This window comes from Bradyrhizobium lablabi (assembly GCF_018131005.1).
In the GTDB taxonomy this organism is placed as follows: domain Bacteria; phylum Pseudomonadota; class Alphaproteobacteria; order Rhizobiales; family Xanthobacteraceae; genus Bradyrhizobium; species Bradyrhizobium lablabi_D.
On record NZ_JAFCJK010000004.1, the window covers coordinates 286,035 to 401,377 of the forward strand.

General features: G+C 62.9%; 98 protein-coding genes and 3 pseudogenes (2 of these 101 cut by a window edge). 68 read left to right on the top strand and 33 right to left on the bottom strand.

The features are described 5' to 3' along the window. On the bottom strand, positions 1-216 hold the 5' end (the start) of the coding sequence (locus JQ553_RS14385) for an ABC transporter permease (RefSeq protein ID WP_212500616.1). 555 nt of this gene lie to the left of the window's left edge; only the first 216 of its 771 coding nucleotides appear in the window; the start codon lies at positions 214-216; its stop codon lies beyond the left edge, outside the window. A 137-nt stretch (positions 217-353) separates the two neighbouring features. Beyond that, positions 354-1,010: a TetR/AcrR family transcriptional regulator gene (locus tag JQ553_RS14390; protein WP_212500617.1), complete on the bottom strand. Its 657-nt coding sequence runs from the start codon at positions 1,008-1,010 to the stop codon at positions 354-356. A 100-nt stretch (positions 1,011-1,110) separates the two neighbouring features. Here JQ553_RS14390 and JQ553_RS14395 point away from each other — a divergent pair, with 100 nt between their 5' ends. Beyond that, complete coding sequence (locus JQ553_RS14395) at positions 1,111-2,115, top strand: ABC transporter substrate-binding protein (protein WP_212500618.1); 1,005 nt, start codon at positions 1,111-1,113, stop codon at positions 2,113-2,115. A 108-nt stretch (positions 2,116-2,223) separates the two neighbouring features. Here the strand turns inward: JQ553_RS14395 and JQ553_RS14400 are convergent, their stop codons facing one another. Both JQ553_RS14400 and JQ553_RS14405 read right to left on the bottom strand, forming a co-directional pair. Continuing rightward, positions 2,224-3,207: a tripartite tricarboxylate transporter substrate binding protein gene (locus JQ553_RS14400; protein WP_212500619.1), complete on the bottom strand. Its 984-nt coding sequence runs from the start codon at positions 3,205-3,207 to the stop codon at positions 2,224-2,226. 43 nt (positions 3,208-3,250) lie between these two features. Beyond that, positions 3,251-4,039: an IclR family transcriptional regulator gene (locus JQ553_RS14405; protein WP_212500620.1), complete on the bottom strand. Its 789-nt coding sequence runs from the start codon at positions 4,037-4,039 to the stop codon at positions 3,251-3,253. A gap of 106 nt (positions 4,040-4,145) precedes the next feature. Here JQ553_RS14405 and JQ553_RS14410 point away from each other — a divergent pair, with 106 nt between their 5' ends. From JQ553_RS14410 to JQ553_RS14420, 3 genes and pseudogenes are all read left to right on the top strand, one after another. After that, positions 4,146-5,390, top strand: coding sequence for an acyl-CoA dehydrogenase family protein (locus JQ553_RS14410; protein ID WP_212500621.1), 1,245 nt, complete (start codon positions 4,146-4,148; stop codon positions 5,388-5,390). A gap of 45 nt (positions 5,391-5,435) precedes the next feature. Then, positions 5,436-7,255: pseudogene (locus tag JQ553_RS14415) on the top strand (flavin-containing monooxygenase). A gap of 50 nt (positions 7,256-7,305) precedes the next feature. Then, positions 7,306-9,249: an alkyl/aryl-sulfatase gene (locus JQ553_RS14420; RefSeq protein ID WP_212500622.1), complete on the top strand. Its 1,944-nt coding sequence runs from the start codon at positions 7,306-7,308 to the stop codon at positions 9,247-9,249. A gap of 123 nt (positions 9,250-9,372) precedes the next feature. On the opposite strand, the gene JQ553_RS14425 is transcribed toward JQ553_RS14420, so the two are convergent. The 6 genes from JQ553_RS14425 to JQ553_RS14450 all read right to left on the bottom strand — a co-directional run bounded on the left by JQ553_RS14425 (position 9,373) and on the right by JQ553_RS14450 (position 15,312). After that, positions 9,373-10,077 carry an ABC transporter ATP-binding protein gene (locus tag JQ553_RS14425; protein ID WP_212500623.1) on the bottom strand — a complete coding sequence of 235 codons (705 nt, stop codon included), beginning with the start codon at positions 10,075-10,077 and terminating at the stop codon, positions 9,373-9,375. Continuing rightward, positions 10,070-10,819: an ABC transporter ATP-binding protein gene (locus tag JQ553_RS14430; protein WP_212500624.1), complete on the bottom strand. Its 750-nt coding sequence runs from the start codon at positions 10,817-10,819 to the stop codon at positions 10,070-10,072. The genes JQ553_RS14425 and JQ553_RS14430 overlap by 8 nt, the downstream gene beginning before the upstream one ends. Before the next feature lie 8 nt (positions 10,820-10,827). After that, positions 10,828-11,814, bottom strand: coding sequence for a branched-chain amino acid ABC transporter permease (locus tag JQ553_RS14435; protein WP_212500625.1), 987 nt, complete (start codon positions 11,812-11,814; stop codon positions 10,828-10,830). Then, positions 11,814-12,683, bottom strand: coding sequence for a branched-chain amino acid ABC transporter permease (locus tag JQ553_RS14440; protein WP_212500626.1), 870 nt, complete (start codon positions 12,681-12,683; stop codon positions 11,814-11,816). Before JQ553_RS14440 ends, JQ553_RS14435 begins: the two co-directional genes overlap by 1 nt. A 16-nt stretch (positions 12,684-12,699) precedes the next feature. Continuing rightward, positions 12,700-13,953, bottom strand: coding sequence for an ABC transporter substrate-binding protein (locus JQ553_RS14445; RefSeq protein WP_212500627.1), 1,254 nt, complete (start codon positions 13,951-13,953; stop codon positions 12,700-12,702). A 288-nt stretch (positions 13,954-14,241) separates the two neighbouring features. Then, entirely contained in the window at positions 14,242-15,312 is a 1,071-nt protein-coding gene (locus tag JQ553_RS14450) for a glycosyltransferase family 4 protein (protein WP_212500628.1), read from the bottom strand. Between the two features lie 315 nt (positions 15,313-15,627). Between JQ553_RS14450 and JQ553_RS14455 the strand changes: the two genes are divergently transcribed. The 4 genes from JQ553_RS14455 (at position 15,628) to JQ553_RS14470 (ending at position 21,531) form a co-directional block, all read left to right on the top strand. Then, positions 15,628-17,391 carry an ABC transporter ATP-binding protein gene (locus JQ553_RS14455; RefSeq protein WP_212500629.1) on the top strand — a complete coding sequence of 588 codons (1,764 nt, stop codon included), beginning with the start codon at positions 15,628-15,630 and terminating at the stop codon, positions 17,389-17,391. Between the two features lie 72 nt (positions 17,392-17,463). Then, complete coding sequence (locus JQ553_RS14460) at positions 17,464-19,665, top strand: amylo-alpha-1,6-glucosidase (RefSeq protein ID WP_212500630.1); 2,202 nt, start codon at positions 17,464-17,466, stop codon at positions 19,663-19,665. 45 nt (positions 19,666-19,710) lie between these two features. Then, positions 19,711-20,196, top strand: a complete 486-nt coding sequence (locus tag JQ553_RS14465) for a PRC-barrel domain-containing protein (protein ID WP_212500631.1) — start codon at positions 19,711-19,713, stop codon at positions 20,194-20,196. Between the two features lie 48 nt (positions 20,197-20,244). Continuing rightward, positions 20,245-21,531, top strand: a complete 1,287-nt coding sequence (locus tag JQ553_RS14470; RefSeq protein WP_409363066.1) for an MFS transporter — start codon at positions 20,245-20,247, stop codon at positions 21,529-21,531. 50 nt (positions 21,532-21,581) lie between these two features. On the opposite strand, the pseudogene glgA reads toward JQ553_RS14470, so the two are convergent. Further along, a pseudogene (glgA, locus tag JQ553_RS14475) lies at positions 21,582-22,998 on the bottom strand (glycogen synthase GlgA). 206 nt (positions 22,999-23,204) lie between these two features. Here glgA and JQ553_RS14485 point away from each other — a divergent pair. From JQ553_RS14485 to JQ553_RS14520, 8 genes are all read left to right on the top strand, one after another. Beyond that, positions 23,205-24,416, top strand: coding sequence for a CoA transferase (locus JQ553_RS14485; protein ID WP_312015146.1), 1,212 nt, complete (start codon positions 23,205-23,207; stop codon positions 24,414-24,416). Positions 24,417-24,534: 118 nt separating this feature from the next. Beyond that, a complete protein-coding gene (locus tag JQ553_RS14490; RefSeq protein ID WP_212500635.1) occupies positions 24,535-26,076 on the top strand; it encodes an ABC transporter substrate-binding protein in 1,542 nt (513 codons plus the stop codon). Between the two features lie 6 nt (positions 26,077-26,082). Continuing rightward, positions 26,083-27,030: an ABC transporter permease gene (locus JQ553_RS14495; RefSeq protein WP_212500636.1), complete on the top strand. Its 948-nt coding sequence runs from the start codon at positions 26,083-26,085 to the stop codon at positions 27,028-27,030. Continuing rightward, positions 27,017-27,889, top strand: a complete 873-nt coding sequence (locus JQ553_RS14500) for an ABC transporter permease (protein ID WP_212500637.1) — start codon at positions 27,017-27,019, stop codon at positions 27,887-27,889. Before JQ553_RS14495 ends, JQ553_RS14500 begins: the two co-directional genes overlap by 14 nt. Next, positions 27,886-28,881 carry an ABC transporter ATP-binding protein gene (locus JQ553_RS14505; RefSeq protein WP_212500638.1) on the top strand — a complete coding sequence of 332 codons (996 nt, stop codon included), beginning with the start codon at positions 27,886-27,888 and terminating at the stop codon, positions 28,879-28,881. The genes JQ553_RS14500 and JQ553_RS14505 overlap by 4 nt, the downstream gene beginning before the upstream one ends. Next, the gene (locus tag JQ553_RS14510) at positions 28,878-29,846 is read left to right on the top strand and encodes an ABC transporter ATP-binding protein (RefSeq protein ID WP_212500639.1); all 969 of its coding nucleotides are present in this window, start codon (positions 28,878-28,880) and stop codon (positions 29,844-29,846) included. Before JQ553_RS14505 ends, JQ553_RS14510 begins: the two co-directional genes overlap by 4 nt. Before the next feature lie 86 nt (positions 29,847-29,932). Beyond that, positions 29,933-31,003, top strand: coding sequence for an alcohol dehydrogenase (locus JQ553_RS14515; RefSeq protein WP_212500640.1), 1,071 nt, complete (start codon positions 29,933-29,935; stop codon positions 31,001-31,003). Positions 31,004-31,115: 112 nt separating this feature from the next. Next, positions 31,116-32,198, top strand: coding sequence for an isocitrate/isopropylmalate dehydrogenase family protein (locus JQ553_RS14520; RefSeq protein ID WP_212500641.1), 1,083 nt, complete (start codon positions 31,116-31,118; stop codon positions 32,196-32,198). 177 nt (positions 32,199-32,375) lie between these two features. On the opposite strand, the gene JQ553_RS14525 is transcribed toward JQ553_RS14520, so the two are convergent. After that, positions 32,376-32,771: a helix-turn-helix domain-containing protein gene (locus JQ553_RS14525; RefSeq protein ID WP_016844123.1), complete on the bottom strand. Its 396-nt coding sequence runs from the start codon at positions 32,769-32,771 to the stop codon at positions 32,376-32,378. Positions 32,772-33,409: 638 nt separating this feature from the next. Here JQ553_RS14525 and JQ553_RS14530 point away from each other — a divergent pair. Further along, on the top strand, positions 33,410-33,667 hold the full coding sequence (locus tag JQ553_RS14530; RefSeq protein WP_212500642.1) for a hypothetical protein: 258 nt from the start codon (positions 33,410-33,412) through the stop codon (positions 33,665-33,667). A 184-nt stretch (positions 33,668-33,851) separates the two neighbouring features. Here the strand turns inward: JQ553_RS14530 and JQ553_RS14535 are convergent, their stop codons facing one another. After that, the gene (locus JQ553_RS14535) at positions 33,852-35,126 is read right to left on the bottom strand and encodes a serine hydrolase (RefSeq protein WP_212500643.1); all 1,275 of its coding nucleotides are present in this window, start codon (positions 35,124-35,126) and stop codon (positions 33,852-33,854) included. A gap of 134 nt (positions 35,127-35,260) precedes the next feature. Here JQ553_RS14535 and JQ553_RS14540 point away from each other — a divergent pair, with 134 nt between their 5' ends. The 10 genes from JQ553_RS14540 (at position 35,261) to JQ553_RS14585 (ending at position 46,606) form a co-directional block, all read left to right on the top strand. Further along, on the top strand, positions 35,261-36,175 hold the full coding sequence (locus JQ553_RS14540; protein WP_212500644.1) for an intradiol ring-cleavage dioxygenase: 915 nt from the start codon (positions 35,261-35,263) through the stop codon (positions 36,173-36,175). Positions 36,176-36,493: 318 nt separating this feature from the next. Then, positions 36,494-37,810, top strand: coding sequence for a CmpA/NrtA family ABC transporter substrate-binding protein (locus tag JQ553_RS14545; RefSeq protein WP_212500645.1), 1,317 nt, complete (start codon positions 36,494-36,496; stop codon positions 37,808-37,810). A gap of 69 nt (positions 37,811-37,879) precedes the next feature. After that, entirely contained in the window at positions 37,880-38,782 is a 903-nt protein-coding gene (gene ntrB, locus JQ553_RS14550) for a nitrate ABC transporter permease (RefSeq protein ID WP_212500925.1), read from the top strand. Between the two features lie 10 nt (positions 38,783-38,792). After that, the gene (locus tag JQ553_RS14555) at positions 38,793-39,587 is read left to right on the top strand and encodes an ABC transporter ATP-binding protein (RefSeq protein ID WP_212500646.1); all 795 of its coding nucleotides are present in this window, start codon (positions 38,793-38,795) and stop codon (positions 39,585-39,587) included. 115 nt (positions 39,588-39,702) lie between these two features. Then, the gene (locus tag JQ553_RS14560; protein WP_212500647.1) at positions 39,703-40,128 is read left to right on the top strand and encodes a globin family protein; all 426 of its coding nucleotides are present in this window, start codon (positions 39,703-39,705) and stop codon (positions 40,126-40,128) included. Between the two features lie 9 nt (positions 40,129-40,137). Continuing rightward, positions 40,138-41,355 (top strand): FAD-dependent oxidoreductase, encoded by a 1,218-nt coding sequence (locus tag JQ553_RS14565; RefSeq protein WP_212500648.1) that lies wholly within the window; start codon positions 40,138-40,140, stop codon positions 41,353-41,355. Position 41,356: 1 nt separating this feature from the next. Continuing rightward, positions 41,357-44,056 carry a nitrate reductase gene (locus JQ553_RS14570; RefSeq protein ID WP_212500649.1) on the top strand — a complete coding sequence of 900 codons (2,700 nt, stop codon included), beginning with the start codon at positions 41,357-41,359 and terminating at the stop codon, positions 44,054-44,056. Between the two features lie 242 nt (positions 44,057-44,298). Next, complete coding sequence (locus JQ553_RS14575; protein ID WP_212500650.1) at positions 44,299-44,793, top strand: cupin domain-containing protein; 495 nt, start codon at positions 44,299-44,301, stop codon at positions 44,791-44,793. Positions 44,794-45,037: 244 nt separating this feature from the next. Beyond that, on the top strand, positions 45,038-45,940 hold the full coding sequence (locus tag JQ553_RS14580) for an SMP-30/gluconolactonase/LRE family protein (RefSeq protein ID WP_249144277.1): 903 nt from the start codon (positions 45,038-45,040) through the stop codon (positions 45,938-45,940). Between the two features lie 333 nt (positions 45,941-46,273). After that, positions 46,274-46,606 (top strand): GYD domain-containing protein, encoded by a 333-nt coding sequence (locus JQ553_RS14585; protein WP_212500651.1) that lies wholly within the window; start codon positions 46,274-46,276, stop codon positions 46,604-46,606. A 111-nt stretch (positions 46,607-46,717) separates the two neighbouring features. Here JQ553_RS14585 and JQ553_RS14590 read toward each other — a convergent pair whose 3' ends face one another. Then, positions 46,718-47,803: a substrate-binding domain-containing protein gene (locus tag JQ553_RS14590; protein WP_212500652.1), complete on the bottom strand. Its 1,086-nt coding sequence runs from the start codon at positions 47,801-47,803 to the stop codon at positions 46,718-46,720. Positions 47,804-47,920: 117 nt separating this feature from the next. On the opposite strand from JQ553_RS14590, the gene JQ553_RS14595 reads away from it, so the two are divergent. Then, positions 47,921-49,405: an aldehyde dehydrogenase family protein gene (locus tag JQ553_RS14595; RefSeq protein ID WP_212500653.1), complete on the top strand. Its 1,485-nt coding sequence runs from the start codon at positions 47,921-47,923 to the stop codon at positions 49,403-49,405. A 63-nt stretch (positions 49,406-49,468) separates the two neighbouring features. Here JQ553_RS14595 and JQ553_RS14600 read toward each other — a convergent pair whose 3' ends face one another. The 3 genes from JQ553_RS14600 to JQ553_RS14610 all read right to left on the bottom strand — a co-directional run bounded on the left by JQ553_RS14600 (position 49,469) and on the right by JQ553_RS14610 (position 51,500). Then, positions 49,469-50,158, bottom strand: a complete 690-nt coding sequence (locus JQ553_RS14600) for an L-2-amino-thiazoline-4-carboxylic acid hydrolase (protein ID WP_212500654.1) — start codon at positions 50,156-50,158, stop codon at positions 49,469-49,471. Between the two features lie 84 nt (positions 50,159-50,242). Then, positions 50,243-50,569: a RidA family protein gene (locus tag JQ553_RS14605; RefSeq protein ID WP_409363062.1), complete on the bottom strand. Its 327-nt coding sequence runs from the start codon at positions 50,567-50,569 to the stop codon at positions 50,243-50,245. Positions 50,570-50,630: 61 nt separating this feature from the next. Beyond that, positions 50,631-51,500 carry a VOC family protein gene (locus tag JQ553_RS14610; RefSeq protein ID WP_212500656.1) on the bottom strand — a complete coding sequence of 290 codons (870 nt, stop codon included), beginning with the start codon at positions 51,498-51,500 and terminating at the stop codon, positions 50,631-50,633. 127 nt (positions 51,501-51,627) lie between these two features. Between JQ553_RS14610 and JQ553_RS14615 the strand changes: the two genes are divergently transcribed. The 7 genes from JQ553_RS14615 (at position 51,628) to JQ553_RS14645 (ending at position 58,125) form a co-directional block, all read left to right on the top strand. Continuing rightward, positions 51,628-52,254, top strand: coding sequence for a LysR family transcriptional regulator (locus JQ553_RS14615; protein ID WP_212500927.1), 627 nt, complete (start codon positions 51,628-51,630; stop codon positions 52,252-52,254). A 7-nt stretch (positions 52,255-52,261) separates the two neighbouring features. Continuing rightward, positions 52,262-53,101: an aldo/keto reductase gene (locus JQ553_RS14620; protein ID WP_212500657.1), complete on the top strand. Its 840-nt coding sequence runs from the start codon at positions 52,262-52,264 to the stop codon at positions 53,099-53,101. A 259-nt stretch (positions 53,102-53,360) separates the two neighbouring features. Further along, the gene (locus JQ553_RS14625) at positions 53,361-54,305 is read left to right on the top strand and encodes a DMT family transporter (RefSeq protein WP_212500928.1); all 945 of its coding nucleotides are present in this window, start codon (positions 53,361-53,363) and stop codon (positions 54,303-54,305) included. A gap of 122 nt (positions 54,306-54,427) precedes the next feature. After that, entirely contained in the window at positions 54,428-55,186 is a 759-nt protein-coding gene (locus JQ553_RS14630; protein ID WP_212500658.1) for an SDR family NAD(P)-dependent oxidoreductase, read from the top strand. Between the two features lie 4 nt (positions 55,187-55,190). Continuing rightward, on the top strand, positions 55,191-56,450 hold the full coding sequence (locus tag JQ553_RS14635; protein WP_212500659.1) for an FAD-binding oxidoreductase: 1,260 nt from the start codon (positions 55,191-55,193) through the stop codon (positions 56,448-56,450). A 58-nt stretch (positions 56,451-56,508) separates the two neighbouring features. Beyond that, on the top strand, positions 56,509-57,177 hold the full coding sequence (locus JQ553_RS14640) for an amino acid ABC transporter permease (protein ID WP_212500660.1): 669 nt from the start codon (positions 56,509-56,511) through the stop codon (positions 57,175-57,177). 84 nt (positions 57,178-57,261) lie between these two features. Further along, a complete protein-coding gene (locus JQ553_RS14645; RefSeq protein WP_212500661.1) occupies positions 57,262-58,125 on the top strand; it encodes a hypothetical protein in 864 nt (287 codons plus the stop codon). Between the two features lie 83 nt (positions 58,126-58,208). Here JQ553_RS14645 and JQ553_RS14650 read toward each other — a convergent pair whose 3' ends face one another. After that, positions 58,209-59,090: a transporter substrate-binding domain-containing protein gene (locus tag JQ553_RS14650; protein ID WP_212500662.1), complete on the bottom strand. Its 882-nt coding sequence runs from the start codon at positions 59,088-59,090 to the stop codon at positions 58,209-58,211. A 149-nt stretch (positions 59,091-59,239) separates the two neighbouring features. Beyond that, entirely contained in the window at positions 59,240-60,157 is a 918-nt protein-coding gene (gene ppk2 / locus JQ553_RS14655) for a polyphosphate kinase 2 (protein ID WP_212500663.1), read from the bottom strand. Positions 60,158-60,301: 144 nt separating this feature from the next. On the opposite strand from ppk2, the gene JQ553_RS14660 reads away from it, so the two are divergent. The 3 genes from JQ553_RS14660 to JQ553_RS14670 all read left to right on the top strand — a co-directional run bounded on the left by JQ553_RS14660 (position 60,302) and on the right by JQ553_RS14670 (position 64,023). Beyond that, the gene (locus tag JQ553_RS14660) at positions 60,302-61,474 is read left to right on the top strand and encodes a fumarylacetoacetate hydrolase family protein (RefSeq protein WP_212500664.1); all 1,173 of its coding nucleotides are present in this window, start codon (positions 60,302-60,304) and stop codon (positions 61,472-61,474) included. Positions 61,475-61,693: 219 nt separating this feature from the next. Continuing rightward, positions 61,694-63,622 (top strand): AI-2E family transporter, encoded by a 1,929-nt coding sequence (locus JQ553_RS14665; protein WP_212500665.1) that lies wholly within the window; start codon positions 61,694-61,696, stop codon positions 63,620-63,622. Between the two features lie 203 nt (positions 63,623-63,825). Then, complete coding sequence (locus JQ553_RS14670; RefSeq protein ID WP_212500666.1) at positions 63,826-64,023, top strand: hypothetical protein; 198 nt, start codon at positions 63,826-63,828, stop codon at positions 64,021-64,023. 363 nt (positions 64,024-64,386) lie between these two features. Here the strand turns inward: JQ553_RS14670 and JQ553_RS14675 are convergent, their stop codons facing one another. Together JQ553_RS14675 and JQ553_RS14680 are read right to left on the bottom strand one after the other, a co-directional pair. Next, entirely contained in the window at positions 64,387-64,806 is a 420-nt protein-coding gene (locus tag JQ553_RS14675; protein ID WP_212500667.1) for a Rap1a/Tai family immunity protein, read from the bottom strand. A gap of 2 nt (positions 64,807-64,808) precedes the next feature. Next, positions 64,809-64,964: a hypothetical protein gene (locus tag JQ553_RS14680; protein ID WP_212500668.1), complete on the bottom strand. Its 156-nt coding sequence runs from the start codon at positions 64,962-64,964 to the stop codon at positions 64,809-64,811. Between the two features lie 691 nt (positions 64,965-65,655). Between JQ553_RS14680 and JQ553_RS14685 the strand changes: the two genes are divergently transcribed. After that, the gene (locus JQ553_RS14685; protein WP_249144278.1) at positions 65,656-66,387 is read left to right on the top strand and encodes a protein-L-isoaspartate(D-aspartate) O-methyltransferase; all 732 of its coding nucleotides are present in this window, start codon (positions 65,656-65,658) and stop codon (positions 66,385-66,387) included. A gap of 139 nt (positions 66,388-66,526) precedes the next feature. On the opposite strand, the gene JQ553_RS14690 is transcribed toward JQ553_RS14685, so the two are convergent. Further along, positions 66,527-68,218, bottom strand: coding sequence for an arylsulfatase (locus JQ553_RS14690; protein ID WP_212500669.1), 1,692 nt, complete (start codon positions 68,216-68,218; stop codon positions 66,527-66,529). A gap of 243 nt (positions 68,219-68,461) precedes the next feature. Between JQ553_RS14690 and JQ553_RS14695 the strand changes: the two genes are divergently transcribed. Together JQ553_RS14695 and JQ553_RS14700 are read left to right on the top strand one after the other, a co-directional pair. Continuing rightward, on the top strand, positions 68,462-69,598 hold the full coding sequence (locus JQ553_RS14695) for a M23 family metallopeptidase (RefSeq protein WP_212500670.1): 1,137 nt from the start codon (positions 68,462-68,464) through the stop codon (positions 69,596-69,598). Between the two features lie 400 nt (positions 69,599-69,998). Further along, the gene (locus JQ553_RS14700; RefSeq protein ID WP_249144310.1) at positions 69,999-70,988 is read left to right on the top strand and encodes a transporter; all 990 of its coding nucleotides are present in this window, start codon (positions 69,999-70,001) and stop codon (positions 70,986-70,988) included. A 130-nt stretch (positions 70,989-71,118) separates the two neighbouring features. On the opposite strand, the gene JQ553_RS14705 is transcribed toward JQ553_RS14700, so the two are convergent. Both JQ553_RS14705 and JQ553_RS14710 read right to left on the bottom strand, forming a co-directional pair. Continuing rightward, positions 71,119-72,891 carry an adenylate/guanylate cyclase domain-containing protein gene (locus tag JQ553_RS14705; protein ID WP_212500671.1) on the bottom strand — a complete coding sequence of 591 codons (1,773 nt, stop codon included), beginning with the start codon at positions 72,889-72,891 and terminating at the stop codon, positions 71,119-71,121. 396 nt (positions 72,892-73,287) lie between these two features. Continuing rightward, positions 73,288-73,401 (bottom strand): annotated as a pseudogene (locus tag JQ553_RS14710) (AraC family transcriptional regulator); the annotation flags it as partial. 160 nt (positions 73,402-73,561) lie between these two features. Between JQ553_RS14710 and JQ553_RS14715 the strand changes: the two are divergent. From JQ553_RS14715 to JQ553_RS14750, 8 genes are all read left to right on the top strand, one after another. After that, positions 73,562-74,596: an amino acid ABC transporter substrate-binding protein gene (locus JQ553_RS14715; RefSeq protein WP_409363063.1), complete on the top strand. Its 1,035-nt coding sequence runs from the start codon at positions 73,562-73,564 to the stop codon at positions 74,594-74,596. 9 nt (positions 74,597-74,605) lie between these two features. After that, positions 74,606-75,490, top strand: coding sequence for a L,D-transpeptidase (locus tag JQ553_RS14720; RefSeq protein WP_212500672.1), 885 nt, complete (start codon positions 74,606-74,608; stop codon positions 75,488-75,490). A 101-nt stretch (positions 75,491-75,591) separates the two neighbouring features. Next, positions 75,592-76,392: a DUF2092 domain-containing protein gene (locus JQ553_RS14725; protein ID WP_212500673.1), complete on the top strand. Its 801-nt coding sequence runs from the start codon at positions 75,592-75,594 to the stop codon at positions 76,390-76,392. Continuing rightward, complete coding sequence (locus tag JQ553_RS14730) at positions 76,389-76,679, top strand: hypothetical protein (RefSeq protein WP_212500674.1); 291 nt, start codon at positions 76,389-76,391, stop codon at positions 76,677-76,679. Before JQ553_RS14725 ends, JQ553_RS14730 begins: the two co-directional genes overlap by 4 nt. Before the next feature lie 207 nt (positions 76,680-76,886). Further along, positions 76,887-77,570, top strand: a complete 684-nt coding sequence (locus tag JQ553_RS14735; RefSeq protein ID WP_212500675.1) for a helix-turn-helix domain-containing protein — start codon at positions 76,887-76,889, stop codon at positions 77,568-77,570. Between the two features lie 713 nt (positions 77,571-78,283). Continuing rightward, complete coding sequence (locus JQ553_RS14740) at positions 78,284-79,612, top strand: serine hydrolase (protein WP_212500676.1); 1,329 nt, start codon at positions 78,284-78,286, stop codon at positions 79,610-79,612. Positions 79,613-79,938: 326 nt separating this feature from the next. Continuing rightward, positions 79,939-80,322, top strand: coding sequence for a Crp/Fnr family transcriptional regulator (locus JQ553_RS14745; protein WP_212500677.1), 384 nt, complete (start codon positions 79,939-79,941; stop codon positions 80,320-80,322). 26 nt (positions 80,323-80,348) lie between these two features. Then, positions 80,349-82,496, top strand: coding sequence for an adenylate/guanylate cyclase domain-containing protein (locus tag JQ553_RS14750; protein ID WP_212500678.1), 2,148 nt, complete (start codon positions 80,349-80,351; stop codon positions 82,494-82,496). A 654-nt stretch (positions 82,497-83,150) separates the two neighbouring features. Here the strand turns inward: JQ553_RS14750 and JQ553_RS14755 are convergent. Continuing rightward, the gene (locus tag JQ553_RS14755) at positions 83,151-83,612 is read right to left on the bottom strand and encodes an Lrp/AsnC family transcriptional regulator (RefSeq protein WP_212500679.1); all 462 of its coding nucleotides are present in this window, start codon (positions 83,610-83,612) and stop codon (positions 83,151-83,153) included. Between the two features lie 131 nt (positions 83,613-83,743). On the opposite strand from JQ553_RS14755, the gene JQ553_RS14760 reads away from it, so the two are divergent. The 3 genes from JQ553_RS14760 to bla all read left to right on the top strand — a co-directional run bounded on the left by JQ553_RS14760 (position 83,744) and on the right by bla (position 88,785). Further along, complete coding sequence (locus JQ553_RS14760; RefSeq protein WP_212500680.1) at positions 83,744-86,110, top strand: transketolase; 2,367 nt, start codon at positions 83,744-83,746, stop codon at positions 86,108-86,110. A gap of 178 nt (positions 86,111-86,288) precedes the next feature. After that, entirely contained in the window at positions 86,289-87,719 is a 1,431-nt protein-coding gene (locus tag JQ553_RS14765; RefSeq protein ID WP_212500681.1) for an aldehyde dehydrogenase family protein, read from the top strand. A 175-nt stretch (positions 87,720-87,894) separates the two neighbouring features. Then, positions 87,895-88,785: a subclass B3 metallo-beta-lactamase gene (gene bla / locus JQ553_RS14770; RefSeq protein ID WP_212500682.1), complete on the top strand. Its 891-nt coding sequence runs from the start codon at positions 87,895-87,897 to the stop codon at positions 88,783-88,785. Positions 88,786-88,812: 27 nt separating this feature from the next. Here bla and JQ553_RS14775 read toward each other — a convergent pair whose 3' ends face one another. Then, positions 88,813-89,775, bottom strand: coding sequence for an SMP-30/gluconolactonase/LRE family protein (locus JQ553_RS14775; RefSeq protein ID WP_212500683.1), 963 nt, complete (start codon positions 89,773-89,775; stop codon positions 88,813-88,815). A gap of 113 nt (positions 89,776-89,888) precedes the next feature. Here JQ553_RS14775 and JQ553_RS14780 point away from each other — a divergent pair, with 113 nt between their 5' ends. Further along, entirely contained in the window at positions 89,889-90,713 is an 825-nt protein-coding gene (locus tag JQ553_RS14780; protein WP_212500684.1) for an NAD(P)-dependent oxidoreductase, read from the top strand. Here the strand turns inward: JQ553_RS14780 and JQ553_RS14785 are convergent. Further along, positions 90,710-91,402 (bottom strand): GntR family transcriptional regulator, encoded by a 693-nt coding sequence (locus JQ553_RS14785; protein WP_212500685.1) that lies wholly within the window; start codon positions 91,400-91,402, stop codon positions 90,710-90,712. The genes JQ553_RS14780 and JQ553_RS14785 overlap by 4 nt on opposite strands. A 172-nt stretch (positions 91,403-91,574) precedes the next feature. Between JQ553_RS14785 and JQ553_RS14790 the strand changes: the two genes are divergently transcribed. The 4 genes from JQ553_RS14790 to JQ553_RS14805 all read left to right on the top strand — a co-directional run bounded on the left by JQ553_RS14790 (position 91,575) and on the right by JQ553_RS14805 (position 96,417). Beyond that, complete coding sequence (locus tag JQ553_RS14790) at positions 91,575-93,278, top strand: IlvD/Edd family dehydratase (protein WP_212500686.1); 1,704 nt, start codon at positions 91,575-91,577, stop codon at positions 93,276-93,278. A 152-nt stretch (positions 93,279-93,430) separates the two neighbouring features. After that, the gene (locus tag JQ553_RS14795; RefSeq protein WP_249144279.1) at positions 93,431-94,432 is read left to right on the top strand and encodes a TRAP transporter substrate-binding protein; all 1,002 of its coding nucleotides are present in this window, start codon (positions 93,431-93,433) and stop codon (positions 94,430-94,432) included. Positions 94,433-94,504: 72 nt separating this feature from the next. Next, the gene (locus JQ553_RS14800; RefSeq protein WP_212500687.1) at positions 94,505-95,080 is read left to right on the top strand and encodes a TRAP transporter small permease; all 576 of its coding nucleotides are present in this window, start codon (positions 94,505-94,507) and stop codon (positions 95,078-95,080) included. Next, positions 95,077-96,417 carry a TRAP transporter large permease gene (locus JQ553_RS14805; RefSeq protein WP_212500688.1) on the top strand — a complete coding sequence of 447 codons (1,341 nt, stop codon included), beginning with the start codon at positions 95,077-95,079 and terminating at the stop codon, positions 96,415-96,417. Before JQ553_RS14800 ends, JQ553_RS14805 begins: the two co-directional genes overlap by 4 nt. 81 nt (positions 96,418-96,498) lie before the next feature. Here the strand turns inward: JQ553_RS14805 and JQ553_RS14810 are convergent, their stop codons facing one another. Then, entirely contained in the window at positions 96,499-97,296 is a 798-nt protein-coding gene (locus JQ553_RS14810; protein WP_212500689.1) for an enoyl-CoA hydratase/isomerase family protein, read from the bottom strand. A gap of 259 nt (positions 97,297-97,555) precedes the next feature. On the opposite strand from JQ553_RS14810, the gene JQ553_RS14815 reads away from it, so the two are divergent. Continuing rightward, the gene (locus tag JQ553_RS14815; RefSeq protein ID WP_212500690.1) at positions 97,556-98,776 is read left to right on the top strand and encodes an NAD(P)/FAD-dependent oxidoreductase; all 1,221 of its coding nucleotides are present in this window, start codon (positions 97,556-97,558) and stop codon (positions 98,774-98,776) included. A 33-nt stretch (positions 98,777-98,809) separates the two neighbouring features. Here JQ553_RS14815 and rbsK read toward each other — a convergent pair whose 3' ends face one another. Together rbsK and JQ553_RS14825 are read right to left on the bottom strand one after the other, a co-directional pair. After that, on the bottom strand, positions 98,810-99,718 hold the full coding sequence (gene rbsK, locus JQ553_RS14820; RefSeq protein WP_212500691.1) for a ribokinase: 909 nt from the start codon (positions 99,716-99,718) through the stop codon (positions 98,810-98,812). A 79-nt stretch (positions 99,719-99,797) separates the two neighbouring features. Further along, positions 99,798-100,691: a sugar kinase gene (locus JQ553_RS14825; RefSeq protein WP_212500692.1), complete on the bottom strand. Its 894-nt coding sequence runs from the start codon at positions 100,689-100,691 to the stop codon at positions 99,798-99,800. Positions 100,692-100,914: 223 nt separating this feature from the next. Here JQ553_RS14825 and JQ553_RS14830 point away from each other — a divergent pair, with 223 nt between their 5' ends. The 9 genes from JQ553_RS14830 to JQ553_RS14870 all read left to right on the top strand — a co-directional run bounded on the left by JQ553_RS14830 (position 100,915) and on the right by JQ553_RS14870 (position 111,045). Then, positions 100,915-101,763: a VOC family protein gene (locus JQ553_RS14830; RefSeq protein WP_212500933.1), complete on the top strand. Its 849-nt coding sequence runs from the start codon at positions 100,915-100,917 to the stop codon at positions 101,761-101,763. A 753-nt stretch (positions 101,764-102,516) separates the two neighbouring features. Then, positions 102,517-103,224 carry a TetR/AcrR family transcriptional regulator gene (locus tag JQ553_RS14835; protein ID WP_212500693.1) on the top strand — a complete coding sequence of 236 codons (708 nt, stop codon included), beginning with the start codon at positions 102,517-102,519 and terminating at the stop codon, positions 103,222-103,224. 212 nt (positions 103,225-103,436) lie between these two features. Beyond that, entirely contained in the window at positions 103,437-104,246 is an 810-nt protein-coding gene (locus JQ553_RS14840) for an ABC transporter permease (RefSeq protein ID WP_212500694.1), read from the top strand. Between the two features lie 168 nt (positions 104,247-104,414). Then, positions 104,415-105,413 carry an ABC transporter substrate-binding protein gene (locus JQ553_RS14845; protein WP_409363067.1) on the top strand — a complete coding sequence of 333 codons (999 nt, stop codon included), beginning with the start codon at positions 104,415-104,417 and terminating at the stop codon, positions 105,411-105,413. A gap of 159 nt (positions 105,414-105,572) precedes the next feature. Then, positions 105,573-106,406 (top strand): ABC transporter ATP-binding protein, encoded by an 834-nt coding sequence (locus tag JQ553_RS14850; protein ID WP_409363064.1) that lies wholly within the window; start codon positions 105,573-105,575, stop codon positions 106,404-106,406. Between the two features lie 12 nt (positions 106,407-106,418). Beyond that, the gene (locus JQ553_RS14855; RefSeq protein WP_212500697.1) at positions 106,419-107,822 is read left to right on the top strand and encodes a hypothetical protein; all 1,404 of its coding nucleotides are present in this window, start codon (positions 106,419-106,421) and stop codon (positions 107,820-107,822) included. Continuing rightward, positions 107,819-108,970 (top strand): Gfo/Idh/MocA family protein, encoded by a 1,152-nt coding sequence (locus tag JQ553_RS14860; RefSeq protein WP_212500698.1) that lies wholly within the window; start codon positions 107,819-107,821, stop codon positions 108,968-108,970. Before JQ553_RS14855 ends, JQ553_RS14860 begins: the two co-directional genes overlap by 4 nt. A gap of 18 nt (positions 108,971-108,988) precedes the next feature. Then, entirely contained in the window at positions 108,989-110,182 is a 1,194-nt protein-coding gene (locus JQ553_RS14865) for a dihydrodipicolinate synthase family protein (protein WP_212500699.1), read from the top strand. After that, complete coding sequence (locus tag JQ553_RS14870; RefSeq protein ID WP_212500700.1) at positions 110,182-111,045, top strand: sugar phosphate isomerase/epimerase; 864 nt, start codon at positions 110,182-110,184, stop codon at positions 111,043-111,045. The genes JQ553_RS14865 and JQ553_RS14870 overlap by 1 nt, the downstream gene beginning before the upstream one ends. A gap of 54 nt (positions 111,046-111,099) precedes the next feature. Here the strand turns inward: JQ553_RS14870 and JQ553_RS14875 are convergent, their stop codons facing one another. The 3 genes from JQ553_RS14875 to JQ553_RS14885 form a co-directional block, all read right to left on the bottom strand. Continuing rightward, a complete protein-coding gene (locus JQ553_RS14875; RefSeq protein WP_212500701.1) occupies positions 111,100-111,777 on the bottom strand; it encodes a potassium channel family protein in 678 nt (225 codons plus the stop codon). A 301-nt stretch (positions 111,778-112,078) separates the two neighbouring features. Then, positions 112,079-113,293, bottom strand: a complete 1,215-nt coding sequence (rocD, locus tag JQ553_RS14880) for an ornithine--oxo-acid transaminase (protein ID WP_212500702.1) — start codon at positions 113,291-113,293, stop codon at positions 112,079-112,081. Positions 113,294-113,416: 123 nt separating this feature from the next. Then, a complete protein-coding gene (locus JQ553_RS14885; protein ID WP_212500703.1) occupies positions 113,417-114,640 on the bottom strand; it encodes a cytochrome P450 in 1,224 nt (407 codons plus the stop codon). A gap of 210 nt (positions 114,641-114,850) precedes the next feature. Between JQ553_RS14885 and JQ553_RS14890 the strand changes: the two genes are divergently transcribed. Next, on the top strand, positions 114,851-115,343 hold the 5' portion of the coding sequence (locus JQ553_RS14890) for a thiamine pyrophosphate-binding protein (protein ID WP_212500704.1). It continues 41 nt past the right edge of the window; 493 of the gene's 534 nt are visible here — the first part of the coding sequence; it begins with the start codon at positions 114,851-114,853; its stop codon lies beyond the right edge, outside the window.

The following is a 115,343-nucleotide window of genomic DNA, read 5'->3' on the forward strand; positions in this document are numbered from 1 at the left end:
GAAGCCGCCCAGGATCTCGGCCGCGGTGACCAGCAGGTTCGGCAGCCAGGCGTATTTCGCGGCGCCCAGCGTCGCGACGGTCGCCAGCGGCGAGGGCAGGATGAATCGCGGAATCTGGAAGGCATCGACCGCGACCTGCCAGAGCACGATCACGGCGAGGTGCACGATCAGGATGATCGCAAAAGACTGTGCGGACCGTCCTCTGTCGCTGAACACCTCGATACTCCCAAATCGCGCCTTTTCTCCCCGAGGCGCGCCATGCCAGCCTAGCCCGCCTCGATGCATCTTTCAACCATCTGGTTGATTAATCGGAGCACACCGTCGTTGCGAGCGGACCAAAGGATGAAGCGGCGTCAAGGCCGCAGCGACTGCATAACGAGGTCCACGACGTGCTTGCGCCGCGCGCGCTTCTCGGCCGGGCTCGACAGGTCCCTACCGAAGATCGCCGACAGCGTCGGCGTATTTGAGAAGAAGAAGTAGCTCAGCCCCGCGATCGAAATGTAGAGGTGCACCGGGTTGACGCCCCGGCGGAAGATGCCGGCGCGGATGCCCTCGCCGAGGATCTTGGAGACCATGCTGACCAAGGGCGAATGCATGGCTTCGAGCTTGCGGGAGCCACGCACGTGCCGCGCGCCGCCTCGGTTTTCGTCGTTCAGGAGCACGATGAAATCGGGATGCGCGGCGAGGTGGTCGAACGAGGCTTCGATCAGCGCCTTGATCGCGCGCTCGGGCGGCAGGCCTTCGAGATTGAGTTTTCGCTCCTGGGTGCGGATTTCCTCATAGACCCATTCGAGGACCGCCAGATACAGCGCGTCCTTGTCGCCGAAATAGTGGTAGACGAGCTGCTTGTTGACGCCGGCGCGCGCCGCGATCTCGTCGACCCGGGCTCCGGCGAGCCCGTTCTGTGCGAATTCGCGACGCGCGGCGGTCAGGAGCTTGCGCCGCGTGGCGACGGGGTCGCGGCGCTGCGGCTTAATGTCCTTTTGCCTCTTGACTGATCTCTTGAGCATTTCCAACCAAACAGTTGACAATTCGTCTTGTCCTCTGTTGCATTGGTAGCGTCAGGGGCGAGCGACGACAAGGCCGGGTTGTGGCTTGAGGAGAATTGCGATGAGAGGTTTGAGACGGGCGGCGTTGGCCGCCGTACTGGCGATGGCGTCGGTGCCCGCGCAGGCCGGCGAGGCGGTTAATTTGACCCTGAACTGGACGCCGACCGCGGACCATTCGCCGTTCTATTATGCGAAGTCGCAGGGCTGGTACGAGAAGGCCGGCATCGACCTTACCATTGAGGTCGGCAAGGGCTCCGGCGTCTCCGCGCTGAAGGTCGGCTCGGGCGGTTCGCCGTTCGGCATTGCCGATCTCGCGACCATGCTGGTAGCGAAGAGCAAGGGCGCCGACGTCGTTGCGCTGATGAGCATCTATGCCAACACCGGCCAGACCTTCTACTGGCTGAAGAGCTACGGCGTGAACGGGCCGAAGGATTTTGTCGGCCACAAGATCGGCAACCCGCCGGGCGACGCCTCGCGCGTGATGTGGCCGGCTTTCGCCAAGGCCGCCGGCATTGCGCCTGATGCCGTGAGCTTCGTCAATGTCGGACCGACCGCGAAGATCGCGGCCTTGAAGAGCCACACCGTCGATATCATCAGCGACTTCTACAACGAGCACGATCTGAAGGTGATCGAGTTCGGAGCCGACCTCGGCTATGTCAATTGGAAGGATATCGGCCTCAATCCATACGGCAATTCGTTGATCGTCAACGGTGCCTTTCTGGAGAAGAATCCGAAGCTGGTCGAAGAGTTCGTGCGGATCACCCAGAAGGCCTATGCGGCCTGCGTCGCCGATGTCGCGCCCTGCCTGAGGGCGCTGCTCGACCAGGTGTCCGGTCTCGACAAGGAGAACCAGGAGCGGCAGTGGGAGCGCATCAAGTTCCTGATGACGGACGAGTTCACCACGACCAAGGCGCTCGGCTGGATCGACGGCGAACGCATGAAGAAGGACTATGAACTGGTCCAGACCTATCTCGGCATGGAGAAGCCGTTCGACGTCAATACGGCGTTCTCGACAAAGATGCTGGACGGCGGCATCAAGATGGATGCCGGCAAGGTGAAGAAGTGAGGAGTGGTTTGTCCTCCGGTTATGCCCGGGCTTGATCCGGCCATCCACCCCGTGGCGTCGCAAGGAAGACGTGGGAGGCCGGAACGGGCCCGGTCATGACGATCCCGCTCACTGCAGCGCCATCCCTGCCGTCTTGACCACCGCCGTCAGCTTCTCCTGATCCGTCTTCATCAGCGCGGCGAGCTCGTCCAGCGACATCGGCTTGCCCGGGATGTTGGCGACAGCTAGCTGGCGCTGGACGTCGGGATTCAGCAGAGCCTTGTTGATGGCAGCATTGATCTTCGCAAGCAGCGGCACCGGCGTCGCGGCTGCGACATAGATGCCGTACCAGGGCACGTAGGCGGCCTCCGCAAAGCCTGCTTCCGCAATTGTCGGAACTTCGGGAAGATCGGCGACGCGCTTGTTGGTAAAGACGGCGAGCGGTTTCACGCTGCCGGCCTTGATATGCGGTACTGCGAGTTCGAGCGAGACGATCTCGAAATGCATGAGATTGGTCATCAGGTCGATCAGGGCCTGCGGCTGCCCCTTGTAGCCGACATTGGTCAGCGTGATGCCGGCGACCTGAAACAGCTTTTGCGCGCTGAGGTCGATCGACGATCCGGTGCCGGGATTTCCGAAATTGAACTGGCCGGGCTTGGCTCGCGCCAGCTCGACGAACTCGCCGATGGTCTTCGCCGGCATCGACGGATGCACCAGCGCGACGCTTTGATTCCAGACGGCCAGCCCGACGCATTTGAAATCCTTCATCGCGCTCCAGCCAGCGTCCTTGTAAAGGCCGGGATTGACCAGCACCGCGGGGCCGGTGACGAGCCAGGTGTAGCCGTCAGGCTCGCTGCGCGCGACGGCAGCGGTGCCGATATTGCTGTTGCCACCGGGTCGGGCTTCCACCACGACGGTCTGCTTCCAGTCGCGGCCGACCTGTTCGGTCACGGCGCGGGCGACGATGTCGACGATGCCGCCGGCGGGGCAGGGCACGATGATATGGATCGGCCGGCTCGGGTAATTGTCCTGCGCGCGAGCGCCCGTGCTGCTGCCAAACAACGCCGCTGCCAAGCTCACGAGCAAAGCAATCGCGGTTGTCATGCCGCGCATGTCTCCCTCCCATTTGCGCTGCATCGTTCGAGCGATGCGTATCTTAAACGTTTGCCACCAGCGAGCGGATGCTGCGGGCGAGCCCGAGGATGCGCGGACCGCATTCGCGCTCGATCTGCTCGGCGCTGAATCGGAATGAGGGGATGCCGCAATTGACCGACAGGCATTCGCCGTTCGGCGTGCGATAGAGCGGTGCTGCGACGCCAAAGATCTCGCGGCGCCATTCGCCGAGCGAAATGGCGAAGCCGCGCTCCTTGCAGAGCTCGATGTCGGGCAGCGTGCGCCGCTGAACGTAATCGTACTCGTCGGGGCGCTCGGCCTTCACGCGCGCGACGTAGCCGTCGAGCTCTTCTCTTGTGAACAGCGACAGTAGCGAGCGCCCGACCGCGGTCGGCGCCAGCGAGCTGACAAAGCCGACATCGGGCACGTGCGGCACAGCGTCGGTGGTGCGCAGCGTTTCGACATAGATGAAATCGAGGCCGAACGGCATCGCGATCGACACGGTGCCGCCGGCGTAAGCCGCGAAGTCGCGCATCAGGGGACGCGCGAGCTGGCGGACCTTCAAGGCTGACAGCACCGGGTAGGCGGCTGCGAGTACGCCGAGGCCGAGCAAGAAGCGTCCCTTGGTGTCGCGCTTGAGATAGCCGAGTTGCTCCAGCGTGTAGGTCAGCCGCGACACCGTCGGCCGCGACAGGCCGGTGTGGTGGGCGAGTTCGGCGTTGGACAGCGAACCGGCGTGGTTGCGGAAGGCGGCCAGCACGTCGAGCCCATGGGCCAGCGTGGTCGCGAAGGACGGGTCGGCCTGGGTTTCGGCAGCGAGAGGCACGGTCATGCAAAAATAATGACGTCAGTGCGCCATTGTTGTCAATATGTCGGAATGAATTTGCAAAAGGTGTCGACATAGGGTTATCTCCACGCCACGCAGAACGGGAGGCGGCATGGATTTCGAGCTGTCCGGGCGATCGGAGCAGTGGCGGAGGAAGCTCTTGGGCTTCTTCGAGACGGAGGTGCTGCCGCGCCACCGCGCCTGGCTCGAACATGTCCGCGATCACGGCGATACGCCGCCCTTCATGGCCGAGCTGCAGCGGAAAGCGCGCGCGGCGGGCCTGTGGAATCTCGGGCTGCCCGAGCTTGCCGATGACGAGCCGGGCACGCGGCTCTCGAACCTCGACTATGCGCCGCTTGCCGAAATCATGGGACGGCTGTTCTGGGCGCCGGAGGTCTTCAACTGCCAGGCGCCCGACGTACCAAACATGATCGCGCTGCAGAACTGTGCGACGCCGGAGCAGAAGGCGCGCTGGCTGCGGCCCTTGCTGAACGCCGAGACGCGCTCCGCCTTCGGCATGACCGAACCCGACGTCGCCTCATCCGACGCCACCAACATCGCGACCAGGATGGTGCGCGACGGCAACGACTACATCATCAACGGGCGCAAATGGTTCATCACCGGCGCCGCGCATCCACGCTGCGGCTTTCTGATCGTGATGGGCGTGACGGATGCGGGCGCCGAGCGGACGAGCCGGCATTCCTGCATCTTCGTGCCGATGGATGCGCCCGGCGTTCGGCTGGTGCGGCGCTTGCGCTGGATGGGCTGCGAGGATCACGTCGCCCCGATCGGTGAGCTCACATTCGAGAATGTCCGAGTGTCAGCGGAGAATCTGCTTGGTGCCGAGGGCGAAGGCTTCAAGGTCGCGCAGATCCGGCTCGGGCCTGCGCGTATCCATCACTGCATGCGCTCGATCGGGCTCTGCGAGCTGCTGATCGAGCTGATGATGGTACGAGCGGCAGAGCGTTCCGCGTTCGGGCGCACGGTCATTCAGTATGACACTATCCAGCGCTGGATCGCGGAGTCCCGCGTCGAGCTGGAGCAGGCGCGCCTGCTCGCCTGGCGCTGCGCCTGGCGGCTCGACCAGGCCGGCCATCACGGCGCCTGGCGCGACGTTTCGCTGATCAAGGTTGCGGTGCCCGCGATGCTGCAAAAGATCGCCGACCGTGCGATGCAGGTGTTCGGCGCGATGGGCGGCTCGGAGGATACGCCGATCCACCAGGCTATGGCCTGGGGCCGGCTGCTGCGGATCGGCGACGGACCCGACGAGGTGCATCTGCGCCAGATTTTCCGCATGGAGCCGATGCCGGAATGGTCGATTGCCAACTCTCCCTATCTCTCCGCACGCCCCGCCTGAGCGACGCCAGAGTGGCCCGCCGATTTCCATCAGAGGCACCTTGTGATGACGACGACGGATCAGCCCCGGGATCAGCACGCCCCCTGGATCGACAAGGAGCGACTGCGCCAGAAATATCTGGAGGAACGCAACAAGCGGCTGCGTCCGGATGGCAATGACCAGTATCTGCAGGTCAGGGGACAGCTGGCGCATTATCTCGACGACCCCTACAGCCCCGTCGCCCCGCGTGCGCCGAAAGCCGACCACGTCACCTTCGCCTTCATCGGCGGCGGCTTTGCCGGATTGGCCACGGCAGCGCGGATTTCGGAGGCTGGCATTGAGGATATCCGCATCGTCGAGAAGGGCGGCGATTTCGGCGGCACCTGGTACTGGAACCGCTATCCCGGCGCGCAATGCGACACCGCGTCGATGGTCTACATGCCGCTCCTGGAAGAGACCGGCTACATGCCGTCGGAGAAATATGCGCACGCGCCCGAGATCCTCGCGCACTGCCAGCGGATCGGCAAGCAATTCGGCCTCTACGACAATGCTCTGTTCACACCGAGGTCGTGAGCCTTGATTGGGACGAGGCGCAATCGCGCTGGATCATTCGCACCAACCGGGGCGACGCATTCACCGCGCAATTCGTCGGCATCGGTACCGGCCCGCTGCACGTGCCAAAGCTTCCTGGCATTCCCGGCATTGAGCGCTTCATGGGGTACTCGTTCCACACCAGCCGCTGGGATTACGACTACACCGGCGGCGATCCCTCGGGGCTGCTGATGGAAAAGCTCGCCGACAAGCGCGTCGGCATCATCGGGACAGGTGCGACCTCCGTGCAGTGTGTGCCGCACCTCGCGCGTGCCTGCAAGGAACTGTACGTGTTCCAGCGCACGCCATCCTCGGTCGACGTGCGCGCCAACGCGCCAATCGATCCCGACTGGTTCTCCGGGATCGCCACGCCGGGCTGGCAACAGCGCTGGCTCGAGAATTTCACGGCCAACCAGGCTGGCGGTTCGGCAAACGAGGACCTCGTGCAGGACGGCTGGACCGATTTGTCCCGCCGTATCCGGGAGAAGGTGCTGCTGCTGCCGCGCGAGCAAAGGACGCCGCAAAACATGCTTGCAGCGTTCGAGGATTCCGACTTCGAGAAGATGGAAGAAATCCGCGCCCGGGTCGACAGCATCGTCGAAGATCGCGAGACGGCTGCGAGGTTGAAGGCCTGGTATCGCCAGCTCTGCAAGCGGCCATGCTTCCACGATACCTATCTGCAGGCATTCAATACGGCGGGCACGCATCTGGTCGACACCGACGGCAAGGGCCTCGATGAGGTCACCGAGCGCGGTGTCGTCGTCGCCGGCAAGGAATACGTGCTCGATTGCATCATCTATGCCTCCGGCTTCGAGGTCGGCACCGCGTACAAGCGCCGCGCCGGCTTCGATCTCACGGGACGCGACGGCATCAAGCTGTCGGACTATTGGTCCGAGGGGATGCGCACCAAGCACGGAATCCACGTGCATGGCTTCCCCAACGTGTTCTTCGTGCAGCCGACCCAGGGCGCCAACCTCATCTCCAACGTGCCGCACAATCTGACCGAAGCTGCGCGGACGATCGCGCTGATGGTCCGCCATGCGCGGGCGAACGGCTTTCGGCAGATCGAGGTCACGAAGGACGCGGAAGAGCGCTGGATCGAGCTTCTGCTCACCGGCGCCGGACGGATGATCGGTTCGCCCGACTGCACGCCGGGCTACTACAACAACGAGGGCCGTGAACCCGGGCCGGCCGCCCGTCTCAATGTCGGCCATCCCGCCGGCGCGTCGGCCTATTTCAAATACATCGACGGCTGGCGTAACAGCGGGCAGTTCGAAGGTGTGCAGTTTCGTTGATTGAAGCCCGATCAGGATTCGATCGTTGTCATGCCAGGGAGTGCGCAAGTATGACCGACACAATCGCGAGTGAAAAGTCTGAGCAAGGCCCGAAGGCTGCATCCGCGTCCGTCATCGCGCTGCGTGCCGCGACGCTGCAGGCACTGCCATTCTCCGACACGCGCGATTTCGACGACGCCGCGCGCGGCTTCCTCGGCACGATCGAGAATGCGCGCATCACATCAGCGCAGGGCCGGGTGGTCTGGAGCCTCGAGCCCTATGGCTTCCTGTCCGAGAAGCAGGCGCCGCCGACCGTCGATCCCAGCCTGTGGAGGCAGTCGCGGCTCAACATGCATCATGGCCTGTTCGAGGTGGTGCCTGGCGTCTACCAGGTCCGCGGCCTCGACATCGCCAACATGACGCTGATCGAGGGCGACAAGGGCGTGATCGTGGTCGATACGCTGACTTCGATCGAGGGCGCACGCGCCGCGATCGAGCTCTATTTCCGGCACCGCGGCAAGCGGCCGGTTGTGGCCGTGATCTTCACCCACACCCACACCGATCATTGGGGCGGCGCGCGCGGCGTGATCGATGACGACATGCTGTCGCGCGGCGTGCCGATCATCGCGCCGAATTTCTTCATGGAGCACGCGGTCTCGGAGAACATCATCGCGGGACCGGCGATGCTGCGCCGCGCGCAATACCAGTTCGGGCCGTTCCTCGCCAAGGGCGTGCGCGGTCATGTCGATTGCGGGCTCGGCAAGACCATGGCGGCAGGCGCGGTGGCACTGCTTCGCCCGACCGACCTGATCATCTCGACGGGCGACAAGCGCATCATCGACGGCGTCGAGTTCGAATTCCAGATGGCCCCGAACAGCGAGGCTCCGGCGGAGATGCATTTCTTCATCCCGCGCTACAGGCTGTTGAACCTCGCGGAAAACTGCACACACAATTTCCACAATCTGCTGCCGTTCCGCGGCGCCGATGTGCGCGATGCGCTGGCCTGGTCAAAGTATCTCGGCGAGGCCCTGCAGATGTGGGGCGGGAAGGCCGAGGCAATGTGCGGCCAGCATCATTGGCCGGTGTGGGGGAAGGAGCGGATCGACACCATGATCCGCGAGCAGCGCGATCTCTACAAATATGCCCACGACCAGACCATCCGCCTGATGAACCACGGATTGACGGCCGCTGAGATCGCCGAGACCATCCGCCTGCCGCAAAGTCTCGCAGGTGCCTGGCACGGTCGCGGCTATTACGGGCACATCAGGCATAACGTGAAGGCGATCTACCAGAAGTATCTCGGCTGGTACGACGCCAACCCGGTCAATCTCGATCCGCTGCCGCCGGTCGAGTCGGGCAAGAAGTACGTCGAATATATGGGGGGCGCCGAGGCGATCCTGGAGCGCGCGCACGGGGATTTCGCCAAGGGCGAATTCCGCTTCGTGGCGCAGGCGTTGAGTCATCTCGTGTTTGCCGACCCGGACAATCGGGCGGCCCGCGCGCTGCTCGCCGATACGTTCGAGCAGCTCGGCTACGCCGCGGAGAGTTCGACCTGGCGCAATGCCTATCTGTTCGGCGCCCAGGAGCTGCGGCAGGGCATGCCGAAGGCGCCGCCGCGCTCGCCGATGCCGCGCGAGACGCTTGCGGCGCTGCGCACCGAGCAGCTCTTCGACGTGCTCGGAGTTCGCCTCAACGGTCCCAAGGCCGAGGGCAAGCGCATTGTGCTGAATTGGCATCTCACCGATACGGGCGAGACCTTCGTGCTCAACCTGGAGAATTCGGCGCTGACCTATGTGGCTGGTGCGCAGGCAACCGATGCGCAGGCCGGCTTCACGCTGCCGCGCAGCGTGCTTGACGAGGTCATCGCCAAGCTGACCACGTTTCCGGAAGCCGTCGGCGCCGGCCGGATCGAGGTCAGTGGTGATGCTGCATGGTTTGGCGAACTGATGTTGCTGATGGATGAATTCCCGAGGATGTTCGAGATCGTCGAACCGAAGCGGACGGTGGTGACGTGACGGGACCCTCGCCATCATTGCGCGGCGACGAAGCAATCCATCCATCGCCGGGACGGGAGATGGACTGCTTCGCTTCGCTCGCAATGACGGTGCTCTCAAGCTCCTGCGGATTTCGCTCGGGTCTTAAATCCCGAGATAGGCCGCCTGGACCTGCTTGTTGTTGGCAAGCTCGGTGCTGCTGCCGTGCATGATCACGTTGCCGCTTTCGAGCACATAGGCGCGTTGCACCAGCGAAAGCGCGCGGCTGACATTCTGTTCGACCAGCAAAATCGCGGTACCCATCTTGTGGATCTCGCCGATCTTCTCGAAGGTCACGTCGGTCATCACGGGCGCGAGCCCGAGCGAGGGCTCGTCGAGCATCAGCAAACGCGGTTTCAGCATCAGCCCGCGCCCGACGGCGAGCATCTGCTGCTCGCCGCCGCTCATCGTGCCGGCAAGCTGCTTCTTGCGATCAGCGAGGCGCGGGAAGATGCCATAGACGAGCTCCATCGTGCGCAGCCGGTCCGCCTTGGCCTTCGGCACATAGGCGCCGATCTCCAGATTTTCCTGCACCGTCATTTCCGGGAAGACCTGGCGCCCCTCAGGGACATGCGCGATTCCGAGCTCGGGGATCCGGTATGGCGGAAGTGCGGCGAGATCGATGCCGTCGAACGTGACCTTGCCCGCAAACAATTTCACGAGCCCGGAGACGGCACGCAAGGTCGTGCTCTTGCCGGCGCCATTGGCGCCGAGCAGGCCGACGGCTTCGCCTTCGCCGATCGAGATGCTCACGTCGGTGATGGCAGGGACGGAACCGTAGCGCGCGCCGACGCCCGCGAGCTCAAGCATGGGCGTCTCCCGGCGGCTGCGGATGCACGTAGGAGCCGAGATAGGCGCGGATGACTTCGGGATTCTCCACGATGTCCCTGGGCGCGCCCTCGGCGATCTTCTGGCCGTGATCGAGCACAACGATGTGGCGGGCGACCGCCATGATCGCACGCATCACGTGCTCGACGATCACGATGGTCAGGCCGCTGGTGGACAGTTTCTTCACAAGCGCGACCGCCTGATCGATCTCGGACGGATTGAGCCCGGCCATCACCTCGTCAAGCAACAATATCCTGGGCTGCGTTGCCAGCGCGCGGGCCATCTCCAGCCGGCGCTGATCGATGGTGGTGAGGTCCTTGGCGGCGGTCCGCTCCCTGGCGCCAAGGCCGACGAACTCGATCGCCTCGAGTGCCTTCTTCCGTGCGGCGGCCACATGCCGGTCGCGCAGGAAGGCGCCGGTCATCACATTGGCCAGAACCGTCATCGCGCCAAACGGCTTGGCGACCTGGAAAGTGCGGGCAAGGCCAAGGGCGCAGACGCTATGTGGCCGCAGGCCGACGACCTCCTGGCCGAAGGCGAGCACCGAGCCGGAGTCGGGCCGATGAAATCCCGTGATGAGATGAAAGGTCGTGGTCTTGCCGGCACCGTTCGGCCCGATGAGTGCGACCGTTTCGTTCTCCCGCACCGAAAAACTGACATCCTGCACGGCGCGCAGCCCGCCAAAGCGCTTGCTAAGACCCCTGATGATCAGCGCTTCAGCCATCCCCCACCTCAGGCTTGTGCCGGCTTGCGCCGGACATAGCGTTGATAGGCCTCGGTCGCGACGCCGATGAGTCCGGTCGGGCGCCACAGGATCACGGCCATCAGGATCAAGCTGTAGACCGTGAGCTGAATGCCGCCGACCGAACTGCCCAGCCAGCTCTGCAACAGCGCCGACGTGGTCTCCAGCAGCACGGTGCCGATCACCGGGCCCCACAGTGTGCCGATGCCGCCGACGATCGACACCAGCGCGGCCTCGATCGAGACGCTAAAGCTGAAGGCCGTCGCGGGATCGATGAAATAGATGTACTGCGTGTAGAACGTCCCGGCGAGCGCGGTCAGGAACGAGCTGATCAGATAGATGTCGCGCTTGATCTTCGGCGCATTGACGCCGATGGCTTCAGCCGCATCCTCGTCCTCGCCGATCGCAACGAGATAGTACCCCATCCATGATTTCTCGATCAGATGGGTGATCCAAAGCCCGACGACGAGAAGTCCGAGAACGACGTAGTAGTACGACGCCTTGGTCTCGAACTGCATCATCAGCGGAGCGCTGCCGAGGTTTGGAATCGTCGTGCCTTCGGCACCCCAGGCGAAATCGCGAAACTTCAGGAAGATCAGCATCAACACCTGCGCGGTCGCGATGGTGGCGATGGTGAAATAGGGTCCGCGCAGGCGGAAGCAGAGCCAGCCGATCGGCAGGCTGGCCAGCATGGCGACCACGCCGCCGGCGATCATCCCGATCCAGGGTGAGATTCCGTAGTTCACCTGCATGATCGTGGAGGTGTAGGCGCCAAGGCCGAAATAGGCGGCGTGCCCGAGCGAGAGCTGCTTGGCATAGCCGCCCATCAGATTCCAAGCGACCCCGATGAAGGAGAACAGCAGGATGCGGATGAAAATGTCGATCGCAAACGAGCTGCTGATGATCTGGGGCACGGCGATCATGACCACGCCGGCGATCGCGAACCATAGCCAGGTCAGTTTGGCGGGCGCCTGCATCAGCGGCCCCTCCTGGCACCAAGGCCGCTCGGCTTGAACGCCAGCGTGAGGAGGAGCATGGCGAACACCACGATCAATCCGGAATCGGCGCCCACGAACTGGATGCCGAGCGATTCCGCCACGCCCATCATCAAGCTCGCTATCAGCGCGCCTATGACGTTGCCGAGCGTGCCCAGTACGACGGCAACGAACGCCATCAGCACGAATACCTGACCGACAAACGGATAGGCCGAGTAGAACGGCATCAACAGCGAGCCTGCCGCGCCGGCGAGCGCCAACGCGGCGCCGAACGCGACTGCGAACACCCGATTGGGATTGATTCCCATCAGCATCGCGACGTCTCGGTTCTGCGAGGCCGCGCGCATCGCCTTGCCGAGGTCGGTGGTGTGCAGGAACACCCAGAGCAGGCCGCTCAACGCCATCGCGACCGCGAAGGCGATCAATTTGGCGACGGGGATGTAAAGGCCGCCGAGATGCAGCGCTTCGTCCGAATAGGACGTATGGACCGTGCGGTAGTTCGCGGTGAAGAACATCAGCGAGAGATTGAGGAGCAGCAGCGACAGCGCAAAGGTCAGGAAGATCTGCGGCATGTCGTTCGGTCCCAGCACCCTGCGGATCAGGAAATGCTGGATCAGGACGCCGGCAATGAACAGCACCGGCATCGAGACGACGAGCGAGACCAGCGGATCGACGCCGAACTGGGTGGCGAGGAAGAACGAGATGTACATCCCGATCATCACGAATTCGCCCTGGGCGAAATTGACGATCTTGACCACGCCGAAGATCAGCGTGACGCCAATACTGACGAGCGCGTAGATGCCGCCGATGAGCAGGCCGTTGATCACGGCCTGGACCAGTGTCTCCAACATCTGCTGAGGCCGGCCTTCAGGTTTTCATCAACGGCGCGCGGGCGTCTTCCTTCGGGAACACGCTGACCAGATCGGTATTTTGCCATTGCACGCCGACCGGACGTCCATAGACATTCTTGCCGTCAGGTCCGAACTTGACCTTGCCGCCGGGCGCCATCGCCGCATAGCCTGAGGACACGTCCAGCGTTGAGAGAGCTTCCCGGACCTTTTTTGGATCGGCGGAGGCGGCCCGCTCGAGGGCATCGGCAAGCATGAATGTCTGCGCTACCAATCCGCCCGCATATTCGAACGCGAATTCTCCGGTTCGCTTCTTGAATTCGACATTCACTTTCTGTGCCTCTTCGCTGACGTCATGATTCCAGTGCGCGACGCCCTGCAGGCCCTCGGCTGCCTTGCCGACATTCTTATAGAAGTCCGGCATCACGAAGCCGCCCGAGCCGCCGTTGATCGCAACGTTGAGGCCGACCTGCTTGACGGTGCGCACGATCAGGATGAGGTCGTTGAGATAGGAAATGGAGAACAGGGTGTTGGCGCCGGACGCCTTGACCTTGTTGATGAGCGGGCTCGCGTCGGTGAAGCCGGCGGAGTAGGGCTCGAACATCACGATCTCGACTCCTTCTCCCGGAGCCAGTTCCTTCAGGCCGTTCGACGTCGACGTGCCGAAGGCGGTGTTCTCGAAGATGACGGCGACTTTGGCCTGGTCGCTGACGAGCTTGGCCATCTGCAATTGCGCCTTGGCGAACTGCGAGGCGCGGGCGAAGGGTGTGAACGTGTAGGTTCGGCCCTTGTTGAGCTGATCGGAGCTCGACCCCGTGATCAAAGGCACCTTGGCGCGCTCGGCAACTTCGCTTGCAATCAATGTCAGCGCGCTCGCATAGCAGCCATGGATCGCTGACAGCTTGTTGCCGGTAATCAGGCGGTCCGTCTCGGTGCGCGTCACCGTGGTGTCGCTCTGCACGTCGGACACGACGAGGTTGAGCTTGGCACCGCCGAGCGATTTGATGCCGCCGGCCTCGTTGACCATCTCGATCGCGAGTTTGGCTGCGGCGACGCAGCCAACGCCGATCTGCGCCATGCTGCCAGTTGTCGGATAGAGCGCGCCGATATTGATCGGGTCCGCCGCCCAGCCCCGCAGCGGGACGGCCCCGAAGGCTCCCGCGGCGAGGACACCGCCGGTCCGGACCAGGAATTTGCGACGGCTCAGTTTCTTTTGCGCGCCTCTGGCCGGCGCCGCATTATTAATGGCCGATAGCTCGTTATCCCCTGTCATGGCGTTCCCCCTGCGCGACCACGGCACGGTTGCTCCGTCCGCTCGCTTCTTGTTCTTGATCAAGCGGCGCGCATAAGAGCACGTAATTCACCGAACGCAAAGGCGATATCAGGTCAACTGACGCTGAGCGAATTCGCCGGTGCGCCGCAGCAATCACGCATTCCACGTATCGCGAGCGATCGAGCAGGGAGGGTTCTAGATAATCATTATTGACAATCGAATGACCCTACCGGCCTGGCTGAACAAGCCAACGGGCCGGGCGGATCACTCGATTGGCCGCTGCAACGGCTATTCCGCGCTGGCCACGAGGTGGAAGCGCGGCTTCGCTTCATCCATCAGGCTCCGATAGGCGGCGAGATAGTCGAGCGCCATGCGGCGCGCGGTGAAGCGGGTCTCGAACTGCTTGCGGATCGCCGTGCGGTTGAGCGCTTCGAGACGGCCGACCGCCGACACCGCGCTGATCTCGTCCTCGACGATGAAGCCGGTCAGGCCGTCGTCGATTATTTCCGGCACCGAGCCCCGGTTATAGGCGATCACAGGGGTGCCGCAGGCCATCGCCTCGATCATGACGAGACCGAAGGGCTCCGGCCAGTCGATCGGCACGAGCAGTCCCATCGCGCTGCTCAGGAAGTCGGGCTTCTCGCGGTCGCTGATCTCGCCGATGAAATCGACCAGCGGATTGCTCGTAATCAGCGGCTTGATCACCTCGTCATAATATTCCTGGTCGGCGCGATCGACCTTCGCGGCGATCTTCAAGGGAATACCGCAACGGGTTGCGATCCTGATCGCGCGGTCGACCCCCTTCTCCGGCGCGATGCGCCCGAGCACGGCGAGATAGGACGGCTTGGCCGGCTGCGGCGTCAACAGGTTTTCGGGCAAGCCGTGATGGATGGTTCGCACCCAATGCGCCTGCGGCACCGGACGGCGCTGCGCATTCGAAATCGAGATGACTGGGATTTTAGGGAAAGTGTTGAAGACCGGCTGGTGCTCGGGAAGGTCGAGCCTGCCGTGCAGCGTGGTCACAAACGGCGTCGGCTGCCGTTCGAACAGCGACCACGGATAATAATCCAGGTGGAAGTGCAGGAAGTCGAATTCATCCTCATCACATTTCTGCCGCACACGCTCGAGCATCACCATGTGCAGCGCGTTGGGATCGCGGACGGACCCATCGAGGCGCAGGGCTTTGGGCCAGGTCGCGTCGAGCTTTGCGGAGGTTTTGGAGTCGCCGCTGGCGAACAGAGTGACGTCATGTCCAAGTGCGACAAGTTCTTCGGTCAGCCAGTGCACGACCCGTTCGGTGCCACCGTACAGTTTGGGGGGAACAGCCTCCGTCAGCGGGGCAACCTGCGCGATGCGCATTTCTCCGTCTCCTTTGGTTTTGGTTTGGATGAAACTACCCTCAGCCCTTTTGTGGCACCGGCATGCCGAAGACGGGAACGTTCCCGCACGTGCGAAGTTCCTTATGGGGTGGTGAGATCTGCTCCTTCCTTCCTTCACACTGTGGTCTTGCTGATGCCATTTCGCTCAAACAGATGTTTGCCAGTGCCAACGGTGCGAAAATGTTGCGCAGTGATGGCCGCATCAAGAATTCGCTTCACCGCCCCCCACGCCATCGTGCACGAGACCACAAACTAGAAAATTCTCGTTCACCCCCAACAGGTTTTGCAGGACGTCATGGACCATCTGTCAGGATATGCGCATCGTCCCTTTCCCTTTGTGTTGCGCTATCTGCGCCGGCGTCTTGCTTCGCATGTGGTAATTTTGTCTGCCGTGGTTGCGGCGGTTGCCTGCTCGGTCGGCACGCAATATGGCGTCAAGAATTTGGTCGATAGCCTGTCGGCCGGTGCCTCGCACGCGGGTGGCGTATGGCTGGCATTCGTTTTCCTCATGTCGTTGATCGCCGCCGACAACTTTCTCTGGCGCATCGCAAGTTGGACAGCAAGCTTCACATTTGTCGGGGTCACCGGCGATCTCCGCCGCGACATGTTCCGCCATCTCACCGGCCATGCGCCGAGCTATTTCTCGGACCGACTGCCGGGCATGCTGACCAGCCGCATCACCGCGACATCGAACGCGGTGTTCACCGTCGAGAACATGTTCGTGTGGAATGTGTTGCCGCCGTGCATCGCGACCTTCTCCGCGATCGCGCTGATTGGAACCGTCAGCCTGTCCATGTCTGCGGTGCTGATCGCTATTTCCGGAACCATGGTTCTGGCGATGTTCCATCTCGCCGCCGCGGGCAAGCCGCTGCATGACGACTTCGCCAACAAGGCTGCGGCGGTCGACGGCGAAATGGTCGATGTCGTCAATAACCTGTCGCTGGTCCGGGCCTTCTGCGGGCTCGGCTATGAGCACGACCGCTTTGACGCAACCGTGAACCGGGAACTGGTCGCGCGCGGCCGTTCGCTGCGCTATCTGGAAAAGCTCAGGCTCTCTCACGCAGCAGTGACAGTGGTGCTGACCATTGCGATGCTGGCGTGGGCCATCAATCTCTGGCAGCAGGGCGATGCCACCACGGGAGACGTTGTGCTGGTTTGTACGCTTGGCATATCGATCCTCAGCGCCACCCGCGATCTCGCGGTCGCGCTGGTCGACGTCACGCAGCACGTCGCACGGCTCACCGAAGCGCTCGCCACATTGCTGCAGCCGCACGAACTGAAGGACCATCCCGAGGCGGAACCGCTGGTGAAGAGCGGCGCAGCCATCGCCTTCAACAATATCTCGTTCCGCTATCCCGGCGGCCTGCAGGTATTCGAGCGCTTCAGCCTGCGCATCCAGCCCGGCCAGCGGGTCGGCCTGGTCGGCCAATCGGGCGGCGGCAAATCCACCTTGTTCACGTTGCTGCAGCGCTTCTATGACGTGGAGCACGGCAGCATCACGATCGACGGCCAGGATATTTCCCGCGTCACCCAGCAGAGCCTGCGCGAGTCGATTTCAGTCGTGCCGCAGGACATCTCGCTGTTCCACCGCTCGATCATGGAGAACATCCGCTACGGGCGGCCGAACGCCACTGACAGCGAGGTGCTGCGCGCGGCGATCGCGGCGCGTTGCGATTTCATCGAAACATTGCCCGAGGGCATGGAGACCATCGTCGGTGATCGCGGCGTCAAGGTGTCAGGCGGCCAGCGGCAACGGATCGCGATTGCGCGAGCCTTCCTCAAGGACGCGCCGATATTGCTGCTCGACGAGGCCACCGCTGCGCTCGACGCGGATTCCGAGGAGGCGATCCGCGAGGCGTTGTCGCGACTCATGCGCGGGCGTACAGTGATCGCGATCGCGCATCGACTTGCGACACTGCGCAACTTCGACCGTGTGGTGATGCTGCAGGGCGGCCGCATCGTCGAGGACGGATCGCCGGATCTTCTCGTGCAGGGAAAGGGCCCCTACCGCGAGTTGATCGCGCGCGAAATGGGTCGCCTCGCGACCAGCGTGGCCTGATCTCGCGTCAGTCAGCATTCTTGTGTGTCCCGGTGCGTTCGTCGCAACAAGAAAAGTCGCCCGAGGTCCCATATGGCAGCCGACGTCGTCACGCAGATCGTAAGCACCCGGATTGTCGAGCAGGTCGCGGAATCCCCATTCTACATTCCGATGACGGGGCCGGCGGCGCGGCCGCGGCGTTCGCTCAAGCATGACGATACGTTCATCGTATTGGACAGTCATGGCGACATCGGTGCTTCGGCCGGCGGGCCGGACGGACTGTTCAACGCCGATACGCGCTACCTCGCGCGGCTGGAGATGGTATTGGAGGAGGTCCAGCCGCTCCTGCTCGGTTCCAACCTGCGCGATGACAATTCGGCGCTGACCGTCGATCTGACCAACTCTGACGTCTATCGCAATGGCCGCCTGGTGCTGCAAAAGGACACGCTGCACATCGTGCGCTCGATCTTCCTGTGGCGCGGCACCGCCTATCAGCGCATCGGCCTGCAAAACCACGGCGAACTCGCCGCGAGCTTCGATCTGACATTGCTGTTCGACAATGATTTTGCCGACCTGTTCGAAGTGCGCGGCGAGCGTCGCGCAAGGCGCGGCACGCGATCGAGCAAGTTGCTCGGGCCGACCGATGTCGTGCTGGAATATGGCGGCCTCGACGGCGAGGTGCGGATGACTGCGTTGCATTTCGATCCGCGCCCGACCCGGCTGTCGGTGAACGCGGCGACCTATCACTTTGAGCTCGCGCCCGGGCAGGTCACCTCGCTCTTTGTGGCGGTGTCCTGCAATAAGCCGATCATGCAGAAGCCGGTGCCGTTCTTCCGCGGCCTGCTCGCACATCGGCGCGAGATGCGACGACTGTGCGCTGACGCGGCCAGCATCGAGGCCTCCAACAACATCTTCAACGAGGTGTTGTGCCAGGCGATGGCCGACCTCAACATGCTGATGACCGAGACGCCACAGGGCCGCTATCCCTACGCCGGCATCCCCTGGTACTCGACGACATTCGGTCGCGACGGCCTGATCACGGCGCTGCAAATGCTGTGGATCGATCCGCGGATCGCCAAGGGCGTCCTCAAGCGGTTGGCCTTCTTCCAGGCCAAAGCGGTCGATCCGCTGGCCGATGCCGCGCCGGGCAAGATTCTCCACGAGATGCGCGGCGGCGAGATGGCCGCGCTGCGCGAGGTGCCGTTCGCGCTATATTACGGCAGCGTCGACTCGACGCCGTTGTTCGTGCTGCTGGCCGGCCTCTATCTCGAGCGTACCGGCGACGAGGAGACGCTGCGCGAACTGTGGCCCGCCATCGAGGCCGGATTGCAATGGATCGACGGCCCGGGCGACCCGGATGGCGACGGGTTCGTCGAGTATAAGCGGGCGACCGAGCAGGGACTAGCTAACCAGGGCTGGAAGGATTCCTTCGACGCCATCTTCCATGCCGACGGCAGGTTGGCCGAGGGCTATATCGCGCTATGTGAAGTGCAGGGCTATGTCTTCGCCGGCAAGCGGCTCGCCGCGCGCGCCGCCCGCCGGCTTGGTTTTCCCGACAAGGCCGCGAAACTCGACGCCGAGGCCGAGCAGTTGCGTGAGCGGTTCGAGGAGGCGTTCTGGTGTGAAGAGCTCGGCACCTATGCGCTGGCGCTCGATGGCGCGAAGCAGCAGTGCCGGGTGCGCACCTCCAATGCCGGCCAGCTTCTCTTCGCCGGCATTGTGCGGGAGGATCGCGCACGGCTGGTCGCCGCCGACCTGATGAGCCAGAAGTTCTTCTCGGGCTGGGGCATCCGCACCGTTGCGGTCGGCGAAGCGCGCTACAATCCGATGTCCTATCACGACGGTTCGATCTGGCCGCATGACAACGCGCTGATCGCGCTCGGCCTCGCGCGTTACGGGCTGAAGCATTCGGTGGCCCATCTGTTCAAGGGGCTGTTCGACGCCGCGAGCTACATGGACCTGCGGCGATTGCCGGAACTGTTCTGTGGCTTCCGCCGCGAGCGGCGGCGCGGCCCGGTGCTCTATCCGGTCGCATGCGCGCCGCAGGCCTGGGCGAGTGCGACGCCGTTCACCCTGCTGGAGGCGGCGCTCGGGCTCGAGTTCGACGCGGTGCGCGGCGAGATCCGCCTGCGTGATCCGAGGCTGCCGGAATTTCTGAACGAGGTGGTGTTGCGCGACCTGCGGCTCGGCGCCTCCAGCGTCGATTTGAGGGTGCGCCGCCATAATGGCGAGGTGTCGCTGGAAGTGCTGCGCACGCGCGGACAGATTCAGGTGTCAATTGTGCTGACGCACTGAGCGTCGTCGCGTGGCAGCCCGCGACTTTGGATCTTGGGAGGAGTTATGCATTCGAGGATCGTGATCGCCTTCGTCGCGGTGGTGCTTGCCACCTTTGCCGGCGTTCGCGCGGCGGATGACACGCAGCCGCCGGCGGCGAGCAAGACCGCCCCGAAGGAGCCGGCAAAGGAGCCGGCGCCGCCGCCCTCTGTGACCGTGATCGGCGCGCGCGATGCGCACGGTATCCTTGGACGCGAGGTGCGTAGCGCCGCGAACGAGGACATGGGCCGCATCGTCGACGTGATCGTGGACCGCGAGGGCACGGTGCGCGCGGCGGTAATCGATTTCGGAGGCTTCCTCGGCGTTGGCAGCCGCAGGATCGTTGTCGATTGGGCGGCGCTGCATTTCGCCGGCGTTTCCAACAAGAGTGACAGCATCACGCTGGAACTCACCAAGGAGCAGGTGAAGGCCGCTCCGGAGTACAAGGAAGACACGCCGCTGATTGTGTTGGGCGCAGCCGGCAGTCTGCGTCCCTGGGATTTTGATCATTGAGGTCGGAGAAGAACGCTGGTCGCACGTTCCTCCTATTCGGCGGACAGGATTAACGGCGATCGCCGGGGGCGGTCGGCAGAGAGCGATAGCGTTGTGCCGACTGGGCAGGGCGCGCCGTCGCCGGCCCCGCCGAGATCTCCCTCGCGCGAAAGCCAGCGCGGCCTCGACTGGTTCATCTTCTTCCTCGCCGACGTGCAAACCGGCTTCGGTCCGTTCGTCGCAGTCTATCTGACGACGCAGAAATGGACCCAGGTCGAGATCGGCTTCATCCTTTCGATCGGTGGCATCATCAGCCTGCTGGGCCAGATGCCCGGCGGCGCGATCGTCGACGCGGCGCGTTCGGAGCGGATCGTTGCGGGACTTGCAGTTGCGACGATCGGCACCAGCGCGTTGGCCTACGCGGTCTGGCCGATCTTCCCCGTGGTAACGCTGGCCGCCGCGCTGCATGCGCTTGCAAGCTGCGTGCTTGGCCCGGCCATTGCCGCGATCAGCCTCGGCCTGGTCGGACCGCTTGCCATCGGCGAGCGGCTCGGCCGCAATGCGCGCTTTGCGTCGCTAGGCAACGGATCGGCCGCCGCGTTGATGGGAGCGACCGGCTACCTGCTGTCGAGCCGCGCGGTCTTCCTGGTTACGTTCCTTCTTGCAATACCGACCCTGCTGTCATTGGCCCGGATCCGCGAGCGCGAGATCGACATCGCCCAGGCTCATGGCTCGGTGCCGCGTGAAAAGCCGGACAAGAAAGCCACCAGCGTGTGGACCCTGGTGAAGCAACGGCCGCTTCTGATCTTCGCCGGCAGCGTGATGCTGTTCCAGCTCGCCAATGCGGCCATGCTGCCGCTGATGGCGGGCGTGGTCACAACGCGCTCGAGCCAATGGGCGCCCGTGCTGATCGCGGCCTGCATCATTGTGCCGCAGGCGATCGTCGCGCTGACCTCGCCTTCGGTCGGCCGCAAGGCGCAGCAAATCGGCCGGCGTCCGCTGCTGCTGTTGGCCTTCGGAGCGCTGGTCGTCCGCGGAGTGCTGTTTGCAACCGTCCGGGATCCTTATCTGCTGGTCGTCGTCCAGGTGTTCGACGGCATCACCGCCGCGGTGTTCAGCGTGATGGTGCCGCTGATCGTCGCCGACGTCGCCTTCGGCAGCGGTCACTTCAACCTGGCGCAGGGCATTGTCGGCACCGCCACCGGCATCGGCGCATCGCTGAGCACCGTGCTGGCCGGCTATGTCAGCGACAAACTCGGCAGCAGCGTCGCCTTCATGGGGCTCGCCGGGATCGCTGCGCTCGGGCTCGTGATGATCTGGCTGGTGATGCCGGAAACGCGGCGGACAGCGGCCTGAGGCGGCCCTCCGATCGCGTGGCACGAAGGGACGGGCGCGCTTACTTGCCTTCACGAACCGGCGAGCTGCGCCGCGGCGCGCGGCACGACCAACTTCTTGTAAAGCGCGCTGTAACAGGCGGCCGACAGGTCCCAGCTATAGGTTTTTGCCATCGCATTTCGGCGCATGGAGTTGAGGCGATCCTTGGTACGGAAGGCGTCGAATGCCCGCCCGATGCCGCCGAGGAAGGATTCCGCCGATGGCTTCGCGAACAGGAAGCCGGTCTCGCCGTCGCTTATGGTCTCCGCCAGGCCGCCGGTCTGATGGCCGATCGGCAGCGAACCGAAGCGCTGCGCGTACATCTGGCTTAATCCGCAGGGTTCGAAGCGCGACGGCATCAGGGTGAAGTCGCTGCCGGCGAAGATGCGGCGCGCCTGTGCGTCATTGAACCCGATCACGACGCCAATGGCGTCGGGGCGCCGCCGATGCGCGCGCACCACCGCGTCCTCGATCTGGGCCTCGCCGCTTCCGGTGACGATGATCTGTCCGCCCGCCGCGATGATCTCTTCGGCGGCCGACAGCACGAGATCGACGCCCTTCTGGTGCACAAGCCGCGCGACAAGCCCGAAGATCGGCCCGCGTGACACCGCGAGCCCAAACTGCCTGCGAACATAGTCCGCGTTGGCCTGCTTGCCTTCCCAGTCGCCGGCACCGAAGGGTTGGGCGAGTTGTGGGCAATAGCGCGGGTCCCAGCTTTCGTCGATGCCATTGAGTATGCCGGTCAACTGGTCTGCGTCGGAGCGGATGCGGAGCAGGCCTTCCAGACCACAGCCGAGCTCCGCCGTGGTGATCTCCCTGGCGTAGGTCGCGCTGACGGTCGTCAGGTGCGAGGCATAGACGAGACCGCCCTTGAGGAAGGAGAGCTTGTCGTAGAATTCCAGACCGTCGATATGAAACGAACTCTCCGGTGCGCCGATCCGTCGCAGCGAGTCCTTCGGAAACAGGCCCTGATAGGCGAGATTGTGGATAGTCAGGATCGATGGGATCCGTGCGTCGCCCCAGGCGAGGTAGGCCGGCGTGAGCGCCGCCTGCCAGTCATTGGCGTGCACGAGGTCAGCTGCCCAATTCTTGTCCAAGCTTCCGGCTGCGAGTTCGGCAGCGGCGGAGGCAAATCGGCCGAAGCGGATGTCGTTGTCGGGCCAGTCGCGGCCGGACTCATCGCCGTAAGGGTTTCCCGGCCTCTCATAGAGTTGCGGGCACAACAGCACATAGACCGGCAGGCCATCCCTGGTCGATGCGCGCCCGAGCGTGCAGGCCGGCATCGCGGCGAGCGGGGCGCATTGTCCAACGATTTCAATGTGGGTGAACTGTTCAACGACGTCCCGATAACCGGGAAGCATGACCCCTGACGTCACTCCACGGGCGCAATGCGCGAGGCAGGGCGGCGGAAACGGCGGCAAGCCCGCCCACCCGGACGAAGTCGTCCATCTCCGTCGTGACGAACAAGACCTTCAACAAGCGCCCTCGTTCCAGCCCATGACCAAACAAGGCTATGCAAAATCGGGTCCAGTTGCGTTTGAGCAAAATGCAACATTGCCCGCGGTCTGGTCCGGACGAGACGCTTTCCTGTCGGAGCGACCCATCTTAGGGTCGCGCGGTGCTAGAAGACAAAGAGCTGTGCGGTGGAGGAAGCTGTGAGAACGTCATTAGCCGGCCTGGATGAGGGGAATTTGACGCGGAGCTTCGACGGACTTCGCGTCCTCGATTTCTCGACCACGATCGCGGGGCCTCATTGCACGCGGATGCTCGCCGACATGGGGGCCGAGGTAATCAAGATCGAAACCGCGGAAGGCGAGACGATGCGGACTCGGCCGCCTGTCCGGAGCGGCTGCTCGACGGCCTTCGGGCAGCTCAATGTCGGCAAGAAGAGCCTTGTGCTCGATCTGAAGTCGCCGGCCGGCGTCGAGGCGGTACGGCGGCTGATCGCGAGCGCCGACGTGCTGGTCGAAAACTTCCGCCCCGGTGTGATGCGGCGGCTGAAGCTCGATTATGCCGCGGTCCGCGACATCAACCCGAAGCTGATCTATTGCTCTATCTCCGGATATGGCCAGACCGGGCCATCGGCGGAGTTGCCGGCCTACGCGCCTGTGATCCATGCGGCGTCCGGCTATGAAATGGCGCATCTCGCCTACCAGCCGGGCCGCAGCCGGCCGGACTATTGCGGCATCTATCATGCCGACGTGCTGACCGGCGTCTACGCCTTCGGTGCGATCTCGGCCGCGCTGTATCAGCGAAGCGGCAGCGGCAAGGGCCAGCACATTGATGTGTCCATGCTGGAATCGATGCTGAGCCTCACCTTGAACGAAGTGCAGTGGTCGCAATTCGAGGTGAAGGCGACGCGGCGGCCGATGTTCGGGCCGATCGAGACCAGCGATGGTTACGTAATGATGGCGATCGCGAGCGAGAAGACGTTCCAGAGCCTGATGCAGGTGATCGGCCGCCCAGAATGGATTTCCGATCCGCGCTTCGCAGAATATTCCGACCGACGGGAAAACTGGGCGAGCCTGATGGACGGCGTCGAGACATGGTCGCGCACTGTGAGCACGCAGGCCTGCCTCGCGGCGTTAAACGAATCCGGGGTGCCGTCGTCGGCCTATCGCACCGTGCGGGAAGCGCTCGCCGATCCGCAGATTGCACATCGCGGCGCGCTTGCCGAAGTCGAGGACGGCGGCGGCGCGTTCAAGGTGCTCAACCTGCCGTTCCGCATGTCTGATGCGACGGTGTCCGCAGCCAGGCGGGTGTCGACGCTGGGTGAGCATACGCGCTCCTATCTCAAGGAGATCGGCCTTTCCGAAGACGAGATCGCAAGCTTTGCCGCGCAGCCACCGACGACCGCGCGCGGATAATCCCTGCGGCTTTTCATACACGTTATGGCCTTGCCGTGCGCGATGATTCCGGACAATCTCCCGCCCATCACACGACGATCCGGAACACCGGAAGTTGCGCACCTGGGAGGGAGCATTGATGAAGCCGGTCGAACGCGCGCGTGCGCTTGCGCGCATTTTTTTGGTAACGGCATTTGGCGCGGCAGCATTCGCAATGCCCGCCAGCGCGCAGAAGCAGGGCGGCGCCATTACCGTCGGCCTGGAGCTCGATATTGCCGGTTTCGATCCGCTCAAGGTCGGCGTTTACGACACCGCGGCATTGACCGCGTCATCCGCGATCTTCGACACGCTCACCTATCTCGACGACAAGGGCGAGCCGCAGCCTAAGCTCGCGCTATCCTGGACTCATTCGGAGGATTTCAAGACCTGGACCTTCAAGCTGCGCCCGGGCGTCAAGTTCCACGACGGTACGCCGTTCAATGCCGAAGCCTACAAGGCGAATTTTGACCGCCAGAAGGATCCCGCCAACAAGTGCCGCTGTGCCTTCTACATCTCGGCCGTCAACGATGTGCAGGCGCCCGATGAACTGACGTTGGTCGTCAACCTCAACGACCCCGCGGTGAACTACCCTGCCTTGGTCGCCTATGCGAGCCAGAACAACGCGGTTCACTCTCCGACGGCCTGGAAGGCCAAGGGCGACGACTACAACCGCAATCCTGTCGGCACCGGCCCCTATATCCTGAAATCCTGGACTGCCGGTGATCGCATGATCCTGGAGAAGAACCCCGACTATTGGGACAAGGACAAGGTCTATTTCGACCGCGCCACCTTGAAGCCGCTGCCCGATGCGCAGTCGCGCTTTGCCAGCCTGCAATCCGGCGAGGTCGACCTCATCTGGGATGACGAATATGACGCCGACAACATTCAGAAGGCGCAGAAGGATCCCAAGCTGACCGTGCACACCTTTGCCGGTTCGGGTGCGGCAGTGTACGCCTTCAACACCAAGACCCCGCCGCTGGATGACGTGCGGGTCCGTCAGGCACTTGTCATGGCGCTCGATCGCAAGAAATGGTCGCAGGCGCTCAACAATGGCCTGGCCAGGCCCGCCAGTAACCCGTATGGCGACGGCTCCTGGGTCAAGTGCAAGGACGACGGCGCATTGCCCGAGGACGTCGAGAAGGCGAAGGCGCTCATCAAGGAATACGGCAAGCCGGTCGAATTCAAGACGCTCGTCACCGCGACCCCGCGCGGCCGCGCCAACGGGCAGATCCTGCAGCAGTTCTGGAAGCGCGTCGGCGCCAACGTGGAGATCGAGCAGGTCGATCAGGCGACCATTCCGCCGCGCGCCTTCATGCGCCAGTTCCAGGTCACGCCCTGGCGCATCGTCGATCTCGCCGATCCCGACGTCCAGATGTACGCCAATTTTCATACCGGCAGCCCGGTCGCGCTCGCCAACTACTCCAATCCCGAGCTCGACAAGTTGCTCCAGCACGCCCGCACCACTCCGGATACCGGCCAGCGCATCGAGGATTATTGCGCGATCAGCCGGCTGATCAACAAGGAGGCGATCTGGTTCTGGACCTTCCAGAACACCTACTACGCGATAGCGAGCGCGAAGGTCAAAGGCTTGCCAAAGATGTACAGCGGGGTGATCGACGTATCGCGCGCCTGGAAGGAATAGCCGCTCATGGCGTTCGTCGCGCGCAGGCTCCTCTATCTCGTGCCGGTGCTGATCGCCGTCTCGGTGCTGACCTTCGTGATCGCCTCGCTCCTGCCGGGCGATCTCGCTTACGTGATCCTCGGCGATCAGGCGACGCCGGAAAACGTCGCGGCGCTGCGTCATGACATGGGGCTCGATCAACCGATCTGGCTTCGCTATTTCGGCTGGCTCGGCCATATCCTGCAGGGCGATTTCGGACGGTCCTTTCGCACCGGACAGACCGTGTTGCAGGCCATGAGCGAGCGCGTACCGGTGTCGTTCGAGTTGATGATTCTCGCCGAGCTGCTGGGCCTCGCGATCGGCGTGCCGCTCGCGATCGCCTGCGCGGCGAAGAGCGGCAGCGCCTTCGACCGCTTCATGACCGGATCGGCCTTCGCCATGCTGTCGGTGCCGAGCTTCCTGTCGGCGATCCTGCTGATCTATCTGTTCGCGGTCGAGCTGCGCTGGCTGCCGGCGACCGGCTACGTGCCGTTCTCCGAGGATCCGCTTGCCAATCTGCGCTTCATGGTGCTGCCGGCGTTGACGCTGGCCCTCGCCGAATGGCCGGGCATCATGCGCGTGCTGCGCTCCGACATGATCGCCGCGCTGCAGGAGGACTACATCGCGCTTGCCAAGGCGAAGGGCCTGAAGCCGTCGCGCATCCTGTTCGTGCATGCGTTGAAGCCGTCCTCGCTGACCCTGGTGACGATCACAGGCATCAATATCGGCCGTTTGATCGGCGGTGCCGTCATCGTCGAAACGATCTTTGCCTTGCCGGGGATCGGCCGCCTGCTGGTCGGCGCGATCTACAACCGCGACCTCATCATCCTGCAGGGCGTGGTGCTCCTGGTCGCCGCGGGCTTCGTGATCATGAATTTCATCGTCGACATGCTCTACGCCGTACTCGACCCGAGGATCCGTCATGGCCACGCTTGAACTCGGCCTCGAGGAGGATGTCAGCGCGGCTCCGGTACGGCCCGCGCGCCGTCTGGGAGCGCTGTTCCGGCTCGCGATCGGTTGGATGATGCTGGTCTTCGCTGTGGCGATCCTTGCCGATATGCTGCCGCTGCCGAGTCCGACCGACATGGACATGCTGGAGAAGCGCGCACCGTTCTCGTTCGAGCATTGGCTCGGCACCGACGGTTTCGGCCGCGACGAGTTGGCGCGGCTCGTCTATGGCGCCCGGGTTTCGCTGGTCGTTGGCCTCTGCGCGCCGGTGATCGGATTGACCATCGGTGGCGCGCTCGGGATGCTTGCGGGCTATTTCCGCGGCCGTTTCGAGACCTTCGTGGTCGGCAGCATGGATGTGCTGCTGGCGTTTCCGCCGCTGGTCCTGGCGCTCGCGGTCACTGCCTATCTCGGCCAGTCGATCTTCAATCTCACCTGTATCCTCGGCGTGCTCGGAATTCCCGCCTTCATGCGGGTGGCGCGGGCCGCGACGCTGTCGCTGGCGCGGCGCGAGTTCGTCATCGCCGCGCAGGCGCTCGGCGCGACGCATGCGCGCATCCTGCTGCGCGAGTTGTTGCCGAACGTGCTGCTGCCGCTGCTCGCCTATTTCCTGCTCGTCGTTGCCGTCACCATCGTGGTGGAGAGCGCGCTGTCCTTCCTCGGCCTCGGCGTGCCGCCGCCGGTGCCGAGCTGGGGCAGCATGATCGGCGAGGGACGCGAAAGCCTCGACGTCGCGCCGCGGCTCGCCTTCATTCCGGCCATCGCGATGTTCCTCACCGTGCTCTCCTTCAACCTCGTCGGCGACACCATGCGCGCGCTGACCGATCCCAGGCAGGGCGCGCTGTGAGCAGCGGCGTCCTGCTTTCGGTGGAAGATGTGGTGGTCGACCTGCCGACCCCGCGCGGCAATTTGCGCGCGGTCGACCATGTCGATCTCGCCGTCGGCGCCGGGCGGACGCTCGGCATCGTCGGCGAATCCGGCTGCGGCAAGACCATGCTGTCGCGCGCAATCCTGCAACTCCTGCCCAGGAAGGCGAGGCCGTCCGGACGCGTGATGTTCGACGGGCAGGATCTCCTGAGACTGCCGGCGGAAAAGCTGCGCAGATTGCGCGGCCGCTCGCTTGCGGTCGTATTCCAGGACCCGATGACCTCGCTCAACCCGGTGCTGACCATCGGCACGCAATTGATCGAGACCATCCGGGAGCATCTCGAACTCGATCTCGCCGAAGCCAGGCAGCGCGGCGTCGATCTGCTTGCGGCGGTCGGCATTCCGGCGCCGGAGCAGCGGCTTGAGCAATATCCACACCAGCTCTCCGGCGGCATGCGGCAGCGCGTCGCAATCGCGATCGCGCTGTCCTGCGAGCCGAAGCTCCTGATCGCCGACGAGCCGACCACCGCGCTCGACGTCACGATTCAGGCGCAGATCCTCGATCTGCTGGCGCGCGAGCAGCGGCGTCGCCACATGGCGATGATCATCATCACACATGACCTCGGCGTGGTCGCCGGCCGCACCGACGAGGTGGCGGTGATGTATGCCGGCCGCGTGGTCGAGCGCGCGCCGACGTCGGCCTTGTTCAAGCAAATGCGGATGCCCTATACCGAGGCACTGCTCGCGGCGCTGCCCAAGCTCGACGCCGCACCGCATACCCCGCTGCCGGCGATCTCGGGGCGACCGCCCGATCCGACCCGGCCGCTGAAGGGCTGTTCATTCGCGCCGCGCTGCCGCTATGCGGCCGGCCGCTGCAACACCGAGAAACCTTCGCTTAGCCGGGCGGAAACGCCGGGGCACCTGTACGCCTGCTTCCATCCGATCGAGACCGGCGCGGGTGCTGTCGCATGATGCTGCAGGCCGCACCCGACCCGCTGCTGAGGGTGGAAAATCTCGTCGTCGAATATGCGGTCGGCGGCAAGACCGTCCACGCCGTGTCCGACGTGAGCATCGAGATCGCGCGCGGCGAAACGCTGGGGCTGGTTGGCGAATCCGGCTGCGGCAAGTCCACCCTCGGTCGCGCGGTGCTGCAGTTGCGCCCGGCAGTATCGGGCAAGGTGCTGTTCGACGGACACGACCTCACGACCATGCAAGGCGAAGCACTGCGCAGGATGCGCCGGCGCGTGCAGTTGATCTTCCAGGATCCGATCGCCTCGCTCAATCCGCGGCGGCGGATCGGCGATATCGTGGCCGAGCCCCTGGTGATATCAGGCGTCAAGGATCCCGGGAGACGCAGTCAGCTGGTCCATGATGTGCTGTCGGCTGTTGGCCTCGATCCCGCGCTCGTCATTGGCCGCCTGCCACATGAGTTCTCCGGCGGCCAATGTCAGCGCATCTGCATTGCCCGTGCTTTGGTGCTCAATCCGGACTTCGTCATCTGCGACGAGCCGGTTTCAGCGCTCGACGTGTCGATCCGCGCGCAGATCCTCAACCTCCTGGAGGAAATGAAGGCGCGGTACGGCCTGACTCTGCTGTTCATCGCCCATGACCTTGCAGTGGTGAAGGCGGTGAGCGACCGCGTTGCGGTGATGTATCTTGGACGGCTCTGCGAGGTCGGTCCGTCCGAGCAGCTTTTTGCGCGGCCGGCGCATCCCTATACCGCGCTCCTGATCGATGCCATTCCAGTGCCCGATCCGGACATCAGGCCCGCGGAAACCGTGCCTGTCGGCGAGCCGCCGTCGCCGATCGCGCCGCCATCGGGCTGTCGATTCCGCACCCGTTGTCCGCGGGCGGATGCGCGCTGCGCCAACGAGGTGCCGGAACTGCGCGCGGTTGCCCCCGGCCAGTTCGCGGCTTGCCATCATCCGCTGGTCTAAATTTTGGCAAGACCAACACGGCGTTTGTCCCGCGAGGGCGGACGTGGCAAGGTCGGCTGCAAGAACAAGATCCCGGGAGGACAGCGATGAAGAGTTTTCAGGTCGTCGATTTCAACGCGCCGCTGCAGGAGGTCGATCAGCCGACGCCGCAGCCTTCAGGAACGCAGGTGCTGATCAAGGTCAAGGCCGCCGGCGTGTGCCACAGCGATCTGCACATCTGGGAGGGCGGCTACGATCTTGGTCACGGCCGCAAGCCATTGTCGTTGAAGGACCGCGGTGTGTCGCTGCCGCGCACGATGGGACATGAGACAGTCGGCCAGATCGTGGCGTTAGGGCCCGACCTGAAAGACGCCGACAAGGGGGGTCTCAAGGTTGGCGACGTTGCGCTTGTCTATCCCTGGCTCGGCTGTGGCAAATGCGCGACCTGTCTCGGCGGTGACGAAAACATGTGTGCGGTCAAGCCGAATGCGCTCGGCGTCTATTGCGATGGCGGCTATGCCGACCACATGACGGTGCCGCATGCCAAGTACCTGTTGAACCTGGATGGACTCGACCCCGTCACGACCGCCCCCTACGCGTGCTCGGGCGTCACCACCTATAGCGCACTGAAGAAGATCGAGAAGGACCTGGATACGCCGGTCGTGATCTTCGGCGCCGGCGGTCTCGGCCTGATGGCGCTGTCGCTGTTGAAGGCGATGGGCGGCAAGGGCGCGATCGTGGTCGATATCGACGCGAAAAAACGCGAAGCGGCCGAGGCTGCCGGTGCGCTTGCGACCGTCGACGGCAAGGCCCCGGACGCGCTGGAGCAATTGATGAAGAAGGCCGGACAGCCGATCCGCGCCGCGATCGATCTGGTCGGTAATGCCCAGACGACGCAGCTTGGCTTCGACTGCCTGACCAAGGGCGGCAAGCTCGTCATCGTCGGCCTGTTCGGCGGCGGCGCGACGTGGGCGCTGCCGCTGATCCCGATCAAGGCGATTACCATCCAGGGCAGCTATGTCGGCAATCTCCGCGAAACGCAGGAACTGCTTGATCTCGTGCGTGCGAAGAAGATCCCGCCGATCCCGGTGACCCCGATGCCGCTTGCGCGCGCCAATGAGGCGCTGGTCGATCTGCAGAAGGGCAAGCTGGTCGGCCGTGCCGTGCTGACGCCGTAACGTCTCCGCCGCCACTTCGCGGAGCGAGGCCAGGAAGCAATCCGTCATCCCCGCGTGGAGACATGGATTGCTTCGCTTCACTCGCAATCAGCGTCCATCCTGAGGAATTCCCATGTCCGCCAATAGCGCGCTCCACATCGCAGTTCTCGGCGGCGATGGCATCGGCCCCGAAGTGATGGTGCCGGCGCTCGAGGTGTTGCGCAAGATCGAGGCGACGACGGATCTCAAATTCCGCTTCACCGACGCGCCGGCTGGCGCGAACCACTACAAGGCGACCGGAAAGTCGATGCCGGAGAGTACGATCAGGTTGTGCGAGGAGGCCGACGCGATCCTGCTCGGGGCCTGCGGCCTGCCGTCGGTGCGCTATCCCGACAATACGGAGATCGCTCCGCAGATCGAGTTGCGCATGATCTTCGACCTCTATGCCGGCGTGCGGCCGGCGCGGCTGATTCCGGGCGTGCCGAGTTCGATCGTCGGCGCCGATCGGAAGGGCATCGATCTCGTCGTCATCAGGGAATCCACCGAGGGCCTGTTCGCCTCGATGGGCAAGGGCGTCGTCACCAACACCGAGGCGCGCGAGACGATGGTGATCACGCGCAGGACCTCGGAGCGGCTGTTTGAGTTTTCGTTCCGCCTCGCCGAGCGTCGCAAGGCGCGCGGCCGCGCTGACGGCGGGTTGACCTGTGTCGACAAGGCGAATGTGTTCAAGGCGTTCGCCTTCTTCCGCGAGATTTTTGACGAAACCGCAAAACGTCATCCCAACGTGAAGGCCGACCACCACTACATCGACGCCATCGCGGCGGCGCTGGTTCAGCGTCCATGGGATTTCGACGTCATGGTCACCGAGAACATGTTCGGCGACATCCTATCTGATCTGACCGCCGGTCTGATCGGCGGCATGGGCATGGCGCCGTCGGCTGATATCGGCGATCGCCGCGCGGTGTTCCAGCCCTGTCACGGCACCGCGCCCGATATCATGGGGCAGGGCAAGGCAAACCCGACCGCGATGATCCTGTCGGTGGCGATGATGCTGGATTGGCTCGCCGACAAGCATGGGCTGGAGAGTGCTGCCGAGGCGGGCGAACGTATCGCGCGTGCGGTCGACAGGGTCTATGCTGACGGCATCAAGCCGTTCGAGTTCGGAGGCAGAAACGGCACCGCTGATATCGCCAAGGCGGTGCTGACAGCGTTGTAGCGAGCGCCGCCTTGGTAAAATCCGGGCTTGAAAAAAAGCGCCGCCATTCACCATGGCAGCGCTGCAACATACTTCCCGGCCTGATCAGCAGAATGCACGGTGCGACGATCAGCCACCGGCCGATCCGCTGGGGCGGGTCGATCGCGTCGCGGGCCGCGACCTGAATGGCGATGCCGCTCAGTCTTCGTTGGCGGCAATCGATTCCATCAAGGACACCAACTGACGTTGCACAGTTTGGTCCTTGATCTTGCTGTAGGCGCGCAGCAACCGCAGGCTGAAGGCGCTGTCGAGGAACAGGAGGCTCTCGACCTCACGCGCCTTGTTGTCGCCGTCGTAGAAGAAGGTGACCGGAACGTCGAGCGCGGTCGCGATTTGCTGGAGACGAGCAGCGCCGACGCGATTGACGCCCTTCTCGTACTTCTGGACCTGCTGGAAGCTGACGCCAAGCTTATCGCCGAGTTCAGCCTGGGAGATCTTCTGCTCCACACGCCGCAGACGAATCCGCTTGCCCAACTCAATGTCCGGCTTGCCGGCACTGCGCTGCTTCATCTTCTTTGCTGCTGATCTGTTCATCCTGGTGACCGTCCTTCAAATTGGGAGCTCCTGGCCAGAAAGGTCAGGGACTCGTCCATGATGTACCGCGTTAAAGTTCGTATGAGTCTTCAGTTGGATCGCGAGAACCAAGTAAGCAATTAAGAATATCGCGGGATGGTATCCACGCATTCGCGCTGTGGAAGCACCCTGATACCGACACGGCGAACTACCTAAAGTCGATAGCGCCAAGGTGTGTCTCTCGACACCCCGCCCTCTACATTTGGCAAAATATTGACCGAACCTCAACTAGTGCGGGTCTCATCGTCACAGATTTTGCGCGGATGCTTAGCGGCGGCACTGACCTCGCTTTCCGTACTCCTACGGATAACTCTATCTTACGGGCGTCATCATCCAGGCGCAACCCTTGCTAGTGTGAGGTCGAGGTCACGGACCAGTCTCGTTGCACCCTTGGGCGACAGCACCCCGCGAAAGTTTGTCGCAGGTGCGCGTGAGGGTTTCGCAAAGTTGCTGGACAATTGCGCAAAAGTTCTGAATCATTCAAAACAAGCTTGCGCCTGACCACAGCCAGCAAACTTCTGGTAGGACAGTGGGAGAGGCTAATGAGACGAAAAAGGGGATCACCCCGACTCTACCTTGCGGGTTCGGGAGTGAGTGGAATGCCGGTCGCAAATCTTGAACAACGATTGCTGTCGCTGCTCGCGACCCTGGAGGAGTGCCAGGCGTTTCTGCTGGATCGAGGCAGCGCGGAACCCGCGAAGCTGCTGTCCCTTGCCATCCTTGAGCTTCGAATGGAGCTTCACAAGGTGACGGATTCCGAGCTGAAAGCGTTGTGCGACATGATGGCGTCGGAGCAGCCGGAGCAGGAGTCAGGGCCGGCGCGACGGTTCCCGCCCTATCTGAGGCTCGTCAAATAGATTTTCAGCGCTCGCCACTGGCGCGCGAGCCATTCCCGCGGCATCGCGATTTCTTTCTTGCCTGGTCGAGGATGCCCGAAACGATGAGCCCGCAATGGTGAAGTTGCGGGCGCGCGCCGAAGAGGAAGCGGGAAAACTTCGTCTGGAAATAAATGCTGCCTGTGCGCAACGGAATTCCGATGCGTCAGAGATTGCTTTCGGTGATTGCGGCGTAGACCATCGTGCGCAGCTCGCGCCGCAGCGGGTATGCGCTCGAAGGTAGCACCTGGGTCATGAAGATCGTGATCAGCTCCTCGGCCGGATCGATGAAGAACGACGTCGTCGCAGCACCGCCCCAATTGTATTCGCCCGGGCTGCCGGCAATGAGCGTCTGCGTGGGGTTCATGGTGACGGCAAAACCAAGGCCAAAGCCGATCCCGTTATAGGTGGCCTCGCTGAACAGCGAGCGGGACATTCCCGGCAGATCAAGGCCGCCTGGCAAATGGTTCGACGTCATCAGCTTCAGCGTCTTGGGTCCGATCAGCCTGACGCCGCCGAGTTCGCCACCATTGAGCAGCGCGCGGCAGAAGGTCAGGTAGTCGGATGCGGTCGAGCACAGACCGCCGCCGCCCGAGATCAGCGAGGGCGGCGACAGGAACGAACTCGTGGCCGGGTCGTCCTGCAGCGTCAGCGAGTTCTTGCGCTCGGTGGCGTGGAACGTCATGCCGCCTTGCGGGTCCGCCGAATAGCAGGCGGCGAGACGATGCGCCTTGTCGGCCGGAACGAAGAAGTCGGTGTCGTTCATGCCGAGTGGAATGAGGATGCGCTGCTTCAGGAACTGCTCGAACGGCATCCCTGAGATCTTGCCGATCAGATAGCCGATTACGTCGGTTGCGACCGAATAGTTCCAGGCATCGCCCGGCGAGAACTCCAGCGGGATTTTGGCAAGTTCCTCGATCATGCAGTCGAGCGTGCCGGCCTTGACAACCTCGCCGATCTTCTTCTCGCGGTAGGCCGCGTCGACATTGGAGCGTTGCTGGAAGCCGTAAGTCAGACCGGAGGTGTGACGCAGGAGGTCGACGATCAGCATGGGCCGCGTCGGTGGCCTCGTCAGAAAGGCGGGCGCGGTTCCGGCCACGAAGACGTCGAGGTTCTTCCATTCCGGGATGTATCTCGCCACCGGCTCGTCGATCGCAACGCGGCCTTCCTCGACCAGCATCATGAAGGCGACGCTCGTGATCGGCTTGGTCATCGAATAGATGCGGAAGATGGTATCGTCCCTGACCGGCACCTTGCGCCCGAGATCGGCAAAGCCCTGGACTGCCGAATGCACGATCTTGCCGCGGCGATAGATCAGGACCTGCGTGCCCGGGAAACGGCCGGAATCGATGTAGCGGCGCTTCAGGTGCGCCTCGAGGCGGTTGAGCGCTGCCGTCGACATTCCCGCGGATTCGGGCGAGGCAGGGGTGGGGGCTAACATCGGGCTCTTCTCCGGCTGGCGGGAAAGCCTTGTTAGCCGAAAACGGTGTCGCGTTCCAAGCGCTTGGCGCTTACCCGCATGCCGCCAGTGGTGTAGGCTCCCGCCTGCAATCGCACCTTCAGGAAACGCACAAGATGACTCAGTTCAACGACGCCGAGCTCACCACGGCCGTGATCCGCAGCTTCGACCAAACGCCCAATCCACGGGTCAAGTTCCTGCTGCAGGAACTCGTGAAATCACTGCATGATTATGTGCGCCGGACCGACCTCACCTTCGAGGAATGGGACTATGCGATCGACTTCCTGACCCGCACCGGACAAAAATGCACCGACATCCGCCAGGAATTCATCCTGCTCTCCGACGTGCTTGGCGTGTCGATGCTGGTCGATGCGGTCAACCACCGCAATCGCGACGGCGCCACGGAGACCACGGTGCTCGGCCCGTTCTACGTCGGCGAGCACAAGGTAACGCCGCACGGCGCCGACATTTCAGCGAGCCTGCCGGGCGAGCGCATGTTCGTGCAGAGTCGCGTCACCGACCTGAAGGGCAAGCCACTCGCGGGCGTGCCGGTCGATATCTGGCATGCGGATGACGACGGTTTCTACGATTCACAGAAGCCGGACTACACCGCGCAAGGCCCGTCGTCGCGCGCGCGCTTCATCACGGACGCCGACGGCCGCTTCTATTTCCGTACCATCGTGCCGTGCAGCTATCCGATTCCGACCGATGGCCCGGTTGGGCAGATGATCAAGCAGACGAATCGTCATGCGATGCGGCCGGCGCACGTGCACTTCCTGGTCAATGCGAAGGGCTATGAACCGTTGATCACGCATGTCTTCATGGATGGCGACAAATATCTCGACTCCGACGTCGTGTTCGGCGTGAAGGATGAACTGATCGCCACGATCGAGAAGCGCACCGATCCGGTGATGCCAGACGGCAAGTCGGCGGACGGACCATGGAGTTTGATGACCTACGAATTCCGCCTCAAGCCGGGCGGCGGAATGGCGCCCGCGCCGCTCGGCACGAAGGTGGCCGAAGACGCCTGAGCGAGGTGCTCGAGACTGTCTGCTCAATTCTTGTGCGGCGCACAAGAATTGAGCGAATCGCAAGTTTTGGGAGCGGGCACAATTTGTCGCCCGCGCCAGAATTCTCAGCAAGTATTTATAATTGTTATACTTTTCATCATGCGCGAGCTTGGCACGATGCTTGAATAGCTAGCGCCGACGCCATCGACGCCGTCCTCCGAGACCACCCTATCCGAATTGTGTTGCCACCAGCCGGGGCCTCCCCGGAACGCGCCTCCCTGCGCGCGGTGGTCCCATCAGGCGGACGGCCATCTGAAGACGCAAAGGACCATCTTTTTCATGACGAAGCCGACCAAAGAGACCTCTCGCCGCGCGATCAGCCGTCGCCAGCTCCTCAAGGCGACCAGCGGTGCCGCGGCGCTGCTCGCCGCGGCGAAGCTGAACTTCCCCGCCGGCTCGGTTGCGCAAGGCGCGGGTCCCGAAGTGAAGGGCGCCAAGCTCGGCTTCATTGCGCTGACCGACGCCTCGCCGCTGTTCGTCGCCAAGGAGAAGGGCATCTTCGCTAAATACGGTATGCCGGATGTCGAGGTGCAGAAGCAGGCCTCCTGGGGCACCACGCGCGACAATCTCGTGCTCGGCTCCGAAGGCAACGGGATCGACGGCGCGCATATCCTCACCCCGATGCCGTATCTGATCTCGGCCGGCAAAGTCACGCAGAACAATCAGCCGACGCCGATGTACATCCTGGCGCGGCTCAACCTGAACAGCCAATGCATCTCGGTAGCCAAGGAGTATGCCGACCTGAAGATCGGCGTCGATACCACACCGTTCAAGCCGGCTCTGGAAAAGAAGAAGGCAGGCGGCAAGCCGGTCAAGGCAGCCATGACCTTTCCCGGCGGGACGCACGATCTGTGGATCCGATACTGGCTTGCAGCTGGAGGCATCGATCCCGACAAGGACATCGAGACCATCGTGGTGCCGCCCGCGCAGATGGTAGCCAACATGAAGGTCGGCACGATGGATTGCTTCTGCGTCTGCGAGCCGTGGAATCTTCAGCTTATCCACCAGCAAATCGGCTACACCGCGATCACCACCGGCGAACTCTGGGACAAGCATCCCGAGAAATCGTTCGGCCTGCGCGCTGCCTGGGTCGACAAGAACCCGAGGGCCGCAAAAGCGCTGTTGATGGCCGTGATGGAAGCGCAGCAATGGTGCGAGAAGGCCGAGAACCGCGAAGAAGCCGCGACGATTTGCGCCAAACGGCAGTGGATCAACTGCCCGGTCGAGGACATCACCGACCGCATGAAGGGCAAATTCGACTACGGCACCGGCCGCATGGTCGAAGATTCGCCGCAGCAGATGCGGTTCTGGAAAGACCACGCCTCCTATCCCTATCAGAGCCATGACCTCTGGTTCCTCACCGAGGACATCCGCTGGGGCAAATATGAGGCGGGCTTCGACACCAAGGCACTGATCGCCAAGGTCAACCGCGAGGATCTCTGGAAGGAGGCCGCCAAGGAGCTTGGCGTGCCCGCGTCCGAAATCCCTGCCTCGACATCGCGCGGCAAGGAGATCTTCTTCGACGGCAAGATTTTCGATCCCGAGAATCCCGCCGCGTATCTCAAGTCGTTGTCCATCAAGCGTGTTGACGTCTGATCCGCGTGAAGCTGCGCGAGAGTCTCGCGCCGCGCTCCCCCTGACCACGGAGATTTCCTTTCGATGTCGATGTCTATGCCTGCCATGAAGACCGAAGCCACCGCGGCGGCGCTGCCGTCGAACGCTCACGCGGCGCCGGTCGTGACCATGATGCCCAAGCGCGCGCCGCGCACCGAGACCTACGCCAGGATGGCGAGGGAGGCCGCGGTGCGCGTCGTGCCGCCGGTGATTGTGATCGCGCTCCTGCTGGTGATCTGGGAGTTGATCTGTCGGCGTGCCGGCTCGACCCTGCCGCCGCCCTCTCGCGTGTTCAAGGATACCAAGGAGCTGATCTTCGATCCGTTCTTCGATCGCGGCGGGATCGACAAGGGGCTGTTTTGGCATTTGTCCGCGAGCCTGCAGCGCGTCGCGCTTGGCTATTCGCTCGCCGCAGTCGCGGGTATCGCGCTCGGAACGCTCGTCGGACAGTCGGTCTGGGCGATGCGCGGGCTTGATCCGCTATTCCAGGTCTTGCGCACGATTCCGCCGCTCGCCTGGCTGCCGCTCTCGCTTGCGGCATTTCGCGATGGCCAGCCGTCGGCGATCTTCGTGATCTTCATCACCTCGATATGGCCGATCATCATCAACACCGCGGTCGGCATCCGCAACATTCCGCAGGACTACCGCAACGTCGCCGCCGTCGTGCAGCTCAACCCGCTCGAGTTCTTCACCAAGATCATGATTCCGGCGGCCGCGCCCTATATGTTCACCGGCCTGCGCATCGGCATCGGCCTGTCGTGGCTTGCGATCGTCGCCGCCGAAATGCTGATCGGCGGCGTTGGCATTGGCTTCTTCATCTGGGACGCCTGGAATTCCTCGCACATCAGCGAAATCATCCTGGCTCTTTTCTATGTCGGCATCATCGGCTTCGTGCTCGATCGCCTGATCGCAGGCCTCGGCAAGGTCGTGACCCGCGGCACCGTCGCGAACTGAGGGGGAAGGCATGCAGGCCTATCTGAAGCTCGACCATATCGACAAGACCTTCACCCGTGGCAGCGCCACGACCGAGGTCTTGAAAGAGATCAACCTGACGATCGACAAGGGCGAATACGTCTCGATCATCGGCCACTCCGGTTGCGGCAAGTCGACCTTGCTCAACATCGTCGCCGGCCTCACCGGCACGACCAACGGCTGCGTGCTGCTGGAGAACCGCGAGGTCAATTCGCCGGGGCCGGATCGCGCGGTGGTGTTCCAGAACCACAGCCTGCTGCCGTGGCTCACGGTCTACGAGAACGTGAAGCTCGGCGTCGACAAGGTGTTCGCAAAGACGAAGACCAGGGCCGAGCGCGACGCCTGGGTGATGCACAACCTCAATCTTGTGCAAATGGCGCATGCCAGGGACAAACGGCCCAACGAAATCTCCGGCGGCATGAAGCAGCGCGTCGGCATCGCGCGGGCGCTCGCGATGGAGCCGAAGGTGCTGCTGCTTGACGAGCCGTTCGGCGCGCTCGACGCGTTGACGCGAGCGCATCTGCAGGATTCGGTGATGGCGCTGCATCAGAAGCTCGGCAACACCATCCTGATGATCACCCACGACGTCGACGAGGCCGTGTTGCTGTCCGACCGCATCGTCATGATGACCAATGGGCCGAGCGCGCGGATCGGCGAAGTGCTCGAGGTGCCGCTGGCGCGCCCGCGCAAGCGGCTCGAGCTCGCGGCCAATTCCAGCTATCTCAAATGCCGACAGCGCGTGCTTGAATTCCTCTACGAGCGACATCGCTTCGTCGAGGCCGCGTAGAGCATGATCCGAAAAAGTCAGAACCGGTTTTTCGGCAAAATCATGCTCGGAAAAAACGTCTTCTCCGCCGCGCCGCATCGAGCGGCGAGGGAAGCACCGTGCAGGGAGGCACTTGATGACGCCCGATCAGGTCAAGCTGGTCCAGGATAGTTTCGCCAAGGTCGCGCCGATCTCCGGGAAGGCGGCGCTCATTTTCTACGACCGCCTGTTCGAGGTCGCGCCCGGCGTCAGGGCGATGTTTCCCGACGACATGACCGAGCAGCGCAGGAAACTGATGACGACGCTGGCCGTCGTCGTCAACGGATTGAGCGATCTCCCGTCGATGCTTTCGGCCGCCAGCGCGCTCGCCAAACGCCACGTCGGCTACGGCGCCAAGGCCGAACACTATCCGGTGGTCGGCGGCGCGCTGCTATGGACGCTGGAGAAGGGGCTGGGTGAGGCCTGGACGGCGGACGTCGCAGCCGCCTGGACTGCCGCTTACGGCACGCTGTCCGGCTACATGATCTCGGAAGCCTATGGCCGCACCCAGGTCGCCGAGTAAGGAGTTGCCGTGAGCGAGCCCTTGGTCATCATCGGCAATGGCATGGCAGCGGCGCGCCTGGTCGACGAATTGTCGAAGGTCGCGCTTGGCCGCTATGCCATCGCCGTGATCGGCGACGAGCCGCGGCTCGCCTATAACCGCGTATTGCTCTCGTCGGTGCTGGCCGGCGAAACCGCCTCGCATGAGATCGAACTCAAGCCCGCATCGTGGTGGCGCGAGCGCGGCGTCACGCTGAAATACAATTGCATGGCAACCGAGATCGATATCGGCCGTCGCGAGGTCAAGATCGCCAATGAGGAGAGCATCAGCTTCTCCAAGCTCGTGCTGGCGACGGGCTCCTCGGCGCTGCGGCTCAATGTGCCCGGCGCCGAGCTTGCCGGCGTCAATACCTTTCGCGACAGCCGGGACGTCGATCTGCTGCTGACGCTTGCCGCGCAGAAGAAGCGTGTCGTCGTGGTCGGCGGCGGCCTGCTCGGGCTCGAGGCCGCCTATGGATTGGCCAAGGCCGGCGCGGCGGTGACGCTGGTGCATCTGATGGACCGCCTGATGGAACGGCAGCTCGACGGCCCGGCGGCGGCGCTGTTGAAATCGCTGGTCGAGCACAAGGGCATCGAGATCGTGCTCAGTGCCAGCACCGCGCGGATTCACGGCGAAGGCAGGGTCACCGGAGTCGAGCTTGCGGACGGACGTCAAATCGAGGCCGACGCCGTGATCTTCGCCGCCGGCATCCGGCCGAATGTGGCGCTCGCAAAGGACGCGGGCATTCCGGTCGGCCGCGGCATCGTGATCGGCGACCGGCTGCAGACCGGGATTGCCGATGTTTACGCGATCGGCGAATGCGCCGAGCATCGCGGCATCTGCTACGGCCTGGTCGAGCCGGCCTACGAGCAGGCGCGCGTGCTTGCACGGCACCTCGCGGGCGGCGATGCGGCTTATGCCGGCAGCGTCGTCGCGACCAACCTGAAAGTGTCTGGTGTCGGCGTATTCTCGGCTGGCGATTTTCTCGGCGCCGACGGCAGCGAGAGCCTCGTGCTCCGCGACGTCAATCACGGCACGTACAGGAAGCTCGTGGTTGCGGACGGGCGGCTGAGCGGGGCGGTACTGATCGGCGACACCGCCGATGCGCTCTGGTATCTCGAATTGATTCGCACCCGGAAGCCGGTCGCGCAGATGCGTGCCGACATGGTGTTCGGCCGCTCGCTCGCGATGCAGGCAGAGGCAGCGTGAGATGACAACCGTCGATCCCGCGCTCCGGGCCGTCAGAACAACCTGCGCCTATTGCGGCGTCGGCTGCGGCGTGCTGGCAACGCCGGATGGCGCGGGCGGCGCGGCGATATCAGGCGATCCGGATCACCCCGCCAATTTCGGCCGGCTGTGCTCGAAAGGCTCCGCGCTCGGCGAGACGCTGGGACTCGAAAGCCGGCTGCTTTATCCGATGATCCGCTGCGGTGACGCGATGCAGCGGGTCGACTGGAGCGACGCGCTCGATCACGTCGCTCACCGTTTCCAGCACATCATCGCGCGTGACGGTCCCGGCGCGGTGGCGTTCTATCTGTCCGGCCAGTTGCTGACGGAGGACTACTACGTCGCCAACAAGCTGATGAAGGGATTCATCGGCAGCGGCAATGTCGACACCAATTCGCGGCTGTGCATGGCCTCGTCGGTCGCCGGCCACCGCCGCGCCTTCGGCGCCGACACGGTGCCCGGCTGCTATGAGGATCTCGACGAGGGCGACCTCCTCGTGTTTGTCGGCTCCAATGCCGCCTGGTGCCATCCGGTGCTGTTCCAGCGCATGCTTGCCAACAAGCAGCAGCGCGGCGCGCGCTTCGTCGTGATAGACCCGCGCGGCACCGACACCGCCGGCGACGCGGACCTCTTCCTGGGCCTGAAGCCGGGCACCGATAGCGCGCTGTTCAACGGCCTGCTGGTGCATCTTGCCGACAACGGCGCGCTCGATAGTGGCTACATCGAAAGTTACACCTCCGGCTTCGACGAGACGTTGGCTCGTGCCCGGAGCATGGCGGGCAGCGCCGCTGCGACGGCACTGGCGACCGGTCTCGCCGAGCAGGATGTTGCGGCGTTCTTCCGCATGTTCGCCGCCACGCCGCGGGTGGTGACGCTGTATTCGCAGGGCGTCAACCAGTCGGCGCAAGGCACCGACAAGGTCAACGCCATCATCAATTGCCATCTGGCCACCGGACGGATCGGCAAGGTGGGCGCGTCGCCGTTCTCGCTGACCGGCCAGCCCAACGCGATGGGCGGCCGCGAGGTCGGTGGGCTCGCCAACCAGCTCGCCGCTCACATGGGCTTCACGCCACCGGACATCGATCGTGTGAGGCGGTTCTGGAAGGCGCCGCGCATCGCAACCCATGAAGGGTTGAAGGCGGTGCAGATGTTCGAGGCGATTGCACGCGGCGAGATCAAGGCGTTGTGGGTGATGGGCACCAATCCGGTCGTGTCGCTGCCGAACGCCGACGCCGTGCGCGAGGCGTTGCGGAAGCTCGACCTGTTCGTAGTTTCCGAGAATGTGGCCTCGAACGACACCGTGACGGCCGGTCCGCATGTGCTGCTGCCCGCGCAGGCCTGGGGCGAGAAGTCGGGCACCGTGACCAATTCGGAGCGGCGGATTTCACGGCAGCGCGCCTTCCTGAAGTCGCCTGGTGAAGCGAGGCCAGATTGGTGGACCCTGTGCGAGATCGCAAAGCGGCTCGGACACGGCGCGGCGTTCGGTTTCAACTCGGCGGCAGATATCTTCCGCGAGCACGCCGCGCTCTCGGCATTTGAGAACGACGGCGCACGCGACTTCGACATCGGCGGATTGAAGACTGTCTCCGACCACGGCTTTGACGCGATGGAGCCGGTGCAATGGCCGATCCGGCTTGACGCGCAGCCGCAGGCCCGCTTCTTTGCCGACGGCGGCTTCTTCGCCAATGATCGCAAGGCGCGCTTCGTCGCGCCAGAGATGCCGGCGCTGCGCACGGAAACGACGCCGGCGCGTCCGCTCCGGTTGAACACCGGCCGCATCCGCGACCAATGGCACACCATGACGCGCACGGGCATGAGCCCGCGGCTCGGCCAGCATCTGCCGGAACCGTTCGTCGAGGTGCACCCCGACGACGCGCTGAAATATGGCGTCACGGACGGCAGCTTCGCGCGCATCACGACCGACCATGGCCAGTGCACGCTGCGTGTTGCGGTCAGCGCGCGGCAGCAGCGCGGCATGCTGTTTGCGCCGATTCACTGGAGCGAGGCGACCGCGACCGGCGCGCGAGTCGGCGCGCTGGTGGCGCCATTCACCGATCCGTTCTCCGGCCAGCCCGAAAACAAGGCGACGCCGGCCGCGATCGCGCCTTACGAATATGTGTTTCGCGGTTTCGCGCTGTCGCGGGCGCCGCTCGAATTCCCCGCGCATGCCTTGGTCGCCCGCGTCGCCGTCAATGGCGGACACGGCTACCTGTTTGCCGACAATGCCGATCTTGCGGGCTGGCAAGCCTGGATGAAGGCAAAGGCCGGCGACGACCTTGCAGAGTACAATGATTTCGGCGGCGGCATCTATCGCGCCGCCTCGTTCAGCGGCGATCGCATCGAAGCGTGCCTGTTTGTCGGGCCGGCAGCGGATGCCGGCGACTGGAACGTGGTGAAGAGCCTGTTCGCGGCGGATGTCTTGAGCGAGACGCAGCGCCGCGTGCTGCTGTCCGGCAAATCGGCGGACGGCGTAGCGAGCGCGGGCCCGGTTGTCTGCGCTTGCTTCGGCGTCGCCCGCGGCACGATCTGCGATGCGATCACGGGCGGCGCGCGTTCGGCGGCTGAGATCGGCGCGAAGCTGAAAGCGGGCACCAATTGCGGTTCCTGCATTCCGGAGCTGAAGCGGTTGATCGCGCAAACGCCGGGCGATGCTGCGCAACCGCGGTTGACGGCGGCGAACTAGCAAGAACGTGTGCTCACAAGCGGCTAATGGGAAGTCCGCTTCCGGCAGCGGAGCAGACCGATTGTGCTCAAGGTGAGTTTATTTTGACCCACAGCGGACAACTTGAGCTCGGAATGGCCACATCGCCGTCGTCCAATACTGGACACTGTAGTGTGAATTTTGAAGACTTGCGCGCGATCATCCAGTGGCTAGATCTTTCTCAACGACCTTGATGGATCACAGCAAACTGCAAGCCGTTCACCATGACTGGATATTTCAGAGTTTTCCGGGCCCAACCGTGGTGCAGAATTGCGCTATCGCGCGGCCTGCAATGCCTGGCCGTCGCATTGTTGGCATCATTGAATTCACCGGCCTACGCGCAGCAGCAAACGGACGTCACGATTAAGCAATTGCTCTCCACGACGACTACGTCGGCGGGGCAAAAGATCGTATTGCCGAAGAAGGGCGCGGAGCTGGTAGCGTCTATCTTCGAAATCCTCCCTCGGGCGCACCTTCCAGAGCACGAGCATCCGTATCCTCGGTACGGTTACATCCTGTCGGGAAGCTTGCGCGTGACCGACACCGAGACCGGTCAAAGCAAGACGTATGGGCCAGGAGACTTCGTGGTGGAGTCGGTGGGGCGGTGGCATACTGGCGAAAATGCAGGAGAGCAGCCGACAAGGCTGCTTGTTATCGACATCGTCCGGAATGGACACAGCAACACTGTACTGCGTAAGTCGCGGCAAAGTAGTAGGTAACGCGAAAAGGCGGCGGAGACGGCGCGCGTCGGCTGTCATGAAGGCATGTCCGCTTATCGCCCGAAGCGCCAGTTGGGCGCGGTCTCCGGACGATGCTTCGCATCGCCGGGAGAACCATGAGGATTCCATCTGCGGCCTATATCCCTCGAGACGGGCGTCCCGCGTGCCCTCCGGATGAGGGGCGACGTTTGCTGCGATCTCCTCTATGGTCCATCCCCCTCCGCCGATGGATGTGACCCAAGCAATGATGTACCTGGAAACGCCGCCGAAACTGATCACGACCGAAGTTTTTTCCTCCGTCCCCGACGAATTCCGCCGCAAGGTGCCGACCGAATGGGCCGACGCCAACCGGCCCGGTGTCCCGACCGACTGCTTCATCGAGGGCCCGTCCTTCGACGCGTCAGGCAATCTCTACATCGTCGACATTCCCTTCGGCCGCATCTTCAGGATCGCGCCGGACAGGAGGTGGTCGCTGGTTGCCGAATATGACGGCTGGCCCAACGGGCTGAAGATCGACGTCAAAGGCCGCATTCTGATCGCCGACTACCGCCATGGGCTGATGGAACTCGACGCCAAAGCGGGCAAGGTCACGCCGCTGCTAAGGTCGCGCAATTCGGAATCGTTCCGTGGCTGCAACGATCTGCATATTGCGTCCAACGGCGACATCTATTTCACCGACCAGGGCCAGACCGGCCTGCACGATCCAACCGGCCGCGTCTATCGGCTGCGGACCAATGGACAACTCGACTGCCTGATCCACACCGGCATCAGCCCGAACGGCCTGGTGCTCGATCCGCACGAGGCCGTACTGTTCGTCGCGATGACGCGCGACAATGCGGTCTGGCGCGCGCCCTTCATGAAGGACGGCAGCGTCTCGAAGGTGGGCCGTTTTTGCTCGATGTTCGGCCCGAGCGGGCCCGATGGCATGACGATGGACAAAGCCGGGCGGTTGTTCGTCGCCCATGCCTCGCTCGGCCACGTCTTCGTGTTCGCGCCTGGCGGCGAACTGATCGCGCGGATCAAATCCTGCGCCGGGCAGAGCTGCACCAATGTCGCGATCGGGGGCGAAAAGCGCGACCGGCTGTACATCACGGAATCGGTGACCGGCACGGTGCTGCTGGCTGACATCAGTGGGCTGGACGGATAGCGGTCGTCTGTCGCCACTCGCACTCACGGCAATCGCAGGCGCACGCCGTTCGCGTTGCAGTCGAGCGCAGCATCGTCAGTAACGCAGGCGGGCAATTCGACGCTGGCGCCGCGAACGGCGTGACTCATCCGGAATGGGTAAGTGAAACGGGTCAGCAAATGCAGCGCAGACGCGATATAATGGTGGTCGAGTTGCCAGTTGGACGTGCCGAAGTCTCCCTTGATACTTAATGGCAACGGGCATGCCGTCGGCGGGCATCGATCTCGACCCCGATGTCGGGGCCATCCCAAATTCCAAAGTGCATCTTCGAACAACCGTCAAACGGAGGAGAAAATGCCTTTATTCGTCACCTATGCCTCATATTCCAACACCGGCATCAAGGGCATGCTGGACAAGCCGGCCGATCGCACTGAAGCGATCAAGACGCTGGTGGAGAAGGCGGGCGGCAAGCTTGTCGCGGCCTACATGACAACGGGGCCCCATGACGTCGTCATCGTTACCGAGCTGGCTGATGGATCGGATGCGGTCGCCTTCGGAATGGCTGCAGGTGCGAGCGGCGCCGTAGCCAAGATAGAGACCGTGCGCGCCTGGACGCTTGGTGAATTCAAGGGCATTGCGGAGAAGGCGTCCCGCTATGCGGCCGTATATGTTCCGCCCGGACGATGATCGTGCGGTAACTGTACAGCCGTGCTGGATCCCGGGGCGCGCATACGCCCGCCCCGGGATCAAGAACGCGCCGGGTCGCGAACGGGTCCAGCGGCCGGGATTTGCAGCCGATCAGCGATCGGAATGCATCCTGTCGAGAAAATCCTTCACGCCGCTGACGGCGCCGGCATCCGATGCGACGTAGCCGGGAAGGGCGCCCACGGCTGCGTGGAATTCACTGCTCTTCATGATGTCGAGCACGCGTTGCATCGGCTCGGTCTCCAGGAACGCTCGCTTGCAGACGAAAAAATAGTCCTCGGTCAGCAAGCGGATGAAGTCGAGCCCGAATTGGCGCGCTGCCGCCTCGACGCCGAAACTTGCGTCCGCCATGCCGCTTGCGACATAGGCGGCGACGGCGGCGTGGGTGAATTCCATGTGCTGCGCGCCATTGATCCTGCTTTCAGGGATCCGGTGGAGCGCCAATAGCTGATCGAACAACAACCGCGTGCCGGAATCGTGGTCGCGGTTGACGAAGCGCGCCTTCTGCTCGACGAGGTCGCTCAGCGAGCCAATCTTCAGCGGATTGCCGCGCTTGACCATCAGGCCCATCTCGCGCGTGACAAAGCTGATCACGCGGTCCTCGCGCGGATCGAGCCATTCCTTGCAGGCCTTGATGCCCTGCGCACGCAATTCGCCGCGCGGCAGGTGTACGCCGGAGAGATCGCAGGCGCCCTGCGCCAGCGAGACCAGCGAGTTCTGGTTGCTGACGTAGCGCAGGTCGACGCCCATCCCGCTCTCGCGATCGAGGAACTCGCGCAGCTTCGACACCGCGAAGCCGTGGCTCGCATGGACACGAATTACCGACGGTCGCTGATGCAGGAACGGCTTGATCTCGGTGACCAGTTCCTGCGCCAGATTCTCGAGTTGCAGCCCGAGCCGTGCCTGCATGCGCTCGCCAGCCCATACCAGCTTCTCGCCGAACGGCGTCAAGCGCGAGCCCTTGCCGCGCTGCGTCTCCACCACCGGCACGCCGAAGAATTCCGACCATTGCTCGATCAGGTTCCAGACATGGCGGTAGGAAAGATGCGCATCGTTGGCGGCACTGGTGATCTTCCCGGTTTTCCTGATCTCGTTGAGGATGCCGAGCATCACGACCGCGGTCTGCGGGCTGTCATCCTTGCGAAACCGCCAGACGGTCTCGATCTCGATCTGGAGCATGTTTCATCCCTAAATATGAAATTCAATTCATATCAAGATAGCGTTATAGGCACAAGATATCATATTTTATCAGCGATAGAACCTCCCTAGGTTAGAGATCAGACAGGAGGAAATATGATGTCTGTTGCATATGACTACACTTGGGAAGCGCCACGTGAGACCGCTGTCCGCGACGAGTTGCTGCTGATCGACGGCTCTCGCGTCCGTGCGTCGTCCGGACGAAGCTTCCAGTCCCTCGATCCCGCGACCGAGCAGGTCATCGCGACAATCGCCGAAGGCAATGAGGCAGACGTCGATCGTGCGGTTGCCGCGGCGCGGCGCGCCTTCGAGGGGCCGTGGCGAACGATGCGCGCGGCCGAGCGGGGCCATATCCTGCTTCGCTGGGCCGAGCTTCTGAAGCAGCACGCCGACGAGATCATTGCGCTGGAGAGCCTCGATGCCGGCAAGCCGATATCGGGGGTGCAGCGCCAGGATTTTCCCGCCGCCATCGACACGCTCACCTATTACGCCGGCTGGGCCGACAAGATCGGCGGCGACGTGGTGTCCGCGCGCGACGACGCGCTGACCTACACGGTCCGCGAACCGGTCGGCGTGGTCGCCGCCATCGTGCCGTGGAATTTCCCGCTGATGATCGGCATGTGGAAACTCGCGCCGGCACTCGCCTGCGGATGCACCGTCGTGATGAAGCCGGCTGAGCTCACGTCGCTGTCGGCGCTGCGGATCGGCGAACTCGCGCTTGAGGCGGGCTTGCCGCGCGGCGTGCTCAATGTCGTCACCGGCCCCGGTCGTGTTGTCGGCGAGGCGCTGGTCAATCATCCCGATGTCGACAAGGTCACGTTCACCGGCTCGCCCGGCGTCGGCCGCGGAATCATGCGTGGCGCGGCGGGTAACTTCAAGCGCGTCTCGCTGGAACTCGGCGGCAAGTCCGCCAACGTCATCTTCGACGATGCCAATCTCGAGGCCGCGGCAAAGGCTGCGGCGGCCGGCATCTTCTTCAATGCCGGGCAGGTGTGTTCGGCCGGCTCGCGCGTGCTGGTGCAGGAGAAGGCCTATGACGAGGTGGTGGAACGTCTGGTCGCCCGCGCCGAGGCCCTGCGCATCGGCGATCCCGCGGACCGCGCCACCGCGCTCGGTCCGGTGATCTCGGAGAAGCAGATGCGCTCGATCCTCGACTATGTCGAGATCGGCAGGAAAGAGGGCGCGTTGCTTGCGACCGGCGGTGAGCGCGTCGGCGACCGCGGCTATTTTCTCAGACCCGCGGTATTCGCCAATGTCGAGCACGAGATGCGCATCTCGCAGGAAGAAATCTTCGGCCCGGTCGTCAGCGTGATCAAGTTCAAGGACGAGGCCGATGCGCTGCGGATCGCGAACGGCACCGCCTACAGCCTTGCCGCCGGCGTCTGGAGTGCCGACATCGGCCGCGTGCAGCGCTTTGCGAAGAAGGCGCGCGCCGGAACGGTGTGGATCAACACGTATGGCTACACGGATGTGCGCTTGCCATGGGGAGGCGAACGCGACTCCGGGCTCGGCCGCGAGCACGGCACTGCCGCGATCGACAATTTCACTGAGCCCAAGGCGGTGTGGATGAATCTCAACGTTTGACGGCGCAACACTCAAACAAGGTACCTAAAGCGCGATGACGATTCAGCCCAATCTCATCGCGCTTTAGTCCGACGGGAGCCGCGAGAATCGGAAATTGCAGTGGTTCGCGCCGCCAGCCAACGTTAGTGTCCTTTCCAGGTGGATGCCTCGCGTTGCATAGGCGTCGAAATCAAGCCCACAAATGTTCGGAAGGATCTCTCCGTCTCCGTGGCGAGCCGCGAATTTGCAAAAGCCGCAAGCTCTGTAGTTGATGCCGAATTCAAAGCTGTCACCCGGGCCCGGTTCGACGAAATCGTAGACGAAATCTTCCGGAAAGTCCTTCTGATGGCTTTTTGTAGCGCTTTTTGCAGCCTGCTGGCGCAGCAAAGTCTGATTCTCCGACGACATGAATTGACGTCCCGAAGCGAGACGTTCCGCTTCGGGTGCGGTCAGCAATTGCGCCTTGTAGGTTTCCCGCTCGATTTCGCCGATTACGGACAGCGACACGCCGTGTCGCCGGAGCACTCGGCTGATGGCCATAAAGCCCATGAGGCGCATGAAGAAATCGCTCATGCGACTTGCCACGCCGCCGACATAGGGCATTTGCGTAAGCACGATTTCGAATTCGTCCATCACCTCCTGCCTAATCGCGTCAATATCGGATAGATGCGTGCGCACGCGCAACATCGTTTCGGCAAGGTCGAAGCGATGGCGCATGGCGGCCTCCATTGCACCGCGATGCGACTCGTAAAAGGGATGGATGGTCTCAGCCATGAGACACCTGACACAATTGCATATCGCAAGGTCGGATCGTATCAAGGATGCAGCCCCTCACCCGACCCTCAGCGAGAGCTGGTTTCATTCCGCAGCGATCGCCTCGATCTCCAGCAGCCATTTGCTGTCGACGGTTTCGGCGACCACGACCGTCAGCGCGGGCTGATGTCCCCCGAGCATTGTGCGGCGAATGGCGCGGTTGGGCACGACCTGACTTCGGTCAGTCAGGAACGTGTTCACCTTGACCAGATGCTCGACGCCGAGGCCAGCGGCCGCGAGCACCTCGATGACGTTGCGCCAGCTTTGCTCACATTGCTGCTCAAAACCCTCGGGCACGCTGCCGTCTGAGCGTTCCGGCACTTGGCCGCTGATGAACAGCAGCCGGCGATGTTGGCTCAGTTCCAGCCCCATGCTGTAGCCACCGGCGGGAGCGTGGACCTTTGCGGGATTGTGGCTGACGATGTGAGCCATCTCAGTTTACCTCCTGTTCGACGAATTCCAGCGCCAGGCCATGTGCGGTGGCGGGTGGGATCAGCAGCACGGCGCCCCTCATCTCGAAGGCGACGCCGTTGTTCTTCAATGTCCGGCGCGTCGTATCCAGATCGGCGACCGCCAGACGCGCAGCGCAGAAGCGCGGCGAAGAGCTGTTCGCAAGGCCCGGCAGCCGGCGCGCCATCTCGGACGGACCGAGAAGCGTGATCCTGTTATTGCTGTCTCCGACCGTCAGCCGCCCCGGCGCCGGCTCGGCCGCGCTTTCCGTGAGGCGCTCCAGGAAATCGCGGTGCGCCGCCGGTTCGGGCGCCGACATTACGACCTCAATTACGCGCAAGGCGCCGTTGGGATGACGTTGATACTCCGCCTTCCAGAACAATTCCGGCGGATGACGCTGCTGACAGGTGAAGAATGCGATCTCAGGCATCGCGGGATCGGTGGCGAAGGCCAATGAAAACGCGACGCGCGCGGTTCCTCCCCCCGGGAGCACCGCGTCGCGGCCAAAATCGAACGGAGCCGAGGTGCCGATGCGCTCGGCCCTGAAGCGTGCCGCTTCGGCATGCGAGTCGGCGCTGTGCAAGGCCAGCATCGACATCCCTTCGGCGCGGCCAAGAAAATCGCGATTGTGGGCGGCGAAGCTGAAATGGTCGGGCGCAGCCTGCGGCACCAACGCATCGTTGGTGACGGCCAGCAACTCCAGAAAATTGTCCGCGAACTGCGCCAGGCGGTTGCTGGTTCCGAACGGATGCACACCGGTTGGCGTGAGGTTGAAGCCCAGCCTCCGCCACGCCAGCGCAGCCTGTTCCAGATCGTGGACGCAAATGACGAGATGGTCGATTCGGCGGGGCATGGGGGTCTCCGGATTGCGGGCCGAGCCTATTCGGCGATATCGCAGCAAAGCAACGCATTGTTGCTGCGGCTGAGCGCAAGAAAATCTATTGCAAGCGTGCAGCCCATCGGTGACAAACTGGGTGGCGATGACCTACATCCTTCCACCGCTCAATGCATTGCGCGCGTTCGAAGCCGCCGCGCGGCATCTCAGCTTCAAACTTGCCGCGCATGAGCTGCACGTGACGCCGGCCGCCGTGGGACAGCAGGTGAAAGCGCTTGAAGCGCGCCTCGGCGTGCGCCTGTTCGAGCGGCTGCACAAGCAATTGATCCTGACCGAGGCCGGCCAGATATATCTGCCTGAGGTCTCCGACGGCTTTCGCCGCATCGCCGATGCGACCGCACGATTGAAGCCGACGGGTGCCGCGCTGCTGCAGCTCGGTGTGCATGGCGGCTTCGATCTTCACCGGCTGGGGCTGGCTGAGTTTCGCGCGACGCACCCGGAGATCGGCCTGCGCGTGTTGCAGCCGGCCGGCTTGCACGAATTGATCGAGGGCAAGGTCGATGTGCTGATCGCCCGAGGTCTCGGCCATCATCCCGGCTATCGCTGCGATCGCCTCGCTGAGGAATCCGGCGTCGGCGACTGGCTGATTGCGCCGTCCGGCACGGCGGACTGCCCCGAAATATCCGGCTTCCGTGATTGGCTGCGCGATCTGCCGGCCAAGAATTCGCTCGCGATGCGTCGTCGTCGCGTGGTCGGCATCATCAGGAGTTGAGGCAACCGTGCAAACAAAAGCTTTCGGCAAGAACGGCCCGCAGGTCTCGGTGATCGGGCAGGGCACCTGGTATCTTGATCGCGGCGACCGCAAGGCGGCCATTGCGGCGCTCCGCCGCGGCGTCGACGATGGCATGACCCATGTCGACACCGCGGAGATGTATGGTGACGCCGAGCTTGTGATTGCGGACGCGATCGCGGGCCAACGCGACAAGGTCTTTCTGGTCTCGAAGGTGCTGCCGAGCAACGCCTCGCGGCGCGGCACCATCACCGCATGCGAGCGTTCGCTGAAGCGGCTGAAGACCGATCGGCTCGACTGCTATCTGCTGCACTGGCGCGGATCCTATCCGCTCGCCGACACGGTCGCGGCATTCGAAGAGTTGAAAGCCGCCGGAAAAATCCGCTCCTGGGGCGTCAGTAATTTCGACGCCGACGATCTCGACGATCTGTTCGAAATCGCTGATGAGGGGACGATCGCCTGCAACCAGGTGCTCTACCATCTGCAGGAGCGCGCGATCGAGCACGCCGTGATCCCGTGGTGCGAGCGGCATGGCGTCGCTGTCGTCGCCTATTCGCCATTCGGCCACAATGATTTTCCGTCGCCGGCGAGCAAGGGCGGCGCCGCGCTGCAATTGATCGCAGAAGCGCACAAGGCCACCACACGTCAGGTCGCGCTGAGTTTCCTCACGCGCGCTCCGTCGGTGCTTGCCATCCCGAAAGCGTCGAGCGCGGATCACGCAGCCGAGAATGCGGCCGCGGGAGACCTCAAGCTCAGCGATGCTGAAATCGCCGCCATCGACAAGGCATTTCCGCGCGGGCCGAAACCGCGCGGGCTGCCGATGTTGTAGGGCTGATCTCGAAGGTCAACGCCCGGGAAGCTCGTCGCGCCCTGCTTCACACAGTTCTTAACAAACTGTTTCAACTGCGGAATCGCGTGCTGCCTGTGGCAGGCCGCCGCGCGCGCGGATGCATATCGGAATCCCGTTTTCGGGCGTTGTCCTTGTGGCGGAATTGGCGTTTGTTGAGGCCTCGCAGAATCGTTTTATTGCTTTCGAGATTGCCGTGACTCCGCCCCCCGCCGCAGCCGCCAGGCTGGACAGCGCATCCCTGCCATTGCCCGAAAGCCGGCCCGCCGTGCGCAAGGCGCCCGCGCGCGCCGACCGTCCGTTCAAGGGCATCGCGCTGATCCTGGTGTCGACGGTATTTCTCGGAACCTCCGACGTCACCGCCAAATATCTGTCGGCAACGCTGCCCTCGATCGAGATCACCTGGATCCGCTTCCTGGTATTCGCGCTGATCATGTCGCCAGCGATGCTGCCGGGTTCGCCACTGTTTGCGATGCAGACGAACCGTCCGGGTCTGCACCTTCTGCGAGGTGCGGCGCTGCTTGGTTCGTCTCTGCTTTTCATCTCGGGGCTGCGCTTCCTGCCGATAGCCGAGGCCTCCGCCACGGGCTTCGTATCGCCGCTGTTCGTCACCGCGCTCTCGATTGCCTTTCTCGGCGAGAAGGTCGGCCTGCGGCGCTGGATCGCGACCGCGGTTGGCCTTGTCGGCGTGCTCATCATCCTGCGGCCTGGGACGAGCGCGTTTCATCCCGCAGCGTTCTTTCCGCTCGTCTCGGCGCTCGCCTGGGCCGGCACGCTGATCATGACGCGCATGATGAGCGGCAGCGAACGCTCGCTCACCATCATGGCGTACTCGTCGATCGCCGGCCTTGCCATCCTCACGGCGCTGGTGCCGTTCGTTTGGGTGACGCCGACCTGGCACGACATCCTGTTCGGCATCCTGATCGGCGTTGCGTCCACCGCGGGCCAATGGATCGTCGTGCTGGCGTTTCGCTATGGCGACGCCTCGGTGCTCGCGCCGTTCTCCTACACCCAGTTGCTGTGGGTCAGCATGCTCGGCTTCCTCATCTTCGGCGAACTGCCCGACGGATGGACCATCCTCGGCGCCGCCTTCATCGTCGCCTCCGGCCTCTACACGGCCCATCGCGAGCGCATCCGCCGCTCGCAACTGCTGACCGTGCCGGGCGAGCCGTCGCCCAACGCCTGACAAGCCGGCAGCGATTGCCGGCGATGATTGTCGCGGCGATCGCCTTGTGCGACGTCGGTTTGCAATTCGCGGTGTCGAATCTATAGTTTGCAGTCCTCGAAAGCACAGACGTCGCGCGGTTCATGCGAGTTACCATCATTACGGGAGGCGGGTCCGGGATCGGTGCCGCAATTGCGCGTCGTCTGGCCGGTCCCGATCAGTGCCTGATGCTGCATGGGCAGGGAGCTGAAGCGGCCGGGGTTGAGCGGTTGAAAGCGGTTGCCGAGGTGTGCGCGCGCGCCGGCGCGCGTGTCGAATGGCGGACGAGCGACCTGGTGAAGGCCGGCACGGCCGCCGAACTTGTCGGCGCGGCGCGCGCTGCGTTCGGGCCCATCGATGCGATCGTGCACGCCGCGGGCTTTGCCGACCGTCGGGACTTTCGTAGCCTGCCGCGCGAGGGCCTGGAGCGCGCCTTCGCGGTGATGGCCGCATCCTTCCACGAAATGGCGGCGGCCGCATTGCCTGACCTCACGCGCCATGCCCAGGGCCGCGTGGTCGCGGTCTCCAGCTTCGGGCCGCATCGCTTCGTACCCGGCGCCACCTATCCGGGCTCGGCCGCGGCCAAGGCCGCGCTCGAAGTGCTGGTCAAATCGCTCGCGGTCGAGCTCGCGCCCTTTGCCGCCACCGCCAATGTTGTGATGCCCGGCTACACGCGCAAGGATCCCGGTCTGTTCGGCGCGCTCGACGCGCAGGCCTGGGCGCAAGTTGAAAGGGCCAATCCGATGCAGCGGCTGGCCGAGCCCGACGAGGTCGCGGCCGTCGTCGCGTTCCTGCTGTCTCCGGAAGCGGCCCATGTCACCGGCGCCATGTTGCCGGTCGATGGCGGCCTGACATTGATGTGATCGCATGACAGAGAATGCGCCAGCAGAACAGATCGATGTGGCTGTGCTCGGCGCCGGCATGGTCGGCGTCTCCGCGGCCTATGCGGCGCGGCAGCGCGGCCTTTCGGTCGTCGTCGTCGACCGCCGCGAGCCCGGCAGCGAAACCTCCTACGGCAATGCCGGCATCATAAGCAGCGGCTCGATCCTGCCGCTCAACACGCCCGTGCTCTGGAAGAACCTGCCGAAATATCTGACCAACCAGCATCCGGCGCTGCGCTGGAGCGTCCCCTGGGCCGTCACCAATGCCGGCTGGGTGATCCGCTTCCTCGCGGCCGCGACGCCATCGCAGACAAGGCCGCGCGCCGCTGCGCTGCACGGCCTGATCGCGACGTCGCTGAGGCTGCACCGCGACTGGATCGTGCAGGCCGATGCAGGCCACCGCATTCGCGAAACGGGCTGGCTCAAGGCCTGGCGCGGCGACGCGCTCGCCAACGCCAAGGCCGAGCAGGCCGCGCTCGCCGAATTCGGCATCAAGAGCGAGGTGCTCGACCGCCAGGGAATTTCCGCGCTCGAGCCGAACATCGTCCCGGCTTACAGCGTCGGCCTGCTGCACACGCAGACCGCGTCGGTCGATTCCCCGGGCGCCGTGGTCAAGGCCTATGCGAAAATGCTTGCCAGCGCGGGCGGCGCTGTCAGGCAGGCCGAGATCAGGCAGATCGTCTCCGATGGCGATGGCTGGCGCGTCATGCTCGCCGAGGGCGAGATCAAGGCGCGTCATGTCGTGGTCGCGCTCGGGCCATGGTCGGCGGACCTGCTGCGACCGCTCGGCTATCGGGTGCCGCTGGCAAGCGAGCGCGGCTATCACCAGCATTTTGTGCCGAACCCGGAGCGCAAATTGCTGCGGCCGATCCATGATGCAGACGGCAGCTTCCTGATGACGCCGATGGAGCAAGGCATTCGCGTGACGAGCGGCGTCGAACTCACCGCGCGCGACGCGCCGTCGAACTTCGCCCAGCTCGAGGCGGTGGTGCCGATGGCGCGCGGCGTCGTCGAATTCGGCGACGCGGTCGGCGAGCGCTGGCGCGGCGCGCGGCCTACGCTGCCCGACAGCCTGCCGATGATCGGGCCGGCGCCGCGGCATCGCGGCCTCTGGCTCGCTTTCGGCAACCAGCATATCGGCTTCACCACCGGCCCCGGAACGGGCGCCGCGATATCGGCCATGATCAGCGGCGACGCGCCGCCGTTCGACACGTCAGCGTTTTCCCCAGGCCGCTATATTTCGTGACTCTGCGTATTCCGCCTGCAATGCTGGAGCTCCCGTATGGCAGCCGGCAAGGGGCAGGATGAACTACGTTTGGGACTTCGCGATCCTCGGCAAGTACAGCCATCTGTTCTGGCTCGGGCTCGGCTGGACCATCGCCTACACGATCGGCACCATCATCCTGGGGACCCTGATCGGCGTCATCGTCGGCATGCTTCGCGTCCGGCGTATCCCGGTGATCGACTGGCTCCTGATTGCCTATATCGAGCTGTTCCGCTGCACGCCACTGCTCGTGCAGATCATCTGGTTCTACTACGCCTTTCCGGTTGTGATCGGGGTGAATATCCCCGCGCATGTCGCGGCCGTCAGCGTGCTGTCGCTCTATGGCGGCGCGTTCTATGCGGAAATCGTGCGCGGCAGCATCGAGAGCGTACCGGTCGGACAGTGGGACGCCGCGAAGGCGCTCGGCTTCCGCGGCTGGCGCTTGATGCGGCTCGTGATCCTGCCGCAGGCGCTGAAGCCGATGATGGCGCCCTATGTCAACCAGTCGGTGACGCAGTTGAAGAATACCTCGCTGGTGTCGATCATTGCCGTGCCCGATCTCGTCTACAACGCGACGCTGATCAATGCCGACACCTATCGGCCGCTCGAGGTCTATACCATCGTGGCGGCGATCTATTTCGCGATCCTGTTTCCGTCGACGCTTGCGGCGCGGCACCTCGAGCGCGGCCTGACCTATGACAAGGTGTGAGATGAGGTGATCTCGACCTTGCGGCTCTTTGTTACCCAACGACGATCGTGGAGGATCTTACTTTAGGTTGTTTCGGGGGAGGCGATGGCCGGTTCATCGAAGGCTTTCCGCAAGCATGGCACCTACGTCTACGACGTGGCGGCAACCATCGCCCGTTACGGGACCGCTGCGCTGACGATCGAAGCGATGCAGGAGGCGCAGATGACGCACGCCTGGGTACGCATCCACGGTCAATCGGCATACCCCGTGGCCACAAAAAGGGTGATCGGCGCGTTCATCGACCAGGTGATGAAAGTCGGCATCGCCGTTGCTGGGTGGGGCTGGTGTCAGGGAAGCGACCCGGAAGCGGATGCGAGGCTCGCCGTGCGGGAGACGGCGTCATTCGGATTGTCGGATTATATCGCCGATATTGAAGAGGGCGTGCACAATTCGCATTGGAGCGTGGCCACAATAGGTGGCTTCTGCACGCGCGTAAGGTCCGGTGTCGGCGGTAGTTTCGGAATTACGACCTTTTCTCTCATCGACTGGCACGAGCCAGGGCTCATGAAGGCTGCGTTGCCGTTCGTCGACATGTTCAATCCGCAGGTCTACTGGCACCATTTTCCCAACAAGAAAATGGTGAGGCAGTTCAAGCGCCCTGATGGCACGGCGTACAGTCAGGACAGGGCCTTTGATTACGCCGATCTTTGCCTGGATCGGTGGGAAAAATTGATGGGCGATTCGCCAAAGGATATTGTGATCACCGGCCAGGCTTATTGGGGTGAGGGGGTGCCTGCCTTCTCGGAGGGAGATGCCGAAGACAAGGTTGACGAGTTTCTCGTCGGGTGGGCTGGATACAGGCGCGTCATCGGCTTGAACTGGTGGCACTTCGGTGGCAGCCAGTCGATGAGCCACCGTATGCGGAACGACATCAACAAGGCAAAGCTGGGCGCCAAGCCATACAAATAGGTGGAGGCGACAGGACTTGACCCAAAAGGACTCTCGCCAATTGCCTCCGTGAAGTTGAGGATGATCGTGACCTCACGCGCTCGTCAAATATTCAGCTCCACCGGCACGTCCTCGGGTTTGACGCCGCTCAGCGCCAATCCTTTGACGAACCATTCGCGCATCTGGCCGACGCCGCGGTTGTAGTCGATCCACACCGAAAGGAAATCGCGCCAGCGCTTGTCCGGCTCGCGCCGCACCGCCGTGCTGCTCGCGATCGTGACCGAGGGCGATTGCAGGATCTTGTAAGTGCCGAGATTCGGGTTCTTGGCAATCGCGGTCAATCCGAGCACCAGCGCGTTGACGACGCAATCGACCCGGCCCGACGACATTTCGAGCATCACCTCGTCGCGTGACTTCAGCGACTTGATGCTCGCGTTCGGCGCGAAGCGCCGGGCGACCGCCTCGTTGGCCGAGCCGACGTCGACCGCGATCTTCACCTCGGGCTTGTTGATGTCGGCCCAGGTCCTGGCTTCCAGGCCCTTCCTCAGCATCGCGCCGAACGGATGCGGGAACACCAGATTGGTGAAATCGACCACCAGCGCGCGCTGCGGAGTCGGGTTGAGCGCGAAGCCGAGATCGATCTTGTTGGCCTGCAGGTCGAGGATCGAATTGCCGTAGGTCGATTCGACATATTCCAGCTTGACGTCGAGCAGCTTGGCGAGGTCGTTGGCCATCTCGATCGAGAAGCCGGACCATGTGCCGGAGGCGAGATCCTTGTTGAAATAGGGCAGCTCTCCGGGGAGGACCGCGATGCGCAACACCTTGTTGGCCCTGATACGGTCGAGCGTGTTGTCGGCGGCGGGGGCCTGGGCGGCCGCCGGCGTCGCCAGCGCGGCGGCGAGCGCGGCGCCGCCGCCGATGCCAAGCGCGTAGCGCAGCGCGTCGCGGCGATCTTCGGAAATCTTGCTGTCGTCGGATTGAGTCACGAGGGCCTCCCTGCACCAAATCGGGAGAGCCTAGCGTCGGCGTCTATCGGCAGCAATAGCACGGCCCGCGCCAATAGTGGGCGGGGTGATCCGGTCGTTGCCTATCTCTTCGCCTCGCCCCGCTCGCGGGGAGAGGGAATAACAATGCGCTAGAACCGCGCCGGCACGTACATCTCCGGCGGGATCGGGCCGCGATGATAGTCGGGATTGTGCACCCGCGGCGGCAGCACGACCGGTTCGTGTTGAACCGGCTGGTAGGGAATCTGGCTCAGCAGATGCGAGATACAGTTCAGCCGCGCGCGCTTCTTGTCGACGGCGTCGACGATCCACCACGGGGATTCGGACAGATGCGTGCGCTCCAGCATCGTCTCCTTGGCCTTGGTGTATTGCTCCCAGCGGGTGCGCGCCTCGACGTCCATCGGACTCAGCTTCCATTGCTTCAGCGGGTCCTGGATTCGCATCGTGAAGCGGAACGCCTGCTCCTCGTCGGTGATGGAGAACCAGTATTTCAAGAGAATGGTGCCGGAGCGGATCAGCATGCGCTCGAATTCCGGCGCCGAGCTGAAGAACTCCTCATATTGTTCGTCGGTGCAGAACCCCATCACCTTCTCGACACCAGCGCGGTTGTACCAGCTGCGGTCGAACAGCACGATCTCGCCGCCGGCCGGCAGATGCGCGACATAGCGCTGGAAGTACCACTGCGTGCGTTCGCGTTCGTTCGGCGCCGGCAGCGCCGCGATGCGGCAGACGCGCGGGTTGAGGCGTTGGGTGATGCGCTTGATGACGCCGCCCTTGCCGGCGGAATCGCGCCCCTCGAACAGCACGACGACCTTCTTCTTCTCGTGCTGCACCCAGTCCTGCAGTTTGACGAGTTCGCCCTGTAGCCGCAGCAATTCGCGGAAGTAGAACTTTCGATCCAGCGTTGGCCGTCCGGCGAGCGCCTCCTGGTCGAGATCATCGAACCTGCCATCGTCAAGCTCGAGTTCGAGCTCCTCGTCGAGACTATCGGATATGTCCTGTTGGATTCGAGCGCGAAGGGCTTCATCGATGAGGGCGGAGGAGGTCATGAAGGTCGTCTCTCGGTGGTTGGGCGGACCGTGGGGAGCATTGACGGCCGGTGTTACTCTTGTGTGACATTGCCGTGACGGCTACTTCACACGGCGGCCTGCGACTGTGCTAACAAGCGCCAACAAGACCAAAGGGAGAAGCCGATGATCACGCTCACGCCAGGAGATGTTCTGCCGGAGGATGGCGCCGCCGGTACATTGGTCGGGCGGGTCTGGCTGCCGCAGGCCGGCGGCCCGGCGGTTGTCGCGGTGCGCAATGACGGCGTATTCGATGTCAGTGCGCAGTTCCCGACGGTGAGCGCGCTTTGCGAGCAACAGGATCCGGCGGCCGCGTTGCGCGAGACCCGGGGCGAGCGGATCGGTGACTTCGATGCGATCCTGGCCAACACGCCGCCCGACGGCCGGAACGGGCAAAAGCCTCATCTGCTCGCGCCGGTCGACCTGCAGGTCCTGAAAGCCGCCGGTGTGACGTTTGCGATATCGATGCTGGAGCGCGTGATCGAGGAACGCGCGAGAGGCAATCCGGCCTCCGCCGAGGCGATCCGCAAGGAGGTGGTGAGCCTCGTCGGCGACGATTTCTCAAAGCTGAAGCCGGGCTCGTCGGAGGCCATGAAGCTGAAGCAGGTGCTGATCGAGCAGAACGCCTGGAGCCAGTATCTGGAGGTCGGCATCGGCCCCGACGCCGAGGTCTTCACCAAGGCGCCCACTTTGTCGTCGGTCGGAACGGGCATGGATGCCGGCCTGCATCCGAAGTCGACCTGGAACAATCCGGAGCCGGAGGTCGTGCTCGTCGTCTCGAGCGGCGGAAAGATCGTTGGTGCTGCGCTCGGCAACGACGTCAATCTGCGCGATTTCGAGGGCCGCTCGGCGCTGTTGCTGTCCAAGGCCAAGGACAACAACGCTTCCTGCGCGATCGGCCCGCTGCTGCGATTGTTCGACGACACATTCTCGCTTGACGACGTCAGGAAGATGGATGTCGGTCTCACCGTGAAGGGGGCGGACGGCTTCGTGCTCGAGGGCCACTCCTCGATCGGCAAGATCAGCCGCGACCCGACCGACCTCGTCGCCCAGACCATCGGGCCGGTGCACCAATATCCCGACGGCTTCGCGCTGTTCCTCGGCACCATGTTCGCCCCTGTCAAGGACCGCGACGCGCCGGGGCAGGGCTTCACCCACAAGCGCGACGACATCGTCACCATCGCAGCGCCTGAGCTCGGCAAGCTCGTCAACCGCATGCGCAACAGCGACGAGTGCGAGCCCTGGACATTCGGCGTCGGCGCGCTGATGAAGAATTTGGCGCGGCGGAAGGTGCTTTAGCGGGCGCCCGTCTCACTCGTCTTCCCGGGCGACAACCTATAATCTGCCGGGCGAACGGTTTGCCTCGCGCGGAACCGGACATTTGGAACCAAGGTTTGGTTTTGCCAACCGGCCGCGAAGGTGTCGCTATCGGAGCGCGTTGGTTGGGTGTACGATTGTGTTTGTAATTGATGTCGCGAAGGGGAATTCAACCAGATGTTGGATGAATGAGCCGCGCCGATGGAAGAGAAGTCTTCTCAAATCAGGTTGAAACAGCCGCGGGGCGTTGTGCTGACAAATATGGCCGTCGCAGCGTTGATCATTGCTGCGCTCTATTTCGGTCGCGAAATCTTCGTCCCAGTCGCGCTGGCGGTTCTCCTGAGTTTCGTCTTGGCGCCGTTCGTCATACGCTTAAACTCCTGGCGAATTCCGCGCACGCTTTCTGTGCTGTTGGTCGTCTTCATCGGATTCTCGATCATATTTAGTCTGGGCGGCTTGATGGTGTCGCAGGCAACGCGGCTCGCCGCCAAGTTGCCCGGCTATCAACAAACGTTGAGCGACAAGATCGAAAGCCTGCGCGGCCTAATGGGTGGCTCCGGAACGTTGGAGCAGGCGTCCACGGTCCTCAAAGAACTGAAGACAGAGCTGCAAAATCGGGATGCGGCCGGTCGGCCTGCCAGCGAGCTCGCGAGGCAGCCATCAGACAAGGCGGTACCCATACCGGTCGAAGTCAGGCAGCCCGACCCTGGTGCTTTGTCGACGCTTGCCGCGATCATCCAGCCGCTGATTTCGCCTCTGACGACGACAGGCATCGTCGTGATCTTCGTGGTCTTTATCCTGCTGCAACGGGAAGACCTGAGAAATCGGCTCGTTCGACTTGCCGGATCAGCGGATATTCAACGGACGACCGCCGCGCTGGACGATGCCGGCAAGCGGCTGAGCAAGCTCTTTCTTACCCAGATCGCATTCAACGCCGTGTTCGGTCTTGCAATAGGCATAGGTCTTGAACTTATCGGTGTCCCCTCGGCTCCGCTATGGGGACTGATCGCGATGATCATGCGATTCGTGCCGTATATCGGTGCTTTGATATCTGCGGTATTCCCGCTCATTCTCGCCGCGGCCGTGGGGTCAGGCTGGCAGATGCTGATACTGACCGCAGCATTGTTCTTAGTCCTGGAGTTGCTCGCTGGACAAGTTCTCGAACCCCTGATTTTTGGCCATAGCTCGGGGCTTTCCCCGGTTTCCATCATCCTGTCAGCGTCATTCTGGACCTGGCTTTGGGGTCCGGTCGGGTTGGTGTTGGCCACGCCCCTGACCATCTGTCTCGTCGTCGTCGGGCGGCATGTCGATCGACTTCAGTTCCTCGACATCATGCTTGGCGACCGACCTCCGCTGACGCCGCCGCAATTGGCTTATCAGCGGATGTTGGCGGGTGATCCCATTGAAGCGGTCGAACAGGCGCATGAATATCTCAAGGATGCGTCGCTTGAGAGCTACTATGACGCCATCCTCTTGAAAGGCCTGAGGCTTGCAGAAGCCGACCGCCAATTGGGCCATCTCGATGAGGAGCGATTAAATCGGGTCGTCTCAACCGTCGAAGAGGTGGTTGCCGAACTGGAGGCACACCATGACGCGAGAGCGACAGAAGCCGCGCTGCCGGACCTGAGCTCAAGCCCCGGCGCTGCCATCGCAATCGAGCAAGCAAGATTCCAACAGGCTGTGACTCAGGAACAACAAGCCCCGTCGCCTTCGGTTGTGTGCATTCCTGGAGCCGGGCGACTGGACGAAGCGGCGGCGCTTGTGTTGGCGCAGCTTCTGCGGCATCGGGGATTTGGGGCAACAGCGGAAAAGGCGAGTGCTTCATCGATTTCGAAATTGTTTGCGTTTGAATTGGCGGATACGTCGGTTGCATGCGTCTGCTATCTGGGTCAGCCGTCCGCCGCCAAAATTCAGCACACCGTCCGGGGGCTAAATAGAAGGACTGACGAAACCCGAACCCGTGTCCTGCTCACGCTGCTCGGAACAGAGGCAATAAAGTCGGTCGAAAGCACAGCCGGCGCGCTGGTAACAGGCGGTTCGTTCGGTGCCACCTTGGAAGCGATAGTCCAAACGACCTCAGAGCAACCAATTGATGCGTCGGGCCAGTCCAAGACAGCTGCTGCCGAATAAAATCAGATCTTTTGCGATGCGCCGGTGAGGGTTGGCTCATAAGCGCGACAACATCGTCGCCATCGCCGCGCCACAGCTCGGCGAGCCCGTCAACCGCGCGCAACAGCGACAAGCGCGAGCCATGGACGTTCGGCGTCGCCGCGCTGACGAGGGGCCTTCTTTCGACATCTCCCGAACGCATCCGCTCGTCGTTCCATCGCCGCATGGGCGTCGGCCTCTTGATCGGCAAAAGCCGGTTCGCCGGTCGAAGCAAGCGCGAACAATGCGACGGCCAGATAGCTGGCGACGCGGGCCCGAAAGGCCGCCACGAGCGGACCTTGGCAATTCGCACGATGATCGCAATCTTTAGTGATCTGGAGGCCGTTACCGGCTACCACGATGCGGCCGCGCGCACCACGTAAGAACGGGGCTGATTGATCGGGAGGACATGCAATGCGTTCGGTCCTGGCATTATGCCTTTTGACGGCTCTCTGTACTTCCGCAAACGCCGTCACAAGAGGGCATCATGCCAAGTCGCGACAGGTCATCGCTCGTCCCAGCCAGGCCGTCGTCCCAAGCTACGTCACTCCGAGCGGTGCGCGGCTCTATCGCGACGACTCCGTCCAGGGTGGTTGGCGGACCGACCACGACGACCCTCCAGCCTACGATGATCCCTCCAAGTATGGCGGCGGCTGACCTGCGGCGCGCAACAGCGTGGCGCAGTTGAAGCGATGTTGCTCGCTGGCTAAATGGCGTGATCGGCGGAGTGATGGGAGAATGCTCGCCTACTTGGATTTTTTCGGCGCGCGCTTTTTTGGTCCAGATCTGCCTACCGGCTCGGCATCGTCGCCTTGGCATGGCCAGGCATCCCTGAAAGCTTCGAAGGCAAGGGTAATGCCAGGCTGGTCCAATCGATCCGGATTCTGGTCGAGATACCGCAAGAGAACCTTGGCGCTTTCCGAAATGCTGCCGAGCGCCGGAGGGCATGCTCGCACGTCAGATGGCAGATTCGGTGCAAAGAACATGGCAGTCTCGATCATTCCCTCGCATGCGCCGGCGGACCGTGCCTCGCCGTTATCCTTGAACGAGCCGTTAACGAGTAGCTCGCAAAATTTCTGCGCATCCGCCCCTGTATCGACAACTGTGCCGTTGGCCTGTCCGGTGACCAAAAGCGCCAGGCTAACAACAATGATGTAGACCCGCATCATCATATGCCGCCCGCATCGATAGCAAACGCTTTCGGCTTCATGTCGCCGAACGCCATAGATCCAAGTAGATAACGCGCCGAAATGACATGCACCCGATCATGAAGATACGGATCCGCCGGATCAATCGCTGCGTAGAGCTCTTCACTCCAGTCCATTTGCTTCTCCCCAGGGGGACATGCCCCACAAGATCCCGGCACGTCAGGGCTGCGTGCAGCCGCCTCGCTCCACACGCGTGCCGATCGCCTATCGATCCGCAAAAAAAGGCCCAAGTGGGGCTGGGGCGGCGCCCTCCAACCTGATTGATCAGGTTTCTTCCGACCTGGTTTCCTTCGCTTGGGCGTCTCGTAGCATAGGGTTCTAAATCTGATTCCTGACAAAAGCGCGGGCGAACTTGAACTCGCAGCCTTCGATGCGGCGATAGCGACCCTGCAAGAATGCATCTCACATGCTTGAGATTTGGCGCGCGGCGTCGGGATCGGTAGCTTTTGGCTCAAAGCGGACCAGAGCGGCGCCGCTGGCTTTAATTGCGGCGCCTCACTCGGCAACGAGCGAGTCGCGTTGGGGCAGTGCGACTGCCGGATTAAGTCGCTTGCGATAGGACGTGTTTGAGCATTGGATAACTTGCCAAGATATCAGAGCAAGACCTGAGGCTACGCCGAGTCGGTCCCATTAACCGCACGCAGGCAGGCTTGCAACCTTCATGGGCGCTCAAGAACAGATACGCGGCGGCGTCCATCGAGCCCTCGAACCTGCTACGGCTACATGCGAGCCGCCCAAATGTCCAATGTGCGTTGTGTTTAAGACCTTGATGCGAATCGCGGACCGGCTCGGAAGGCCGCACGAGTCATGAATACCTTGCTGCTTCTGGTGATTTCCATGGTTGCAGGTCTGCGAGAAGCGAGCACGCAGGATGCAGAATGCATCCGCGAACGCGCCGCCATGATCGAAACCATCCGCGGCTACTTCCGGTCCGACGTCGGTGTTTTTGGACAGCACGGGCCGTCGGAGAGGGTACTTGAGGCCATGGGGCAAACACGACGCCACCTGTTCATCCCTGGGCGCTCCTGCTCCGTCGCATACGCCGACATGCCGGCTCCGATCGGCTTCGGCCAGACCATATCGCAGCCGTTGATCGTCGCCTTGATGACTCAGTTCGCCAACGTTGCGCCCGATGATCGCGTGCTCGAAATCGGTACGGGCTCGGGCTATCAGGCCGCCGTCCTGTCGCGTCTGGCGCGAAACGTCTGCACCATCGAGATCATCCCGCAATTGGCCGAGGCCGCCGCCAAAACACTCAGAGACCTCGCCTATGACAACGTCAACGTTCGGCTCGGCGACGGATATGCCGGCTGGCCGGAATGCGGCCCTTTTAACGCAATCGTCGTGACCGCCGCGCTCGGGCAGGTGCCGCCGCCCTTGATTGAGCAGCTTAGAGTGGGTGGCCGCCTGGTGATGCCGGTCGGGCCTGCATACACCACTCAGCAGCTCACGGTGGTCGAAAAGACCGGTCCTGACCGGACGACAACGCGCGCCGTCGGTCTCGTGCGCTTTGTGCCCTTTACGCGCTCGCGGGACTAGCAGCTGAATGACGCTCTGCCGCGGATTTGCAGAGGGGGCCCGAAGCGGCCATTTGCGTTCCGTTTCAACCACGGGGGATGCAAAGCAGAGGCGGGAGCGCACGCGTTACATGCGCTCCCAGCGTTGGTAGAAGTTTTCTCTACTGACCTGGGCGATTCTTGATCATCTCCTCGATCTTCTTCTTCACCGATTCGAGATTGAAGGAGGCCGGGTCCTGCATCGGCGGGTAGTCGATTGCAGTCAACGCCAGCTTCCCGACATACTGCTGAACCAAGACGAAACGCCAGAACTCGCGGGCGAAGAAGTCATTGGTGTAGCCAGGGGCGCTAGTATTCCAGGACTCGCCACGAAGATTAGGCGTGCGCTCGAACGGGTCCTGACGAATGTTGACCATCGACGGCATGTCGGTGGTGATCTTTTCGCCGGGCCAGCCCCAGGGCTGTGCAAAGAACGTGAACTTGAAATTGTCGATGCGGACCGCGCCCAGCGTTGCGCCACCGAAGTAGAAAATCTCCTGGCGTTTGGACGGGCCCTTGCCGGTGAGCAGATCGATCTGGTTGTAGCCGTCAAGGTGGTTCTTGTAGGTGCGGTCACCAAGCTTCACGCCCTTGAGCAACTGCTCGGTGATATTCGAGTTGCCCGCCGCCGCCATGAGTGTGGGCAACCAGTCCAGCCCGGAGAAGATTTCGTTCTGGACCGTTCCCGGCCTGATCCTGCCGGGCCAGCGGATGATGCACGGCACCCGGAAGCCGCCCTCGCCGACGGTGCCCTTGGTGTTCTTGAACGGCGTCATGCCGCCGTCCGGCCAGGTGAATACCTCGGCGCCGTTGTCGGTGGTGAAGATGACGATGGTGTTGTTGGCTTCGCCCATGTCGTCGAGCTTCTTCATCAACGCGCCGACGCTGTCATCGAGCTGCGCCATGCCAGCCTCCTCGAGACCGTAGTTGGTCTCGCTGTTCTGCATCGCGCTGTATTTCTTCGAGAGGAAGGTCCACACATGCATGCGCGTGGTGTTGTGCCAGACGAAGAACGGCTTGCCCTCCCGTTTGGCCTTGTCCATGAAGTCGCTGGAAGCCTTCACCAGCACTTCGTCGAAGGTGGTCATGTCGTACTTCGCCTTCAGGAACGGCAAGTCGTGCATGTTCGGCACGTTCGACATATCGGGGAACGGCGGCAGCGGGCCTTCATCGACGATCCTCTGCTTGCCGACCTTGCCCCAGCGGGGCATCTCGGTCTGATCATCGGTGTCGGTCGCATAGCTGTGGATCAGGCTGCGCGGACCGAATTTGTTGTAGTAGTCGAGGTTCGACGGAAACGAGTACCAGTAGGGATCGGACATCGCGTCGAGATGGTAGAGATATCCGAAAAACTCGTCGAAGCCGTGCAGGGTCGGCAGGTACTTGTTGAGGTCGCCGAGATGGTTCTTGCCGAACTGCCCGGTGGCGTAACCCTGCGCCTTCAGCGCGGTAGCGAGCGTCACCGCCTCGGCAGGTATCCCGACATCAGCGCCGGCCTGGCCGACCGTCGTCAGCCCGGTGCGTATCGGCAGCTCACCGGTAATGAAGTTCGCGCGGCCTGCCGTGCAGCTCGCTTCGGCATAATAGTCCGTGAACATCATGCCTTCAGATGCCAGCCTGTCCAGGTTCGGCGTCTTTCCCGACATCATTCCGCGATGGTAGGCGCCGATGTTGAACCAGCCGACGTCGTCGCCCATGATGACGAGTATGTTGGGCGGCCGTTGTTGTTGCTGAGCCACCGCGGGCAAATTGGCGAAGGTTAAAGTGGTGGATAGTGCGACTGCGCTTGTCCAGATAAGGTTACGGATACTCATGGTGTTTTCTCCGAATGATTTCGGACTGCTTATGCAGTGAGAGGACCCAAAGTGCTTTCAGGCTATGAACGCGGGGAGCCATGCAACAACATGTTTCCATGCCCCGCATGGAGCTTACGGGGCTTCGCCAGGTAGGGTGGCAATTTGCCACCTCGGAAGTTAAGGGGTGATCGGTTGTCTCACCTTTGATCTAGATCAATGCAATCCACCAAGCCTGTGGGGCAGTGCGGCCAGGAGTGACAGATGCGCATCGGCTTCATGGTCGTCGCTATCTTCGCCCTCGGGTCAGGCGCGTTGGCCGAGAATTACGGACGGCCGACCGCAATCCTGGTCAGTCCGATTCACGAGGCCCAGATTGTCCGCGGCGACGACGGCAAGGACCACGTGGAATACGAACTTCTGGTCGTCAATGTGTTCTCCGAACCGGTGACGCTGTCGAGCGTTACCGTCCTCGATCCCGCCGGAAAGGAACTGATGCGGATCGAGGGGCGCACCCTTGCTGCCGCGACCCAGACTCTCTTCGCGAAGACAGCGACACCGGTCGTTCCCGCATCCGGCGCCGTCTCGGTTGACGTCGATCTGATGCTGCCGCCGGACACCGCGCAGGAGCGGGTCACGCACCAGATCGCTTACACCCTCCAGGCTGGCTCGGAGCTTGCTTCGATGGTCGACAACCTCAAGGTTGACGCACCAGAAGTCGCCATCAACCGCCGGCCAGCCATCGTGATCAGGCCACCCATCAAGGGGAACGGCTGGCTGGCGACCACGGCCTGCTGCAAGCCCAACGTCCACAGGGACGAGCGGATCGCGATAGACGGCGTCCGCATCGAGACGGGAGAAACCTTCGCGGTCGACTGGGCCAGAGTCAAGAACGACAGACTCTTCGACAGCGACGGCAAGAGGGTCGAACACTACTACGGCTTCGGCGAGGACGTCCTCGCCGTTGCCGATGGGACCGTGGTCTCGATCCACGACGGCATGCCCGATCAGACGCCGTTCGTCTTGATGGTCCCCAAGTCGAAGTCAGACTATGGCGGCAATAACTTGACTCTCGAAATCGCTCCGAATGTCTTCGCCTGGTACGCGCATTTGCGCCAGGGCAGCCTCACGGTGAAGGTGGGTGATGCGGTGATGGCGGGGGCGCCCATCGCGAAACTAGGGAACAGCGGCCCCTCCGAAGGGCCCCACCTGCATTTCGGTCTTCTCGACAAGCCGGACGCTATCGCCGGACGGAGCCTGCCTTTCGTCTTTGACAGCTTCACCCTGGTCGGCACGATCGATTTCGACGCATCGAAGGGGGACCGACTGGCGATCACGCCGGATACGCGGCAAGTTCGGTTCGCGTATCCTCTCTACGGCGGCATCCAAAACTATCCGTAGTGCGCTACCATCGATCAGTCTGGTCCAGGATTGGCCGCGAGGACTCGGCGCCATAAGCAGACTCGTGTCGGGTGAGGCAAACCGGCGAGCCCTTCTCGCGTGATGGGAAAAGCGCTCGGCTATACGAAACGGCAGGAACGCAACTAGCAGGCGTGGTGCCAAAGACACAGTCTTCCAGGAAAGAGTTGGGCGACCGGGCAGCCTGGCGATTTTGCGTAGACGAAGGGTGGTGCCGGGTTATCGTTATCGCAGACTAGTGCCTCCGCATACGAACTCTCGGCAAGGGCCATGGGGCCAAGAGGGGTGGCAGATGCGATCCGGCTTGGGATCTCGTTTTTTTTGGCAATATTCCTGTTTGCGCGTTGGGGCGGTGGCTGCGCTATTGGCGCTTTCCGCTCAAATGGCTCGCGCCGATGAAGGTGGCGTCAGCTTTTGGATACCTGGATTCTTCGGCAGCCTTGCCGCTACGCCTACGCAGCCGGGGTGGTCCTTAACCTCGATTTATTATCACACCTCGGTTTCCGCCGGCGGCGACGTGGCGCGGGCACGCGAGATCACGATCGGTCGTATCCCCGCGAATTTGAACGTCAACTTGAGCGCCAACGTCAATGCAAATGTGGATCTCGGCATAATGGGCGGGACCTACACTTTTGCGACACCGGTGCTGGGCGCGCAGGCTTCCGCCACCCTGCTCGGAATCTACGGCTCCAACTCCACGTCGCTGGCGGGATCGCTCACGGGGACGTTGACGACGCCGGGAGGCTCGATCCCCTTCTCGCGCTTCGACAGCATCGACAGCTCGCTCATTGCGTTTGGCGACCTGATCCCGATTTTCCAGCTGAAATGGAATGCCGGTGTCAACAACTTCATGACCTACATCACGGGCGACATGCCGGCCGGCGCCTATCAGTCGACCCGCCTTGCGAATTTGGGGATCGGGCACTGGGCGATCGACGCGGGCGGCGGCTACACCTATTTCGACCCGGCGACCGGGCACGAGGCTTCGGCGGTGCTCGGATTCACATACAACTTTATAAACCCTGCCACCCAATACCAGAGTGGTGTCGACATGCACCTCGACTGGGGCGTGTCGCAGTTCCTGACCAAGCAGTGGCAGATTGGTCTCGTGGGTTACCTTTATCAGGAGATCGGCTGCGACAGCGGCTCTGGCGATCGCGTCGGCTGCTTCCAGTCGCGGGTGGCCAGCGTCGGACCGCAGATCGGCTACATTTTCCCGGTCGGGGACATGCAGGGATATCTGAACCTCAAGGCCTACGGCGAATTCGCCAATGAAAATCGGCCGGCGGGCTGGAACGTCTGGTTGACATTCAATCTTTCGCCCGCGGCGTCCACGCCGCCGACATCCTCAAGGCCGAGGTTCACGAAATAGACGCATCGGTGTCAATGTCGCTCTTATTGTTGAGGGAGGTCCTGAAGAATTCAATTCTTGGAAGCATTGCCCTGATTTCCAATCCGTGTGATGGCGACCGTGCATGCCCCGGATGTGAGAGAGCTGCCGCTCAGTCGGGTAGCCCCGCCTGTTGCAGGCCATCGGCGAACAAGGCGAGATCGTTCGGCCGGCGGATGGGAAGCCAATCCGAAAGATTGCAAAGGCGCAGCGTGGGGTCGAGCTGGCGCAAATGATTCATCGCTCGCCGCGCCTTGTCCTGGCGCCCTGCGAGCGCATGGCTCGCGGCGAGGATACCGACGACCATCAGGAAGCTCGGCAAGCGTCTGAATGCGTTCTCCGCCAACGAAGACGCAGTATCAAAACGTCCCGCAAATAGATGCGCCATCGCCATTCCCGCCTGCATTCGATACATCTCGGGGTCGAGAGGGCTCAAACGCATCGCGCGCTCGAAGTACTCTGTTGCGCCGTCGGGTTCGCCGTTCCAAACTCTCAGGAAGCCGCCGAGGAACCAGCCAGACGCGAGATTTGGATTGAGCACGAGCGCCCTGTCGGTCAGGCCGATGCATCCGTCGAGATCGCCAGCGAGGTGGCCGAGCGCATGGCCGCTTCGCGTAAGCGCGACGGCATCGTCTTCGCCCAGCTCGATGGCCCGACGGGCCAATCGGGCTCCCTCGGCGATCTCCCGCGCTCGATCAGTCATCCAACCGTTGACCTTGCGCCAGAAATGGCACCACGCCGCCATTGCGTGGGCTGACGCGAAATCCGGATCAACCTGTAGCGCCTGATGGAATTGGCTCAGCGCCTCGTCAGTCGCATCCCTGGTTCCCCGATTCAAGTTCGCCCGTCCGCGGAGGTAGTAATCGTAGGCGTCGAGGCTGTCGGTCGGCTTGCGCCTTGCGCGCTCGATCTCGGCTTGCTCAATCTTCGGTGCGATCTCGCCTACGACGCGCGCCGTGACCTGGTCCTGCAGATCGAAGACATCTTTAAGTCCGCCGTCGAAACGCTCTGCCCAGAGATGTGCTCCGGTCTGGGCATCGATGAGCTGCGCTGTTATGCGAATCCGGTTGGCCGCCTTGCGCACGCTCCCTTCGAGAACATAGCGCACGCCGAGGTCACGGCCTACCTGTTTCACGTCAACGGCCACGCCTTTGTAGACAAAGGACGAATTGCGGGCGATCACGAAGAGCTGGCGAAATCGCGACAATGCGGTGATGATGTCTTCGACTATCCCGTCGGCAAAGTATTCCTGTTCAGGATCACCACTCATGTTCTGAAACGGGAGGACCGCAATCGACGGCTTGTCGGGCAGTGACAATCCGGGCGTGGCCGGTGTGGCAATTCCCTTTGCCGCGGCGGCACCTCCGAACTGCAGCGAATAGATGCGCATCGGCTCGGCGATGTTCTTGAGCTTGGTCTCACCAAGGTCGCTGATTGCGAGATCGAGCCGCGATTTCACCTGCCGGTAGGCATCCTCCGAAAGACATATGGCTCCGGGTTGAGCAACGCCCTCAAGGCGTGCGGCGATATTGACGCCGTCCCCCATCAGGTCGCCGTCACTTTCCTCGACAACATCACCGAGATGAATGCCGATGCGAAATACAATGCACCGCTCCGGCGGCACGCCGGCGTTGCGCTCAATCATTGAGCTCTGAATCTCGATGCCGCAACGAACGGCTTCGACGACGCTCCGGAATTCCACCAGGACTCCATCGCCGGTCCGCTTCACGGCGCGGCCCCTGTGGACGGCGATCGTCGGATCAATCAGGTCGCTTCGCAGTGTGCGCAGCCGTGCCAAGGTTCGCTCCTCGTCGGCGCCAGTCAATCGACTGAACCCGACGACATCTGCGGCGAGTATCACAGCAAGCTTTCTCGACTCAGTCATGCCCATGCCTCAGGGCTTGGAATAAGCCAATGCTCAGGGTTGCGCCCGATCGGTAAAAGACGGCGGACGGTCTATGCACGTGGAGCGCAACCCGGCACGAACGGAATTGGCGACGCGCTCTCGCTGGCCGCGCTGCGACCTGCGGCTGCTGGTCGCTGCGTGATTGCAAGGGAGCTTCCGAAATTCATCCAGGCCATGGCTTGTCTCCGTCCGCTATTGGCGTGGGTACCACGATAATCTAGCGAACCAGGCCTGCAGCCGCGCCAGAGCGATTGACGTACATACAGAGCGATTGCTGTTAACGAAAGCGTCGTCGCCAGTCGCTCGGGGTCTCGGCGGTCAACCGCCAACACCGGCTCGAGCAGTGAAGCCCGCGGCGAAGGCGGTCTGCGAGGCGGCAGTTCGCTCCAGAAGATCGCCAGGAGCGGCCAAGTCGGCTTCGCCTGCAATGCGCGCGAGCGTGGTGTGCGGAAGGTAGAGCTGAATGACATTCAAAGGCTGGTGAATATTTGTAAAAATGAGAAGCCGCACCCTTCAAGGGTCCTGCGCGAGATTGATCTATATCAAGCCTTGCTCTTGTAGGCGGCAAACACTGGGTGGCGGATAGTCATCCGTCTGTCGCCAACATGACGCGCCCGGCAGGCCGCGCCGACCCGAATGCGAGAACGGAATGCCAGATTGCACAAGGCGCCCCTTCGTCCTCATGGCGGCAATGCTGCTTGTTTTGATCGCGGTGGACAGCCCGCCGGTCCGCGCGCAGACGCTGAACGCCGTCAAGGAGCGCGGCACGCTCAATTGCGGCGTCGGGCAGGGATTGCTGGGCTTTTCGAGCCAAGACGACGGAGGCAACTGGAACGGCCTTGATGTCGATATCTGCCGTGCAGTCGCGGCCGCAATATTTGGCGATCCCTCCAAGGTGACATTCCTGCCGCTCGACGCCTCGACCCGCTTCGATGCGCTGCGATCAAGCAGGATCGACGTATTGTCGCGCAACTCGACCTGGACCATGTCGCGAGAGACCTCGCTTGGCCTGATGTTTACCGGCGTCGCCTATTATGACGGCCAAGGCTTTCTGCTGCGCCGGGAGGCGGGAATCGATACGGCCCTGCAGCTTGGCGGAAAGACGGTGTGCACCCAGACCGGAACGACCAGTGAGCTCAATCTGGCGGACTACTTCGGAGCCCACGACATGCCGCTGAATGTTCTGACATTCGGCACTGCTGAAGAGAGCCGCAAGGCTTATGAGGAACGCAGGTGCGAGGTGCTGACGAGCGACGTTTCCCAGCTCTATGCGGAGCGTCTCAAGCTCGCGGCGCCTGACAGCCATATCATCCTGCCGGAGGTCATCTCCAAGGAGCCGCTAGGGCCGGCGGTACGACAGGGCGACGATCAGTGGTTCAATCTGGTGAAATGGACGCTCTACTCGCTGATCAATGCCGAGGAACTCGGCGTCAAGTCGGCGACAATCGGCGACGCGCCGAAATCCGCCAATCCCGACATCCGGCGCCTGGCCGGAGCCGAAGGTGAATTCGGTCAGCAACTGGGCCTCGAGAAGGATTGGGCCGCGCGCGCGGTGCGGGCCGTCGGCAACTACGGCGAAATCTATGAGAGAAACGTCGGAACGCAGTCGCGCCTGAGCATCCCGCGCGGACTTAACGCGCTGTGGACGCGAGGCGGGATCCAGTACGCGCCTCCTGTCAGGTAGGGGCGACCCATGAACGTGGACTACTACTCGCTGTTGACCAAGGCCGTGGCAGGCAAGGATACAGTGGCGCGCGACCAGATCTACAGGGACGCCTACGATCTCATCAGGAGATCATCCCTTTCGCACGAGGCCGCATCGTCTCACGCTGCCGCGCTCGAAGACGCCGTCCGGCGGATCGAGGACGAGTTCGCCGCCGCCGACGTCAAATCGGCGGCTGACATTAACCGCGTCCTGTCGGAGGACAAAAAATGGAGGCCGCTGGTCATCGCCGCTTCCGCGGTGATTGCCATTCTCGCCCTGTCTGGCCTGATTTACGGATATGTCGCAAGCAAGGGCCCCACCGGCAGCCGCGTGTCGGCATCAGCGTCAAAGGCAGCGCGCGGACCAGACGACGCCGTCGCGGCAGATCTGAAGCCCGGAGTCGATGGCGGCTCTACGGGCGAAAAATTGCCCTTCGCGTATCAGCGTCAGGTGGTGTTTTATCGTACCACCATTGTCCCCGGATCGATCGTGGTCGATCGCGAAAACCGCTTTCTCTACCTGATCGATTCGAACAATTCGGCGCGTCGCTACGGCATCGGGGTCGCGCCGGAGTGCCTGAAGGGCGGCAGCTTCTTCCGCATCACCAACAAGCTCGAGTGGCCCGACTGGAAGACTCCCGGGGTGAGCATGACGGCCGCGGACACATTGCTTCCATCGACCGGCCGCCCTGGCAGCCCGCTGGGCGCTCGCGCGCTGCTGCTCGACAAGCCCGGCTTACTTATACACGGCACGAATTCGCCGACAACAATCGGCCATCTCGTCGCCTCCGGCTGCATCCGCCTGGTGAACGATGACGTCGAGGATCTGTACCGACGCGTTTCCCTGGATACGCGAGTCGTGTTCGTGAGCTAGCCGTCGGTATCCTCCGTTCGCGCAGGCAGGGAATGTTGATCCATGTCAAGCCTCAATGACGTGGCGCATCTAGATTGCTCGCGTGCCCATGGAGGATCGACATGAATAGAGCAAAACCTCGCGCATTGATCCGAATTACGGCAGCGGCGGCGTCGGTTGCCATACTTGCAGCAGTGAACAGCCGCGACGCTCGCGCCGATGATTCCGCAAGCCTGCTGAAGGCAATGACGGACTATACCGCTGCCCAGAAATCGATCACGGCGACGTTCGACAGCGACGTCGAGGTCATCACGCCCGATTTGCAAAAGATTCAGTTCGCCAGTTCCGGTCAATTGAGAATGGCGCGACCTGACAAGCTGCGCGTCAAGCGCACCGGCGGCTATGCCGATGTCGATCTGGTGTATGACGGGAAGCTCGTCTCGCTCTATGGCAACAACGCCAAGGCCTATGTACAGACGGAAGCGCCCGGCACGATCGATCAACTGGTCGACGCCATTCAGGCGAAGACGGGCGCAGCAATGCCGGGTACCGATCTGCTGCTCACCAATTCCTTCGACGTGCTGACGTCCGACGTCATCGAGGGCCGTCATATCGGGCAGGGCGTGGTCGATGGCGTTGAGTGCGAGCATCTTGCGTTTCGCGGACATGACACGGACTGGCAGATCTGGATCCAGACCGGCGCGCAGCCGATTCCGCGCAAATATGTGATCACCAGCAAGACCATTGCTGGCGCGCCGCAATACACGCTGCGGATCAAGGACTGGAAGACCGACCCGATCGCGGACGCGGACGCCTTTGCCTTCAAACCACCGGAGGGCGCAATGAAGGTCGGCCTAGACTCCGACGTCATGATCGAATTTGACGAAGTGCCTGCGGGCACAACCGCTGGAGCCAAGAAATGACCATCTCGCTTCGCAACACGTTTCTGCTTCTCACCGCCTTCACCGCCTTCTCGGGCGCTCTGCTTTGGAACGGCAAGAGCGATGTCGAACAAGGGCTGATTTCCACCTCGGAGGCACGGGTCGGGCGACCGCTGACGCCGATGAGCTATGCCGGCGTCGCGCGTCGGACCACGCGTCGCGCGGTCTATGGCACTGCGGCGGCCGCGGCAGCAGCAGGCGCCTATGCGGCGACGCCGGGCTGCGTGCAAGTGACGAACGCCTATGGCCAAGTCGTTACCAGATGCTGAGATCGCTGCTTGTGGTCGCGAGGCTGAAACCAAAGGGCGTGCTGCGGCATTGAGCCCGCGCTCCCTTTGCAGTTGTCGCATTGTCCCTTGGTACAATGACCATGGGGCCAATCATTGAGTAGGTTCTCCTCCCTTTGAATGCAAGCTTGGGCTGGGAGTGATCACTCCACGCGCCAAGATGCGCGCAATTGACGGAGGAATCGACTCATGTTTGTGCGCATCACCACGGACAGGACGCCTCGCCCCAATTCGCTCAGCGATCTGGGCATGACAAGCGGTTCAAACTCAATCGTCAGCCTAAGTGAATTCACTTACAAAAAAGGGACGGAAATCTTTGGCGAGAAAGAGCCTGCCGAGTACGTCTATCAAGTGAAATGCGGAGCGGTGCGAAGTTACAAACTGCTTTCCGACGGTCGGCGCCAGATCGGTGCGTTTCACCTGGCCGGCGATATTTTTGGGTTGGAGAACTGTGGGGCGCATCGATTTACTGCTGAAGCGGTCGTCGAGACCACTGTTCGCCTGATCAGACGGCAACGCCTTGAGCAAGTGGCCGAGACCGACGCAATTGTTTCGCGAAACCTGCTCAGCATGACGACGAGCAACCTTCAGCACGCGGAAAATCACATGCTGCTGCTGGGCCGAAAAACCTCGCTGGAGAAGGTGGCCGCCTTCTTGCTTGAAATGGACGGACGGCTGTCCGCCGCTGGCGTAATGGCCCTGCCAATGTCCCGCCTTGACATCGCCGATTACCTTGGCTTGAGGCTCGAAACCGTGTCGCGTGCGCTCTCTCGACTGCATGAGGCGCGCATCCTCGACTTCATCGGCCACAATCAACGCGAAATCGTGCTCCTCGACCGGCGGCGGCTTGCACGCTTCGACCTGCCAAGCTGAGAAAGCCTGAGTACCGTCGGAAGACAAAGCTTCCACTGATCGAAACCTGAGCTGCAATCATCAGTGGCCTCGCGATGCATGCAGCTCTACCGATGATGGGCGAGGCTCGTATTGCGCGACACCGAAGACCGCCAGGAAGACGGTCTTCGCATGCCTGCTTATTCTGTCACGAGAGTAGGGTTGGGATTACGGTCGAATGCCGTTCCTCTGCGCGCAAGCGCGGTAAGCGGAATAACCTGCCGCGTTTGCCGCGGCTGTGGCGCCGCTGGTCATGCTTCCGGCGCCAGCCGCGGCGGCCGCGTTCGCCTGCCTGAAGCATTCAGCTCGGATAGCATTGACATCTTTCTTCGGCGCCGCCTCCGCGCTGAAAGCACAACCCAGCACGAGAACGATCAACGCGAGAGTATTTAGCAATTTTGCACTTCTCATTACTAACCTCCCTGGTTTTGCTGGTTTACCTCCCAGCTTAGTATCAAAGTTCCTAGAGCTTTATCGGTTCCGATTGATCATGACCGAAGTCCAGATTCTTGTTTGACACGTTTCTTCATGCGAACCGGCATCCACTTCGCTCGACTACGCCATAGCGGACGCCTATGACTCCCAGGACTGTACTCACCCGCGTTCGAAGCTGAAAGGCGGCAGCAATGTCCATCGTCCCCGTTGCAACTTGAAATCCATCCACTGGGCAGCTACGTTCACGACCACTTTGTGACGTGGCCATTTCCGACGATTGGGGGCTTCCGATGATGCTCCGTGGTCTTTTGTCTGCAACGATTGTCGCCGTCTGCATCGCTTTTTCTGCTGCTGCCGAGTCGCTTCCAACCGCATCACTGGCGGAGGAGGTAGGCCTATCGGCGCAGCGCCTGAAAATACTCGATGCCGTCTTCCAGTCCGAAGTGGACAGCGGAAAAATACCGGGCGCCGTCCTTCTGATCGTGCGCGACGGCAAAGTAGCTCATTCCCGCGCATTTGGCTATCAGGATCGCGAGAAGCAGGTTGTCATGAAGCCGGATGCAATCTTCCGGATCGCCTCCATGACCAAACCGCTTGTCTCCGTCGCGGCCATGATGCTGGTCGAGGAGGGCAAGCTCCAGCTCATATCGCCGGTGTCGTCGGTTTTGCCCGAATTCAAGGACGTGAAAGTCGGCGTCGAGAAGGTCAATCAGGACACCGGCAAGCCTGAGCTCGCGCTGGCGCCCGCGCAGCGCGAAATGACGATCCAGGACTTGTTGCGCCATACGTCAGGACTGACCTACGGACAGTTCGGCGATTCATTGGTCAAGCAGGCCTATCGCAACGCAAACATCGGAGCGCCGGGCGACAACCTCGCGGCTGTCGTGAGCAAGCTATCGCAGTTGCCGCTCGCTTATCAGCCGGGCACGACGTTCGAATACGGTGCGTCGACGGACGTCCTCGGCCGTGTTGTCGAGGTCGTGTCGGGTATGGAACTGGATCGGTTCATCGCCGAGCGCATAACAAGGCCGCTCGGCATGCCGGACACCGGCTTCAACATAACCGAAGGGCAGATCGGCCGCGTCGCCGAACCGCAGGTTGACGCGGCGACCGGCAAGCGGCCACCCATGCGCGACCTGAGCGTGCCTGCCAGTTGGCTGTCCGGAGGAGGCGGCATGGTCTCCACCGCGGCGGATTACGCGCGCTTCTGTCAAATGCTTCTCAACGGCGGGGAATTCGATGGCGCCCGCATTCTCTCTCCGCGGACCGTGGCGTACATGACGACGGATCACTTGCCGCCTGGAACGGCCATAAGCCAGGCTGTACAGGGGTTGTTCGGTTCTCTCGTTCCAAGCCCCGCTCTTGGGCAAGGCTTTGGTCTCGGCTTCGCGGTTCGCACCGATGCCGGTCGCAATCCGATGCCGGGTTCGGCGGGAGAGTTCTACTGGACCGGGTCGTCAGGGACGACCTTTTGGGTCGATCCGAACGAGAAGCTGATCGCCGTCATGATGGTGCAGGTGTCGATAGGCCGGAGTGCCTACTACCGCTCGCTGATCCGAAACATGGTCTATCAAGCCTTCGCCAAGTGAGGGGCACCGGCACCGCGTCAAGCAAGAGTTGGAACGCGCCGGCGCGCGCGGGCGAAGCCGGGTCGAGCAAGGCCTGGCACAAACTGCACATCTCTTCCGCGCAGCCCTGAGTTATCCTCGACACTCCAACAGGCTTCAAGAAGAGCCGTCTCCGCGTGGGGCCAAGGCCACGCCATGGCCGGCGCGAGGCGACCACGAGCGGCATTGGTGCAGCATCCCGGCGTGAGGGAGAGCGCCTTGCCGGCGAGCTGCATTGCACGGCGCTGATCGCCGTCGTCGTGCAGCTCTTCGCGGAATGAATCAGAGAGCCGATTGAGGCGCCCCCGATGATCTCCAAGCCGGAAAACCCCTCCGTTCAAGCCGTATGGCAAGGTTTCGATCGCAAGGTGTTTCCTGAAGGGGCGACGATCTTCGCCGAAGGCGATATGGGAGCGGCCGCCTATATCCTGCTTCGTGGCGACGTCACGCTTCTCGCCGGGCCCGCCGACAAAAAGCGCACCTTGACCGAGTTGAAGCCCGGACAGATGTTCGGCGTGCATGCGCTCATGGCTGGAGCGCGGCGCGGGGCTACTGCTTTCACCAAGCAGGGATGCGAGGTGCTCACGGTGAGTGAGGACAAGCTCAAGCAGAAACTGGACGAGGCCGATCCGTTCGTCCGATACTGGGTCGACTATCTATCAAAACGTATCATCGAGCTGTCCGCGCAGTAGGACCACCGCGGAGGCGGTAGCTTACCATGCACTCCTCTCCGGCTCGCGAACCGCGCTTCACGCTGTTCGCTACAATCCTGACAATGTTTCTGTCCGCCGCTCTGCTCGTGGGGGTGGGAGTTACGATCACCGATTACGTTCAGAACCGCAGGAATGCCATCAGAGTTGCCGCCGATTCCTTCAAGGAGAGAATCGACCGGATCAATGAACGGCGTGTCGCATTTTTCGGGTCGCCCTTCCTGATCCTCGAGCAACTTCATGACGATCCCGTTTTTCGACAGGCAACCGGACCCAAGGACGCGGTGCTGAAATCGATCCTGTCCGGCCTGACGCTCAATCCGCAGATCTCCGCCGTGTATGTCGGCTACGAGAACGGGAACTACTTTCACGTCCTGTCGATCGCGGACACCGAAAAGTCCTTTGTCGAAAAATTGGGTGGCCCCCCGGCCACGCGATTCGCGATTCAGGAAATCCGCGCCGACAACGGCGCTCGCGCAAGGACCTGGAAATTTCTCGATGCCGCTGGCCGGCAGGTAGGGATGCTCGGCGATGAGATCGCAAGCTACGATCCCCGTCGCCGCGACTGGTATCGCGACGCGCGTGCGCAACCCGGGAAAGTGACTCGCACCACACCGTATGTCTTCGCAGCCACTTCGCAGTTAGGAATGACCCTGGCGAAGGCATTCGAGGGCGGCGTGGTCGGCGTCGACATCACGCTCGAGCGGCTGATGAGCTATATCCGATCGGTGAGGTCGAATGAAAATCAGCGCTTTGTGGCCTTTGACGACCAGAACCGTCTGCTGGCCCACTTCGATCCTGATCGAATGTTCAAGGCGTCCGGCGACGGCGACGCCAAGTCGGTCGAACTTGCAACGACCGCGGATCTCACGGACTCCGTGGTTCGGGAGGCGTTGAAAGTCTTCGCTCGCGACGGTGCCTACCAATCGGCAATTCTCGATGTTGGTGGCTCGGAATATATCGCCACGGTCCTGCATCAAGTCGCCAGGGACGGAGGCAACTTCTTCGTGCTCTATGCGGCTCCTCTCTCGGATTTCATGGGACCTCTGGCCCATGCCGCTGCACGAAGCATTCTGGCCGCACTGTCGGTCTTTGCCTTGGCCCTGCCGGCCATCATCTACTTCGCGCATTCGATTTCCAAACCGCTCAGCAGGCTTTCCCAAGAGGCGAAGCTGATCCAATCGTTCCAGCTTGCAGATCCCATCAAAATGGAATCGCGAGTGCATGAGGTTAACACGCTGATCAGATCGATGTCGGGCATGAAGGGAGCCATTCGGGAAGTTTCCAAATTCGTGCCAAAGGCGCTGGTCAGGGAGCTCCTGCAAAGCGAGCGCACAGTCGAGGTCGGCGGCGTGACGCGGCGCGTCAGCATGCTATTCAGCGACATCAGGGATTTCACCGATATCGCCGGGGGCATGCCGCCTGAAACGCTGATGATCAACCTGTCCGAATATTTTGAAGAGCTCGCATCCCTGATCATCAGGGAGAGCGGAACGGTCGACAAATACATCGGCGACGCGATATTCGCCTTCTGGAATGCGCCGCTTCCGGTCGCGCGACACGAACACGTGGCCTGTGCGACGGCCCTGAAATGCCGTGTCGCGTTGCGGCACCTGAACGAGCGCTGGGCCGAGCGAGGTTTGGTGCCGTGGCACACACGGTTCGGGGTTCACGTCGGCGAGGCGGTCCTTGGCAATGTCGGGTCATCCGACCGAATTGATTATACGGCGATCGGCGACACCGTGAACATCGCGTCCCGCCTGGAGGGGCTGAACAAGTATTATGGCAGCAGCATCCTTGCGAGCGGAGGCATCGCCGACGTCTGTTCAGATCAGTTCCTGTTCCGGCGGGTGGACCGCAGCCAGCCCAAGGGGGCCGGAAAGCCGGTGGATGTCTTCGAGCTTCTCGGCATGATTGAAGGCCCTGAGGAGAGCCGCGCCACGCCGGAAATGGCGCGGCTCGTCGAGGACTGGAATCGCGTCTACAAGGTGTATGCGAGCAGGGATTGGCTCCGCACGCTCGATGCGCTGCAGGAGTTTGCCGCCGGCCATCCCGACGATGTCGTGGCCGGAATCTATCTTTCCCGGGTGATCGGATTTGTGCTGGACCCTCCGCCCGACAATTGGGACGGCATCATCCACTTCAGCCAGAAATGAAGCCGCCCCTTACGTCGGAACACCGGCGCGCGATGAAATGAGGAAGAAAATCATCATCGCACTCTAGGCATGAGCCGGTTGTCCGGCCGAATGCGAACCACTGATTTGCCCGACGCAGCAAGCTCGCGCATGAAAAATATAGTGCTTCGGGTTTGACCCAAATCAGGTGTTGAATCCGCCCGTCTCACCCGATCGAGGGGCGCTTCGCGATCGTCACGGGTGTTGCGGTGAGATGCGGTGGACGCAGCGGCACACGAGACGAACGTGCCAAGGCGGACGGCGAAGTCGTGTGGTCCTGACGCCCCAGTGGCTGGTGTTAGGTTCTTGAGAAGCTCGCGCTTCGCAGGGATGACGGTGGCAACAAAGCCCGGTCTCACCGAGGAGAGCACGTATAAGCCGTAAAACCATCGCGCAGGGAAAGCCGGGTCGTTTCCGGTTACACCTGTGGTCCTACCCCGGTGCTTTTTGTTGCACCGGGCCCATGGGTGCAATCGGCACCCGGCTTTCCCTGCGCCCTCCTTGAAGTAAGGGCGGGATGTTCACACAAGACTCGGACAATTCATGTCGCGAGAATGCGGACACACATCCTCACCACTGTTTGACAATCAATCGACGCGCCGGGGTCCCATCCTCCCCAAGGGAAGGGTGAAGAAATCACACCGGCAGCGCGGTGGAGTACTTCACCTGGCTCAATGCAAAACTCGACTCGATCGAGGCGATGCCGTCGAGCCGTGTCAGCTTGTTCTTCAGGAACGCCTCATAGGAGGAGAGGTCCGCGGCGACGACGCGCAGGAGGTAGTCGCGGTTGCCCGTCATCAGATAGCACTCCAGCACTTCGTCCCATTTGGAGATCGCGCGGGCGAAGCGGTTGAGGTCTTCCTCCTTCTGCCGCGCGAGCTTGATCGAGATGAACACGCTGACGTGAAGCCCGAGCGATTTCTGATCGACGGTCGCGATGTAGCGGCTGATCACGCCGCGCTCTTCGAGGAGTTTCACTCGCCGGTGGCAAGGCGACACTGATAGGCCGACCTTGTCGGCGAGCTCCTGCATGGTCATGCGACCGTCGGTCTGGAGCAGGCTGAGGATCTTGCGGTCGATGGCATCCAGAGTGGGCATTGGGATGAACTCGTTCAGTGAGGGCAGGGCGTGGCAAATTATCCCAAATTTGCCTGTGCTGTCGCGAGGATTTGAGATTTAAGCTCTCTTTGCCGGCGGTATCATCGGCAACATCGCTCTGGAGCTTTGCCATGGGAATCGCGCCCGAACGCCTCGAAACGCTGTCCGCCTTGACCCGCAAGGTGCTCTGGCTGTCGTCGTGGACGATCCATCACGCCAACCATGTCAGGCCGAACACGGATGGGCTGAAGGTCGGCGGCCATCAGGCCTCGTCCGCTTCGCTCGCCAACATCATGTCGGCGCTCTATTTCTCGGTGCTGCGCCCGCAGGACCGCGTCGCGGTGAAGCCGCATGCGAGCCCGGTGTTCCATGCGATCCAGTATCTGTTCGGACACCAGACCCGCGAGAAGATGGAGAACTTTCGCGGCTACAAGGGCGCGCAATCCTATCCGTCGCGCACCAAGGATACCGACGACGTCGATTTCTCGACCGGCTCGGTCGGGCTCGGCGTAGCGCAGACGCTGTTCGCCTCGCTGGTGCAGGACTATGTCAAGGCGCATGGCTGGATGCAGGACCGGCCCGAGGGCCGGATGATCGCGCTGGTCGGCGACGCCGAGATGGACGAGGGCAATATTTTCGAGGCGCTGCTGGAGGGCTGGAAGCACGGGCTGCGCAACACCTGGTGGGTGGTCGACTACAACAGGCAGTCGCTCGATGCCGTGGTGCGCGAAGGGCTGTGGGCCAAGTTCGAGACCATGTTCCGCAACTTTGGCTGGGACGTAGTGATCGTGAAATACGGCAAGCTGATGCAGGACGCCTTTGCCGAGCCGGGCGGCGAGGCGTTGCGGCGCTGGATCGACAATTGTCCGAACCAGATGTATGCGGCGCTCTGCTTCCAGGGCGGTGCGGCGTTCCGAAAGCATCTGCAGGACGACATCGGCGACCAGGGACCGGTCTCGCAATTGATCGATCGCCGCAGCGACGAGGAATTGCTTGCGCTGATGTCGAATCTCGGCGGCCATGACATGGCGAGCATGCTCGAGGCCTTTGAATCCATCGATCACGATCGTCCGGTCTGCTTCATCGCCTACACTATCAAGGGTGTCGGGCTGCCGTTCCAGGGTCACAAGGACAACCATGCCGGCTTGATGACGGTGGCGCAGATGGAGAAGTGGCGCGCGAGCCAGAACATCCGCCCCGGCCATGAATGGGACAGGTTCGAGGGCCTGGCGCTGGACACAGCGAAGCTCGAGGCCTTCCTGGCCGAGGCGCCCTTCAACCGCGAAGGCCGCCGCCGCCTGTCGGCACCCGCCATCGAGGTGCCCGAGCGCCTTGCATTCAAGGTTTCAGCGCAGATGTCGACGCAGCAGGGTTTCGGCCTCGTGCTCCACGAACTCGCGCGCGGCGAGAGCGCCCTGGCTTCGCGCATCGTGACCGCATCGCCTGACGTGACGGTGTCGACCAATCTCGGCGGCTGGGTGAACCGCCGCGGCCTGTTTGCGAAGGCGGAAAATCACGACCTGTTCCGGCAGGAGAAGATCCCCTCGACCTACAATTGGGATTTTTCGCCGAAGGGCCAGCACATCGAACTCGGTATTGCCGAGATGAACCTGTTCATCATGCTCTCGGCGCTCGGCCTGTCGCACCAGATCAATGGCGAGCGGCTGCTGCCGGTCGGCACGCTCTACGATCCCTTCATCGAACGCGGCCTCGATGCGCTGAACTATGCCTGCTACCAGGACGCGCGCTTTATGGTGGCGGCGACGCCGGCCGGCGTTTCGCTGGCGCCGGAGGGCGGCGCGCATCAGTCGATCAAGACACCGCTGATCGGGATCGGGCAGGACGGGCTGGCCTCGTTCGAGCCAGCCTTCGTCGACGAACTTTCGGTCATCATGGCCTTCGGCTTCCAGCACATGCAGCGCGAGGGCGCCGAGGGTGGCTCGGTCTATCTGCGGCTTTCGACCCGCACGATCGAGCAGCCGCAGCGGATCATGACGCTGGACCTGCAGCGCGACATCACCGAGGGCGCGTACTGGCTGCGCAAGCCGGGGCCGAATTGCGACCTCGTGATTGCCTATACCGGGACGGTCGCACCGGAGGCGATCGAGGCCGTTGGCCTGATTGGCGAGAGCCATCGCGACGTCGGTCTGCTCGCGGTCACCTCAGCCGACCGGCTCTATGCGGGGTGGTCCGCCGCACGGAATTTGCGCCGCGACCGGCGCGGTGTGCAGCATTTGAGTCATATCGAGCAGTTGCTGGCGTCGCTCGGCCGGGACTGCGGCATCGTGACCGTGATCGACGGCCATCCAGCCTCGCTCGGCTGGCTCGGCGGCGTGCGCGGCCATCGCGTTGAGGCGCTCGGGGTGGAGCATTTCGGCCAGACCGGCACGATTGGCGACCTCTACCGCCACTACGGCATCGATGCCAACGCCATTATCGACGCGGCGGAGGGGCTGACCGTCGGGGCCCCGGTTCGGCATCGCAAGATGGCGGTGTGACCTCGCGGAGGCGAAGGCAGCAAGCCTTGCCACCCGTGCGTTCCCGACCTTATATCAGGTGTCGCGCGCGTTGCGGCGCCCCGCACATGGCGGGTTCAATTCCCGGGGCTTTCGTGCAAGGATGCCTGCCGAACGCTTCCGTTCCCCTTTTCCATACGCCCCGCACAAGAGGTTTCCGATGGTCAATCGCATGCAATTCTACATCGATGGCGCCTGGGTCGATCCGGTCGTCAAGAAGTCCACCCCCGTCGTCAACCCGGCGACCGAAGAAGCGATGTATGAGGTTGCGCTCGGCTCCAAGGCCGATGTCGACAAGGCGGTCGCCGCCGCCAAGCGCGCGTTTGTGACCTATTCCCAGACGAGCCGCGAGGAGCGCGTCGCGCTGCTCACCAAGGTCGTCGAGATCTACAAGGGCCGCATGAAGGAGATCGGTGCCGCCGTCTCCGACGAGATGGGCGCGCCGCTACCGATGGCGGAAAAGCTGCAGGCCGGCGCCGGTCTCGGTCATCTCATGAACACCCTCGAAGTGCTGAAGAAGTACGAGTTCGAGGAGACCATGGGCTCGGCGGTCATCGTGCGCGAGCCGGTCGGCGTCGTCGGCATGATCACGCCCTGGAACTGGCCGCTGAACCAGATCGCCTGCAAGGTCGCGCCTGCACTCGCCGCCGGTTGCACCATGATCCTCAAGCCCTCGGAATTCACCCCGACCTCCGCGTTGATCTTCGCCGAGATCCTTCATGAAGCGGGCGTACCGAAGGGCGTGTTCAACCTGCTCAACGGCCTCGGCCCGGAGGTCGGCGCCGCGATGAGCGAGCATCCCGACATCGACATGATTTCGTTCACCGGCTCGACCCGCGCCGGCGTCGATGTGGCTAAACGTGCCGCGCCGACCGTGAAGCGTGTCAGCCAGGAACTCGGCGGCAAGTCGCCGAACGTCATCCTCGACGGCGCCGACCTGACCAAGGCGGTGACCGGCGGCGTGATGCACATGTTCAACAACTCCGGCCAGTCCTGCAACGCGCCGTCCCGCATGATCGTGCCGCTCTCCAAGATGAAGGAAGTGGCAGCGATTGCGAAGGGCGTCGCCGACAAGACCAAGGCCGGCGATCCGCGCGCAGGCGACACCACCATCGGCCCGGTGGTCAACCGCGGCCAGTGGGACAAGATCCAGGCGTTGATCCAGAAGGGCATCGACGAGGGCGCAACGCTCGTCGCCGGTGGCCCGGGCCTGCCCGAGGGCGTCAACAAGGGCTTCTATGTCCGTCCGACGATCTTCGCCGACGTCACCAACGACATGACGATCGCTCGCGAGGAAATCTTCGGACCGGTGCTGACCATTCTCGGCGCCAAGGACGAGGCTGAGGCGGTGAAGATCGCCAATGACACGCCCTATGGTCTCGCCGGTTACGTCTCGGCCGACACCGTGGAAACCGCGCGCCGTGTCGGCCGGCAGATCCGCGCCGGCAACGTCAATCTGCAGGGCGTTCCGAACGAGCGCTCGGCGCCGTTCGGCGGCTACAAGCAGTCCGGCAATGGCCGTGAATGGGGCCGTTATGGTCTGGAGGAATATCTCGAGGCCAAGGCGGTCGCGGGCTACAACGCGGCGTAAATTGACGCGGCGCTCGCGTCGCTTGTGAAGACGAATGCCGGCTTCGCATGAAGCCGGCATTCTCTATTGATGCGAACCCGTTGGCCGAAGCTCGCGTCAATGTTCAGCCGCAATCGCGCGAGAGGACATGAGGCGACCTAACAAGACGTGACAAACAATAACGAAGGGGCGGAACGTGAAGAAACTTTTCATTGCACTTGTCGCGCTGCTTCCGCTCACCGGCACCGTTCAGGCCCAGACGCTCAAGGATCTGATCGCAACCCTCAGGGCGTCATGGGACAAGCCCACCGAGCCGTTCAAGATGATCGACAATGTCTATTATGTCGGCACCGAAGGCCTCGCATCCTATCTGATCACCTCGCCGCAAGGGCATGTCCTGGTCGACACCGTGATGCCAGAAGCGACCTCGCAGATCCGGGCGAACATCGAGAAGCTGGGGTTCAGGGTCTCCGACATCAAATTTCTACTGAACACCCACGCGCATATCGATCACGCCGGCGGCCTGGCTGAGATGAAGCAGGCGACCGGCGCACAGGTGGTTGCAGGCGAAGCTGACAAACCGCTGCTTGAAGGCGGCTATTATCCGGGAGCGCGGGAAGAAACGGTGCTTGCGTTTCCGCCCGTGAAGGTCGATCGCGCAGTTCGCGAAGGCGACACAGTCACCGTGGGCAACGTCACGCTGACCGCCCGTGAAACGCCCGGCCACTCGCCGGGCTGCACGAGCTGGGCGTTTGCGGTGAAGGACGGCGATGCGACGCGCTCGGTTCTGATCTTTTGCAGCGGCACGGTGGCGCTGAACCGCCTCGCCGGCAACCCGACCTATCCTGGGATCGTCGACGACTACAGAAAGACGTTCGCGCGGGCAAAGGACATGAAGGTCGACGTCCTGCTCGCGCCGCACCCGGAAATGTACAAGATGAAGGAGAAGCGCGCGAAGCTCGCCGACGGCGCGCCGAATCCGTTCGTCGATCCCGGCGAATTCACCACCTATGCCGCGACGCTTCAGAAGGCGTTCGAGGAGGCCCTGGTCAAGCAGACCGCCGCGGCACAGGAGAAGAAAGGCTAGATCGGCGCGGGAGGGAGCAGCGTGAGCCTATCCTCCGGGAGCACCCTGCGTATTGACGTAGAGCGCGTAGATCGACTGGCTCGCGGCCATGAACAGGCGGTTGCGCTTCAGGCCGCCGAAGCAGAGATTAGCGCAGCGCTCCGGCAGCGCGATACGCCCGATCATGACGCCGTCGGGCGCGAACACGACGACGCCGTCGAGTTCGGGATCGCCCATGCCCCAGCCGCACCACAAATTACCGTCGATGTCGCAGCGCATGCCGTCCGGCGTGCCGGGGCCGGCGTCGATGAACACGCGCTTGTTGGAGATTTTTGCGCCATCCGACGAAACATCGTATGCGAGGATCTTGCGGTTCGGCACGCCGCGGGATTCCACGACGTAAAGGATCTTCTCGTCCGGCGAGAAGCACAACCCGTTCGGCCCAAGCACGCCCTCGGCGACGATGGTGGCTTTGCCGGTCGCGCCGTCGATGCGGTAGACATTGGCATCGATCTCGGACTCGGACTTATAGCCTTCGTAGTTGCCGAGCAGGCCGAACACCGGGTCAGTGAACCAGATCGAGCCATCGGATTTCACCACGACGTCGTTCGGCGAGTTCAACCGCTTGCCGTCGAAGGACTCGATCAGCACGGTGATCGAGCCGTCGTGTTCGGTGCGCACGACGCGGCGCCCGCCATGCTCGCAGGTGATCAGCCGACCCTGGCGGTCGCGGGTATTGCCGTTGGCGAAATTGGAGGGTTTGCGGAAAATGCTGACCGCGCCGGTCTCCTCTTCCCACTTGATGATGCGCTGATTCGGGATGTCGCTGCAGAGCAGATAGCGCCCGTCGCCGAACCACACCGGCCCCTCGGCCCAGCGCAGGCCGGTGGCCAGCCGCTCAACCGCGGAGAGTTTCAGCCAGTATTTTTCAAAGCGCGGATCGAGTGCGTGAATCGCCGGATCGGGATAATAAGTCGCCGGGCGCCAGCCTGCGGAATGAGCATCGGACATTTGCTGTTCTCGTTGTTGTGTTTGGGTGGTGTTTCCTTGGCGGCTGGTTTGCTATCATTGTCAGGCTGCGGCCGCAATTCGGTCGCAGCGAAACAGAAAGGGCGAGGGACGCAATGCCACGCATATTGATGACCGGCGCGTCGGGGGGAATCGGCACGAGCTTGCGTAGGCTGTTGCCGTCGATCTATCCAGATTTGCTGCTGAGCGATCTGAAGCCGCCGGCCGATCTCGGCAAGGGTGAAAAATTCGAGGCGGCGGATCTTGCCGACCTCGCGCAGGTCGAGGCGATCTGCGATGGCGTCGACGGTATCCTGCATTTCGGTGGCTACTCGGTCGAAGGCCCCTGGGATTCCATCCTGCAATCCAACATCATCGGTTGCTATAATCTTTTCGAAGCCGCACGGAAAAAGGGTGTCAAGCGAGTGATCTTCGCATCCTCCAACCACGCCGTCGGCTTCTATCCGCGCCATCACCGCATCGGCACCGACGTCACCGCGCGGCCGGACAGCCGCTATGGCGTCAGCAAGGTATTCGGCGAGGCGCTCGGCGCGCTCTATGCCGACAAGCACGGGCTCAAGGTCACCTGCCTCCGGATCGGCAATTTCGGGGACAGGCCGCTGGACCACCGCAGGCTCTCGATCTGGCTCAAGCCCGAGGACCTCGTGCAGCTCTGCCGCATCGGGCTCGAGCATCCCGATATCCACTTCGAAATCCTCTATGGCGCCTCCTATAATGAGCGCTCGTGGTGGGACAATCACCGCGCCTATGATCTGGGCTATCGCCCGACCGGCCGGGCCGAGGATTTTCGCGAGCACGCGATGGTCGAGCAGGCCAAGCTGCCCCCGGATCCGGTCGGCGACTATTTCCAGGGCGGCACTTTCTGCGGCATGGAGTTCGACGGGGACAGGAGCGGGATCATCGACTGGAGCAAACGCTAGCGTCTGGCCTCGTTGCCGGCGATCCGGGTGAGGTAGTCTGACTTGCTGTACTGCATGTGATCGACGCAGAGCTGCGCCAGTGCCCAGTTGTCGCGGCCTTTCAGGAGTTCGATCATCAATTCATGCTGTCGTCGCGAGAGCGCGAGACCCTCGCTGTCGGCGAGGTTTTTGGCGCGCATCGGTAGCGTCAGGTTCATGTAGTCCTGCAGCGAGCGGACCAGGTAGGGGTTGCCGCAGGCCGAGAACAGCGCGAGATGGAACGCATCGTTGGTTTCGTGGATGCCGCGCATGTCCTGCGCGTCGGCCTTGGCGCAATATTGCCGCTGCAACTCGCTCAGTTGTTCGATCAGGTGCGCCGGCACGGGCAGGCCGATCATCAGCGCCGTCTGCCGCGTCAGCATTTCCCGCACCTCGTAAATCTGCCGCACCTCCTCGGCCGAGTAGAACCGCACGGTGGCGCCGACATTCTTTTCGCGCAGCACGATGCCCTGGCGTTCGAGCTGGAACAGGGCCTGGCGCACGAAATGCCGGCTCGCGCCGTAGCGCTGCATCAGCGTGTCCTCGACCAGCCGCAGGCCCGGCGCGAAGCGGCCAAAGATGATGTCCTCTTCCAGCCGGCGGATCACTTCCGCTTGTTCCTCCTCACGCGAGGGGGCCTGGATATCCGGTGATGCGGCCTGGGCTTTCATATCGCGTTCACTGTGAAATCGGCACCTGACGTCAACATGGTGCGAAGGTCATTGTCAATAATGGGTGCGATTTCGCCGCAGGCAGGCCAAATTCTGGCGTCGGATTATCTCATATTGACAATAATTCCCTCCGCTCCTTAAGTGCGGGCGGACAACCACAGGAAACAAGAAAATGGCCGAAGGACTTCGCAAGGGACTGACGAGCTATGGCGACGCTGGCTTCTCGCTGTTCCTGCGCAAGGCTTTCATCAAGGCGATGGGATATTCGGACGATGCGCTCAACCGACCTATCGTCGGCATCACCAACACCTATAGCGACTACAATCCCTGCCACGGTAACGTGCCGCAGATCATCGAAGCGGTGAAGCGGGGCGTCATGTTGAGCGGCGCGATGCCGTTTGTATTCCCCACCATTTCGATTGCCGAAAGCTTTGCGCATCCGACCTCGATGTATTTGCGCAACCTGATGGCGATGGATACGGAGGAGATGATCCGCGCCCAGCCGATGGATGCGATCGTCGTGATCGGCGGCTGCGACAAGACCTTGCCGGCGCAGATCATGGCGGCCGTCAGCGCCGATCTGCCGACTGTCGTGATCCCGGTCGGGCCGATGGTGGTTGGCCATCACAAGGGCGAGGTGCTCGGCGCCTGTACCGATTGCCGCAGGTTGTGGGCCAAGTATCGCGCGGGTGAGATCGACGACAACGAGATCGAGGCAGTGAACGGCCGTCTCGCGCCGTCGGTCGGCACCTGCATGGTGATGGGCACGGCGTCCACGATGGCCTGCGTCACCGAGGCGCTTGGCCTGTCGCTGCCGATGAGTGCCACGATTCCGGCGCCCCATGCTGAGCGGTTTCGATCCGCGGAGGCAAGCGGCCGCGTTGCCGCCGCGATGGCGAAGTCGAAGGGGCCGAAGCCGAGCGAGATCCTGACCCCTGGCTCGTTCCGCAACGCTCAGGTCGTCATGCAGGCGATCGGCGGGTCGACTAACGGCCTCATTCACCTGACTGCGATCGCCAACCGCACGTCGTATAGGATCGACCTTGAGGCCTTCGACAAACTCGGGCGCGAGGTGCCGGTGCTGGTCGACCTGAAGCCGTCGGGCGAACATTACATGGAGCATTTCCATCATGCCGGAGGCGTGCCGAAGCTGATGGCGCAGCTTGGCAACCTCATCGATCTCGACGCCAGGACCATCACCGGCCAGACGCTGCGCGACGTCGTTGCGGCTGCTGAGGAAGTGCCGGGGCAGGACGCGATCCGTTCGACGGCCGATCCGATCAAGTCCCAAGGCGCGATGGCCATCCTGCATGGCAACCTCGCGCCGCGCGGCGCCGTGATCAAGCAGTCGGCGGCGAGCCCGAAGCTGCTGCAACATACCGGCCGTGCCGTGGTGTTTGAATCGATCGAGGACATGACGCTGCGCGTCGATGATCCTGCGCTGGAGGTTACTGCCGACGACGTGCTGGTGCTGCGCAATGCCGGTCCCAGGGGGGCTCCGGGCATGCCGGAAGCAGGCTATCTGCCGATCCCAAAAAAACTCGCGCGCGCCGGCGTGAAGGACATGGTGCGCATCTCGGACGCGCGGATGAGCGGCACCGCGTTCGGTACCATCGTGCTGCACATTACGCCGGAGTCCGCCGTAGGCGGTCCGCTGGCGCTGGTGAGGAGCGGCGACATGATCCGGCTCGATGTGCAGAAGCGCAGTATTGATCTGCTGGTCGATGAGGCTGAACTGCAGAGGCGCCGCGCCGATCTGCCGCCCGCGAAAACCCCTGAATGGGCCAGGCGCGGCTACGCGCATCTCTTCAACGAAACGATCCTGCAGGCCGACGAAGGCTGCGATTTCGATTTCATGCGCGCCAAAGGAAAATAGGCGACGCCTTTTCCCGAACGGCCGAATTATCGATAATTGCCGCAGTGCATCGGCTTTCTGAGCGCCACCGCAGGCGTATCCCCTTGTTTTATTGACAATCCCGCAGAACTGATGGGATGATCGCGGCAATGAAAAACAGGGGAGGGGTCACGATGGGCAATCCAGCCAAGATCATCCGGGCAGCCTTTGCCGGGGCAGCATTGCTGCTGCCCGCAAGCGCAGGAGCGCAAGAGGTCAAGCACTATCGCTTTGCCTACGACCAGCCGCGCAACACCGGCTATTCGATCGCCGGCGATCTGTTTGCCGACAAGCTCAAGGAATTGAGCAAAGGCACCATGATCATCGATCAATATCCCGGCGCTCAGCTCGGCCAGGAGCCGCAGGTCCTGCAGCTCGTGAAGTCCGGCGACGTCGAGTTTTCGATCATCTCCTCGGCCAACACTGCGACGATCTCGCCGCAGGCCGGCGTCATGTCGCTGCACTTCCTGTTCCGCGACGAAAATCACGTGATCAAGGGATTGGCCGACCCCAGGGTGTTCGAAGCGCTCAAGACAATGATCGACGAGACCACGCAGGGCCTGCACGTGATCGCGACCGGCTCGCAAGGTGTGCGGCACATGTACAGCAAGAAGGAAATCCACAACGTCGGCGACATCAAGGGGCTGAAGGTCCGTGTGCAGGCGACTGCGACCGAGGACACCATGTTCCCCGCCTACGGTGCGCAGACCGTGCATATGCCGTTCGGCAGCGTTTACACCTCTCTGCAAACAGGTGTGGTCGACGTCGCCGAGAACAGCATCAACGTCTACCTCGTCAACAAGCACTACGAGGTGGCGCCGGTGCTGAACATCACCGAGCACGAGGCCAACAACGCACTGGTATTCGTCTCGGACAAGCTCTGGCAGAGCCTCTCGGCCGAACAGAAGCAATGGGTGCAAACGGCAGCGAACGAGATCAGCGCCAAGGAGCCGGCCAAGGCCTTTGAGCTCGAAAGGACCGCTGCCGCCAAGCTCAAGTCGATCGGAGTCAAGATCGTCGGCGACGTCGACAAGAAGAGTTTTACCGCGGTCGCCGACCCCTATCTCGACAAGCTGGCGAAGGAGCTCGGCCCGCATGCGGTGAAGGTCAAGGATCTGATCCGCTCGATCAACTAGTTCCTCATGGTGAGGCAGCCGCTCCTCAGGATGAGGGGCAATCGTCCTGACAAACCTGCCTTTGGAGTGACAATGGCCATCGCCGACAGACTGGTGCTGCAGCGGCAGCGGCATCTGAAATGGCGATCGCTCGACCGGCTCGAAGGCATCCTGATGGTGCTTTGCGGCCTGCTGTGCTTCGGCTTCTCGCTTTCCGTCACCGCTGACATCGTCACCCGCACAATCGGCCATCCCTGGCTGTGGCTGCAGGAGGTGACCTCGACGCTGTTCATCTACGCGATCTTCATCGGTACCGCGGCCGCGACGCGGCGCAATGACCACCTCTATCTCACCGCCATCTCGGAAGCGATGCATGGCACACCGCGACTGATCGTCGAGATCGTGATCCGCATTGCGGTGCTGGGCGTAGCGTTCTGCCTGATCTGGTATGGCTATCTCAACTACCTCCGCGGCTTCGGCAGTTTCCGCCTGCCGTCGGGAACGCCGATCGCCTCGCTGTATGCCGTGATCCCGCTGTCCGGCATCCTGATCGGCCTGTTTACGATCGAGCAACTCGTCAACGGCATCCGCAACGGCTTTGACCATCCCGAACCACCGGATGAGGATCTCGCAATCCCCTCTGACGTACGGGGGGGAGCGCAGCCGTGAGCGCACCCATCATCCTTGGGTTGATGTCGTTCTGCTTCCTGTTCTTCGGCTATCTCGGCGTGCCCGTGCCCTTCTCACTGATGGCCGGCGTCTTCATCGGCGCACTGCTTGCAGATGTGTCGCTAGCCGCGATCATCCAGAAGATCTTTGATGGCGTCGATTCCGAGGCGCTGCTGGCGATCCCGTTCTTCCTCCTGGTCGGCGAGCTCATGAGCTCGGCGAACGTCGTGGTCCGCATCGCCAATCTCTCAATATCGCTCGTTGGCCATATCAGGGGCGGGCTGTCGCAGGTCGTCGTGGTTTTCAGCATGTTCTTCTCGGAAATGTCGGGTTCGACCACTGCCGACGTCGCGGTGATGAGCCGGGCGCTCGGCGGACCGATGAAGCGGGAAGGCTATGAACCGGCCTTCATTGCAGCGATCATCGCCTCCGCCTCGACCATCGCCGCGCTGGTGCCGCCGAGCATCACGGCGGTCGTCTACGGGGCGGTCGGCAACGTCTCGATCGCCGGCCTGTTCATGGCGGGCGTGGTGCCCGGGTTGATGATCGGCTTTGGGCTGATGATCTTCTGCTACTTCTTCGGGCCCTCCGGCCTGCGCAAGCCGCGGGCGCCGCTTCGGCAGATCGCCTTCGCTGCGGGTGACGCGGCGTTGCCGCTGATGATCCCGGTGATCCTGCTCGGCGGCATCCTCACCGGCTGGTTCACGCCGACGGAAGCCGGCGTGGTGGCGGTGGCCTGGATCATCATCGTCGTGATTCCTGCGCTGAATCGCGGGCACCTCAAGAAGATTCCGTACGACTTCTGCCTCGCCGGCCTGATCTTCTCGCTGCCGCTGATCACGATCGGCGCCGCCAATGCATTCGGCTGGATGCTGGCGTATCTGCGCGGCGCGATCTACATCGCCGACTGGATCACCTCGATCGCCGGCAACGATCCGCACCTCATCATGCTGTTGATGGTGCTGCTCTTCACCGTGGTCGGCGACTTCATCGAGCCAGTGCCGACCATCATCATCTTCATGCCGCTGGTGAACGCGCTGACCCAGGCTGGCGACATCAACGGCGTCCATATGGGCGTGGTGCTGATCGCAACCCTTGCCTTCGGCTTGATCACGCCGCCCTACGGGCTCGTGCTGCTGATGGCGTCGAAATTCGTCGGCATCAGTTTTGCGAAGGCGCTGCGCGCGGCGCTGCCGATCTATGTCGTGTTCCTGGTCACCATCACCTTCACGATCTATTTCCCGAAGGTCGTGCTGTGGCTGCCCAAGCAGGTGATCCCGGAATCGGTCGGCTGCTTCAAGGCGCCGGGCGGCACCGGTTACATCTGTCCGAATTAGAAGCATTATCGATTCTGATTGGACGCGTTTTCTTCACGCGAACCGGTATCCACTTCGCTCGAAAACGCTATCGGGCGCCGCCTATTTCGATTTGTTCGTAAACTTTTTCACCGCGACGCGGAACTCCTCGGTGTTCATGCAGCCGATGATGGCGTCGCGTTCGGCGTCGAGCTGGGCTTCGATCGGCGTAGTCGGCGCCTGATGGATCAGCGCCTTGGTGGCCGCGAGTCCGCCCGGTGCGTTCTGCGCAAGCCGAAGCGCGAAGTCGCGGGTCGCCGCCTTCAGTTCGGCGGCGGGCACCACCTTGGCGACGAGACCCCATTGCTGGGCCTGTTGGGCGGTAAAGCTGTCCTCGGCGAGGAAGATCTGCAGTGCGCGGCGCGGACCGACGCTGGCGGCAAGGCCGACCGTGCCGCCGCCGTCGGGCGAGACGCCGATCTTGGCATAGGCCGGGGTGAAGCGGGCATCCTCCGCGGCGATGCAGAGATCGGCGACGAAGGCCAGCGACAGGCCAGCGCCGGCGGCCGAGCCGTGGACGCTCGCCAGCACGAGCTTCGGCATCCGCCGCAGCGCGGCGATGAAGGCGTGATAGTGCTGCAGCATCTCGCCGACCACGGGTGCGATGTTGTTGGCTTCGGCGGCCGCGCCGATCGTCTGCAGGTCGCCGCCGGCGCAGAACGCGCGGCCTTCACCCTCGATGACGAGCACGCGGATATCCTTGTTGGCTTCGACCTCCGCGCCGAGCTGTTCGAGCTTCTTTGCGATCGACAGGTCGATCGCATTGAAGGCGGCGGGCCGGTTCAGCGTCATGGTCGCGACGGGACCGTCGATCCGGAGCAGGGCGGGGTCACCGGCAGGGGGGATGGCGGGTGCGGGCATGCGAAAACCTCGGGCTGGATGCTTTCGGCATCTAAGGCACTGACGGAAGAGGTGGCAATCGAGCCTGCGATGTCAAGCGCGGCGTTTGTCCTTCCCGATTTGAACGGGACCCCCTTGCCTTGGGCCGAGCCATGAGGCCAAATGGACACGCCTTCGGTACGCGGACACGAGCGCTGTGGGGACGGGGCAAGCAAGCTAACATCGGCGGAGAGGAAAACGGCATGGGTCACTCCTGCACGCTCGTATTTGGGTTGTTCCGATGACAAAGAGCGCAGTCATCATCGTGGGCGCCGGGCATGCCGGCTTCCAACTCGCCGCGTCGTTGCGCCAAAACGGCTTCGCCGAGCGCATCGCGCTGATCAATGATGAAGGACATCTGCCCTATCAGCGGCCGCCTTTGTCGAAGGCCTATCTCAAGGGAACCGGCGGGCCCGACAGCCTGATGTTTCGTCCAAGCAAGTTCTATCAGGACAACACGATCGAGCTCACTACCGATCGCGCCATCGCGATCGACCGCGTCGCGCGTAAGGTCGAACTCGCCTCCGGCGCCTTGCTCGACTACGGCCATCTGGTGTTCGCGACCGGTGCGCGGAACCGGCTGCTCGATATTCCCAACGCGGAGCTGGAATCGGTGCGCTACTTGCGCACACTCGACGAGAGCGAGGCGCTGCGGCAGGTGATCACTCCCGGCAAGCGCGTCGTCGTGATCGGCGCCGGTTTCATCGGGCTCGAATTCGCCGCCACTGCGCGCGCCAAGGGGCTCGAAGTCGACGTCGTCGAACTCGCCACGCGCGTGATGGCGCGCGCCGTGACCGCGGAGATTTCCGAATTCTCGCAGTCCCGCCATACCGCGGCTGGAATCCGCATTCACCTCGGCGTCCAGGTGACGGGTATCGAGGCTGACGGCGCAAAAGTCGTCGGCGTCAGCCTGAGCAACGGCACGCATATCCCGACCGATCTCGTCGTCGTCGGTGTCGGCGTGCTGCCGAACGTCGAACTCGCCGCCGGGGCCGGGCTGCCTGTCGCGTCCGGCATCATCGTTGACGAATATCTGGCAACCGCCGATCCCCACGTCTCCGCGATCGGCGACTGCGCGCTCTATACCAGCAAGCGCTTCGGCGGATCGCTGCGGCTGGAATCGGTGCAGAACGCTACCGACCATGCGCGCTGCGTCGCATCGCGCCTGACCGGAAAGACCGAGGTCTATGATGGCATGCCGTGGTTCTGGAGCGACCAGGGTCCCGACAAGCTGCAGATGGCCGGACTCACCACGGGCTACGACCGTGTCGTGGTGCGCGGCGACCGCGCACAGGGACAGTTCTCCGCCTTCTGCTACAAGGGCGACAGGCTGCTCGGCATCGAGTCCGTCAATCGCGCCGGCGATCATATGTTCGGCCGCAGGCTGCTTGGCGCAGGGGGCTCGATCACGCCGGAGCAAGCGGCTGACCCGAGCTTCGATCTGAAGAGCGCGCTAAGGTAAATTTGGAGGGTGGGCAACACCGTGGCGCCCACCCTACGCGACGAGCACATCCTCCACATCCTTCGCCGTCGGCATCGACGGTGCGGCGCCCATCCGCTGCACGCAAATCGAGGCGGCCGCGTTGGCGTAGGCGAGCGCATCGCGCAGCGGTTTTCCGCCGGCGAGCTGCGAGGCGAGCGCGCCAACGAAGCAATCGCCGGCGCCGGTCGTGTCGATCGCTTTCACCTCGCGGCCGGGTACGAGCAGCGGTCGCCGCTCGACGAGTGCCAGCACGCCGCGCTTGCCGAGCGTGACGCAGACGATCTTGTCCCGCGTGAAGGCGCGCGCCGCTTCCGCAAAGCGCGCGGGTTCGTCGCTGTCGGAGAGCTCCGTTCCGGTGAGAAAACCGAGCTCGGTCTCGTTGAGGATCAGGATATCGACGAGATCAAGCAACTCTGCATCGGCTTGCTTCGCCGGCGCCGAATTGAGAATCGTGGTGACGCCGGCCGCGCGAGCACGCTTGAAGAAGGCTGCGATCGTCGGTAGCGGGATTTCGAACTGGCTGACCGCGACATCGCCCTTGGCAAATACGGCCGCTGCCACATCATCCGCACTGACCAGCGCGTTGGCGCCGGGCACGACCACGATGGTGTTGTCGGCATCGGCGATGGTGATGATCGCGGTACCGGAATGCGTTCCGGGGGTGTCCTTGACCAAGGCAAGATCGACGCCTTGGGCGGTGAGGAACGTCCTCAACTCTTGTCCGAATGCATCTGTGCCGAGCCGGCCGATCAGCGTGGTCGGTACCCCGAGCTTGGCTGTCGCCACCGCCTGGTTGGCGCCCTTGCCGCCGGGGAAATAGAGCACGGCGTCGCCGGCAACGGTCTCGCCGATCCGCGGATGACGCTCGGCCGTCGCAACCACGTCCATGTTGATGCTGCCAGCGACGAAAACGTGCCCCATCCCTGTTTTCCCCCTGTTTTGTCGAGCACGATCCCTCTCGGAAAACCGGCCTCCATTTTTCCGGATCACGCTCTTCCGGTCAGGCCTTGACCTGAAACTCTTTGCTGATCGCCTCGATATTGGCGAGCGTCGGCAGGCCTGCCTCGTTGCCGAGCTTCTGGATCTTATAGGTCGAGGCCGCGCGCGCGAACTCAAAATGCTCGTGCCAGCCTTTGGCGGGGTTGGCGAGATACGAATAGACGTATGCGCCGTGGAAAACGTCGCCGGCGCCGTTGGTGTCGATGACGCGCTCTCGCGAAATCGGCAGCGCCGGCAGGGTGCGCACTGCGCCCGCCTCGTCATACCAGAGCAGGCCGCGCTCACCCATGGTGACACCGCCGACCCGGCAGCCACGGCTCCTGAGATAGTCGAGCATGCCTTCCGGCGTCTTGTCCATCTGCTCGCAGAGACGCTCGGCGACAATCGCGACATCGATGAATTCGAGCAACTCATGGGTGTTGGTGCGCAGGCCGCCGCCGTCGAGCGAGGTCAGGATGCCGTCCTCGCGACAGAGTTTTGCGTAGTGGATCGCCGCATCCGGCTGGTGGCCGTCGACATGCAGCGCGCGGCAGCCCTTCAGGTTGAGCAGCGGAAAGGGATGGATGTGCTGGTCGTCGCGGCAGCGTACGATCGCGCGCTTGCCGTCATTGGGCATGATGAAGGAGAGCGAGGAGGAGTTAACCTTGCGCGGATGGACCGAGATTGCGTACTTCGCGGCCATGTCCCAGAACATCCGGCCGAGCCAGTCGTTGGCCATGGTGGCGACCAGGTCTGGCACGATGCCGAGCTTGGCGCAGCAAAAGGCCGCCGTCACGGCGTTGCCGCCGAACGAGACCGCATAGGCGTCGGCGACGTGTTTCTCGTCGCCGGTCGGCATGCGGTCAGTGAGGAAGGTGACGTCGATATAGGTCTGTCCGATGAAGAGAGCCTGCATTCGCTTTCCGTCGTGGGTTGGGGTGGTCCCGGCCGGCGATCCAGACTAGCACTGCCGATCTGCCGAGTTCGCTGAAATTATTCGCAACCCTGCGTGGTTTGCCGTTAGAGATGAAGGGACCGAAGGGGCCGAAGATCGTTCCGCAATAACGACCAGCGGCTGTTCGCGGTTCCCCGGCGGCCCGGACGGAAAAGACAACATGCGCAGATTCAAGGAGGTGACCATGATTACCGGTCTTGATCACATCGTCGTCCTGACCGGCGACATCGCAGCCGGCGCGGCCGCCTATGAGACACTGTTTGCGCGGGCGCCCGCCTGGCGCAACAGTGGCGATGGCGCGGAGCGGGTGCTGTTCACCCTCGACAACACCACGCTGGAATTGATGGCCCCGCGTGGGGACGATGCGGCTGCGCAACGCATCCGCGGCGCGCTGGCGACGCAGGGCGAGGGGCTCGCGAGCCTCTGCTTCCGCACCCATGACATCGCGAAAATGCACCGCCGGCTCGATCGGCTGACTCTGAATCCCGAGCCTGTGGTGGAGGTCGAGAGTCGTGACGACATGAGCGGCGCGACGCTGTCGTGGAAGCGAACGCGCACTGCGACCGATGCAACGCGCGGCGTACGCATGTTCTTTCTCGAGCGGGAGAAGGAGCGGCCCTTGTCGGTGCGCACCACGACGGCTTCGATCACCGCGATGGACCATGTGGTCGTCTCAACTGCCGACCCCGAGCGCGCCGCAGCGCTCTACGGCGCGCGGCTCGCGCTCGACATGGCGCTCGACCGCTCGCATCCGGATTGGGGCCGGCTGATGTTCTTCCGCTGCGGCGATCTGATCGTCGAGGTCACCCACAAGCCGGGCGACGCGGAAGCGGACGCGCCGGACCGGCTGCGCGGCGTATGCTGGCGCGTCGCCGACATCGACGCCACTTGGGCGCGGCTGGCTGCCGCCGGCGTCGACGTCTCCGAGGTGCGCACCGGCCGCAAACCCGGCACCCGCGTGATGACGGTCCGCACCGGCACTTGCGGCGTCCCGACGCTGCTGGTGCAGCCATCGCAAGCGAAGGGGATGTGAGGTAGCTTCGCGCTCTCTGCTCCTCGAAGGAGAGATTCGCTCGTCTCGCCCCTTCGGGGAGGATAAAACGGGTGAAGGGTGCATTCGCGATTCAATTCAAACACCAACGAAGATGTGACTAGGCATTCTCGCGACATCATTTGTCCGAGCTTTGCATCATCGTTGTCCCTCCTTGAAGAGTGAGGGCGCAGGGAAAGCCGGGTGCCGATCGCACCCATGGGTCCCGTGCAACAAAAAGCACGGGGGTAGGACCACAGGTGTAACCGGAAACGACCCGGCTTTCCCTGCGCGATGGTTTTACGGCTTACTTCGTGCTCTCCTCGGCGAGACCGGGCTTGGTTGTCACCGTCGCTGCGAAAGAACGAATCCCAAGCAACTTAACGCCAGCCATTGGGGCGTCAGGACCACACGACTTCGCCGTCCGCCTTGGCACGTTCGCCTCGTGTGCCGCAGCGTCCACCGCATCTCAACCCAACACCCGTGACGATGGCGAAGCGCCCCTCAATCGGGTGAGACGGGCGGATTAAACCGCTGATTTGGGCGAATCCGGAAGCGGAATATTTCTCGTGCGACGGCTTGCCTTGTCGGGCAAATCAGTGATCGTGCATGTCCTCACTTGATGCAGTGCCTCCTGGCGCGAATTCGGAATGACGCGCGGACGGCAACACCGCGCAAACTGTCACGACAACATTCGTTCTCAAACGTTGCGTGTCGTGCTACGGTTGTCGATCAGGCATCACTGAGCGATCGATCTTGGCCAAGGCAAAACGAATTCTGAAATGGCAGCGCGACCCCGAGGGGATGCGGCAGCGCATCCTCGATGCGGCAAAGCAGGAATTTTCCGCACACGGGCTCGCGGGCGCGCGCGTCGACCGTATCGCGGCCAAGGCCGGCGCCAACAAGCGCATGCTCTATTATCATGTCGGCAACAAGGAGGATCTCTATCTCGAGGTGCTGGAGGGCGCCTATGAGAAAATCCGAGCCGAGGAGCGTACGCTCGCTCTCGAACATCTCGATCCGCCCGAGGCGATCGCCTGCCTGATCGATTTCACCTGGAACTACTTCCTGCGCAACCCCGAGTTCCTGGCGCTGCTCAACACGGAAAACCTCGCTAAAGCAAAACACCTGAAGCGCTCGACCAAGGTCAAGTCGATGCACTCGCCCTTTGTCGAGATGATCCGCACCGTGGTGACGCGCGGTGTCGCGAGGGGCGACTTCCGCGTCGCGGTCGATCCGGTGCAGCTCTACATTTCGATCGCCGCACTCGCATTCTTCTATCTCTCCAACAGCGCCACGCTGAGCGTGATCTTCGGCCGCGACCTTCTGAAGAAGGACGCGCGCGACGAGCGCCTTGCGCACATGATCGCACTGGTGCTGGCCGCGCTGACCGGCGAATCCACAGCCGTGTTCGGCAGGGCGAAGGCGCCCGCACGGCAGTCGGCGGAACAGCCGGTGGTGTGAGTTCCGGCCTGCCGCGAGCATCATTGCAAGGAGTGGCGCGGCGAAGCCACCGCGTAACCCTGCATAAAGTCTGCGGGGACAGTCGGCGGTAATTTTCATTCTGCGAAACTGCGAATTCGCGACGCGCATTTGCCGCAAGGGAGGGGCTGGACAGTATTTATCCAACGGGTTAATTTTCGCGCCGAATAGAGCAAGGTGCAAGGGAGTGGAGCGTGGCGGAGGCGAAGAGCCCGTCGGGTTTATCAAAGGTGCTGAACGCGGCGTGGGTGCGGCCTTTCCTGTTTCTGGTTGTTATCGTGGCTGCATGGGACCTCGCGATCAGACTGTTCCATATTCCAGCCTATCAGATCCCGTCGCCTGGCGATGTCGTCGCGGTGCTGAAGACCGACTGGCCGGAGCTGCTGCGGCAATCCTGGCCGACGACCTACGCGACGATCTGCGGCTTTCTGCTCTCCGCAGTGTTCGGCATTCCCGTCGCGATGCTGATTGCGGGCTCGAAGACGGTGGAGAGCTACGTCTATCCGCTGCTGGTGTTCTCGCAGTCAGTGCCGAAGATCGCGATCGCGCCGCTATTCGTGGTGTGGTTCGGATTCGGCATCATCCCGAAGGTGATTTCGGCATTCCTGCTCGGCTTCTTTCCGGTGGTCGTCTCCGCGGTGCAGGGCTTCAAGTCTGTCGATCCCGACATGGTCGATCTCGCGCGCGCAATGCAAGGCAGCCGTTTTCAGGTGTTCCGAGCGGTAAACCTGCCGCATGCGATGCCGGCGATCTTTTCCGGTCTGAAAGTGTCGGTGACGCTGGCCGTGGTCGGCGCTGTTGTCGGCGAGTTCGTCGGGTCCAATTCCGGCATCGGCTACGTGATGCAGCGCTCGATCGGCACCTTTGACCTGCCGACGATGTTCGCCGCGCTGGTGATCCTCGCGCTGCTCGGCGTGGTTCTGTTCTGGATCGTGGACCGCATCGAGCGGCTTGTGATCCCCTGGCACGTCAGCCAGCGCGACGACATCATTTTCGCTTCGTAGGTTTATTGCGTAGAAAGAAGAAAGAGCAGCCGTCACTGCAAGGAGCTCGCGACAGAATTGCAAAGCAATTTGCGCTAAAGCCGACGAGGCAATCCATGTCACCATGCGTTGCGTCATGGATTGCCTCGCTTCGCTAGCAATGACGAAAAACAATAACGGGAGGACTATCTGATGCGATTGATCACTGCAGCTTTGGCGACACTGGCCTGGACCGCGCTCGCCGTGGCGCCGGCTTCCGCCGCGGACAAGGTCGTGCTGATGCTGAACTGGTACGTCTACGGCGAGCACGCGCCGTTCTATTACGGCAAGGCCAAGGGAATCTATGCGGCTGAGGGTATCGACCTCGAGATCCAGGAAGGCCGCGGCTCGGCCGCCACGACGCAGGCGGTTGCGGCCAAGACCGCCGATTTCGGCTATGTCGACGTGCCCACCATGATGCGCGCTGCGGTGAAGGGCGCGCCCGTGGTCGCGACCGGCGTGCTGCTGCAGACGAGTCCGATGTCGGCGATGGGCTTTGTCGACAAGAACATCAGGAAGCCCGAGGACATCAAGGGCAAGACGGTTGCGATCACGCCGGCTGACTCGATGACGCAGATCTGGCCGCTGTTCCTGAAGAAGACCGGGCTGAAGGAAAGTGATTTCCACACCGTGGCCGGCGACGGCCAGACCAAGCTCAACGCCGTGATCAATGGCCAGGCCGATCTTCTCCTCGGCTACGTCATGGACCAGTCGATGAAGATCAAGGACGCAACCGGCAAGGACGTCTATCCGATCAAGTTCGCCGATTACGGCATCAACATGGTTTCGTCAGGAATGATCGCGAATTCGGACTATGTGAAGGCTAATGCCGACCTCGTCCGCCGTTTCATGTCGGCCACGACCAAGGCGGTGGAGGCCGCCGAGAAGGACCCGAAGGCCGCGGCGCAATCGATTCTCGACGCCAACCCCAAGGGCGGCAAGATCGACACGCTGACGCAAGGCTTTGAGCTGACGATCCCGCTCTATCGCACCGCCGAGACCAAGGCCAAGCGGCCGTTCCAGGTCACCGACCAGAACATGACCGATACGGTCAACCTGATGGTCGAGTATGGCGGCCTCGATGCCAAGGCGAAGGACAATCCGAAGGCCTTCTACACCAAGGATTATCTGCCGAAGGGCGATTCATGACCGTCATTGCCGGGAGCTCGCGACAAAATTGCAAAGCAATTTTGCGCTGAAGCGAAGAAGCAATCCATCTGTCCACTCGCGGAAACATGGATTGCTTCGCCTCGCTCGCAATGACGACGACAGACGCGTTCAATTGGATAAGACTGTATGAAATCGGCGATGAAGACAGTTGCGGATCAACCAGGCGCACATTTGCGCCTGGTGTCGGACCGCGCAGCCGGCGCCGCGCCGGGCATAAAGCTTTCGGGCGTGTCGAAGACCTATCGTTCGCGCGACGGCGATGTGCCGTCGCTGCGGCCGCTCGACTTCACCATCAATGACGGCGAATTCTTTGTCGTGGTCGGTCCATCCGGCTGCGGCAAGTCCACGCTGCTCAAGATGATCTCGGGCCTGTTGCCGCCGACGACGGGCGAAGTCGTGGTCGATGGCGAGCCCGTCACAAAGCCGCATGGCAATGTCGGCATCGTGTTCCAGAACGCGCTGCTCCTGCCCTGGCGGAACATCCTCTCCAACGTGATGCTGCCGATCGACATGAAACAGCTGCCGCGGGACAAGTATCGAGCCCGCGCCAGGGAGCTCTTGAAGCTGGTCGGGCTCGAGGGTTTTGAGAAGAAGCTGCCCTGGCAGCTCTCCGGCGGCATGCAGCAGCGCGCCTCGATCTGCCGCGCCCTGGTGCACGATCCCAAGATCATGCTGATGGACGAGCCCTTCGGCGCGCTCGACGCGATGACGCGCGAGCGCATGAATGTCGAGCTGATGCGGATCCAGCGTGAGACCGGCAAGACGGTGCTCTTGATCACGCACTCGATTCCGGAAGCGGTGTTTCTCGCTGACCGCGTGCTCGTGATGACCGAACGGCCCGGCGCGATCGCCGCGATCTACGACGTCCCGCTGCCGCGACCGCGTTCGCTGGATTCGATGTCCGATCCCGTCTTCACCGAGCTGGTGCAGCGGATCCGGAAGCATTTCTTCACGCAGGGCACACTGGACTAGGCCAGACCTTCGATGCCGCTTCGCCTCGCTGTTCGCGATATCGCCTTCTTCGAACGTCCGGTCGCCTTTGCCCGGCCGTTCCGCTTTGGCGCGGTCACGATCAATGCCGCAATCCAGATATTCGTGCGGGCCGAGATCGAGGTGGAGGGCAGAGGCAGCGCGATCGGAGCCAGCGCCGAAATGCTGGCGGCCAAGTGGTTCGACAAGCGGCCGCACCTGACGCCGGAAGACACGATCGAGGAGCTCCGCCGCTCGCTGATGATCGCGCGCGAGCTCTATCTGTCGGAGAAGGACCTCGACACGGCGTTCGGCCTGCACGCGAAGTGCATTGGCGCGCAGGCGGCGGCCTGCGCCAAGGACGACATCCCGCCGCTCGCCGCGGCCTTTGGGCCCGCGGAAATCGACAAGGCGATTCTGGATGCGCTGCTACGCGCGGTTGGAGTCGGCTTCTTCGACGGCATGGCGCAAAATATCGCCGGCATCGACGCGCGACTGTCGCCGGATCTCGGCGACACCGAGATCGCGCGCTTTCTCGCCGATCGCAAGCGGCTGGATCGCGTTGCCGTCAGGCACACGGTCGGAATGGACGACCGGATCGATGGCGAGGGCGGCGTTGCCGATCCAAGGGAGAATGCCGGCGCGCGCTACTTCAAGCTCAAGCTGAACGGCGATCCCGCGCATGACGCGGACCGGCTGACGCGGATCGGCCAGGAGCTCGCGACGCTGCCCTATGGCTACAAGGTGACGCTCGACGCCAATGAGCAGTATGCCGATCTCTCCGCGCTGAGCGCGCTTATCGACCGGCTCGATCATGACCGCGCGCTGGCGCCGATCGCGTCCAGGCTTCTCTACTTCGAGCAGCCGATGCCGCGCGATATCACGCGCCAGACCGCGCTCGGCGGGCTGGCCGCGCGTGGTTTCATCATCGACGAAGCCGACGACTCCTACGATGCATTCCCGGCGGCACGCGCGCTGGGCTACCGCGGCATTTCGTCGAAGTCGTGCAAAGGCCTCTACAAGTCGATCGTCAACGCGGCGCGCGCGGCGAAATGGAGCGCCGATGGAGCTGAGTATTTTGTCAGCGGCGAGGATCTGACCTGCCAGCCCGGGCTCGCGGTGCAGCAGGACCTCGCGCTTGGCGCGCTGATCGGTGTCGGCCATGCCGAGCGCAACGGTCATCATTATGTCGACGGATTTGCCGGGACGCCGGCCGGGGAGGCCGACGCCTTCCTCGCGGCCCACTCCGATCTCTACAGGCGCGACGGCGGCACGGTCCGCCTCGCCATCCATGACGGCGATCTCCTGACGGGATCGCTGACCGCACCGGGCTTTGCCAGTTCGGTCCATCCGGATTGGTCCAGCATGCAGCCGTTGCAGCGGCCAACACCACGAGTTTTCCAGGAGCAAGCAGTATGACGACCAAACGCCTCGGCCTGATCATGAATGGCGTCACCGGCCGGATGGGGCTCAACCAGCATCTGATCCGCTCGATCGTCGCGATCCGCGAACAAGGCGGGGTGCTGCTGTCGAACGGCGATCGCATCATGCCAGATCCGATCCTGGTCGGCCGCGATGCCGAGAAGGTCGCAGCGCTGGCAAAGCGCTTCGACATTACACGCTCCACCACCGACCTCGACCGGGCGCTCGCTGACAAGGGCGACACCGTGTTCTTCGACGCCGCGACGACGCAGGCACGTCCCTCGCTGCTGACGAAGGCGATCAATGCCGGCAAGCATGTCTATTGCGAGAAGCCGATCGCGACCAATCTGGAGGAGGCGGTCGCGGTGGTGAAGCTCGCCAACGCGAAAGGCCTCAAGCACGGCACGGTGCAGGACAAGCTGTTTTTGCCGGGCCTGAAGAAGCTCGCCTTCCTGCGCGATTCCGGCTTTTTCGGGCGCATGCTCTCGGTGCGCGGCGAGTTCGGCTATTGGGTGTTCGAGGGCGGCTGGCAGGAAGCGCAGCGGCCGTCCTGGAACTACCGCGCCGAGGACGGCGGCGGCATCATTTTGGACATGGTCTGCCACTGGCGCTACGTGCTCGACAATCTGTTCGGGGAGGTCGAGAGCGTGAGCTGCATCGGCACCACAGACATTCCCGAGCGTTATGACGAGAAGGGCAAGCCCTACAAGGCGACTGCAGACGATTCCGCATACGCGACTTTCAGGCTCAAGGGTGGCGTGATCGCCCACATCAACATGAGCTGGGTCACGCGCGTCTATCGCGACGACCTCGTCACCTTCCAGGTCGACGGCACCCATGGCTCGGCGGTCGCGGGGCTCACCGACTGCATGATCCAGGCGCGCCAGGCGACGCCGCGGCCGGTGTGGAATCCGGACGAGAAGCGGCTGCATGATTTCTATTCCGACTGGCAGAAGCTGCCCGACAACGTCGTTTACGACAATGGCTTCAAGGAGCAGTGGGAAATGTTCATCCGCCACGTCTGCGAGGACGCGCCCTACAAATACACGCTGCTTGAAGGCGCGAAGGGCGTGCAGCTCGCTGAATGCGCGCTGAAGAGCTGGAAGGAGCGGCGCTGGATTGACGTCGCCCCGATCAACCCATGAGGTAGCAGGACGACAGCCATGAACAAGCCAATCCTGCCGATGTCTTCTTATCAGTTGAAGCTGCCGACCGCCGATGGAGGCGTCGAGACCTATCGCCTGGCGACGTCGCGGTCCTTCCCGGCGAAACTCGAGGGCACGCTCAATCGCGTGGCGTTTTCTGCCGCGCATGTGGTGGCCGATCCGCGCGCCGACGTCGATCCGTGGCTCGGTGCTGCGATCGACTGGGACAGGACGATCGCGTTCCGCGAACATGTCTGGGACCTCGGGCTCGGCGTCGCCGAAGCCATGGACACCGCGCAGCGCGGCATGGGGCTCGACTGGAAAACCTCGCTGGAATTGATCGAGCGCTCGGTGAAGGCCGCGAAGACGAGAGGCAATGCGTTGGTGTTCTCCGGCGCGGGGACCGATCACCTCGCGGTGGAGGACGCCAGGTCGATCGACGACGTGATCCGGGCCTATGAGGAGCAGATAGCCGCGGTCGAGAAGGCCGGAGGCCGCATCATCCTGATGGCGTCGCGGGCGCTCGCAAAGCTCGGCCGTAGCGCGGAGGATTACGCCGATGTTTACAACCGCGTATTGTCGCAGGTCCGCGAGCCCGTGATCATCCACTGGCTTGGCGACATGTTTGATCCGGCGCTGGCCGGCTATTGGGGCACCGCCGAGCTCGACGAGGCGATGGATACGGCCGTTGCGATCATCAACGCCAATGCGGCCAAGGTCGACGGCGTGAAGGTGTCGCTGCTCGACAAGCAGCGCGAGATTGACATGCGCCGGCGGCTCGATGCGCGCGTCAGGATGTATACCGGCGACGACTTCAACTATGCCGAACTGATCGCCGGCGACGACAAGGGATATTCGCACGCGCTGCTTGGCATCTTCGATGCGATCGCGCCGGTGGCGTCCTATGCGTTGTCGCGACTCGCCGCGGGCGACGAGGCCGGCTTCCACGACGTGCTGGGCCCGACGGTGCCGCTGTCTCGCCACATCTTCAAGGCGCCGACGCGCTTCTACAAGACCGGCATCGTCTTCATGGCCTATCTCAACGGCCACCAGGATCATTTCACGATGGTTGGTGGCCAGGAGAGCGCACGCTCGACCCTGCATCTCGCCGAACTGTTCCGCCTCGCCGACAGGGCCGGATTGCTGGCCAATCCGGAACTCGCGACCCGTCGGATGACGACGTGGCTTGCCACGCGCGGCATTGACGCCTGATGCGTGATTTCTCGAACGATCATCGCTGGCTGTCGCTGAACACTGCGACGGTCCGCAAGCAGGGCAATCTCATTGAGATCATCGAAGCCTGCGCGCGTCACGGCATCCGCGCCATCGATCCCTGGCGGGACCAGGTCGCCGCCGTCGGGCTCGAGCGCGCCGTGCGCGCGGTGCGCGACGCCGGGCTCGATCTGTCAGGCTATTGCCGCGGCGGCATGTTCACGGCAGATGGCGCGCATCGCGGCGCGGCGCGCGACGACAACCGCCGCGCGGTGGATGAAGCGAGCGCGCTCGGGGCACCCTGCATCGTGCTCGTGGTCGGCGGCCTGCCACAATATTCGCGGCCGGGCAGCGCGGCGTCGAAGAATATCGCAGCGGCGCGCAGCCAGGTGCACGACGGCATCGCCGAGATGCTGGACTATGCGAAACAAGCCAAGCTGCCGCTCGCGATCGAGCCGCTGCATCCGGCCTATGCCGCCGACCGCGCCTGTGTGAACACGACGAGGCAGGCGCTCGACATCTGCGACGCGCTCGACCCCGCCGGCACCGGCGCGCTCGGCGTCGCGCTCGACGTCTATCACATCTGGTGGGATCCGGAGCTGCTGGGCCAAATTTCGCGCGCCGGAAGCAGACGCCTGCTTGCGTTCCATGTCTGCGACTGGCTGGTGCCGACCAAGGATATCCTCAACGACCGCGGCATGATGGGCGATGGCGTGATCGATATCAGGTCGATCCGCTCGGCCGTCGAGGCAGAGGGTTTTGCCGGCTATTCGGAGATCGAGATCTTTTCGAATGACTGGTGGGGCAGGCCAATGGATGCGGTCCTGCAGACCTGCATCGAACGGCACCGGACGATTGTTTGAGGCTCGCGGAGAGGGCAAGGCAAAGCGAAGCGCGCGCCTTCGCCCCATGGTCTGTCACGACTCCTCATCCCGATGCTCGATCTGCAGCGTGACGAGCCGCGCCAAGAGCGTTGCCGGATAGAGCTGGCCGAAGATCGCCTCGAGATTGCACAGGCTGCGCGCGATCGGATGCAGCGGCGCGACGTCGCCATAACCGGTCGTCGTGAGCGTGGCAAAACTGAAATAGATGACCCTGCTCGCCAGCGCCGGGCTGTCCTCCACCTTCATGCCGGGAAAGGCGTCAGGCGCCAGCGTGCCAATAAACGTGTACAGCGCCGAGAAGATTATGGCGACCGTGAGATAGAGCAGGACCGCGCCGACCACACGATGATAGGTGATGCGTCCCGGCGCGAATGTCGCGCGCGCCACTGTCACGGCCATGGTAATGCCGACGAGCAGCCAGGCGCCGGCGAACAGATTGAGGTCGAGGATCGAAGGCGAGCGCAACCTCAGGACCGCGCCCGTGACGATCATGACGAGCGCGACCAGCATCGCGATAACCGCGAGCGCGCTGCCTGACATCAGGAAGACGCCGCCGACCAGGACCAGCGCGAGCAAGAGCTCGAAAATCTGGAACTCGAACAGACCGAGCGCCTGCAACGGCGCCACCACGAACATCATGATCAGCATCAGGATCGTGAGGGCGGTGAGCAACGAATCGCCCCAGCGTTCGCGCAGTTGATCGATGCTCATCCAGTCACGCTTCTTTCCTGCCCTGCGGTCCGTAACGCCGGTGCCGCGCCAAACATTGATGCGCGGCAGTCACAAAGGCAAGACGGCGGCGCTGGCGTCGGGCGGTATCGCCCGGCGGTCCGGATCACGAGCGCGCGGGCCCTCAGGGGCTCGCGACCCAAACGTGTTGAAGCGCGCCTTCTGTTCGCCGCTCGGCGTGGCATCGAATTCGTCCGGCGCGGGCTCGATCAGCTTGGCCGCACTGGCGGCGGAATCGTTCGCTGTTTACCGCCGGCCGGCGTTGAGCCGACGCAACGAGTCGTCAGGAAAGATCATGCGTCAGGGTCGGCGCAATCCGATCCAGCGCCCAGTCGACCTGGTCGGCCGTGATCACCAGCGGCGGAGCGATGCGGATGGTGTTTTCGTGGGTGTCCTTGGCGAGCACGCCGCGCGCCTGCAGGGCCGTGCAATAGCGGCGAGCGCCGCCGGCCTCGGGGTGAAGCTCGACCGCCAGCATCAATCCGCGCCCGCGCACCTCGCGGATGATGTTGGCGCGGATGTCCTGCAGTCCTGCGAGAAAGCGCGCGCCCTGTTGCGCCGCGTTCTCGATCATGCCTTCCTCGACCAGCACGCGCAGCGCCGCCCGCGCCACCGCGCAGGCGAGCGGGTTGCCGCCGAACGTCGAACCGTGCTGGCCGGGTCGCAATGTGCCAAGCACGGCGTTGTTGGAAAGCACCGCCGACACCGGATAAAAGCCGCCCGACAGCGCCTTGCCGAGCAGCGTCACGTCGGCCTCGATGCCTTCGTGCTGCTCGGCGAGCAGTTTGCCGGTGCGCCCGAGCCCGGTCTGGATCTCGTCGAGCACCAGCATCACATTGTGCGCGCTGCAGAGCTCGCGCACGCGCGCGAAATAGCCCGGCGGGGGAATGACGACGCCGGCCTCGCCCTGGATCGGCTCGACCAGGAAGGCTGCGGTGTTCGGCGTGATCGCCTGCTCAAGCGCCGCCGCATCGCCGAACGGGATAATCTTGAAGCCCGGCGCGAAGGGTCCGAAATGCTCGCGCGTGCCCGGATCGGTCGAGAAGCCGACGATGCCGAGCGTGCGTCCATGGAAATTGTTGGCGCAGACGATGATCTCGGCCTGTCCGTCCGGCACGCCCTTCACTTCGTAGGCCCATTTGCGCACCGACTTGATCGCGCTTTCCACCGCCTCGGCGCCGCTGTTCATCGGCAGCACCTTGTGCGAGCCCGTCAGTTCGGCGAGCTCGCGGTAGAAGGGAGCGAGCTGGTCGTTGTGAAAGGCGCGCGATGTCAGCGTCAGCCGGCGCGCCTGCTCGATCATCGCTGCCAGGATCTTCGGATGGCAGTGGCCCTGGCTCACCGCCGAATAGGCCGAGAGGCAGTCGAGATACCGGTTGCCGTCGGTATCCCACACCCAAACGCCTTCGCCGCGGGACAGGACGACCCCGATCGGCTCGTAATTGTAAGTGCCGAAGCGCGCTTCGGTTGCGACGAAATCAGCGACCGACGAACTCATCCGCGTCACCTCCGCGGCAGCGTCCCTGAAGATTACACCAACTTGCGCCTGCCCGTTGATTTGGGCATTCGTCCGTCCACAGGGAAGTGTTGTCGCGGCCTAAAATTCGCGCCGAAAGGCGGCCTATGCGTTGATGCTGCAGGGCACGCTGAGAAAGCCGCGGAAGCGGACGCGGCCGCCACGCACCGGCTCGCCCGCGAGCGCATAATCCGGGAAGCGATGGAGGAACCGCGAGATCGCGACCGCGCCTTCGAGCCGCGCCAGCGCCATCCCGGCGCATTGATGCGCGCCGGTGCCGAAGGCGAGATGGCGGTTCGGCGCGCGCGCGACGTCGAAGCTTTCGGGATTGGCGAATTGCGCGGGATCCCGGTTGGCGGCGCCGATGCATAGCGTCACTGGTGTGCCCGGCGGCATCTTGATGTCGCCAAGCTCGGTCTCTTCCACGATCATGCGGTTGCCGAGCTGGTTCGAGCTTTCATATCGCAGCATCTCCTCGACCGCGGTTTTGATCAACTCGGAATCCGCGATCAGACGCGCCTTCTGCTCGGGATAGTCCAGCAGCGTCACAAGGCCGTTGCCGATCAGATTGGTCGTGGTCTCGTGCCCTGCGTTGAGCAGAAAGATGCAGTTGTGCAAGAGCTCCTTCGCGCTCAGCCGTTCGCCATTGTCCTCCCCCTGGATCAGCCGCGTCAGCACATCGCGCTCGGGGTTGCCCGGCCTGGCGCGGCGGCGTTCGACCAGGGTTTCGAGATATGCGAGGAAGTCCTTGACGGCCGTGTTGCCGCGGTCGAACGCCTCCTTGCCGATCACGGGCTCGAGCGCCCCCAGGATTGCGAGCGACCAGTCACGCAACGGCTCGCGCTCGTCACGCGGTACATCAAGCAGGTTTCCGATCACCTCGACGGGAATTGCGGCGGCAAAATCGCCGATCAGGTCGAAGCGCTCCTTTGCGGCGATTCGGTCGAGCAGGCCGTCGACCAGCGCGATCAAGGTCGGTTCCAGCCCCGCGATCGCCCGCGGCGACAATGCGCCCATGATCAGCCGCCGCACCCGCGTGTGCGCCGGCGGATCGTTGAAGACGAGGCTTGTCGTATGGTGCTCGTAGAGCAGGGAGTCGCCGTATTTGGGCAGAAACTCCTTCCGCTTGTCTGATGAGAACGCCCTGGTGTTCTTGTAGGCGGTGACAAGATCGTCATAGCGGGTCAGGAAATAGGAGCCGTTCGGCATCCGCTTGACCGGCATGTTCTCGCGGAGAGCACGATAGGTGGGGTAGGGGTTGGCGTAAAACTCCGCCGTCAGGTGTTCCAGGTCGAAACCGTCAGCCAGCTCTCGTGCGTGCACAGTCATGCCGGATGCCCAAGCCTGATTAGTTTCATCTGCAACTATCGTAAGCCCAGGGCCGCCGGCGCGCAACCCAATTCGCCGCGCGCGCCGAGGACGCGTATCGCAAGCCTGCGCTGGGAGAAAATCGCAGAGCCATATGCGGTTTTGCGCTTTGATGAAGGGCGCCGGCCCATCTACATTCCGCCAAAGACATTCTGCTGATTGGAAACGCCAATGCACGCCCGCGTCGAGACTGCGGCCTCCTGGCCCGAGGAGATCTTTGCCATATTGCAGCGCTTCGAGGTGTGCCAGGTGCCCTACGTACCTGACGCCGGACATTCGCAATTGATCGAGAGCGTGCTGAGTTCCTCGACCATGCGCGGAATCGCGCTGACGACTGAGGAAGAGGGCGTGGCGTTGCTTGCGGGCGCCTGGGCCGGTGGCCAGCGTGGCGTGCTGCTGATGCAGTCGAGCGGGGTCGGCAACTGTATCAACATGCTGTCGCTCACGCAGATATTCCGCTTCCCGTTCCTCACGCTGGTCACGATGCGCGGCGAATGGGGCGAGTTCAATCCATGGCAAGTGCCGATGGGATCGAGCACCCAGGCGGTGTTCGAACTGGCCGGTGTCAAGGTGCTGCGCGCCTCGCGCCCGGACGAGGTGCGTGAGGTTGTCGAGGCCGGCGCCTCGCAGGCCTACAATGCCTGCACGCCAACTGCCGTGTTGT

Coding starts and splice junctions, on each gene's coding strand:
- JQ553_RS14535 (WP_212500643.1), bottom strand. CDS start 35,126: ATGTTAGCCCCCACCCCTGCCTCGCCCGAATCCGCGGGAATGTCGACG.
- JQ553_RS14585 (WP_212500651.1), top strand. CDS start 46,274: ATGCCTTTATTCGTCACCTATGCCTCATATTCCAACACCGGCATCAAG.
- rbsK (WP_212500691.1), bottom strand. CDS start 99,718: ATGGGGCACGTTTTCGTCGCTGGCAGCATCAACATGGACGTGGTTGCG.
- JQ553_RS14825 (WP_212500692.1), bottom strand. CDS start 100,691: ATGCAGGCTCTCTTCATCGGACAGACCTATATCGACGTCACCTTCCTC.
- JQ553_RS14610 (WP_212500656.1), bottom strand. CDS start 51,500: ATGCCCCGCCGAATCGACCATCTCGTCATTTGCGTCCACGATCTGGAA.
- JQ553_RS14435 (WP_212500625.1), bottom strand. CDS start 11,814: ATGCAGGCGCCCGCCAAACTGACCTGGCTATGGTTCGCGATCGCCGGC.
- JQ553_RS14785 (WP_212500685.1), bottom strand. CDS start 91,402: ATGAAAGCCCAGGCCGCATCACCGGATATCCAGGCCCCCTCGCGTGAG.
- JQ553_RS14410 (WP_212500621.1), top strand. CDS start 4,146: ATGGATTTCGAGCTGTCCGGGCGATCGGAGCAGTGGCGGAGGAAGCTC.
- JQ553_RS14855 (WP_212500697.1), top strand. CDS start 106,419: ATGCCGCTTCGCCTCGCTGTTCGCGATATCGCCTTCTTCGAACGTCCG.
- JQ553_RS14875 (WP_212500701.1), bottom strand. CDS start 111,777: ATGAGCATCGATCAACTGCGCGAACGCTGGGGCGATTCGTTGCTCACC.
- JQ553_RS14705 (WP_212500671.1), bottom strand. CDS start 72,891: ATGACTGAGTCGAGAAAGCTTGCTGTGATACTCGCCGCAGATGTCGTC.
- JQ553_RS14390 (WP_212500617.1), bottom strand. CDS start 1,010: ATGCTCAAGAGATCAGTCAAGAGGCAAAAGGACATTAAGCCGCAGCGC.
- JQ553_RS14595 (WP_212500653.1), top strand. CDS start 47,921: ATGTCTGTTGCATATGACTACACTTGGGAAGCGCCACGTGAGACCGCT.
- JQ553_RS14675 (WP_212500667.1), bottom strand. CDS start 64,806: ATGCGGGTCTACATCATTGTTGTTAGCCTGGCGCTTTTGGTCACCGGA.
- JQ553_RS14605 (WP_409363062.1), bottom strand. CDS start 50,569: ATGGGGCTGGAACTGAGCCAACATCGCCGGCTGCTGTTCATCAGCGGC.
- JQ553_RS14465 (WP_212500631.1), top strand. CDS start 19,711: ATGCATTCGAGGATCGTGATCGCCTTCGTCGCGGTGGTGCTTGCCACC.
- JQ553_RS14405 (WP_212500620.1), bottom strand. CDS start 4,039: ATGACCGTGCCTCTCGCTGCCGAAACCCAGGCCGACCCGTCCTTCGCG.
- JQ553_RS14690 (WP_212500669.1), bottom strand. CDS start 68,218: ATGAGTATCCGTAACCTTATCTGGACAAGCGCAGTCGCACTATCCACC.
- JQ553_RS14460 (WP_212500630.1), top strand. CDS start 17,464: ATGGCAGCCGACGTCGTCACGCAGATCGTAAGCACCCGGATTGTCGAG.
- JQ553_RS14580 (WP_249144277.1), top strand. CDS start 45,038: ATGATGTACCTGGAAACGCCGCCGAAACTGATCACGACCGAAGTTTTT.
- ppk2 (WP_212500663.1), bottom strand. CDS start 60,157: ATGACCTCCTCCGCCCTCATCGATGAAGCCCTTCGCGCTCGAATCCAA.
- JQ553_RS14455 (WP_212500629.1), top strand. CDS start 15,628: ATGGACCATCTGTCAGGATATGCGCATCGTCCCTTTCCCTTTGTGTTG.
- JQ553_RS14700 (WP_249144310.1), top strand. CDS start 69,999: ATGGCTCGCGCCGATGAAGGTGGCGTCAGCTTTTGGATACCTGGATTC.
- JQ553_RS14830 (WP_212500933.1), top strand. CDS start 100,915: ATGATTACCGGTCTTGATCACATCGTCGTCCTGACCGGCGACATCGCA.
- JQ553_RS14645 (WP_212500661.1), top strand. CDS start 57,262: ATGGCCGGTTCATCGAAGGCTTTCCGCAAGCATGGCACCTACGTCTAC.
- JQ553_RS14425 (WP_212500623.1), bottom strand. CDS start 10,077: ATGCTTGAGCTCGCGGGCGTCGGCGCGCGCTACGGTTCCGTCCCTGCC.
- JQ553_RS14600 (WP_212500654.1), bottom strand. CDS start 50,158: ATGGCTGAGACCATCCATCCCTTTTACGAGTCGCATCGCGGTGCAATG.
- JQ553_RS14490 (WP_212500635.1), top strand. CDS start 24,535: ATGAAGCCGGTCGAACGCGCGCGTGCGCTTGCGCGCATTTTTTTGGTA.
- JQ553_RS14450 (WP_212500628.1), bottom strand. CDS start 15,312: ATGCGCATCGCGCAGGTTGCCCCGCTGACGGAGGCTGTTCCCCCCAAA.
- JQ553_RS14525 (WP_016844123.1), bottom strand. CDS start 32,771: ATGAACAGATCAGCAGCAAAGAAGATGAAGCAGCGCAGTGCCGGCAAG.
- JQ553_RS14515 (WP_212500640.1), top strand. CDS start 29,933: ATGAAGAGTTTTCAGGTCGTCGATTTCAACGCGCCGCTGCAGGAGGTC.
- JQ553_RS14660 (WP_212500664.1), top strand. CDS start 60,302: ATGATCACGCTCACGCCAGGAGATGTTCTGCCGGAGGATGGCGCCGCC.
- JQ553_RS14555 (WP_212500646.1), top strand. CDS start 38,793: ATGCAGGCCTATCTGAAGCTCGACCATATCGACAAGACCTTCACCCGT.
- JQ553_RS14695 (WP_212500670.1), top strand. CDS start 68,462: ATGCGCATCGGCTTCATGGTCGTCGCTATCTTCGCCCTCGGGTCAGGC.
- JQ553_RS14680 (WP_212500668.1), bottom strand. CDS start 64,964: ATGGACTGGAGTGAAGAGCTCTACGCAGCGATTGATCCGGCGGATCCG.
- JQ553_RS14735 (WP_212500675.1), top strand. CDS start 76,887: ATGTTTGTGCGCATCACCACGGACAGGACGCCTCGCCCCAATTCGCTC.
- JQ553_RS14745 (WP_212500677.1), top strand. CDS start 79,939: ATGATCTCCAAGCCGGAAAACCCCTCCGTTCAAGCCGTATGGCAAGGT.
- JQ553_RS14765 (WP_212500681.1), top strand. CDS start 86,289: ATGGTCAATCGCATGCAATTCTACATCGATGGCGCCTGGGTCGATCCG.
- JQ553_RS14440 (WP_212500626.1), bottom strand. CDS start 12,683: ATGTTGGAGACACTGGTCCAGGCCGTGATCAACGGCCTGCTCATCGGC.
- JQ553_RS14795 (WP_249144279.1), top strand. CDS start 93,431: ATGGGCAATCCAGCCAAGATCATCCGGGCAGCCTTTGCCGGGGCAGCA.
- ntrB (WP_212500925.1), top strand. CDS start 37,880: ATGTCTATGCCTGCCATGAAGACCGAAGCCACCGCGGCGGCGCTGCCG.
- JQ553_RS14715 (WP_409363063.1), top strand. CDS start 73,562: ATGCCAGATTGCACAAGGCGCCCCTTCGTCCTCATGGCGGCAATGCTG.
- JQ553_RS14500 (WP_212500637.1), top strand. CDS start 27,017: ATGGCCACGCTTGAACTCGGCCTCGAGGAGGATGTCAGCGCGGCTCCG.
- JQ553_RS14430 (WP_212500624.1), bottom strand. CDS start 10,819: ATGGCTGAAGCGCTGATCATCAGGGGTCTTAGCAAGCGCTTTGGCGGG.
- JQ553_RS14400 (WP_212500619.1), bottom strand. CDS start 3,207: ATGCGCGGCATGACAACCGCGATTGCTTTGCTCGTGAGCTTGGCAGCG.
- JQ553_RS14730 (WP_212500674.1), top strand. CDS start 76,389: ATGACCATCTCGCTTCGCAACACGTTTCTGCTTCTCACCGCCTTCACC.
- JQ553_RS14790 (WP_212500686.1), top strand. CDS start 91,575: ATGGCCGAAGGACTTCGCAAGGGACTGACGAGCTATGGCGACGCTGGC.
- JQ553_RS14775 (WP_212500683.1), bottom strand. CDS start 89,775: ATGTCCGATGCTCATTCCGCAGGCTGGCGCCCGGCGACTTATTATCCC.
- JQ553_RS14510 (WP_212500639.1), top strand. CDS start 28,878: ATGATGCTGCAGGCCGCACCCGACCCGCTGCTGAGGGTGGAAAATCTC.
- JQ553_RS14635 (WP_212500659.1), top strand. CDS start 55,191: ATGACAGAGAATGCGCCAGCAGAACAGATCGATGTGGCTGTGCTCGGC.
- JQ553_RS14560 (WP_212500647.1), top strand. CDS start 39,703: ATGACGCCCGATCAGGTCAAGCTGGTCCAGGATAGTTTCGCCAAGGTC.
- JQ553_RS14630 (WP_212500658.1), top strand. CDS start 54,428: ATGCGAGTTACCATCATTACGGGAGGCGGGTCCGGGATCGGTGCCGCA.
- JQ553_RS14545 (WP_212500645.1), top strand. CDS start 36,494: ATGACGAAGCCGACCAAAGAGACCTCTCGCCGCGCGATCAGCCGTCGC.
- JQ553_RS14640 (WP_212500660.1), top strand. CDS start 56,509: ATGAACTACGTTTGGGACTTCGCGATCCTCGGCAAGTACAGCCATCTG.
- JQ553_RS14885 (WP_212500703.1), bottom strand. CDS start 114,640: ATGACTGTGCACGCACGAGAGCTGGCTGACGGTTTCGACCTGGAACAC.
- JQ553_RS14850 (WP_409363064.1), top strand. CDS start 105,573: ATGAAGACAGTTGCGGATCAACCAGGCGCACATTTGCGCCTGGTGTCG.
- JQ553_RS14800 (WP_212500687.1), top strand. CDS start 94,505: ATGGCCATCGCCGACAGACTGGTGCTGCAGCGGCAGCGGCATCTGAAA.
- JQ553_RS14685 (WP_249144278.1), top strand. CDS start 65,656: ATGAATACCTTGCTGCTTCTGGTGATTTCCATGGTTGCAGGTCTGCGA.
- JQ553_RS14570 (WP_212500649.1), top strand. CDS start 41,357: ATGACAACCGTCGATCCCGCGCTCCGGGCCGTCAGAACAACCTGCGCC.
- JQ553_RS14870 (WP_212500700.1), top strand. CDS start 110,182: ATGCGTGATTTCTCGAACGATCATCGCTGGCTGTCGCTGAACACTGCG.
- JQ553_RS14420 (WP_212500622.1), top strand. CDS start 7,306: ATGACCGACACAATCGCGAGTGAAAAGTCTGAGCAAGGCCCGAAGGCT.
- JQ553_RS14520 (WP_212500641.1), top strand. CDS start 31,116: ATGTCCGCCAATAGCGCGCTCCACATCGCAGTTCTCGGCGGCGATGGC.
- JQ553_RS14865 (WP_212500699.1), top strand. CDS start 108,989: ATGAACAAGCCAATCCTGCCGATGTCTTCTTATCAGTTGAAGCTGCCG.
- JQ553_RS14815 (WP_212500690.1), top strand. CDS start 97,556: ATGACAAAGAGCGCAGTCATCATCGTGGGCGCCGGGCATGCCGGCTTC.
- JQ553_RS14670 (WP_212500666.1), top strand. CDS start 63,826: ATGGGCGTCGGCCTCTTGATCGGCAAAAGCCGGTTCGCCGGTCGAAGC.
- JQ553_RS14780 (WP_212500684.1), top strand. CDS start 89,889: ATGCCACGCATATTGATGACCGGCGCGTCGGGGGGAATCGGCACGAGC.
- rocD (WP_212500702.1), bottom strand. CDS start 113,293: ATGAGTTCGTCGGTCGCTGATTTCGTCGCAACCGAAGCGCGCTTCGGC.
- JQ553_RS14575 (WP_212500650.1), top strand. CDS start 44,299: ATGACTGGATATTTCAGAGTTTTCCGGGCCCAACCGTGGTGCAGAATT.
- JQ553_RS14395 (WP_212500618.1), top strand. CDS start 1,111: ATGAGAGGTTTGAGACGGGCGGCGTTGGCCGCCGTACTGGCGATGGCG.
- JQ553_RS14860 (WP_212500698.1), top strand. CDS start 107,819: ATGACGACCAAACGCCTCGGCCTGATCATGAATGGCGTCACCGGCCGG.
- JQ553_RS14725 (WP_212500673.1), top strand. CDS start 75,592: ATGAATAGAGCAAAACCTCGCGCATTGATCCGAATTACGGCAGCGGCG.
- JQ553_RS14495 (WP_212500636.1), top strand. CDS start 26,083: ATGGCGTTCGTCGCGCGCAGGCTCCTCTATCTCGTGCCGGTGCTGATC.
- JQ553_RS14445 (WP_212500627.1), bottom strand. CDS start 13,953: ATGACAGGGGATAACGAGCTATCGGCCATTAATAATGCGGCGCCGGCC.
- JQ553_RS14540 (WP_212500644.1), top strand. CDS start 35,261: ATGACTCAGTTCAACGACGCCGAGCTCACCACGGCCGTGATCCGCAGC.
- JQ553_RS14720 (WP_212500672.1), top strand. CDS start 74,606: ATGAACGTGGACTACTACTCGCTGTTGACCAAGGCCGTGGCAGGCAAG.
- JQ553_RS14760 (WP_212500680.1), top strand. CDS start 83,744: ATGGGAATCGCGCCCGAACGCCTCGAAACGCTGTCCGCCTTGACCCGC.
- JQ553_RS14755 (WP_212500679.1), bottom strand. CDS start 83,612: ATGCCCACTCTGGATGCCATCGACCGCAAGATCCTCAGCCTGCTCCAG.
- JQ553_RS14810 (WP_212500689.1), bottom strand. CDS start 97,296: ATGCCCGCACCCGCCATCCCCCCTGCCGGTGACCCCGCCCTGCTCCGG.
- JQ553_RS14590 (WP_212500652.1), bottom strand. CDS start 47,803: ATGCTCCAGATCGAGATCGAGACCGTCTGGCGGTTTCGCAAGGATGAC.
- JQ553_RS14530 (WP_212500642.1), top strand. CDS start 33,410: ATGCCGGTCGCAAATCTTGAACAACGATTGCTGTCGCTGCTCGCGACC.
- JQ553_RS14750 (WP_212500678.1), top strand. CDS start 80,349: ATGCACTCCTCTCCGGCTCGCGAACCGCGCTTCACGCTGTTCGCTACA.
- JQ553_RS14615 (WP_212500927.1), top strand. CDS start 51,628: ATGACCTACATCCTTCCACCGCTCAATGCATTGCGCGCGTTCGAAGCC.
- JQ553_RS14665 (WP_212500665.1), top strand. CDS start 61,694: ATGGAAGAGAAGTCTTCTCAAATCAGGTTGAAACAGCCGCGGGGCGTT.